Source organism: Streptomyces sp. NPDC091416 (assembly GCF_044756845.1).
GTDB lineage: Bacteria > Actinomycetota > Actinomycetes > Streptomycetales > Streptomycetaceae > Streptomyces.
Window position 1 is genome coordinate 498,164 of the sequence record NZ_JBIVTU010000003.1, and the last position, 115,343, is coordinate 613,506.

At 70.7% G+C, this 115,343-nt stretch carries 95 protein-coding genes and 3 pseudogenes (1 of these 98 cut by a window edge); 52 read left to right on the forward strand and 46 right to left on the reverse strand.

Features of this window, described 5'->3' with window-relative positions; genetic code table 11:
• Positions 1-231 precede the first annotated feature (231 nt).
• Positions 232-1,137 (reverse strand): NAD-dependent protein deacetylase, encoded by a 906-nt coding sequence (locus tag ACIQMX_RS12790; protein ID WP_402477210.1) that lies wholly within the window; start codon positions 1,135-1,137, stop codon positions 232-234.
• A gap of 401 nt (positions 1,138-1,538) precedes the next feature.
• Here ACIQMX_RS12790 and ACIQMX_RS12795 point away from each other — a divergent pair, with 401 nt between their 5' ends.
• The 3 genes from ACIQMX_RS12795 to ACIQMX_RS12805 all read left to right on the forward strand — a co-directional run bounded on the left by ACIQMX_RS12795 (position 1,539) and on the right by ACIQMX_RS12805 (position 3,388).
• Positions 1,539-2,366 (forward strand): class I SAM-dependent methyltransferase, encoded by an 828-nt coding sequence (locus ACIQMX_RS12795; protein ID WP_402477212.1) that lies wholly within the window; start codon positions 1,539-1,541, stop codon positions 2,364-2,366.
• Between the two features lie 125 nt (positions 2,367-2,491).
• Positions 2,492-2,872, forward strand: coding sequence for a VOC family protein (locus ACIQMX_RS12800; protein WP_363069449.1), 381 nt, complete (start codon positions 2,492-2,494; stop codon positions 2,870-2,872).
• A 60-nt stretch (positions 2,873-2,932) separates the two neighbouring features.
• The gene (locus ACIQMX_RS12805; protein ID WP_402477215.1) at positions 2,933-3,388 is read left to right on the forward strand and encodes an SRPBCC family protein; all 456 of its coding nucleotides are present in this window, start codon (positions 2,933-2,935) and stop codon (positions 3,386-3,388) included.
• 66 nt (positions 3,389-3,454) lie between these two features.
• Here the strand turns inward: ACIQMX_RS12805 and ACIQMX_RS12810 are convergent, their stop codons facing one another.
• Complete coding sequence (locus tag ACIQMX_RS12810) at positions 3,455-7,360, reverse strand: glycoside hydrolase family 2 TIM barrel-domain containing protein (RefSeq protein WP_402477218.1); 3,906 nt, start codon at positions 7,358-7,360, stop codon at positions 3,455-3,457.
• Between the two features lie 480 nt (positions 7,361-7,840).
• Here ACIQMX_RS12810 and ACIQMX_RS12815 point away from each other — a divergent pair, with 480 nt between their 5' ends.
• The gene (locus tag ACIQMX_RS12815) at positions 7,841-9,211 is read left to right on the forward strand and encodes a DEAD/DEAH box helicase (protein WP_402477220.1); all 1,371 of its coding nucleotides are present in this window, start codon (positions 7,841-7,843) and stop codon (positions 9,209-9,211) included.
• A gap of 535 nt (positions 9,212-9,746) precedes the next feature.
• On the opposite strand, the gene ACIQMX_RS12820 is transcribed toward ACIQMX_RS12815, so the two are convergent.
• Positions 9,747-10,358: a sugar O-acetyltransferase gene (locus tag ACIQMX_RS12820; RefSeq protein WP_363069457.1), complete on the reverse strand. Its 612-nt coding sequence runs from the start codon at positions 10,356-10,358 to the stop codon at positions 9,747-9,749.
• A 444-nt stretch (positions 10,359-10,802) separates the two neighbouring features.
• Here ACIQMX_RS12820 and ACIQMX_RS12825 point away from each other — a divergent pair, with 444 nt between their 5' ends.
• The gene (locus tag ACIQMX_RS12825) at positions 10,803-11,810 is read left to right on the forward strand and encodes an NAD-dependent epimerase/dehydratase family protein (RefSeq protein ID WP_402477223.1); all 1,008 of its coding nucleotides are present in this window, start codon (positions 10,803-10,805) and stop codon (positions 11,808-11,810) included.
• Between the two features lie 172 nt (positions 11,811-11,982).
• Here ACIQMX_RS12825 and ACIQMX_RS12830 read toward each other — a convergent pair whose 3' ends face one another.
• The 3 genes from ACIQMX_RS12830 to ACIQMX_RS12840 form a co-directional block, all read right to left on the reverse strand.
• Positions 11,983-13,380 carry a hypothetical protein gene (locus ACIQMX_RS12830; RefSeq protein WP_363069461.1) on the reverse strand — a complete coding sequence of 466 codons (1,398 nt, stop codon included), beginning with the start codon at positions 13,378-13,380 and terminating at the stop codon, positions 11,983-11,985.
• Positions 13,381-13,691: 311 nt separating this feature from the next.
• Positions 13,692-14,045 carry an antibiotic biosynthesis monooxygenase gene (locus ACIQMX_RS12835; RefSeq protein ID WP_363069463.1) on the reverse strand — a complete coding sequence of 118 codons (354 nt, stop codon included), beginning with the start codon at positions 14,043-14,045 and terminating at the stop codon, positions 13,692-13,694.
• Between the two features lie 180 nt (positions 14,046-14,225).
• On the reverse strand, positions 14,226-14,606 hold the full coding sequence (locus tag ACIQMX_RS12840) for a helix-turn-helix domain-containing protein (protein ID WP_363069465.1): 381 nt from the start codon (positions 14,604-14,606) through the stop codon (positions 14,226-14,228).
• A 98-nt stretch (positions 14,607-14,704) separates the two neighbouring features.
• Here ACIQMX_RS12840 and ACIQMX_RS12845 point away from each other — a divergent pair, with 98 nt between their 5' ends.
• Positions 14,705-15,970: an MFS transporter gene (locus ACIQMX_RS12845; RefSeq protein WP_363069467.1), complete on the forward strand. Its 1,266-nt coding sequence runs from the start codon at positions 14,705-14,707 to the stop codon at positions 15,968-15,970.
• Positions 15,971-16,107: 137 nt separating this feature from the next.
• Here the strand turns inward: ACIQMX_RS12845 and ACIQMX_RS12850 are convergent, their stop codons facing one another.
• Positions 16,108-16,764 carry an SDR family NAD(P)-dependent oxidoreductase gene (locus ACIQMX_RS12850; protein WP_363069469.1) on the reverse strand — a complete coding sequence of 219 codons (657 nt, stop codon included), beginning with the start codon at positions 16,762-16,764 and terminating at the stop codon, positions 16,108-16,110.
• An 84-nt stretch (positions 16,765-16,848) separates the two neighbouring features.
• Between ACIQMX_RS12850 and ACIQMX_RS12855 the strand changes: the two genes are divergently transcribed.
• The 3 genes from ACIQMX_RS12855 to ACIQMX_RS12865 all read left to right on the forward strand — a co-directional run bounded on the left by ACIQMX_RS12855 (position 16,849) and on the right by ACIQMX_RS12865 (position 18,631).
• On the forward strand, positions 16,849-17,235 hold the full coding sequence (locus ACIQMX_RS12855; RefSeq protein WP_363069471.1) for a MerR family transcriptional regulator: 387 nt from the start codon (positions 16,849-16,851) through the stop codon (positions 17,233-17,235).
• A gap of 263 nt (positions 17,236-17,498) precedes the next feature.
• Positions 17,499-18,392, forward strand: coding sequence for a hypothetical protein (locus ACIQMX_RS12860; protein ID WP_363069473.1), 894 nt, complete (start codon positions 17,499-17,501; stop codon positions 18,390-18,392).
• A 59-nt stretch (positions 18,393-18,451) separates the two neighbouring features.
• Entirely contained in the window at positions 18,452-18,631 is a 180-nt protein-coding gene (locus tag ACIQMX_RS12865; protein WP_402477229.1) for a hypothetical protein, read from the forward strand.
• A gap of 292 nt (positions 18,632-18,923) precedes the next feature.
• Here ACIQMX_RS12865 and ACIQMX_RS12870 read toward each other — a convergent pair whose 3' ends face one another.
• A complete protein-coding gene (locus ACIQMX_RS12870) occupies positions 18,924-19,967 on the reverse strand; it encodes a LacI family DNA-binding transcriptional regulator (RefSeq protein ID WP_402477231.1) in 1,044 nt (347 codons plus the stop codon).
• Between the two features lie 115 nt (positions 19,968-20,082).
• Here ACIQMX_RS12870 and ACIQMX_RS12875 point away from each other — a divergent pair, with 115 nt between their 5' ends.
• Entirely contained in the window at positions 20,083-20,934 is an 852-nt protein-coding gene (locus ACIQMX_RS12875; protein ID WP_402477234.1) for a phytanoyl-CoA dioxygenase family protein, read from the forward strand.
• 417 nt (positions 20,935-21,351) lie between these two features.
• Here ACIQMX_RS12875 and ACIQMX_RS12880 read toward each other — a convergent pair whose 3' ends face one another.
• Complete coding sequence (locus tag ACIQMX_RS12880) at positions 21,352-21,945, reverse strand: TetR family transcriptional regulator (RefSeq protein WP_363069481.1); 594 nt, start codon at positions 21,943-21,945, stop codon at positions 21,352-21,354.
• 72 nt (positions 21,946-22,017) lie between these two features.
• Between ACIQMX_RS12880 and ACIQMX_RS12885 the strand changes: the two genes are divergently transcribed.
• From ACIQMX_RS12885 to ACIQMX_RS12920, 8 genes are all read left to right on the forward strand, one after another.
• Positions 22,018-22,548: a GNAT family N-acetyltransferase gene (locus ACIQMX_RS12885; RefSeq protein ID WP_402477507.1), complete on the forward strand. Its 531-nt coding sequence runs from the start codon at positions 22,018-22,020 to the stop codon at positions 22,546-22,548.
• A gap of 667 nt (positions 22,549-23,215) precedes the next feature.
• On the forward strand, positions 23,216-24,727 hold the full coding sequence (locus tag ACIQMX_RS12890) for a cryptochrome/photolyase family protein (protein ID WP_363069483.1): 1,512 nt from the start codon (positions 23,216-23,218) through the stop codon (positions 24,725-24,727).
• An 84-nt stretch (positions 24,728-24,811) separates the two neighbouring features.
• On the forward strand, positions 24,812-25,972 hold the full coding sequence (locus ACIQMX_RS12895; protein ID WP_402477239.1) for a spore photoproduct lyase family protein: 1,161 nt from the start codon (positions 24,812-24,814) through the stop codon (positions 25,970-25,972).
• Between the two features lie 505 nt (positions 25,973-26,477).
• Positions 26,478-27,017 (forward strand): ArsR/SmtB family transcription factor, encoded by a 540-nt coding sequence (locus ACIQMX_RS12900; protein WP_402477241.1) that lies wholly within the window; start codon positions 26,478-26,480, stop codon positions 27,015-27,017.
• A 17-nt stretch (positions 27,018-27,034) separates the two neighbouring features.
• The gene (locus ACIQMX_RS12905) at positions 27,035-28,306 is read left to right on the forward strand and encodes an MFS transporter (protein WP_402477510.1); all 1,272 of its coding nucleotides are present in this window, start codon (positions 27,035-27,037) and stop codon (positions 28,304-28,306) included.
• Between the two features lie 160 nt (positions 28,307-28,466).
• Positions 28,467-29,372, forward strand: coding sequence for a radical SAM protein (locus ACIQMX_RS12910; protein ID WP_363069489.1), 906 nt, complete (start codon positions 28,467-28,469; stop codon positions 29,370-29,372).
• On the forward strand, positions 29,365-30,609 hold the full coding sequence (locus ACIQMX_RS12915; protein ID WP_402477245.1) for a methionine adenosyltransferase: 1,245 nt from the start codon (positions 29,365-29,367) through the stop codon (positions 30,607-30,609). The genes ACIQMX_RS12910 and ACIQMX_RS12915 overlap by 8 nt, the downstream gene beginning before the upstream one ends.
• Positions 30,610-30,759: 150 nt before the next feature.
• Entirely contained in the window at positions 30,760-33,696 is a 2,937-nt protein-coding gene (locus tag ACIQMX_RS12920; RefSeq protein ID WP_402477248.1) for a hypothetical protein, read from the forward strand.
• A gap of 45 nt (positions 33,697-33,741) precedes the next feature.
• Here the strand turns inward: ACIQMX_RS12920 and ACIQMX_RS12925 are convergent, their stop codons facing one another.
• The 5 genes from ACIQMX_RS12925 to ACIQMX_RS12945 form a co-directional block, all read right to left on the reverse strand.
• A complete protein-coding gene (locus ACIQMX_RS12925; RefSeq protein WP_402477251.1) occupies positions 33,742-34,365 on the reverse strand; it encodes a hypothetical protein in 624 nt (207 codons plus the stop codon).
• The gene (locus ACIQMX_RS12930; protein WP_402477254.1) at positions 34,362-34,781 is read right to left on the reverse strand and encodes a hypothetical protein; all 420 of its coding nucleotides are present in this window, start codon (positions 34,779-34,781) and stop codon (positions 34,362-34,364) included. The genes ACIQMX_RS12925 and ACIQMX_RS12930 overlap by 4 nt, the downstream gene beginning before the upstream one ends.
• 29 nt (positions 34,782-34,810) lie before the next feature.
• A complete protein-coding gene (locus ACIQMX_RS12935; RefSeq protein WP_402477257.1) occupies positions 34,811-36,103 on the reverse strand; it encodes a CHAT domain-containing protein in 1,293 nt (430 codons plus the stop codon).
• A 126-nt stretch (positions 36,104-36,229) separates the two neighbouring features.
• Entirely contained in the window at positions 36,230-39,661 is a 3,432-nt protein-coding gene (locus tag ACIQMX_RS12940) for a hypothetical protein (protein WP_402477260.1), read from the reverse strand.
• Between the two features lie 334 nt (positions 39,662-39,995).
• Complete coding sequence (locus ACIQMX_RS12945) at positions 39,996-40,514, reverse strand: hypothetical protein (protein WP_402477262.1); 519 nt, start codon at positions 40,512-40,514, stop codon at positions 39,996-39,998.
• A 278-nt stretch (positions 40,515-40,792) separates the two neighbouring features.
• On the opposite strand from ACIQMX_RS12945, the gene ACIQMX_RS12950 reads away from it, so the two are divergent.
• The 5 genes from ACIQMX_RS12950 to ACIQMX_RS12970 all read left to right on the forward strand — a co-directional run bounded on the left by ACIQMX_RS12950 (position 40,793) and on the right by ACIQMX_RS12970 (position 46,569).
• The gene (locus tag ACIQMX_RS12950) at positions 40,793-41,326 is read left to right on the forward strand and encodes an AAA family ATPase (RefSeq protein WP_363069568.1); all 534 of its coding nucleotides are present in this window, start codon (positions 40,793-40,795) and stop codon (positions 41,324-41,326) included.
• A gap of 160 nt (positions 41,327-41,486) precedes the next feature.
• Positions 41,487-43,136, forward strand: coding sequence for a sigma-70 family RNA polymerase sigma factor (locus ACIQMX_RS12955; RefSeq protein ID WP_363069505.1), 1,650 nt, complete (start codon positions 41,487-41,489; stop codon positions 43,134-43,136).
• Positions 43,137-43,567: 431 nt separating this feature from the next.
• Positions 43,568-43,972: a type II toxin-antitoxin system PemK/MazF family toxin gene (locus ACIQMX_RS12960; RefSeq protein ID WP_363069507.1), complete on the forward strand. Its 405-nt coding sequence runs from the start codon at positions 43,568-43,570 to the stop codon at positions 43,970-43,972.
• A gap of 365 nt (positions 43,973-44,337) precedes the next feature.
• Complete coding sequence (locus tag ACIQMX_RS12965; RefSeq protein WP_363069509.1) at positions 44,338-45,510, forward strand: phospholipase D-like domain-containing protein; 1,173 nt, start codon at positions 44,338-44,340, stop codon at positions 45,508-45,510.
• A gap of 471 nt (positions 45,511-45,981) precedes the next feature.
• Positions 45,982-46,569, forward strand: coding sequence for a hypothetical protein (locus ACIQMX_RS12970; RefSeq protein WP_402477267.1), 588 nt, complete (start codon positions 45,982-45,984; stop codon positions 46,567-46,569).
• Positions 46,570-46,696: 127 nt separating this feature from the next.
• On the opposite strand, the gene ACIQMX_RS12975 is transcribed toward ACIQMX_RS12970, so the two are convergent.
• The gene (locus ACIQMX_RS12975; protein WP_402477270.1) at positions 46,697-47,281 is read right to left on the reverse strand and encodes a DoxX family protein; all 585 of its coding nucleotides are present in this window, start codon (positions 47,279-47,281) and stop codon (positions 46,697-46,699) included.
• Between the two features lie 219 nt (positions 47,282-47,500).
• Positions 47,501-48,505: an ElyC/SanA/YdcF family protein gene (locus ACIQMX_RS12980; RefSeq protein WP_363069515.1), complete on the reverse strand. Its 1,005-nt coding sequence runs from the start codon at positions 48,503-48,505 to the stop codon at positions 47,501-47,503.
• 190 nt (positions 48,506-48,695) lie between these two features.
• Between ACIQMX_RS12980 and ACIQMX_RS12985 the strand changes: the two genes are divergently transcribed.
• Positions 48,696-49,148, forward strand: coding sequence for a DUF5959 family protein (locus tag ACIQMX_RS12985; protein WP_402477272.1), 453 nt, complete (start codon positions 48,696-48,698; stop codon positions 49,146-49,148).
• Here the strand turns inward: ACIQMX_RS12985 and ACIQMX_RS12990 are convergent.
• Positions 49,130-49,632, reverse strand: a pseudogene (locus ACIQMX_RS12990) (IS5 family transposase); the annotation flags it as partial. The gene ACIQMX_RS12985 and the pseudogene ACIQMX_RS12990 overlap by 19 nt on opposite strands.
• Before the next feature lie 41 nt (positions 49,633-49,673).
• Between ACIQMX_RS12990 and ACIQMX_RS12995 the strand changes: the two are divergent.
• Entirely contained in the window at positions 49,674-50,009 is a 336-nt protein-coding gene (locus ACIQMX_RS12995; protein ID WP_363069519.1) for a hypothetical protein, read from the forward strand.
• A gap of 2 nt (positions 50,010-50,011) precedes the next feature.
• Here the strand turns inward: ACIQMX_RS12995 and ACIQMX_RS13000 are convergent.
• From ACIQMX_RS13000 to ACIQMX_RS13020, 5 genes and pseudogenes are all read right to left on the reverse strand, one after another.
• A pseudogene (locus ACIQMX_RS13000) lies at positions 50,012-50,215 on the reverse strand (transposase); the annotation flags it as partial.
• Positions 50,216-50,233: 18 nt separating this feature from the next.
• A protein-coding gene (locus ACIQMX_RS13005; protein WP_402477513.1) for an IS5 family transposase occupies positions 50,234-51,096 on the reverse strand; the annotation gives its coding sequence in 2 pieces (ribosomal slippage) (positions 50,234-50,739 and positions 50,739-51,096; 864 coding nt in all).
• Positions 51,097-51,114: 18 nt separating this feature from the next.
• Positions 51,115-51,402, reverse strand: a complete 288-nt coding sequence (locus ACIQMX_RS13010; RefSeq protein WP_363069521.1) for a hypothetical protein — start codon at positions 51,400-51,402, stop codon at positions 51,115-51,117.
• Complete coding sequence (locus ACIQMX_RS13015; RefSeq protein ID WP_363069523.1) at positions 51,377-52,075, reverse strand: IS5 family transposase; 699 nt, start codon at positions 52,073-52,075, stop codon at positions 51,377-51,379. Before ACIQMX_RS13015 ends, ACIQMX_RS13010 begins: the two co-directional genes overlap by 26 nt.
• Before the next feature lie 67 nt (positions 52,076-52,142).
• A pseudogene (locus ACIQMX_RS13020) lies at positions 52,143-53,022 on the reverse strand (IS5 family transposase).
• 91 nt (positions 53,023-53,113) lie between these two features.
• Here ACIQMX_RS13020 and ACIQMX_RS13025 point away from each other — a divergent pair.
• The 3 genes from ACIQMX_RS13025 to ACIQMX_RS13035 all read left to right on the forward strand — a co-directional run bounded on the left by ACIQMX_RS13025 (position 53,114) and on the right by ACIQMX_RS13035 (position 56,517).
• A complete protein-coding gene (locus tag ACIQMX_RS13025) occupies positions 53,114-54,109 on the forward strand; it encodes a GNAT family N-acetyltransferase (protein WP_402477277.1) in 996 nt (331 codons plus the stop codon).
• A 662-nt stretch (positions 54,110-54,771) separates the two neighbouring features.
• Entirely contained in the window at positions 54,772-55,839 is a 1,068-nt protein-coding gene (locus tag ACIQMX_RS13030) for a glycoside hydrolase family 43 protein (protein ID WP_402477279.1), read from the forward strand.
• Between the two features lie 54 nt (positions 55,840-55,893).
• Entirely contained in the window at positions 55,894-56,517 is a 624-nt protein-coding gene (locus ACIQMX_RS13035) for a DUF6328 family protein (RefSeq protein WP_402477280.1), read from the forward strand.
• Between the two features lie 919 nt (positions 56,518-57,436).
• Here ACIQMX_RS13035 and ACIQMX_RS13040 read toward each other — a convergent pair.
• From ACIQMX_RS13040 to ACIQMX_RS13050, 3 genes are all read right to left on the reverse strand, one after another.
• Positions 57,437-57,961, reverse strand: coding sequence for a hypothetical protein (locus tag ACIQMX_RS13040; RefSeq protein ID WP_402477282.1), 525 nt, complete (start codon positions 57,959-57,961; stop codon positions 57,437-57,439).
• 164 nt (positions 57,962-58,125) lie between these two features.
• Entirely contained in the window at positions 58,126-60,018 is a 1,893-nt protein-coding gene (locus ACIQMX_RS13045; protein ID WP_402477284.1) for a hypothetical protein, read from the reverse strand.
• Positions 60,015-61,847 carry a non-ribosomal peptide synthetase gene (locus tag ACIQMX_RS13050; RefSeq protein ID WP_402477286.1) on the reverse strand — a complete coding sequence of 611 codons (1,833 nt, stop codon included), beginning with the start codon at positions 61,845-61,847 and terminating at the stop codon, positions 60,015-60,017. Before ACIQMX_RS13050 ends, ACIQMX_RS13045 begins: the two co-directional genes overlap by 4 nt.
• Before the next feature lie 474 nt (positions 61,848-62,321).
• Between ACIQMX_RS13050 and ACIQMX_RS13055 the strand changes: the two genes are divergently transcribed.
• The 8 genes from ACIQMX_RS13055 (at position 62,322) to ACIQMX_RS13090 (ending at position 70,436) form a co-directional block, all read left to right on the forward strand.
• Positions 62,322-63,074 carry a TauD/TfdA family dioxygenase gene (locus ACIQMX_RS13055; protein WP_402477288.1) on the forward strand — a complete coding sequence of 251 codons (753 nt, stop codon included), beginning with the start codon at positions 62,322-62,324 and terminating at the stop codon, positions 63,072-63,074.
• Between the two features lie 85 nt (positions 63,075-63,159).
• Positions 63,160-64,731 carry an aminotransferase class I/II-fold pyridoxal phosphate-dependent enzyme gene (locus tag ACIQMX_RS13060; protein ID WP_402477291.1) on the forward strand — a complete coding sequence of 524 codons (1,572 nt, stop codon included), beginning with the start codon at positions 63,160-63,162 and terminating at the stop codon, positions 64,729-64,731.
• On the forward strand, positions 64,724-65,539 hold the full coding sequence (locus ACIQMX_RS13065; protein ID WP_402477293.1) for a BtpA/SgcQ family protein: 816 nt from the start codon (positions 64,724-64,726) through the stop codon (positions 65,537-65,539). The genes ACIQMX_RS13060 and ACIQMX_RS13065 overlap by 8 nt, the downstream gene beginning before the upstream one ends.
• A complete protein-coding gene (locus ACIQMX_RS13070) occupies positions 65,536-66,648 on the forward strand; it encodes an SIS domain-containing protein (protein WP_402477296.1) in 1,113 nt (370 codons plus the stop codon). The genes ACIQMX_RS13065 and ACIQMX_RS13070 overlap by 4 nt, the downstream gene beginning before the upstream one ends.
• A gap of 62 nt (positions 66,649-66,710) precedes the next feature.
• Positions 66,711-67,133, forward strand: a complete 423-nt coding sequence (locus ACIQMX_RS13075; RefSeq protein WP_363069544.1) for a cupin domain-containing protein — start codon at positions 66,711-66,713, stop codon at positions 67,131-67,133.
• Positions 67,133-67,438, forward strand: coding sequence for an acyl carrier protein (locus ACIQMX_RS13080; RefSeq protein ID WP_402477299.1), 306 nt, complete (start codon positions 67,133-67,135; stop codon positions 67,436-67,438). The genes ACIQMX_RS13075 and ACIQMX_RS13080 overlap by 1 nt, the downstream gene beginning before the upstream one ends.
• Positions 67,431-69,035 carry a class I adenylate-forming enzyme family protein gene (locus ACIQMX_RS13085; RefSeq protein ID WP_402477301.1) on the forward strand — a complete coding sequence of 535 codons (1,605 nt, stop codon included), beginning with the start codon at positions 67,431-67,433 and terminating at the stop codon, positions 69,033-69,035. Before ACIQMX_RS13080 ends, ACIQMX_RS13085 begins: the two co-directional genes overlap by 8 nt.
• A gap of 48 nt (positions 69,036-69,083) precedes the next feature.
• Positions 69,084-70,436 (forward strand): aldehyde dehydrogenase family protein, encoded by a 1,353-nt coding sequence (locus ACIQMX_RS13090; RefSeq protein WP_402477304.1) that lies wholly within the window; start codon positions 69,084-69,086, stop codon positions 70,434-70,436.
• Positions 70,437-70,523: 87 nt separating this feature from the next.
• On the opposite strand, the gene ACIQMX_RS13095 is transcribed toward ACIQMX_RS13090, so the two are convergent.
• The 5 genes from ACIQMX_RS13095 to ACIQMX_RS13115 are packed head-to-tail and all read right to left on the reverse strand — an operon-like array spanning position 70,524 to position 75,259.
• Positions 70,524-71,861, reverse strand: coding sequence for a nucleotide disphospho-sugar-binding domain-containing protein (locus ACIQMX_RS13095; RefSeq protein WP_363072405.1), 1,338 nt, complete (start codon positions 71,859-71,861; stop codon positions 70,524-70,526).
• Positions 71,862-71,869: 8 nt separating this feature from the next.
• Positions 71,870-73,090 carry a radical SAM protein gene (locus ACIQMX_RS13100; protein ID WP_363072407.1) on the reverse strand — a complete coding sequence of 407 codons (1,221 nt, stop codon included), beginning with the start codon at positions 73,088-73,090 and terminating at the stop codon, positions 71,870-71,872.
• Entirely contained in the window at positions 73,063-73,602 is a 540-nt protein-coding gene (locus ACIQMX_RS13105; RefSeq protein WP_402477308.1) for a hypothetical protein, read from the reverse strand. Before ACIQMX_RS13105 ends, ACIQMX_RS13100 begins: the two co-directional genes overlap by 28 nt.
• Positions 73,599-74,249 (reverse strand): Type 1 glutamine amidotransferase-like domain-containing protein, encoded by a 651-nt coding sequence (locus ACIQMX_RS13110; protein WP_363072411.1) that lies wholly within the window; start codon positions 74,247-74,249, stop codon positions 73,599-73,601. Before ACIQMX_RS13110 ends, ACIQMX_RS13105 begins: the two co-directional genes overlap by 4 nt.
• Complete coding sequence (locus tag ACIQMX_RS13115; protein ID WP_402477311.1) at positions 74,246-75,259, reverse strand: aldose epimerase family protein; 1,014 nt, start codon at positions 75,257-75,259, stop codon at positions 74,246-74,248. Before ACIQMX_RS13115 ends, ACIQMX_RS13110 begins: the two co-directional genes overlap by 4 nt.
• Before the next feature lie 141 nt (positions 75,260-75,400).
• Between ACIQMX_RS13115 and ACIQMX_RS13120 the strand changes: the two genes are divergently transcribed.
• Genes ACIQMX_RS13120 through nudC form a run of 8 tightly spaced genes read left to right on the forward strand, consistent with a single transcriptional unit; the run spans position 75,401 to position 84,022 of the window.
• Positions 75,401-76,381, forward strand: a complete 981-nt coding sequence (locus tag ACIQMX_RS13120; protein ID WP_402477313.1) for a TIGR03560 family F420-dependent LLM class oxidoreductase — start codon at positions 75,401-75,403, stop codon at positions 76,379-76,381.
• A gap of 43 nt (positions 76,382-76,424) precedes the next feature.
• Positions 76,425-77,567 (forward strand): hypothetical protein, encoded by a 1,143-nt coding sequence (locus ACIQMX_RS13125; protein ID WP_402477315.1) that lies wholly within the window; start codon positions 76,425-76,427, stop codon positions 77,565-77,567.
• A 12-nt stretch (positions 77,568-77,579) separates the two neighbouring features.
• A complete protein-coding gene (locus ACIQMX_RS13130; RefSeq protein ID WP_363072419.1) occupies positions 77,580-77,810 on the forward strand; it encodes a phosphopantetheine-binding protein in 231 nt (76 codons plus the stop codon).
• Positions 77,811-77,822: 12 nt separating this feature from the next.
• Complete coding sequence (locus ACIQMX_RS13135) at positions 77,823-79,172, forward strand: acetyl-CoA carboxylase biotin carboxylase subunit family protein (protein ID WP_402477317.1); 1,350 nt, start codon at positions 77,823-77,825, stop codon at positions 79,170-79,172.
• Complete coding sequence (locus ACIQMX_RS13140; RefSeq protein ID WP_363072423.1) at positions 79,163-80,389, forward strand: MFS transporter; 1,227 nt, start codon at positions 79,163-79,165, stop codon at positions 80,387-80,389. Before ACIQMX_RS13135 ends, ACIQMX_RS13140 begins: the two co-directional genes overlap by 10 nt.
• Positions 80,390-80,412: 23 nt before the next feature.
• Entirely contained in the window at positions 80,413-81,897 is a 1,485-nt protein-coding gene (locus tag ACIQMX_RS13145) for an AMP-binding protein (protein ID WP_402477320.1), read from the forward strand.
• On the forward strand, positions 81,894-83,183 hold the full coding sequence (locus ACIQMX_RS13150) for a condensation domain-containing protein (protein WP_402477322.1): 1,290 nt from the start codon (positions 81,894-81,896) through the stop codon (positions 83,181-83,183). Before ACIQMX_RS13145 ends, ACIQMX_RS13150 begins: the two co-directional genes overlap by 4 nt.
• The gene (gene nudC / locus ACIQMX_RS13155) at positions 83,180-84,022 is read left to right on the forward strand and encodes an NAD(+) diphosphatase (protein WP_402477324.1); all 843 of its coding nucleotides are present in this window, start codon (positions 83,180-83,182) and stop codon (positions 84,020-84,022) included. Before ACIQMX_RS13150 ends, nudC begins: the two co-directional genes overlap by 4 nt.
• 583 nt (positions 84,023-84,605) lie before the next feature.
• On the opposite strand, the gene ACIQMX_RS13160 is transcribed toward nudC, so the two are convergent.
• A complete protein-coding gene (locus tag ACIQMX_RS13160; protein WP_402477327.1) occupies positions 84,606-85,673 on the reverse strand; it encodes an aldose 1-epimerase family protein in 1,068 nt (355 codons plus the stop codon).
• Entirely contained in the window at positions 85,670-86,416 is a 747-nt protein-coding gene (locus ACIQMX_RS13165) for an SDR family NAD(P)-dependent oxidoreductase (protein ID WP_402477329.1), read from the reverse strand. Before ACIQMX_RS13165 ends, ACIQMX_RS13160 begins: the two co-directional genes overlap by 4 nt.
• 199 nt (positions 86,417-86,615) lie before the next feature.
• Between ACIQMX_RS13165 and ACIQMX_RS13170 the strand changes: the two genes are divergently transcribed.
• The 5 genes from ACIQMX_RS13170 (at position 86,616) to ACIQMX_RS13190 (ending at position 92,014) form a co-directional block, all read left to right on the forward strand.
• Positions 86,616-87,824 (forward strand): CaiB/BaiF CoA transferase family protein, encoded by a 1,209-nt coding sequence (locus tag ACIQMX_RS13170; protein WP_402477332.1) that lies wholly within the window; start codon positions 86,616-86,618, stop codon positions 87,822-87,824.
• The gene (locus ACIQMX_RS13175; protein WP_402477335.1) at positions 87,821-88,918 is read left to right on the forward strand and encodes a carbohydrate ABC transporter substrate-binding protein; all 1,098 of its coding nucleotides are present in this window, start codon (positions 87,821-87,823) and stop codon (positions 88,916-88,918) included. The genes ACIQMX_RS13170 and ACIQMX_RS13175 overlap by 4 nt, the downstream gene beginning before the upstream one ends.
• Entirely contained in the window at positions 88,915-89,715 is an 801-nt protein-coding gene (locus tag ACIQMX_RS13180) for an enoyl-CoA hydratase/isomerase family protein (protein WP_402477338.1), read from the forward strand. Before ACIQMX_RS13175 ends, ACIQMX_RS13180 begins: the two co-directional genes overlap by 4 nt.
• 11 nt (positions 89,716-89,726) lie before the next feature.
• Positions 89,727-90,899, forward strand: coding sequence for a fumarylacetoacetate hydrolase family protein (locus ACIQMX_RS13185; protein WP_402477340.1), 1,173 nt, complete (start codon positions 89,727-89,729; stop codon positions 90,897-90,899).
• 74 nt (positions 90,900-90,973) lie between these two features.
• Positions 90,974-92,014, forward strand: coding sequence for a LacI family DNA-binding transcriptional regulator (locus ACIQMX_RS13190; protein ID WP_402477343.1), 1,041 nt, complete (start codon positions 90,974-90,976; stop codon positions 92,012-92,014).
• 77 nt (positions 92,015-92,091) lie between these two features.
• Here ACIQMX_RS13190 and ACIQMX_RS13195 read toward each other — a convergent pair whose 3' ends face one another.
• Entirely contained in the window at positions 92,092-92,751 is a 660-nt protein-coding gene (locus ACIQMX_RS13195; RefSeq protein ID WP_402477346.1) for a ThuA domain-containing protein, read from the reverse strand.
• Between the two features lie 507 nt (positions 92,752-93,258).
• Here ACIQMX_RS13195 and ACIQMX_RS13200 point away from each other — a divergent pair.
• Positions 93,259-94,008: an FCD domain-containing protein gene (locus tag ACIQMX_RS13200; RefSeq protein WP_363072447.1), complete on the forward strand. Its 750-nt coding sequence runs from the start codon at positions 93,259-93,261 to the stop codon at positions 94,006-94,008.
• A 63-nt stretch (positions 94,009-94,071) separates the two neighbouring features.
• Here ACIQMX_RS13200 and ACIQMX_RS13205 read toward each other — a convergent pair whose 3' ends face one another.
• From ACIQMX_RS13205 to ACIQMX_RS13250, 10 genes are all read right to left on the reverse strand, one after another.
• Positions 94,072-96,771, reverse strand: a complete 2,700-nt coding sequence (locus ACIQMX_RS13205) for a right-handed parallel beta-helix repeat-containing protein (protein WP_402477349.1) — start codon at positions 96,769-96,771, stop codon at positions 94,072-94,074.
• 263 nt (positions 96,772-97,034) lie between these two features.
• Positions 97,035-97,376, reverse strand: coding sequence for an L-rhamnose mutarotase (locus tag ACIQMX_RS13210; RefSeq protein ID WP_363072451.1), 342 nt, complete (start codon positions 97,374-97,376; stop codon positions 97,035-97,037).
• Positions 97,377-97,518: 142 nt separating this feature from the next.
• The gene (locus ACIQMX_RS13215) at positions 97,519-98,361 is read right to left on the reverse strand and encodes a carbohydrate ABC transporter permease (protein ID WP_363072453.1); all 843 of its coding nucleotides are present in this window, start codon (positions 98,359-98,361) and stop codon (positions 97,519-97,521) included.
• Positions 98,358-99,269 carry a sugar ABC transporter permease gene (locus ACIQMX_RS13220; protein ID WP_363072455.1) on the reverse strand — a complete coding sequence of 304 codons (912 nt, stop codon included), beginning with the start codon at positions 99,267-99,269 and terminating at the stop codon, positions 98,358-98,360. The genes ACIQMX_RS13215 and ACIQMX_RS13220 overlap by 4 nt, the downstream gene beginning before the upstream one ends.
• 2 nt (positions 99,270-99,271) lie before the next feature.
• Positions 99,272-100,537: an ABC transporter substrate-binding protein gene (locus tag ACIQMX_RS13225; RefSeq protein ID WP_363072457.1), complete on the reverse strand. Its 1,266-nt coding sequence runs from the start codon at positions 100,535-100,537 to the stop codon at positions 99,272-99,274.
• A 75-nt stretch (positions 100,538-100,612) separates the two neighbouring features.
• On the reverse strand, positions 100,613-102,058 hold the full coding sequence (locus ACIQMX_RS13230) for a hypothetical protein (protein WP_363072459.1): 1,446 nt from the start codon (positions 102,056-102,058) through the stop codon (positions 100,613-100,615).
• 62 nt (positions 102,059-102,120) lie between these two features.
• A complete protein-coding gene (locus tag ACIQMX_RS13235) occupies positions 102,121-103,125 on the reverse strand; it encodes an aldo/keto reductase (protein WP_402477354.1) in 1,005 nt (334 codons plus the stop codon).
• A 7-nt stretch (positions 103,126-103,132) separates the two neighbouring features.
• Positions 103,133-104,155, reverse strand: coding sequence for a hydroxyacid dehydrogenase (locus tag ACIQMX_RS13240; RefSeq protein WP_363072463.1), 1,023 nt, complete (start codon positions 104,153-104,155; stop codon positions 103,133-103,135).
• Complete coding sequence (locus tag ACIQMX_RS13245) at positions 104,152-105,354, reverse strand: mandelate racemase/muconate lactonizing enzyme family protein (RefSeq protein ID WP_402477358.1); 1,203 nt, start codon at positions 105,352-105,354, stop codon at positions 104,152-104,154. The genes ACIQMX_RS13240 and ACIQMX_RS13245 overlap by 4 nt, the downstream gene beginning before the upstream one ends.
• Before the next feature lie 617 nt (positions 105,355-105,971).
• On the reverse strand, positions 105,972-107,129 hold the full coding sequence (locus ACIQMX_RS13250; RefSeq protein WP_402477360.1) for an FCD domain-containing protein: 1,158 nt from the start codon (positions 107,127-107,129) through the stop codon (positions 105,972-105,974).
• Positions 107,130-107,717: 588 nt separating this feature from the next.
• On the opposite strand from ACIQMX_RS13250, the gene ACIQMX_RS13255 reads away from it, so the two are divergent.
• Both ACIQMX_RS13255 and ACIQMX_RS13260 read left to right on the forward strand, forming a co-directional pair.
• Positions 107,718-109,598 carry a right-handed parallel beta-helix repeat-containing protein gene (locus tag ACIQMX_RS13255; protein ID WP_402477363.1) on the forward strand — a complete coding sequence of 627 codons (1,881 nt, stop codon included), beginning with the start codon at positions 107,718-107,720 and terminating at the stop codon, positions 109,596-109,598.
• A 168-nt stretch (positions 109,599-109,766) separates the two neighbouring features.
• Positions 109,767-112,199, forward strand: a complete 2,433-nt coding sequence (locus ACIQMX_RS13260; protein WP_402477365.1) for a glycosyl hydrolase family 95 catalytic domain-containing protein — start codon at positions 109,767-109,769, stop codon at positions 112,197-112,199.
• Positions 112,200-112,312: 113 nt separating this feature from the next.
• On the opposite strand, the gene ACIQMX_RS13265 is transcribed toward ACIQMX_RS13260, so the two are convergent.
• From ACIQMX_RS13265 to ACIQMX_RS13275, 3 genes are all read right to left on the reverse strand, one after another.
• Entirely contained in the window at positions 112,313-113,278 is a 966-nt protein-coding gene (locus tag ACIQMX_RS13265) for a sugar-binding domain-containing protein (protein ID WP_363072473.1), read from the reverse strand.
• A 196-nt stretch (positions 113,279-113,474) separates the two neighbouring features.
• Positions 113,475-114,929 carry an FGGY family carbohydrate kinase gene (locus tag ACIQMX_RS13270; protein WP_363072475.1) on the reverse strand — a complete coding sequence of 485 codons (1,455 nt, stop codon included), beginning with the start codon at positions 114,927-114,929 and terminating at the stop codon, positions 113,475-113,477.
• Positions 114,926-115,343: the end of a transketolase C-terminal domain-containing protein gene (locus ACIQMX_RS13275; protein ID WP_363072477.1), read on the reverse strand. It continues 539 nt past the right edge of the window; 418 of the gene's 957 nt are visible here — the last part of the coding sequence; its start codon lies beyond the right edge, outside the window — the gene reads right to left on this strand; it ends in the stop codon at positions 114,926-114,928. The genes ACIQMX_RS13270 and ACIQMX_RS13275 overlap by 4 nt, the downstream gene beginning before the upstream one ends.

The window sequence follows — 115,343 nt, forward strand, 5'->3', positions numbered from 1 at the left end:
GGGGGGGGGGGCGGCCGCCCGCTCTTTTTTTGGGGCCACGCGGCCGGAAACCCGGGCCGGGGGGGGGGGGGGGGGGGGGGGGCCCGGCCCCCCGGGGCGCCCCCCCCCCCCGCACGTCACCGGACATTGCCCTGAATCGGCGAAAGAGACGAAAGAAGCATTGTTCCCGGAGTGACGCGTTCATCGACTGCAATGACTCCGATGACTGCACGCAGGGAGCTCAAGCCTCTTTCACGCCGGCCCGGCCGCCTCCTCGTCGACGGCGATACCCAGGTGGCCGGCCACGGCGGAGAGGGCCGCTCCGAGCGGGAGCGCGACGCGGACGACGGCGAGCGGGTCGCCCCGCGTGAGGTCCCGGTTGACGATCAGTACGGGCTTCTTGTCCTGGGCCGCGTAGCGGACGAACCGGAGCCCGGACATCACGGTCAGAGAGGAGCCCAGGACCAGCAACGAGGCCGCTTCGCGGACCAGGCCGCGGCAGTGCTCGACCCGCTGTGGGGGCACGGCTTCGCCGAAGAACACCACATCCGGTTTGAGGATCCCGCCGCAGTCCGCGCAGGACACCACGTGAAAGTCCCCGACCTGCTCGTCGGTGAGATCGGCGTCACCATCCGGATTGATCGCGGCGGCCACCGGTGCGAAGCCCGTGTTGGCCTCCTCCAGCCGCCGGGCAAGGTCGCGGCGCAGGCTGAGCGCGCCGCAGGAAAGGCACACGACCCGTTCCAGACTTCCGTGGAGTTCCACGGCGTCCTCGCTGCCCGCGGCCCGGTGCAGCCCGTCGACGTTCTGGGTGATCACACCCGAGAGCAGGCCGTGCCGCTCGAACGCCGCCACGGCCCGGTGCCCGGCGTTCGGGCGGGCCCTGCCGAACGTACGCCAGCCGAGGTGGCTGCGTGCCCAGTACCGGCGACGGGCCTGGGCGCCGCCGGTGAAGTCCTGGTACGTCATCGGAGTGTGCCGGCTCAGGCTTCCGCCCTCGCCCCGGTAGTCGGGGATGCCCGACTCCGTGGAGATGCCCGCCCCACTGAGTACCAGGACGCCGCCGGTGCGGAGCGCATCGACGACCGGCTCCAGGTCGGTGGTGGCAGGAGGCAGGTCTTCGGTGGGGGCCCAGCTCAGAGTGGGGCGCATACGCATCTCTTCAGGGTACGGAACAGGAGGCGGCACCCGCTCGCCCGCCCGTCGGCGCCGGCCTCCGCGGTCACCCGCCCGCCCGGTCACCGCCGGCCGTGACCGTATGTGCGCGAACCATTGCCCGGTGTCCGCACGTGGTGCCGGTGCGTGCGCGAACCGTCGCCCGATGTGCGCAAGCGGCGGTCCCCGGTCCGCCGCGACGCGGCGCGCCTCGGCCGGGGCGGCGGCCGCCGGGGGAGGATCGGCAGGGCCGGGGCCCGGCACCTTCACGGCGGGCCGCCCGGCACCACCCCCACCGCGTGGAGAGGCCCGGCCTTGCGACCAATGAGCGACCTGCTGCTCCAGTTCCCCGCGCCCCGGGCACGGGGACCCATGAGTGCCGACCCCGCCGGACGGGCGCAGGCGTGACCGGCACACCGCGCGGGGCCGCGGCGGGCGACGGCCGCTACGGGGAGGCGTTCTTCCGTCCCGAACAGACGGGGGAGGGGGAGCGAATCGACTTCGGGGCCCTCGCCTACGACGAGATCACCATGGCGCGCCTGCGGGCCGTCGGGGCCGGCCCGGGCTGGCGCTGCCTCGACGTCGGTGCCGGTACGGGCACCGTGTCCCGCCGGCTGCTGCGGGAGACCGGGGTGGCGAGCGTGCTCGCCGTGGACCGCGACGTACGGTTCCTCGGAGACCGGTCCCTGCCCGGTCTCGACGTACGGGAGGCCGACGTCACACGTCCGGACTTCGCCCCCGGCCGGTTCCAGCTCGTCCACGCACGCTTCGTGCTGATGCACCTGCCCGAGCGCGACCGCGTGATCACGGCATTGGCCGAACTGGTCGCGCCCGGCGGAGTACTGGTGCTCAGCGACGCGGTCGACCTGACGAGCGACCGGGCGCCCCACACGCCGTACACCGCGGTGATGCGCGCCATGTGGCAGGGCCTGCGGACCGCGATCGGCACCGATGTCTCCTGGGTTCCGTCGTACCCGCAGCTGCTGCGCGGGATGGGGCTCGCATCCGTCGCCGCCGAGATCCACGTACCACCGCTGCTGCCGGGCAGCGCCATCAGCCGCTTCTGGGAGGACACATGGGAGCGCAGCAGGGCGGCGATGCTCGACACGGGCCTGGTCGACGATGCGGCCGTGGACGCCGCGGTCCGCTATCTGAGGTCGGACGAGTGCGCCGCCCTGTCGGCCGGCATGCTCACGGCCTGGGGACGGAAACCCGGGGAGGGCGCGGAATGAGCCACCCCGACGTCGCGCCGCCGGCCGACCCTCGCAGCCGGCGGCCCGGGTGTGCTCCTGCGGGACGCGGGTAGTCGAAACCACGTCCGGAACCCGGATGCCCGCGAAGCAGGAGGAGGATGGCCGTGGCAGTGCCGAAGACGAGCGTGCTGGTGCTGGACTGCGCGGAGCCGAAGGAACTGGCCGACTTCTACGCCATGTTGCTCGACGCGGAGGTCCACATCGGCAACGACCCCGATATCGTCGAGATCGTGGGCCACCGCGGAGTGCATCTCGCGATCCGCAGGGACCACGGTTACGCGCCACCGAGCTGGCCGAGGCCCGACGATTCCCAGCAGGCTCATCTGCGCATCCTGGTGGCACGCGAGGATCTCGACGAGGCGGAGCGCGAGGCGGTGGGTCTCGGCGCGCGGCCTCTGGACACGAAGAACAACGGGGGCCTGCGGGACGCGCGCCTCTATTCCGATCCCGCCGGACACCCCTTCACGCTGGCCACCCCGGGCTGATCCCCCGTACGCAGGCCCCGCGAACCGCTGACGAACCCCCGAACCCCCGAAGGAGTCCGCATGTCCTCATCGATCGTTGAGACCGTAGATATGAAGGCCCCGGTCGCCATCAGCTGGGCGCTGTGGAGTGACGTGACGCAGTGGCCCACCTTTCTGAGCCACGTCCAGCGCGTCGATCCGCTGGACGAGCGCCGGTTCGCCTGGCAGCTCGCCCTGCCGGGGGTGGACAAGAGCTTCCTCGCCGAACTCACCGAGGTCGTGGCGGAGGACCGGATCGCCTGGAAGACGACGGAGGGCGTCCACCACGCCGGTGTGGTCACCTTCCATCGACTGGACGACGAGTCGAGTCGGCTGACACTGCAGATCGAATACGACCCCCAGGGCTTCGTGGAGCACCTGGGAGCCCTCACCAATCTGGACTCGGTCCTGGCCAACTACGACCTCGGTGAGTTCCAGAAGCTGGCCGAGCGGACCGCCGCGGGCGACGTACCCCTGGAGGGGCCCGGCCCGCGGTGATCCGCCCTGGGCGCCCGGGGGCAGGTGCCGGCGCCCGGCGGCGGGCGCCGGCACCTGCCGCATCGGCTACCCCGCCGCCGTCGGCCGGCGGGACAGGCTCGTCGCGTTCCGCACGTCCGTGAGCGGCCGCAACCGGTACGTGAACGCGTAGTTGCGGTCGGCGAGCAGCTTGTACGCGTCATGCGTGTGCGCGCCCCAGCTGTTGTCACCACCGACGCCCATCTGCCGGTGGTTGACCCGCAGGACCACCTCGTCACGAGGCGTGAGCTGGTAGTCGTGACGGGCTCCGACGGACAGGTCCTCCGGGGTGAAGTGGGAGGCGTTCACTTCCAGAAGCCCGTCGCCGCTGACGAGCAGGCCGCGACCGTGCCGGTCGGTGAGCGCCGCCCAGCGTACGTCGGTCTTGTTCCCGTTCTCCTGCGGCCGCAGGTACGGGCTCCACTGAGCGGTGACCGTACCGGACCAACGCCCCACGTCCGTACCGTCCTTGCGGTCCCAGTGGCTCTCTTCGGGGCCGCGGCCGTAATAGTGGAACCGCTCCAGCGCCGCGGGAAGGCACAGGATCGTCCCGACCTCCGGGATGTAGGGGAGGGACGGGTCGCCCGGAGCAAGGGTGTTGTCGACCTTGATCTCGCCGTTGCCGAAGACGGTGAAGGTCGTGGTGAACGCGGAGGCGGTGCTCGTCGGCAGCGTTCCCCGTACCGCGATCTCGACCGCACGCCCGTCGAGCCCACGCACCGTCACATCGGTCACCGTGCGCCGTGCACCCGCGTCCCGCCACGTCCGGTTGCGGGTGTGCTGGCCGTTGCCGTTGTCGTTGTCGGTCGGGGCACGCCAGAAGTTGGGCACGGGGCCGGAAACGAGGAGCTTCGTGCCTGCCGCCTCGTACGACGTGATGACGCCGGTCGACTTGTCGATGACGACCTCGAAGTTGCCGCCGGTGACGGTGATCCCGGTGTCACCGCTCCGGAACGACAGCTTGGGCACCTCGGCCAACGGAACCGGCACGATCCCGGGGCCGCTCCTGCCGAGGGGCAGCTGCACCCGCGCCACCTCGAAGCCCTCGTCCGCCCAGGGTGTGCGTTCCTTCGTCGTGAAGGACAGCTGGAGGAAGTACTCGGTCCCGGGTGCGGCGTTCGTGGGCAGTTCCACCGGCAGCGTGATCGCCTTCTCCGCCATCGGCGCCAGGTCGAGCTGATCACGCCGGATGCTGCCGCTCCGTACCGTCTCGCCGTCGGCGGACAGTTCCCAGGTTCCTCTGTACGCGCGGAGGTTGGTGAACAGGTTCTCGTTCGTGAGGGTGATCTCGCCGGGCGCGGCGTCGTCCGCGCGGGTCGCGTGGACCGTCTGGTAGATCCGCTTGACCTCGGCCGCCTTGCCCGTGTGGCGGCGGTCGGGCAGGACGATGCCGTCGCCGGCGAACGCGCCGTCGTTGGGATTGTCGCCCCAGTCGCCGCCGTAGGCGTAGAAGGTCTTCGCCCCGGCCTTCTTCTGTTCGAACCGGGCGGTCCGCGCGTCGAACCAGAAGCGCACGCCGTCGTCGCCGGGGCCACGCCGGTCGTCGGCGAGTTCGGCTGCCTTCAGGGCACGCGCGTACACCCGGGCCCGCCGGATCGTCCCGCTGAACTCCCGCGTCGGGTTCTCCACTTCACCGGCGAGGGAGAGCGACGCGGTGTTGCTGCTGGGCCTGCGGTCGGTGTTCTTCGTGGCTCTGGCCTCGCCGTCCACGTACAGGGTCAGCGTTCCCGCGTCCGCGTCGAAGACGCCCGCGACGTGATGTTCCCCGCCCGTCCAGCCGTCGTCCGGGGTCGTCCAGGAAGCCGCGATCCACTGCCCGTCCGCGTAGATGTAGAACTCCAGGCCCCTGTCCGCCTGCTTCAGCGCGTACTGGGTGTCGCCCTTCGCCAGGATCGGCTGGTGGAAGCCGCGGACGTGCGGGGTCACCCAGGCCTCGAGGGTGAGCGATCCGGTCAGGTCGAGCCGGTCGTCGCGCGCGAAGACGGTCGCGCCGCTGACACCCTGCTCGGGGCTGAACGACCCCGACGGGTTGATGACCTCGCCCTTGAGGCCCATGGGCCCGGTCTCGGTGAGCAGCTTGCGCGCAGGCGTCGGCCAGGTGAGCGCCTGGTCGACGAAGTCCCAGATCCAGCCGCCCTGCAGGACGTCGTAGCGGCGGACGACGTCCCAGTACTCCTTGAAGTTGCCGGTCGAGTTTCCCATCGAGTGGGCGTACTCGATCATGACGTAGGGCCTGGTGTCCGAGGCGTCCTTCGCCCGGGCCTCCACTCGGCTCGGCGATTCGTACATCCTTGAACGGATATCGCTGGTGGCGGGGCCGTCGTCGCCCTCGTACTGGATGACGCGCGTCGGATCGTAGGAGCGGATCCAGTCGTGCATGGCCCGGAAGGCCGACCCCGAGCCGGCCTCGTTGCCCAGCGACCAGATGACGACGCAGGCGTGGTTCTTGTCCCGGTGGACCATGTTCCGCGCTCGGTCCAGGCACGCCGCGGTCCAGTCCGCCCGGTCGGTCGGGTACCGGTCACGGATGCCGTGCGTCTCCAGGTTGGCCTCGTCGACGAGATAGAGACCGTACTCGTCGGCGAGTTCGAGCCAGAGCGGGTTGTTGGGGTAGTGCGAGGTACGGACCGAGTTGATGTTCAGGCGCTTGATGAGCGTGATGTCGTCGACCAGATCGGCGCGGCTGAGCGCCGAACCGCGTTCCGGGTGCATCTCGTGCCGGTTGGTGCCGCGGAAGCTGACCGGCTGCCCGTTGACGCGCATCAGTCCGTCCCTGAGCGCGAAATCACGCAGACCGACCCGGTGCGAGAGGGTCTCCACGACCTTGCCGGAAGGATCACGGAGCTGAATGACGGCGGTGTACAGGTAGGGGTCCTCCGCGGACCACAGGCGTGGTGAGGGAACGGACCTGGCGCCCGTGACGGCCACCTCACCGCCGGCCGGCGAGGCGCGCAGGGCCAGCGGACGCGACCACACCGCGTGCCCCCCGGCGTCGTACAGCTGTGTCTCGACCGTGAAGGCCGCCGCGCCCGATTCGCCCGTGGAGTCCCGTACGTGGGCGGTGACGGACAGCTCGGCGGTGGTGAACCCGTCCCCGAGCGGGGTGTCGAGCTTGAAATCCCGTACATGGACGCCGGGCGCCGAGTACAGATACACCGACCGGAAGATGCCGCTCAGCCGGATCATGTCCTGGTCCTGGAGCCAGTCGCCGTCGGAGTAGCGGTAGACCTCGACGGCGATCTGGTTGGTGCCCTCCTTCAGATACGGGGTGATGTCGTACTCGGCCGGGGTGTACGAGTCCTCGTGGTAGCCGGTCAGGTGACCGTTGATCCACACGTAGTGGGCGGCCTTGACCCCCTCGAAATGCAGGAACGTGCGCCGGTCCGCCCAGCCCCTGGGCACGGTGAAGGTACGCCGGTACTGGCCGACGGGGTTGTACCGGGTCGGCGCGGCCGGCGGCTGGGCGTCCTCGCCGAGCCCGTTGGGGCCCCACCACGGGTAGGTGATGTTGACGTAGACCGGGTAGTCGTGGCCGTGCAGCTGCCACGCCGAGGGGACCGGGGTGTCCTCCCAGGCGGAGTCGTCGAGATCGGTGCGGTAGAAGTCCGCCTTCTTGTCGGCGGGCCGGTCCACGTACGCGAACTTCCATGTCCCGTCGAGGCTCTGCCGCCACGGGGATGTGGTGCGGTCGGCGGTGAGCGCCTGCTGGAGGTTCGCGTACGGCATGAGCGTGGCGTGCGGAGGCTCGGTGCCGAGCCGGAAGACGTCGATGCGGCCGTTCCATTCGTCACCGGCGGCCGCGATCCCGCCGGATGCGGCGAACGCGCGGGCAAAGGGCGGTGCGCCGGACAGGACGAGGCCGCCGACCACGGCGGCGCCCGCCTCGATGAGGCGGCGGCGGCTCACGTATGCGCGAGGGGAGGGGGAGTGGGGGGACGAGTTCGGGTGGGCCATGGCAGGGCCTTCCTAGTGCGCCAGGATGTGCAACTGGTGTGATGGGCGACACCTGTTGAGACGCGCCCACCCTAGAAAGGGAACACAACCACCACAATGACAACGTCAGATTTTGTTGTTTTCTGACGGCTGGGCGTCCCTGGGCCGGACCCGTCCCGTGCGCCGCCTCGCCTGCTCCGGTCACGGTGACAGCAACGGACCGACCACCGCCCGCAACGCGGCGCCCATGATCCACGGTCGGGTGCCGTGCCATACGAATGGCCGAATCTGCACAGGCTCGACGCCGAGCCAGACACGTCGGGGCCGCGGCCACGGCTGATCCCGATGGGGCGCGGTACGTCAGCGGGTGTGCCCGACAGGACAGGAAGGCGCCGGGGCGCCCGCTGGTAAACTGGGCCCACGCTTCGAAACCGCCGGGGCCCGTACCAAGGGGTACGGGCCCCGGCGCGTGCCGGGCGCCAGGCCGAGGAAGGTTCCCCCATGAACGCGAAGCAGTCCGCCCCGAAGGGCGACCCCACAACGCCGCGGACGGCTGCCACCGGCCTGCCCCCGGTCGAGTCCTTCGACGCGCTGGGGCTGCCGCCGGCACTGACGGCGACGATGACCGGCCTCGGTGTGACGGAACCCTTCCCGATCCAGGCGGCGACCCTGCCCAACGCGCTGGCCGGCCGTGATGTCCTCGGCCGCGCGCGGACGGGCTCCGGCAAGACGCTCGCCTTCGGGCTGGCACTGCTGGCGCGGACGGCGGGTGTGCGGGCGGAGCCGAAGCGGCCGCTCGCACTCGTCCTCGTGCCGACCCGGGAACTCGCGCAGCAGGTGAGCGACGCGCTGGCACCGTATGCGCGGGCACTGGACGTGCGGCTGGCCACCGTGGTGGGCGGGCTGGCGATCAACCGGCAGGCGGCGCAGCTGCGGGCCGGCGCCGACGTGGTCGTCGCGACGCCGGGGCGGCTCGCCGACCTCGTGTCGCGTCGGTTCTGCGAGCTGCAGCAGGTGCGGATCACCGTGCTCGACGAGGCGGACCAGATGTGCGACCTGGGGTTCCTGCCGCAGGTCTCGGAAATCCTGGACCAGGTACGCCCCGACGGACAGCGGCTGCTGTTCTCGGCCACGCTCGACCGCAACGTCGACCAGCTCGTGCAGAACTATCTGCACGAGCCTGCCGTGGCCTCGCTCGACCGGGTGGCGGGCGCGGTCACCACGATGGAACACCACGTGCTGAACATCCACCCCGCCGACAAGTACGCGACCGCGACCGAGATCGCCGCGCGGGACGGCCGGGTCCTGATGTTCCTGGACACCAAGGCCGGGGTGGATCAGTTCACCCGTCACCTGCGCGCCAGCGGCGTACGGGCAGGCGCTCTGCACAGCGGGAAGTCGCAGCCGCAGCGCACCCACACGCTGGCCCAGTTCAAGGACGGCGCGATCACCGTGCTGGTGGCCACCAACGTCGCGGCGCGGGGCATTCACATCGACGCTCTCGACCTCGTCGTCAACGTCGACCCGCCGGCCGACGCCAAGGACTACCTGCACCGCGGCGGCCGTACGGCTCGCGCCGGCGAATCCGGGAACGTGGTCACCCTGGTCACCCCGAACCAGCGGCGGGACGTCAACCGGATCATGACCGACGCCCGGATCCGCCCGACCGTCACCCAGGTGCGCTCCGGCGAGGAGAAGCTGACCGCCATCACCGGCGCGAAGCGCCCGCCGGTCGAAGGAAAGGGCAGCGGCAACGTCGCCTTCCGCGGCATGGGCACGCGTCCGGGCCGCCCGAAGGAGTCCCGCAAGACGGCCGACGCCCGCAGGACAGCAGAGGCACGCGCGGCCGCCCGGGTGCGCAAGGGCCGTTGATCCGGACGGACTTGCCGGGCAGGATCACCGCCGCGAGAACGCCTTCGGCTCACCGTACGGAGCGACGGCGTATGCGTCGTGGACAGCACGACGCTTGAGCGCGGCCGTTGCCGTGAGACCGTCGAGCGCTCCGGCCTGGCCGACGGGGCCCGGTACGGGTGCTGCGCCAGGAGAGCCGTCGGTTCGGGATCGGGATCTGCGACTCGAGTACCAGGCGGCCCCCGGCCCTCCGCCGCTCCGGGCCGTGGGCCCGTACCTCTCAGGGGGCCGGTGTCATCCCCGGCTCCGACACGACTGGGCGCGGACCGGCCGGACTCGTTCATCGGAACGAGAACTGCGGCCGTCCTGACGGCCCGATCACGTCGGGTCGATAGAACAACCCCCGGAATGCCGTCAGTTGCGGAGTGCGGCAGACCCGCGTGTTCAAGAACGGCCCTGGCCGGGGCGATTGCTGCTTCCCGCCGGGCTGGGCGACCTGCCTTCCGCACCCCGACGATCCTCTGAGCACGCCAACACACCCCTTCTCACACACGCTCTAGACGATCTCGCTTCCGGCGGTGCGTGTGGTGAGGTCCTCGTCCGTGATGCGGCGGACCACTCGGCAAGGCGTTCCGAGTGCAACGGTCATCGGCGGAATGCTGCGGCTGACGACGCTGCCGGCACCGATGACCGATCCGTACCCGATCCGGACACCGGGCAGGACCACCACATTGCTGCCGATCCAGACCTTGTCCTCGATCACGATCGGCTCGGAGAAGCGACCGAAGTCAGCTCGGCGCGCGGGATGCACCGGGTGCCCCGTCGTGGTCAGCGTCACGCCGGGAGCGATCATGACGCCGTCCCCTATGCGGATGTCCACGTCATCGACGAACGTCAGATTCACGTTCCCGAAGAAGTCGTCGCCGATGTGGACGTTGCTGCCGAACCCGGCGTGGAACGGTGGCAGCAGCACGGTGCGTTCACCGACCGAGCCGAGGATCCGGGTGAGCAGCGACCGGCGTCTCTCCGGATTGCTCGGTGGCGTCAGGTTGTACTCGAAGATCTGCTCCGTGCGGCGCAGAGGGGCCTGGAAGGCTGCTTCCGACTCGGTGTAGACGAGCCCCCCGGCGATCCGGGCGAGTACTTCCTCGTTGTGCGCATCCGTCACAGCGGAACGCTCCGTTCATCCGATTTCCTGGCGCCGATTGACGTGCCCCTGACCGGCCGTGTGGAAGATCCTATGTGCCGTCCGCACGCTCCGTGCGGGGTCTGCCGGAGACGGGGCGCTCCGCGGGTGCCGCTTCGTCGACCACGTGGGCGATGGACCTCCTGGAGCCCGGGGGAGCGATGACCGGCACCATCGGGCTCCACTGCCGCGACTGCGTGTCCCAGCCGCACCCAGTACTTCGTCGGCTCCTGGCCGGGCATCAAGAGGATGCCGCCGGGGCCGCGGAGGTTCGTGGGCCGTTGATGCGCACGCGCCCGGTTCTCCGCCCGTGCCCTCCGGGAACGAGCCGGTCCCGGGGAGGCCACCCCGGTGGCGCGCGGCCGGCCTGTACGCCCTCGGCGAAGCAGGACCCCGCAGGTTCGCCGTCCGTGTTTGAGTGCGCGGATGGAGATCCTGGTTCTGGGTGGGACGGCGTGGGTGGGCCGCGAGATTTCGCGGCAGGCACTGGAGCGCGGGCACAGGGTGACCTGCCTGGCTCGCGGGGAGAGCGGCGAAGTGGCAGTGGGCGCGACACTCGTCGCCGCGGACAGGCGTGACCCATCGGCGTACGAGAGCCTCGTGGGCCGGGACTGGGATGCCGTGGTCGAGGTGTCGTGGCAGCCGGCGTTCGTCCGTGGGGCGCTGGCGGTCCTCGGCGAGCGGGCTGCCCACTGGTCGTACGTGTCCTCGATCAGCGCGTACGCCTCACATGCGCGGCCGGACGCGGACGAGACGGGGCAGCTGCTCCCGGCGACCGATCAGGACGAGGCCGGCCGCGAGGCGTACGGGGAGGCCAAGGTGGCCTGCGAGGCAGCCTCGGCGGCCGCGGTCGGCGACCGGCTCCTCATCGCGCGAGCCGGACTGATCGGCGGTCCCGGAGACCACAGCGGCCGCACCGGATACTGGGTCGCCCGCGCGGCGCGCGAGCCGCTGGCGCCGCTGCTCGTGCCCGTTTCGCCCGGCATGGCGACGCAGGCGGTCGACGTACGGGACCTCTCGGCGTGGCTGCTCGACAGCGCGGAGAAGGGGACGACCGGAACGTACGACGCGGTCGGCCCGGTCGTGCCCTTCGCCGAATGGGTCGCCCTGTCGCGGGAAACCGGCGGGCACACCGGACCGGTGGTGGAGGCCGATGCCGACTGGCTGCTCGCCCAGAAGACGGGGCAGTTCATGGGACCGGAATCGCTCGCGATGTGGATGGCCGACCCCGAGTGGGCCGGCTTCAGCGCCCGCAGCGGTTTTGCCGCCCGGGCTGTCGGTCTGCAGCATCGGCCCAGGACGGAGCTGCTGGCGGACACCTTGCGCTGGGAGCGGGAGCAGGGTCTGGACCGGCCCCGCCGGGCCGGCCTCAGCAGCGGGCGCGAGCGCGAACTGCTGAAGGCCCTCGGGTACGGAGATGCGCCTCGGCCGTGACGGACTGACAGAAGCCCGGTGGCCGCGCCCAGTTCAGTATCCTCCGGCGCCGAAGGAACCGGCGACCGGCCGGGTGCCCCTCACCCCGGTCGGCGCTGCCGGGGCACCCGCCGGACCGTTGGGCCATGGATCCGGCGGCGCAGCCACCTGCCCGCCGCCGGATCCAGCAAGGTCAAGGCATGCGGGACAACGGAACCGAGAACAGCAGGCGTTCGGGAATCACCTGGGACTTCCAGGTGCTGCTGGCGTCCTCGTTCACCCACTTGGCGTTCTTGTCGGCAGCCCATTCGGTCTGGCTCCACACCGTCTTCGTACTCCACCAGAGCGACAGCCCCTGGGACTTCGCGGCCCAGCACGCGGTCGGCGCATCGGTGCCGGTGCACGTCGTGGTCTGCACACCGGTGCTGTCGCGCCGTTGGTAGACGCCGCGCTGGCCCACGCCGCCACGGTGCCTGGGCAGGTACCAGGACCGCTTTCCGGTCGCCGGATCCCGGTAGGAGAGGGTGCCTTGCGCTCCGGCCATGTCGGCCGTGAACATCTCGGACACGTTCGCGTATCCCGAGGAGTCCTTCAGCAGCGGCATACCCGACTCCGACGGCGCGGCCAGCTGGTAGCCCCACATCTTGCCGGTCTTGGGGGTGCCGGAGGGCTGGTACTCGTTCAGGACGATGCTGTCCGGAGTGGCACTGCGGTCGAGGGAGACGTGGGCGGGGCAGGCGATGCCCGCCGCGGAATCGCACTTCTTGCTCAGGCCGTACGAGCCGATGGCCGGCATGACGTACTGGTAGCCGTGGGCCGAGTAGCCGCCGGACACCCTGCCGATCGCGTTGCTGCTCACGGTGGCCTGCAGGATGTGGTTCATGGAGAAGACGTACAGGGCGTTGGTGCTGGGGTCCCCGCCCTTGGCCGTGACGATCAGCTTGTCCCCGAACCACACCATGCCGCCCAGCTGGACCCCGGCGTTGTCGAAGTTGGCGCCGCCCTCGGTGGGAATCACGAGCAGCACCCAGCGATACGAGAGCGAGCTGGGGTTGTTGGCGTTGATGAAGGCCACGCGCGCCAGATGCTGCCCGTTGGGGTCGTTGTCCAGCATGGTCGGATAGGTGGTGAACAGGCTGTCGTTGGACTTCCAGCCGGACAGCAGGACCTTGTCGTTGCCCCACAGGCCGTCGTCGTCCGCGTCGCCCGACGACGTCACGCCCTGCGGGAGCCAGCGCTGGGTGTAGGCGTCGCCCGTGTCCCAGCAGTACGCGGAAGCCGGTGCCGGGTTCACGGGGAACGCCTTCGCCTCTTGCGGGTAGCAGTCGGCGGAGTTCCTCATCGTGTGGTTGGCGCTGGCCAGGACCTCGGCCACCCCGACGTTGTCCAGACGGGAGTCGAGCTCCGCGAGCGTGGCGCTGGAGACTCTGCGCTCCTCGAGCCGGAGCTTGGCTGCCTCGGTGGTGCTGGAGAGCGGCCTGACTTCGTCGTAGGCCTCGTCCTGGACCTGGGCGGCACCCGGGGTGATCCCCGCTGCCGCCAGGCTGAGCACAGCCGCGGCCACTACCGACCAGTTCCGACGCTTGCGCATGTCGCCCCCCGCTACTGAAAGCTCACGTCATTGAGACGCGAGTGAATAGTGTGACGCGCCAACTGTCAATCGAGCACAGGGGTTTGAAGCACATCTCAGGTGGCGGAAACGGTGGCGGCCCGGTGAAGGGCCGCAAGCTCACCACCGACCCGGCCGCCCGTGCGGGATGATCCACAGCCTCCGCCGGCCTCTGTCATCCTCGACCTCACGGACCCGCACTCGTATCGCCACCCGGGCAGCTTGGCGGCACGGCGCTTGCCGTACCGGGAGGCGACTTCCGCTGGTCTGTCCGCTGTCGGGCCCCGCGGTACCTACGCTCGCGTGAATCCGTGGCTCCGTTCCACTTTCGCCACGTGCAGCGTGTAGCTCCGGTACCACTCGGCCTGCCCACGCTTCTGCGCTGCGCGATGCTCGGCGTTGGTCCGCCAGTGCGTGAGGGCGTCGGCGTCCCGGAAGTACCCGACGGTGATACCCAGCCCGCCAGGAGTCTGCGCGTGGTCCATCCCCAGGAACCCCGGGACATCCTTCACCAGGTCTTCCATGCGGGCGTTGGTCTCGCTGTAGCCGCTCTGTTCCTGGGCTCGCACTGCAGTGAAGACAGCTACGTAGTAGGGGGGTTCATAGGCTTCGACGGGCGTGACAGGCGTTTCCGGGCGATTGCTCATGGCGTCACCGTAGGGCGGGAGGTGCTCAACGATCCAGCGTCTTTCCTGACCGGAACACGCGAGGGACCGGGTTCGCGGCCGAAGCCGTCCGAGCTCTCCTTCCTGTTCCCGGCAACGGTCACCGGCCTGCCGGCTCACAGAACGGTGCAAGGGCGCCTCGGCGACACCGTCGGTGGTCTGTCACGTCTTGGGGGTCCAAGCCGCCACCAGGTCGAGGAGGCCGGGGAAGCGGGCGTTGAGATCGTCGATGCGTACGTGGCTGCGTCGCTCGAGCCCGTACTGGCGCTGGCGCGTGATGCCCGCCTCCCGCAGCGCCTTGAAGTGGTGCGTGAGGGAGGACTTGGGCCGGTCGAAGCCGAACCAGCCGCAGGGGTGGTCGAACTGGTTCGACTCCAGGAGGAGTTTGCGGACGATGGTCAGCCTCAAGGGGTCGCTGAGCCCGGCGAGAACCGTTTCCAGGCGAAGGTCTTCGGCTGCCGGTTCGGGCAGCGGTTCGGGCAGGCCGGCCGGCTTCGGGGACGCCTCATGGGTGGTGGGGCCGGTACCTGCGCTCGGGGGCATGGGTGGCTCCTCGTCACTCGATTCCTATGTACGACTTCTATCGTACTGCATGCTAGGTTCGACTTTATTCGTACTGTGGGGAGTCGGGAGGAACAGTCATGTCCGAAACGCGGACCACATCCGTCCATGCCGCCGACGGGGAGCGGCCGAAGGACCCGGTGAAGGAGGCCGATGGGCGGATCATCGCTCCACTGTGGTGGGTTTGGCTGGCCGCGTGGCCGGTGACGGCCGTCTTCGTTCTCTCGAACGCGGCCACGCCGCTGTACGTGCTGTGGCAGCGCGACATCGGCTTCTCCAAGGGAACCCTGACCGTCGTGTTCGCGTTCTACATCGTCGGCCTCCTCGGATCACTCCTCGTCTCCGGTGTGCTGTCCGACCGGATCGGGCGCAAGCCCGTCCTGCTGCCCGCGCTGGCGCTCGCGCTGGTCGCATGTCTGATCTTCGCGACCGCCACCAGCGTGATCGCGCTGATCGTGGCCCGCCTCTTCACCGGCATCGCCGTCGGAGCCGCGGTCTCGGCCGGTATGGCCGCGGTGACCGACGTGGCGGGGCCCGAACGCAAACGGATCGCTGCCCTGCTCGCCTCGTGCGCGATGGTCTTCGGAGCCGGCCTCGGCCCGTTCCTGGCCGGCCTCCTCTCCGAGACCCTGCCCGCGCCCACCGTCACCGTCTTCGTCGTCGAGGCCGTACTGCTGGTCACCGCGGTATTCGCAGTGCTGCGCATGCCGGTTCGGCGCCCCGCGTCGAGGGCGAAAGGTGCCTGGGTGCGCATACCCGCTGTCCCGCGAGGCAGTGGCCGCCAACTCGCCCAGGGCATCGCCGTGTTCGCGCCCGGCATCACCGCTACTTCCTTCGTGCTCTCGCTGGGCCCTTCGCTGCTCTCGGGGCTGCTGGGCACCACCAGCCGCATCGTCGCCGGGGTCATGGCATTCGCCATGTTCCTCGCCGCTACCGGAGTGCAGTTCGCCGTCCAGCATCTGCGGCGGCGCACCATCCTCACGGCCGGCGCGGCCGGCACCATGATGAGCATGATCGCGCTGGTCATCGCTGTGCACGCGTCGTCGGTACAGATCCTCGTCGTCTCGGCGCTGCTCGCCGGGGCCGGTCAGGGCATGGGGCAGCTCGGCGGTCTGTCGCTGCTCAACGCCGGCGTGCCTCCCCAGCGCCTCGCGGAGGCCAATGCGGCTCTGAACGTGGGGGGTTATGCCCTCGCAGGCGTCCTGCCCGTGTCCGCCGGCTATCTCAGCGACGCGGTGGGCCTCACCGGCGGCGCCACGGTGTTCGGTGTGGTCCTCATGAGCCTCGCGGTCATCGGAGGCCTGGTGGTTCTCGTCGGCCGGCGTCAGACGGAGAATCCGGCCTGACAGGTCATGCGTGCCCGGAGTGGGGTGCACCGCCGGACGGCGGCGGTGCACCCCGCTCGGGTCACGCGTCAGGGGCGTCACGGTCCGGGTCCGTTCCGAGCGGACGGCACACGTCCGGCGGAACTCCAGCCGCGCTGTCAGGAGCGGCCGGCGTGCAGCACCTCACGGTCCCACTGGTCGCGCGGCTGTGTGTGCAGGTGCCAGTAGTGTTCGGCGATGTCGTCGGGGTCGAAGTCGGTGCCGGGGGCGACCGGGCCGTCCACGGTGATGCTCGCCGCGTGGACTCCCGAGGGGCCGTACTGCTGATCGAGTAGCTCGATCAGCGTCCGGACGCCCGATTTGCCCAGGGAAAGGCTCACATACTCCGGCTTGGGATCGGGCATGCCGCCCGTGATCAGGAACGTTCCGTTTCCCCGTGCGGCCATGGCCGGTGCGAGGTGTGCTGCGGCGCTCAGTGCGCCGACGACGTTGACCGCCCAAGCTTCCATGTGATCGGCCACCGACAACTCGCCCAGTCCGTCCGCGCGGACGAGCGCGGCGTTGTAGACGGCGACCTCCGGCACGCCGTGCTCACTGACGGCCCGGTCCAGGGCCGCGTCCAACTCGACTCGGTCGGTGCTGTCGGCCTGCAGCCCGATGATGGGGACGTCGTAGGAAGCGAGCCCGTCCGCGACGGCGCGGAGCGTCCGCTCGCTCCTGGCGATCAGCGTGACCGGCATTCCCTCACTGGCGAACCGGCGGGCGACTGCCTGCCCGATCCCCGGTCCCGCACCTATGATCACTGCACTTGGCATGATCTGTTCCCTCCCTCTCGTGATCAGCGACACCGGGGACGGTAAGGCGTCACATCAATGTGAAGGTCAAGGAGAAGGCTCAGGATGCGAATTGGTGACCTCGCCCTCGAGACCGGGGTGAGCAGAAGGCTGCTGCGCTACTACGAGGAGCAGGGTCTGCTCCGGCCGGAACGGTCGGGCAACGGCTATCGCGAGTACGAGGAGGCCGACGTCTCCGCGGTTCGCCACATCCGAACCATGCTCGCCGCAGGGCTCTCCACCGCGGTTATCGGCAAATTGGTGCGCTGTGTGCGCGACAAGGACGAACTGACAGTGCCGTCCGGCTGCCCGGCCTTCATCGGGGAGTTGCGGCGCGAACGCTCCCGCATCACCGAGACGATCAGTCAACTGGAGAGTTCCCGGCGAACACTGGACGCCGTTCTCGACACGGCGTCGGGGGAGGGCGATGATGCGTCACGCGATACTGCCTGACGACCGGTCGCGGCGGCCTCGCGGGACTGGCCGCGGCATCCGGTCTCGCCCACGCGGCGCTGGTGCCGACCGCGAAGCCGGTCCCTGCTCCGCCTTCCTGGGCCACGTACGGGGCTGGATGCCCGGCCTGTGACAGACTGCGCCAAGTGGTCTGCCGCAGAAGGCTGTTGGCGGCAGACCGGGGGAGAGGTCGGCCAGCGGGGGTGGTGTCCGGTGTCATACCCATCGAGCGGGACGGCGGGTGTCCTGTCGTGAGCGGCGGCATGGCATGGATCGCCACCGGCTGGCTGCTCGCGTTCGCGGGGGTCAACGCGACGCTGTACGTGCTCTGGTGGCGGCGCACACGGGACGAGCGCAGGTTCCTGAAGGACGTCCTGGCAGCAGGCGTGGATCCGATCCAGGCTGCTTGGTGGCTCGGCGCCTCGTGGGACAACGCGTCTCCACAGCAGCAGGCCCATGCCGCGGAGGCGGCCGTCCGTCTGCTGATCCTGGCCGGCGACGCAGAGGTCGACGAGGCGGGCCGGATCACCGTGCCGCGCGGCCGCCTGGGTACGCAGAAGGACCCGGTACGGGCAGCGCTCGTGACGAGTGTGCGCAGGCACGAGGGCGCCACGGTGTACGAGTTGCTGAAGGACTCCCGCTTCGCGCGGTTCCGAAAGGTCCTCCGGTCACGTCGTCCGCCGTTGCGCAGCGAGTTCGGCACCTACCGCACACCCGCGTTGACGGCCGCCCTCGTCACGGCATTCGGCCTGTCCCTCCACGCGATGATCACGCGGTGTCCGGTGCCCGGGCTGCCCTCCAGGGATCCGGGCATGTGGACCACCGCCTGGATACCGCTGTGGGCCGTACTGGCCGCCCTCGCGGCGCTCTGGCCCGTCAGCACCTCCCGCCCCTGGCCCCGCTTCACCCGCCACTGCCGCGCCGTCGTCACCGGGGCCCTGGCCGACGAGGACAGCCACACCCGCTACCGGGTGTGCGTGGTCAGCTCGGCCACCCCGCCCGACCGGCGCCCACCGCCTGGGACCACGAGCTCGCGCCCGGCGGACGGCCTCAGCCGCAGCAGCCGTACGGCGCCCCGGTACGGCCTCGACGACGCGGCCGACTCGGACGGCGGTGACAGTGGCTCGGACAGCGGAGACTTCGGCGGAGGCGACTGAACCACTCGACGCCCGGCCCTCGCCGCGCCCCGCCACCCCGCCTGCGGAACTCGCCGGAGGTGTCCGGAGCGGACATCGAACTCCTCGCCGTGCGCGAGGCGCGGCGGCCCCGGCGGGCTGCGGAACTCGGCACGGCGGAGCTGCGCCCGCGCTCCACCACGCGGCGCACGGTGCTGGGCGGACGGTGCAGCTTCAGGCCTGCGAAGGCAGCGGCAGCCGAGATCAGCCCCACCGGCTGAAGATGCCGCAGTACCGGCCGGTCGTGACGGCCTTCTCGACCACTGCGCCGACATGGGTGCATCCAAGGGCTGTCCCGCGGTGTCGGAATGCCCGAATACATCCAGTATGCGGGCGCCCCTCCGCCTTGCGATGCACCGCATCTGACGCCGCGCGCTGATCCACCAGGAATTGCGGGACAGCCCTTGGGCCCTGGGCGGCCAGCCAGGTGTCGGAGTAGTACGTGTCGCACGCGTCGAAAGCCGCAGGAAGAGGCGCTCCTCGTGCCCGTACCGGCTGTCCGGCGACGGCGCCTCATGGCGCAGGGCTGTCACCCGCGGAGGCAACGGGCATGGTGCTGGCGCGTATCACCAAGCGGTGCGGGGCCGTGAGGTCCGAGGGAGGGACCTCATTGTCCGGACTGTAGATCCGATCTGCCAGGCACTGCAGGGCGAGCCGAGCGATCTGCCGTTTGTCGGGGGAGACCGTGGTCAGCGTCGGGCGGCCGTACCGGCCGTCCTCGATGTCGTCGAACCCGACGACCACGAGTTCCTCCGGAACCCGTACGCCCCTTTGGTACGCCATGTGCAGTACCCCCAGGGCCAGTTCGTCACTGAAGGCGAACACGGCGTCCGGGATCCCGCCGCCACTGTCGAGCAGGTCCGCCAGGGCCAGGGCACCGTCCTCGCGGTGCAGGGTGTCCACCGGGCGTTCCCACTCCGGCCGGGGCTCGATGCCGGCCCGTCGCAGCGCCCTGCGATAGCCCTCGGCGCGCAGGTCGGACGTTCCGTTGTGCAGATGTGGCTGCAGGCCGACGGCCGCGATACGGCGGCGCCCCAGTGTCAGCAGGTGAGTGGTGGCCTCATCGGCGGCGCTCACGTTGTCGACGGCCACGCGGTCGGCGTACCCCTGAGGGCTGCGCTCGCCGAGCAGCACGATCGGTAGAGATCTCGCGGTCGACGCCAGCTCCTGAGCGGTCAGCGCCCACGGACTGATGATCAAACCGTCCATCACGCGTCCACCGCTGCCGGTCAGCAGGCGGCGTTCCGCCTCGGCGTCCCCCAGCGTCTGATCGATGATCACGGTCCACGAGCGTTTCCGCGCCTCCTCCACGATCAGGCCCGCGAGCTCCGCGAAGTAGGGGGAGTGCAGCTCCGGGATGGCCAGCCCGATGATGCCGGTGCGACCGGCCCGCAGGCTGCGCGCGGCGAGGTTGGGCCGATATCCCAGTTCGTCGATCGCCTCCTGGACCCGTCGACGGGTTTCCGCCGCGACCCGCGCGGAACCGCTGACCACGTTCGACACGGTGCGTGCCGAAACCCCGGCGCGGGCGGCTACATCTTTCAGGCTGCTGCTCACCACGCCATCCTGACATGCCGCCGCCGGTGGGGATCAAGATTCTTGACCACGGCTGTTGCAACGTTGAAATCATCGTTGCAAAATGTCTCGGACAGTCTGCTGCAAGGAGGAACGCATGAGCCCGCACGCGCACCCCGGGATCTCTCCCGCCGATCTCGACGCGAACGTGAGTCTCGAGGTCGAGGCTCTGTACTCACTCGGCATCACGGCCCGCAAGGGTGCGTTCACCACGGAGTGGGCCGACCGTCTTCGCGAGGACATCGAGGTGGCTTTCCGGGAAGCGCTGACCCGGCCCGGCGGTACCGTCGGACGTGGTCCGCACCGCTACTACGTGGAGATCCATCCCGAGCAGCTGCGTGGCTTCGTCGAACTCGTCGACCATCCCTGGGTGCGCTCGGTCTGCGAGGCGGTGCTCGGCGCCGACTATCGCATCGTCGAGCTCGGCTTCGACGTACCGCTCGAAGGTGCGGTCAACCAGCCCTGGCACCGGGATTTCCCGCTCCCCGAGGAGACCCGTGCGGAGGGACGGCTCACCTCCCTGGCCTTCAACGTCACCGCCGTCGACACGGAGGAGGACATGGGCCCCTTCGAGATCGCGCCGGGCACTCAGTGGGATGACAGCCCGGAGTTCGGACACGGCATGTTCCCGCCCCGGTCCCACTATCCGCGTTACGAGGAACGCGCCGTGCGCAAGTACCCCCAGCGCGGCGACATCTCGGCGCGCAGCGCTCTCACCATCCACCGCGGAACGCGGAACGACTCCGCGAAATCCCGGCCCGTGCTGGTTCTGGGGGTGGACGGTCCCGAGGCCGCCAACAGCGCACGGCATGACACTGCGGTGACCCGTGCGTTCTGGGAGGCGCTGCCCGAGCGGGTCCGGCGCCATCTGCACTGCCCGGTCGTCGACGACCTGACACCCATCACCCAGAAGCACACCATCGAAGGCCTGGTCATGGGCGATTCCTGAGCATGGCGGCGCGGCGGGGCGCGATCGTCTCCCGGCAAACGAGGACATGCCCACCTCGGGCATGTCTGCCGCGACCCACGCCGCCCGGGCCGTCCCGGCCCCCGGGCGGAATGCCATCCGGCCACGGCACAGGCATCATCTCAGGCGCGCTGCTGCACCTGCGCGAGGATCTGGGACGGACCTCTCGTGGGCAGGAGGTGGCCGTCGGCGTCGTCCCGCTCGGAGCCATGGCCGGGGCACTCGTCTTGGGGCGGCCGGCCGCTCGGCACGGACAGCGCAAGGCAGTGATGGCGGTCGCGGTGGTCCCCGCCCTGTGGGCGAGGGCCGGCGTCGCGGCGTCCGGCGTGAACAGCCCCATCGCGGCTTTCGCCCGCACGTACCTGTGCGCATGCGCGGCAAGCGCGATTGGCGGAGCTTTCAGTCGTGTGCGCTGTCGTCGCGCAGGAGTGCGAGCTGGTGCGTGACGGCCTCGGTGAGCCGCTTCTCGTCGTCGGTGGCGAGGAGGTCGAGCAGGGCGCCCCGCAGTACCGCCAGGGCCAGGGTGCGGTGGGTGGCGCCGTGCTGACTGTCGCGCTCGGACGGCGGCTGGAAGCCGGCGAGGACCTTGAGCCAGTCTTCCACCGTCGCGCGCGCGAACCCGGCCCACGCTCCTTCGGGCTGGAGGAGGGAGCGCGTGTATGCCTCGGCCCACAGGCGCAGAAGCGGCCGGTGTTCCCGCGCGGCGAGCCACGTCCAGACCTGTTCCGCCGCGGGTACGAGTCCGGCGGGGCGACCGGGCTGCCCGGCCCGGTCCAGGAGTGCCAGCTCGTCGGTGCGGGCGCGCGCCAGCAGCGCCCTCAGCAGGCCGTCCTTGCTTTCGAAGAGGAAGAGCAGGACCCGTGGGCTGGACCCGATGGCCTCGGCCAGCGGGCGCAGTGACAGGTCGGCCAGGCCGTGGGCGAGGGCGTACTGGTAGGCGGCCTCCAGTAGCTCGGTCTGCCGGGCGGAGGGGTTTGGCGCTTCCTGTGACATGCGGATAGTCTAACTGAAACAACTGTTTCAGTAGCGTGAGCGGAACGATCACGCGGACCCGGAGAGCAGCTCATCGTGCAGCAGGATCAGAAGCAGGCAGACGTGCGTCGTGCCGACCGTCCCGGTGATCTGGGATGGGTGGTGATGGCCCACGGCGAGGCCTACGACCAGCAGTTCGGCTGGAACAGTGACTTCGAGGTGCTGGTCGCCGGGATCGTCGCCGACTACGGGAGCAAGCACGACCCGGCCCGCGAGGCGGCCTGGATCGCCGAGGTCGACGGCCGACGCGTGGGCTGCGTCTTCCTCGTCGCGGGGCCCCGGCCGGAGGTGGCCAAGCTCCGGATCCTGCTCGTAACCCCGGAGGGAAGGGGCCGTGGTCTCGGGAAGCGCCTGGTCGGGGAATGCCTCTCCTTCGCCCGTGAGGCCGGCTACGAGCAAGTGACCTTGTGGACCAACGACGTGCTGTCGACGGCGCGCAAGATCTACCAGGGCTTCGGATTCACCCTCGCCGACCAGGAGCACCATCACAGCTACGGCCACGATCTCGTCGGTCAGAACTGGATCCTCGACCTGCGTACGGGCACGGCTGACGCACGCGGGTGACCGGAGACCGGCACCGGAAGGCGAGGGCTCACCAGCAGGCCCCCTCGGTGCAGCCGAGGACCGCGCCGGCACGACTCCCACCTCCACGCAGACGCCGGAAGGTGCTGAGTAACCCTCCGCCGTCGGCATGCGCGGCACGGGTCGCGGGTTCGTCGGCTGCCGCCGCGCGCACCCTCGGGCCCAGGGCCGGTCGGCGCCGGGTTCCCCGGCGCCCCGAAGCCTTCGGCCGGGCAAACTGCGTACATACGGCCCGAGGGCGACGTCCATGCCGTTCCGTGCGGCAACGACGTCGCTGCCGTGGCCGAAGCAGTACGCCCCCGCGCGGAGGCGGGTTTCGCAGAGATCTCCCCGGCCCGAATCGGCGGTGCCCACCAGCATTCATCCGGGCCGACGACTGCTCGAAGCCGCATTCGAGGTCGAGTTCCGCAGCCACCGTCGCGACCCGCTCCACAGCTGGGTGGGACGGCCGGCGCGAGCGGCTCGCCGCCCTTACCACCGATCCGTCGTGCCGTGGCGGGCTTGGCCGTGTGGGGCGCCCGGCGTGTGCCGCCCGCGCCCCGCACCGTGGTGCGCTTTGATCTGTGGACACAGGACGCGGCGCGGAGCGATCCGGCCGGGAACCGGCACGTCACCGGTCGGACATCAGTCCGTCAAGGGAGCGCTCGGCATGATCCAGCAAGAATCCGGCACGCCCCACTGGTTGTTCGGCGACCAGCTGGGCCCGCATTTCGTTGACCCGGCGCGGGGTGGTCCGCACCGGGAGGCGCCGCTCCTGATGATCGAGTCCCGGAGTGTCTTCCGCCGGAGGCGCTTCCATCGCGCCAAGGCGCACCTGGTCCTCTCGGCGATGCGCCACCGGGCCGCCGAGCTGGGGGACCGGGTGCACTACGTCAAGGCGGAAACCTACCGTCAGGGACTGCGCGAGGCGGTGGGAGATGCTCCGGTGACCGTCCACCACCCCACGTCCCACAAGGCTTACGCCTTCGTGCGTGCGTTGCCCTCCGTGCGGGTCCTGCCGGCACGTGGGTTCCTCGTGAGCCACGACGAGTTCAGGCACTGGGCGGACGGCCGCGGCACGAAACACCTCCGTCAGGAGGACTTCTACCGATGGGTCCGCCGGACGCATGATCTGCTGATGGAGGGTGACCGCCCCGTCGGCGGGCGGTGGAACCTGGACCACGACAACCGGCAGCCCCCGCCTCGCGGCGTCACGGACCTGGGCGTACCGGCCGCCTACCGGCCCCGCGAGAGCGAGATCGACGCCGAGGTACGGTCCGACCTGGACCGGTGGTCCCGCGACGGGGACGTACAGTTCGTCGGCGATGACGCACCGCGCGGCTTCCCCGCCACGCGCCGGGAGGCACTCGCCGGACTCCGGCGCTTCGTGGAACACCGGCTCGCCACATTCGGGGCGTACGAGGACGCGGTTCTGGCCGGGGACCCGACGATGAGCCACAGCCTGCTGTCGACGTCGCTCAACCTCGGGCTGCTGGACCCCGCTGAATGTGTCGAGCGCGCGGAGGCCGGCTGGCGGTCAGGCGACGTGCCGCTCAACAGTGCCGAAGGGTTCGTGCGGCAGATCGCCGGGTGGCGCGAGTTCGTGTGGCACGTCTATTGGCACTTCGGCGAACAGTACCGCGCGAGCAACGCTCTCGGTCAGCACGCGCCACTTCCCGACTGGTTCACGGAACTGTCCCCGGACGGCACGGGCGCGAACTGCCTGTCCCACGTCCTGGAGCAGGTCAGGACGACGGGCTGGACACATCACATTCCCCGCCTGATGATCCTGGGCAGTTTCGCCCTCCAACGAGGCTGGGACCCCCGGGCCGTCACCGACTGGTTCCACCGCGGCTTCGTCGACGGCTACGACTGGGTCATGGTCCCGAACGTGGTGGGCATGTCGCAGTACGCTGACGGAGGCCGCATGACCACCAAGCCCTATACGTCCGCAGGTGCCTACATCGACCGGATGAGCGACCTCTGCGGCGCCTGCCGTTACAAGCCCTCCGTACGGGTCGGCGAGGACGCCTGCCCCTTCACGGCCGGATACTGGAACCTCCTGCACCGCCACCGCGACCGGTTCGAACGCAACGCGCGGATGACCCGGGCGGTGCGCGGGCTGGACAGGCTCCGTGATCTCGACGCCCTGCTGGAGCAGGAACGCAACCGCCGCGACTGACCCCCTGGGTGCCACGCACATCACGGGGGCCTGCCTCTCCCGTGCACGCGCCTCAGGCCCTCGGGGAAGCAGGAAGGAAAGCGCATGGATGACCCCGCACGGGGTGAGCCCGGACAGCAGGCGCTGTTCGGGTGGCACGAGGACCCGGGCGCCGGCCCGCCCCTGATGTTCCGGGACTCGCCGCAAGCGCGCCGGATGCTGGACGTACGGGAGGTCTACGCCGAACCGGCGGCCCTGGACTCACCGCGTGGCCGGCAGATCATGTCCCGGGTGCCGGGAGCGCGCGTGACCGAGGTCGCGAGTCACTGGCGTATCCCCTCCCTGCACGGCAACGACGGCAACATCTCCCGATGGGTCCGCATCAAATCGGAGACGCTCGTCCTCGGGGTGAAGCACACCATCGAGACACGCCCCAACGGCAGGTCGGCCGACTGGATCGCCCCCGGCGCCTCCAACGGATGCGCTATGGCCTGCGCCTACTGTTACGTTCCCCGGCGCAAGGGCTACGCCAACCCCATCACGCTGTTCACCAACATCGAGGCGATCGTGGCCCACATCCGCCGCCACGTACGGGCTCAGGGGCCGAAGAAGGAGCCCAACGGGTGTGACCCCGAGGCGTGGGTCTACGACATCGGCGAGAACGGTGACTGCTCCGTCGACGCGTTGGTCAGTGACAACACGGCCGATCTCATTGCCGCGTTTCGCGGTCTGCCGACGGCGAAGGCTTCCTTCGCGACGAAGTTCGTCAATCCCGACCTGCTGGCACTCGACCCCCAGGGGCGTAGCCGGGTGCGCTTCTCCCTCATGCCGCCCGAGGACGCCCGGCTGCTCGACATCCGAACCAGCCCGGTCGCCGAGCGGATCGCCGCGGCTGCCGATTTCCTCGATGCCGGCTACGAGGTCCACTTCAACCTCTCGCCCGTCGTCCTGCGACCGGGCTGGCAGCAGGACTGGAGCACACTGCTCACCCACCTCGACGATGTCCTGCCCGCACGCGTGAAGCGGCAGGCGGCAGCCGAGATCATCATGCTGACCCACAACGAGTCCCTGCACAAGGTCAACCTGGGCTGGCATCCGCGCGCCGAGGAGGTGCTGTGGCAGCCCGCCGCTCAGGAGACGAAGCGCTCGCAGAACGGAGCACTCAACGTCCGGTACTCACTGGAGATCAAGCGGAAGTCACTGACCCGGATCCGGCAACTGCTCTCCACGCACGCACCGTGGCTGCGCGTCAGGTACGCCTTCTGAGTACGCGCCACCCCCACGGCCACCGCCCCGGCCACCGCCGAGGAACCGCTGGTTGATCGCCGGCACGTGCCGCGGGATCTGCCGCAAGCAGTGGCGAAGACCTGCCGGCAGCATCGAGCCTGGCTGCGGAAGCGCGCGGAACAGGCTCCTGCCCGAGACCCCTCACGCTCCTGCCTCTCGTGCTCGTCGAGCAACACCGAGCTCGTGGTTCTGATTGCGTCCGCCGGTGACGGCGCAATGTTCCCTTCGGCCGTTATGAGCACTCCTCCAGGATCAGCTCTGCCCGGCACTGGACGAAGGGTCTTGCGTCTACCGGCCGTCCGGCCTCACCTCGGTGCGAGTGGCTCCCTTCGGCGCAGGCCCGGAAAGGTCATGGGGCCACCCGGCCACGAAGGCCGGGGAGCCAGGTGAGCAGCCTCCGGGAGAACCGGGCTCATGGTGGTTTCAAGAGAGGACCGGGCAAACCCCCTTGACCAATGGTCAAGAACTGTTGACCATTGGGCTCATGCCTGCAGACGACCTTCCCGAGACGTTCCACGTCACCACGGACGAGCAACTACGCGCCCTTTCCAACCTCACGCGGCACCGGATCATGGCTGTGGTCCGCTTCGAGCCGGCGACGATCACGCAGATCGCCGACCGAGTGGGCCTCGCGAAGGGGAGCTCCAGCTACCACGTACGGCTGCTCGAGCGGGCGGGCCTGGTGAAGGTGGTGCGCACGAGGAAGGTCCGGGGGGTCACCGAGCGGTACTACGCGATGGCCGCGCGGTCGATCGTGCTGCCGGACCCGGGCGAGGGCGGGCCCGATGTGCTGATGCGGCATGCGGTGGCGGACCTGGAGGCGGCGCCGGCCGATGCCGGGCGGCATGTACGGATGGCGCATCTGCGGCTGACCGAAGCGCAGTTCGCGGAGCTGGGCGCACGGCTGGAGGCGCTCGCCGACGAGTACCGGGAGCTGTCGGACCCGTCGCTCCCCGACGCGTCGCTCGTCTTCGCGCTGTTCCACCCGACGCCGCGCGAGCAGACTCGGGGAGGTGCCGAGTGAGGTCAGCCGCCGAGAAACTGCCGACCGGGTTCGGACGGCTGTGGACTGCGCAGACGGTGTCCTCGCTCGGTGACGGGGTCTCGCACGCCGCTCTGCCGCTCCTCGCACTCACGCTGACGCGTGATCCGATGGCGCTGGCCGCCGTCACGGCCGCCGGAACACTTCCGTGGCTGCTCTTCGGAGTGCTCGGTGGTGCGCTGGTGGACCGCTGGGACCGTCGGCGCACGATGTGGGTCACGGACGCGGCACGCGCGGTGCTGCTCGCGCTCCCCGCAGCAGCGGCCGCGTTCGACGTGCTGAGCATTCCGCTGCTCGCAGCCGTCGCCTTCCTGCTCGGCCTCGGCGGACTCTTCTTCGACACCGCGGCCACGGCCTATCTGCCGGATCTCCTGGGCCGCGACCCCGTACTCCTGGAGCGCGCCAACTCCCGTCTGCGGGGCACCCAGACCGCGGCCTCCGGCTTCGCGGGGCCGCCTGCGGGCAGCGCCCTGCTCGCACTCGGCCGGGCGGTTCCGCTCCTCGCCGACGCGGTGTCCTTCGCGCTCTCCGCACTTCTCGTACGGTCGCTTCCCGCCGCACCCCGGCCCGTACCGCAAGCACACGAGTCGCTGCTGCGGCAGGCGCGGGCCGGTGTCTCGTACGTCTTCCGGGACCGGCTGCTGCTCGGGCTCGCGCTGCGCCCGGCGGTAGGCAACATCGCCTTCCTCGCGGTGGAGACCGTACTCGCCCTCTTCGCGCACGATCGGCTCGGCATCGGCACGTTCGGCTTCGGCCTGCTCCTCACGGCGGAGGCCACCGGCGGTCTCCTCGGCGCGGGCATCGCCTCCTTGCTCGGCCGGCGGCTGGGCACCGGCACCGCGCTCACCTGCACGGCCGCAGTCGAGGGGCTCGCCGTCCTCGGCCTCGCCGTCGCCCCGAACCCGTACATCGCCGGTCTCGCGCTCGCCGTCTGCGGAGCGGGCATGGGTGCCACGATGGTGCTCGGCCCCTCCCTGCGGCAGACGATCGTCCCCGCCCATCTGATGGGCCGCGTCGCCTCCACCTCCCGCATGCTCGCCATGTGCGCCGCCCCGTTCGGCGCCTTCCTCGGCGGCTGGCTGGCCTCCGCCTACGACGTGCGCACCCCGCTCTACGCCGCCGCCGGCCTGCTCCTCACCATGACCGCCGTCACGGCGACCATGACCAGCAACCGTCAGGTCGAGGCGGCGCTGCGCGCTGTCGCTCCATCCGGTGTCCGGGATCGGCCGGATTCCTGCGATTCCGTTCAGGAGGAAGCTCGTTCACGGTAGGCGGTGAGGCGCTCGGGTCCGGATGGGTACCGGAGGCGATCCGGGCGCAGGCAAGGTGTGCCGGGCTGGCTGCCGGTTCGGATACTTGTGAAGAAAATGCAGACAAGATGTGATGGCTTGGCTAGGCTCACGCGCCAATCTCCTGTGAAGGCGGTGCGAGATGCGTAGATCTGCACTCACTCAACAAGAGGCGCCGTGGGACTTGGAGTTCGACTGGCATCTGACCAACAGGTGCAATTTCGACTGCCTGTACTGCCACCCGCACATCAAGCACGTGCTCAACAAGCGCAATATGCGGGAACCGGCGCCCGACCTGGTAGTACGGCGCTTCGACGAACTCGGGGGCCGTTGCCTGATCCATATGTCGGGCGGGGAACCCCTGATGTATCCGGGCTTCACCGAACTGGCCGCCGGACTTGTGCGCCGCCACCACATCAGCATCAACACGAACCTCTCCCACAGCACTCTCGTCCATGAATTCCGCACCCGTGTATCCCCCGGCAAGGTGGTGAAGATCGCCGCCGCTCTTCACGTCGAGGAGCGTGAGCGCCTCGGCATCCCGACCCGGCAGTTCGTCCGCGATGTATGCGCCCTGGCCGGTGACGGCTTTCCCGTCGCGGCCCTGTACATCCTGTACCCGCCCCTGCTGCCCCGCGCGGCGGAGGACCTCGCGGCGCTGCGGGAGGGGGGAGCAGCCGACGTGCAGGCGAAGGTTTTCAAGGGCGTCCACGGCGGCAGGCGCTACCCGGAGGGCTACTCCGATCAGGAGCGGGAACTGGTGGCGGCCCTCTCGGGCGGCTACCGCTTCAACCAGCCGTACCTCAACGAGAAACTCACCTTCCGTGGGCGGGACTGCGCGGCGGGACGCACATCGTTCAAGATCACTGTGACGGGAGAGGTCCGCCGCTGCGCTTCGGTGCCGGGAGACTACGGAAACCTCTACGACGGGACTTTCCGCCCGTCCGCTGACAGTGCCCCCTGCCCCGCCCGCCGTGTCCTGGTGCTGACGCAGTGCCACGCGTACCTGGAGCCGCAGCCCGCCGGGGGAGAAGGTGCACATGCGTAGCGGGGCCGACCGCATCAGTCTGTCCTTCGATGCCCGTGATCCTGATCAACGGGCCATCGACGTGGCCGAATTCAAGGGGCGCGGTCATCCGGACTCGCTCGCCGACCGTATCGCCGACCAGTTCTCCCGCCGTTACGCGCGGCACACCACCTCGCAGTTCGGCGTCGTCGCCAACCACTGGGTGGACAAGGTCACGCTCGTCGGAGCCGGAGCGACGGTGGGGTTCGGCGGCTACGACATCCACAAGCCCGTCGACGGCTATCTGTTCGGGAAGGTGACCGAACGGATCGGAAACCGCACCCTCGACCTCGCGCGGATCTTCGAGGAAAGCTGCGCCGAGGTCTTCACCCAGTGTGTGGGAGACCCCGAACTGGTGCGTTACCTGCGGCTGCACGTCAACAACACCGAGGGCGTGGGACCTGACCACTCGCCGCACTTCTACCGCCCTGCCGGCCCCGGCAGTGTCAGCGACGTGCACGCCGAGGACCGTGTCGCCAACGACACCTCGGCCTGCACCGGCACGAGCCGGCTGGGGGCCGCCGGCCGCCTGGCCCGGGCTCTGGAGAACCGTGTCGCCGGCTACCGGGGCGAGCTGAGCGCCATCGGGACCGACGTCAAGGTCATGGTGGTACGGCGGGGAGACTCTCTCACCGCCACGCTCGCCGTGCCGGTACATCCACGAGCGGTTCGCGACGAGAGCGAGTACGCGGAGGTGATCGGGAGCGTACGACAGCGGATTCTGCGGGACGCGGGGGAACTGGTGGGCGCGCTCACGGCTGAGCCCTGGAAGCTCACCACGGTGAAGATCAACACGAAGGACCGGCCGGGGCGTGGCTACCTGGCGCCGTTCGGGACTTCCCTGGGTAAGGGGGACTGCGGCGCTGTCGGTCGGGGAAACCGCTACGGAGGCGCCATAGAGCCCCTGGCGGTGGCTTCGAGCGAAGCACCGGCAGGAAAGAATCCGTTGCATCACATCGGCAAGATCTACACCTGGCTCGCCCACGACATGGCGCGCCGCGTCGAGGCCGAGACCGGCCGCTACGCCGAAACGGTCGTCGTCTCGGACAACGGGAGTCCCTTGCACGAGGCCGCCTTCTGCCACGTCGCCCTGGCCGCCTCCCGCACGGGTGTCTCCGAGCAGCTCGTACGGAAGCTCTGGGACGAGGTCCTGACCCGTCTGCCCCAGTACACCGCTGCGTTCCTTGCCGGTCGGGAGCCGGGACACGATGGCTCGTAGGATCACGCCGGCCTCCCCGCATCGTGCGCCCGCCGGCATCGGCGCCGCGCACTCCCGGACTCCCACAGGCCCGCGGGGACCGGGTCACGGACTGTCAGCGGTCGCACGGGCTCTGTCCGGGATACTGGCCGTGACCCGGAGGAGGCGCTCATGGATCGCGATCACGATGCCCGGGAACCTTCCGTACACGGCCGTGCCCCGGCGCCGGACGACATCGCCGTGAACAGTGACAACGGCCTGTCACGGGCAGGGGCGGGCCAGCGGAGCGGCAGACTGACCGGCGCGGGACTGACGGCAGGATCCACCGTGTCCGGGACCGTCGGCGCAGTGGACAGCGCCGACGACCGAGCCCAGCAGGCAGCGGGCTTTTCCGCGCTCGGCGCACGACAGGGGCTGGACGGCCTGCTCGGCGAGGCCGTGGACACCATGTCGTACGCGGTCGGCCTGTGGCGTGAGGTGGATCGGGACGCTCCGGAGCAGGCCGGCGGACTGGCCGACGCACTGAGACTGTACGGCGCGCTGCTCGGCGGGGTGGGACGCTACGAAGCCGCGGCGGTTGCCGCACACGAGTCAGTGACCCTGGCGCGCACACGAGCGGCCGAGACGCCCCGGCCCTCGGCCGTCGTCTCACTCGCCCTTGCCCTGAGCGTTCTGGGGACGCACCTGATGCGGCTCGGGCGCGGAGCCGAGGGCATGGCCGCGGCCCGGGAAGCCACCGACATCGCCCGGTCCCTGTTCCGGGACGGCACCGGTGACGAAGGAGGAGGCGACGGCGACAGGGAGGCGAGGGACGTGGCCCTGGCCACGGCCCTGGGCAATCTCGGGCTCCACCTGCGGCAGGACAGCAGCCCCCGGGAGGCACTCTCCGCTGAGCGCGAGGCGAGCGAGGTCTGGCGACGACTGGCACGCGCAGATGACGCGTACGAGAGCGACCTGGCCGGCTCCCTGTCCAACCTGGGCATCCACCTGGCCGAGACCGGGACTCCTGCCGAGGGGCTGGCCGCGGAGGAGGAGGCGGTGGTCATCAGACGTGGCCTGACAGCCCGTTCGGCCCCGGCACACGAGAGCGACCTGGCCCGGTCCCTGTCCAACCTCGCGGTGCGACTGGTGGAGAACGACCGCTGGGCGGAGGCGGACGGCGCCTCCCGTGAAACCGTCGGGATCTACCGTCGTCTGGCCGACGCGCTGCCTGCCGTGCACACCACCGATCTCGCCCGTTCCCTGTCCCAGCGTGCCGGAATCGTGGCCCATGAGAGGGGCCCGCACCACGCGGTGGACCCGGCGGACGAGGCCGTCCGGCTCTACACCCGCCTGGCAGGCGCCAATCCCGAGGCTCATGACGAGGAGTTGGCCCGTGTTCTGGCCGCCAAGGGCCGGTACCTGACATCGGCGGGCGAGGCGGGACAGGCGGCCGCCGCCCTCACTGCCGAAGTGGAGGTCCGCAGACGGCTGAGCCGACGCCTGCCGCACCACACCGTAGAGCTGTTCGCGGCGCTCGAGCGCCTGGCGGGCCTGCTCGACAGCATGGAGAACCGGGAGGACAGCGCGGCGGCGCGCGCCGAGGCTGTTGACGTCCTCACCGAGTACGCCGACGACTTTCCCGAGGAGAGCGCGCCGCATCTGGCACTCGCCCTGATGCTGCGGAGCGAGCAGCTCGGTGACAACGGCGACTACGCAGCGGCGTTCGCCACCGGAGAACGGGGCATCGCCGTCATGCGGGGGCTGGTCGGACGAGGCGAGGACCTGTGGGGTGTCGACCTCGGCAACGCCCTGGCGAACAGCGCCTTGTGGCTCGCCGCGCTCGATCGCGACGCGGACGCCGTCGGCGCCGCCGACGAGGCCATCGCGCTCTACCACGCGCCCCCGGCTGCCGGCCCCCGGCTGCCACCGCAGTGGCTCGCGCGCATCCTGGGGCTGAAGGGGCGTGCCCTGTCGCGGCTGGGCCGCTACGAGGAAGCGCTCGCCGTCCACATCGGGCTGGCCGGGCTCCTGGAAGAACTGCTGGCCGTCGACCCGGCGGAACGCACCAGGAGTGAGCTCGCGGACGTTCTGGCAGTGATCGGCTCGATGACGTGCGCGCTGGGCGACACCGAGCGTGGGACGGAGTACCTGGAGCGGGCTCTGGAGGTCTACGCCCTGCTCACCGGAGTTGAGGCGGCAAGCTGCGCCGGGTCGCGTGTTGCTGTGCTGCTGGAGCTGACCTCCCTCGCGGAGAGCTCCGACGATCTCTCCCGGGCCGTGGCCCACACGGAACTCGCCGAGTCCGTGTGCCGTGGCACGCCCGCCGGGCCGACGACGGGGGAGGAGCTGCTGGCGAGCGTCCTGCGGCGCAGAGCCGCACTCCTGGCCCGGAGCGGCAGCCCCGTCGCCGCCGTGGACTGCCTGCGGGAGGCGGCGGGGATTCTCCGGGACCTGGCCGGAGACGGACACGGGGTGAGGACCGCGGTCGCGTGGGCCGAAGCCCTGGGCGAGCTGTCCGCGCTGCTCGTGGTCAACGACGACCTGGACGGGGCGCTTGACGCGGCCGGGCAGCAGACCGAACTGCTCTGCGCCGTACAGACGACGCATCCGGCCGAGGAGGTCCGGGACCGGCTGCTGAACGCCCGCAGCCAACTGCACAGACTGCTCCGCCGCGTTGCCGTGGCGTTGGTCCGCGACGGGCGCTCGGCCCTTCCCGCCCGGCAGGAGGCGGCGTCCGTCAAGGCCGCTTTCCTCGCTGCGCTGCGGGAGGCCGCGGCGGCCGACCCGCCGAAGTACGCACCTCACCTGCCGGCCGCGATGTATGAGCTCGGCGTCGACTTGCTGGTACTGCGGCGCTTCGAGGAATGCCGTGGCGTCGTCGAGGAGGGTGTCGAACTGGGGCGCCGGCTGTGGGGCGATGATCCGCACCAGAGGCATTGGCTCGGTCTGATGCTCGGTCTGTTGAGCGACTGCCGGAGAGGATCCGGTGAGGCGGGGCCGGCCCGCGCCGCCGCCGACGAGGCCGTCGAGGTATGGACTCGCCTGCGGGACGAGGGGCACCCCGCAGCGACCGACGCCCGGCTGGCGGAGGCGGTCTCGCGGATCGCGCCCGGCAGCCCCCGGTGAGCGGGCACGGTCCGGCCCCGGCCCGCGCCGGAGCACCGGGTGGCCTCAGCACGTGTCGACGGATGCCAGGCCCTTGGCGGTTCGCATGTTCACCCGCTGCTCACCGCCGGCCGTCTTCAGCACGAGTACGCCCCGGTCGAGCCGGACGACGGTGCCGCAGACCGGACCCGCGGGCGTCTGCACCAGGATCGACGGCTTCTCCCGTGCCGGCCCGTACCAGGTCGTGCCCACGGCTGCGACGAGCAGCAGGGTGCAGCCGACCGTTGCCAGCACGCCGCGGCGCAACGCACCGGCGGCGGCGAGCGCCTCGAGGTGGTCGGCGATGCGGGCGGGTTGCGGGTTGCGGGTCGGCGCCCGCAGCGGACTGCCGTGCGCTGCTCTGACCAGCAGCAACGCCCCGGCCGCCCCGGCGATCAGGGCGGCCAGGAGAAGGAGCCCGACGGCCGCCGCCCACCCGGAGGCCAGTTGGCCGATGTCCGACCGGCCCTTCACCAGGCCGAAGCCGATGAGCCCGGCCAGCAGCACACCCAGGCCGTTGCGCCATGCGAGTGCGGCTTCACGGACACGGGGCAGTTCGGTACGGAGCAGACGGTCGCGTTCCTGGGCGGCACGCAGATCGCCGGGGGTCGCGGGGGCGGGCCCGGGGGAGAGCCGGGGATCGCCGGTCACGGGCCGGGGTCCGGCAGCGGGGACGGCGTAGGCTGCCCCGGCGGTGGGGAGATGGTGAGGTTCCAGTAGGCACCGCACCCGACATGGTCCGGCGGACGGCCCGGATGCGGGCCCTCGCAGGTGCACATCATCGGCTCCACCTGAGGGCTGGGTGCGGACGGCCGCCCGCGGCCCCACATCGCCCTGGTGGCACCCAGCGTGTCGTCCACCACGAGCCGGAAGACGGCACTGACGACGGGTATGTCGATCACGGTGCGGCAGCGCGGACACGGACCCCGCACGATCTGCGTGCCGGGCTCCGGCTCCTCGATCGTGAACTTCTCGGACACCCACTCCGCGTACTCGGGGCGCGTGGTCTCGCGGTATTCGATCTCCGGCCCCGGATACGGCGCCTGTTCCTCGTCGCGGTCGGTCATTGGATCTCCCAGGAGGGGGAAGCGGTTCGTCAGGGACCTGTGTGGGTGAACGGAAGCCATGCGGCGGGTGGCAGCCGCTCGGTGTCGCGCAGACGGTGCACAGCCTCGTGCAGGGCCAGAGCGGAGCCGGCCGGATCGAACGTGCCCGCGGCCGTGAGCCGGGCGTACACCGATGCGGCGATCGTGGCAGCGGTCCGGTCGTGAACCGACCACAGGGTGCCGATCACGTGCCGGTATCCGGTGAGGTGCATCGCCGCGGTCAGTGTGATCGCCTCGTCGGGGAGCAGAACGCCGCCCACGGCCGTCTTGCACGCCGACAGAAAGGCGAAGTCCCCGTCGTGCCGGCCGGCGCCTATGTCCGCGATGGTCAGCACACCGTCGGTCAGAAGCAGGCCGCCGTGCGAGGGGTCGGCGAGATTCTGGTCGCCGTGGCAGGCGAAGTGCGCCCACCGGTGACGCGCCATGGCCGTGCGTACAGCCGGCACCGTGGCGTCGGCGGCCTGCAGCAGGGTGTGCGCGAAGGGGAAGAGCGCGCACAGCAGCGCGCTCTCGCCGGACGCCTCGGCCAGCTGCTCCTGGCCCGGTGCCTCGGGGACGGCGACGATCAGCAGGCGTTCGTCCGGGCCGGCCTGTGCGGCGGGACGGCGCGCATCGACCAGCGCCCGCAAAGTGGGGGTGTAGGAGGAGACCACCCGGTCCAGCACGCTGAGGCCCTCGGCCCGTCCGCGTTCGTCGTGGTGGCCGGCGGCGTGCAACGGCAGGAGGGCGAGCGGTCCGGTGGGGCACCACCACACGCGCGGCCACGGCTCGCCGGCCGGGGGAGGCGAGGTCAGACCCAGTTCGTCCAGGACGGGTTCGGCCACGGTCCGCCACAGCCACCGCAGGACGTCGGTGAACGTGGCGTCCCGTTGCCGGGTGGCGCGCTGCAACAGGGCCTTGGCCTGCGTGTACTGACGGATCACCAGAGGACTCCGGTCACCGTCGTCGTACCGGGCCCGAGCGCGAAACACCTCGAGCACCGCCCGGTCCACGTCCTCCAGCACGCGCAGATAGCCGAGGGTCTGCTCCTGGGCGGCGCTCTCCGTGAGGCCCGGAAGGTGTCTGTGCGTCACCCCGGCGGGACGCACGACGAGGGCGTCCCCCCGCAGCTTGCCGAGATTCACGATGACCACGGGCCCGCCGACGGCAGCCGGAAAGAGGGCATCGAGGGGAGGCGGCCGCAGGAAGTCGTCGTATCCCGCCGCGCGCACGGCATCCACCAGTCCGTCCCATGTGCGGGCCAGGGCCATTCGCTCATCGGCGGGGAACCCGGCTTCGGACATAGGGCGCGAACCCTCCACTTGTAGGGCGTGACGCTCCATATTCCACTGAACGCGTCTCGAAGGAAAGCGAGTTGGCGATTCTGGACCATCGCCCGCAGCAGCGGCCGCCACCCATCGGCTGCGGACTCAGGAACCCTCTGGCTGCCCGCGCAGGACCGGCTCCGACCGTCCTCCGGCGGCCCGGTCCAGGGCATCGAGACGGCCGCGCACCTCCTCCAGGCGCGCGGCCAGATCAGGATGCGTGGCCCGCACGTCGTCCAGACTGGTGCGGGTACGCAGCACTCCCGCCCACAGCACGTTGCGACCCTGCTCCAGGAGAGCCACGGCCGTCTCCGGCTGTCCGGCGTCGAGAGCTGCGGCGGCGGCATGGCGGGCGATGCCCTCGTACCGGCGGAGGTGGGACTCGCGCAGCGACCGGCCCAGTCCGAACCAGACGGCGATCGGCAGGAGACCGACGGCCGTCGTCCACGCCTCGAGGGCCCTGGGCTGGCGCTGCCGGCTGCTCTCCAGATGTCCCCAGTGCACCGCGGCTCTGAGCCGCCCGTCCGGCGGCCCGTCCGGCGCCTGCGCGGCGTCGCGGAGATGGCCGGCGGCCTCGCGGAGGTGCGATGCCCGGCCGGTACGGTCCGCGAGGGTCTCCAGGATCCGGGCGAGCAGGATGCGGGTCTCGGCGTGGTGCACCCAGCCCGCGGTGCGGGTGGCCGCTGCCCGCCGCGCGTACGAGGCCGCCGACTCCAGGGCGCCCTCGGAGCCGTGGGGGCCCATGCCGCGGTGCTGGTGCGCCCGCGCGAGGTTCAACAGAGCCATGGAGTGCTGGGTGTGACCCGGCCGGGTGCGGTCGACGATGTGAGCGTACGTATGCGTCGCTTCCCGCAGATCGAGGTCGTCCGCGCCGGTCCGCTGCCGTACCAGCAGCGCCATGGCCAGCGACTGCGCGTAGCGAAGCTCCTCACTGTGTCCGTCCGGCGCGGTGGCCACCGCCTCGCGTGCGGCCGCCACCGCGAGATCGGCCACCGCTCGTGATCCCGGGTGGCCGGAGTCTTCCTGCGCGAGGCCGATGGCCGCGGAGGCGAAGTGGATCAGGCGTCTCGGACGCTCCCGGTGGCCGGCCGGGGTCAGGGTGACGGCCTCGAGGCTCACCTCGTACGCCCGCCGGAGTTCGGCCGGATCGCCGTGGTGCGCGGCCCTCAGGCGCAGAGCCATGCCCAGGTTGCTGAGCGCAGTCGCCCGGTCGGCCGGTGACAGGTCGTTGAGCACGCTTTCGTGCAGCGCGATGGCCCGGTCCAGATCGGTGACGACTCCAGTGATCCCGTACCGTCCGGTCAGGCCGGAGGCGAGGGTGGCGATGTGCTCTCCCCCCTGCGGCGATCCCGCCCGGTGCGGGCTCGGTCCGGTCTCGCTGCCGATGCCGTCGACGTGCTCCGTTTCGCCGATGCGCTGGAGCGTGCCGATCGCCTCGTCCAGATCGCCGACGTCGCCGCTGAACTCCTGCTGCCGTATGAGGCCCTGGGCCAGGGCGAGCCGCGCTCGCGCCCGATGGCGGGGGGAGGCGCCGGGCTGTGAGACCAGTCGGCGTGCCACGGCGATCGCCTCGGTGAGCGCGTCCATGTCGTCGGTCTCCTCGAAGAGGATGTGCAGGAGGTGCACGTGGGAGAGAACCGCGGACAGTTCCGGCCCGGTCCATGGCGGCGCGGTGGCGGTGCGCACCTCGGCGACGACCTCGCGCACGGCGTCCACGTGCTCGTGGAACTCCCCGGCCACCCGGGCGGCCATGGCCAGCACGTTCAAGCGCGCCAGGTTTGCGGGGTCGCCGCGCCGCAGCCGCCACGCGAGCGCGAGCGCCTCCCCGGCGGCGTCCTGATCACCCTCCATGCCGAGGTCCATGAGCAGCGACGAGAGCTCCCGCACCGACTCGGTGTCGTCCGGCTCCGACTCCGTCGCGGCACGCCACTGCGCCGCGGCCTCCTGTCCATGGGACGGGCTCCGGGTCCGGGCGAACCGGGCACCGAGGGACCGCGCCAGCGCCTTGCGGGTATCGAGGTCCGGCGACGTCGCCCCGGCGTCCCGCAGAGCGTCGAGGAAGAGGCGGAAGCCGGGAAGCGCCGAGTCCTCGCCGTGCTCGTACAGCCGGACCAGCACCGCGGACAGGCGGCGCGCGCTCCGCCGGGTGTTGTCCCGGTCGGTGGACCGCTCCAGCGCTTCGCGGAGCGCGGCCGCTGCCGCCTCGCTGTCGGGCACCGAGCCGGTGACGCGTCCACGCTCGGAGAGGGCGAGGCCGAAGGCCGACAGCGCGTGCGGGTGACGGCTGCTGCGGTCCAGAGACCGCTTCGCGTGGTCGATGGCCGTGTCGATGCAGCGGCGCTGACGGTTGTGGCCGAACGCGTTCGCCAGCCCTTCCGCGAACAGTGCGTCCGCGACCCACCCGTCCTCGGCCGTCTCGCACACCTCACTGATCAACTCGACTGCCGAGGCCGGCTCGACGGCGAAGACGCGTTCGGCACTCCGGGCCAGCAGAACCAGGAGCCCGGGCCGGTCCTCGTTCGCGGTGCGCAGCGCCTCGGCGTAAGCCCTGGCCGCCGCCTCTGCTGCTTCTACGGAAGACGAGGAGACGCCGCTCTCGTCGTCCGCGCGACGCGCCCACCCGTCGCCCAGGGCCCGGAAGAAACGATGCCGCTGCCAGTTGTCGGGTTCGACCAGCTCCACGGCGGCCCGCACGTGAACGAACGCCTCATCGGCGCCGGCGCTGTCCTCACGCTTCTCGGCCAGCGAATACAGCGCTTGGGAGAGATTCAGCCGGGCCAGAGCCTCCCCCGGCCGTCCGGCCGAGATGCGGACCGAGAGCCTCAGCACGTCCACCGCTTCGGCCAGGTCGTGCTCCGCCTCCGCGAGGGTGCCCCGGGCCAGCAGACAGCCTCCGAAGTTTGCGAGCAGGTCGACGTCGATATCGTCGGTGACCGCGTTCGGCGCGCTGATCCTTGCGTGCAGCAGACGGCCCAGTTCGATCGCCTCTGTGAGCCATGACGGTTCGCGCGTCACCTCGGACAACGTCTTTCCCACGGCGAGCAGAGTGCGGGCGGCGCTCCTCCAGTGCGTCGGGTCCGGTGAGATCTCCATCGCCAGACGGGCAATGCGGGCGGCGAGATGCAACTGCCCGGCGTCGCCGCCCCGGACGTGGCCGAGGTAGAGGGCGGCGCCGAGTTCGTTCGTCAGCCGTGCGTGGTCGGCCCGAAGCGCCGCAAAGGTCTCGGCCGCGGCGGGGTCCGCGAACTCCGCCGTCTCCACGACGTCGCGCAGTGCCCGGTACCTCTCGAGGCAGGCCGGCACGTCGAACAGAGCACCGGTCACGAGGTGGTAGGTGAGCACCGGGACAAGCGCGTCGGGCCGGATGAGGAGCGCTCCGGCGGCACCGGGGCGCACGCCGGCATCCTCGACCCGTGCGGCGAGCGCCACCGTGTCCTCTTCGAGCAGCAGGGACGGCCTGCTGGAATACGCCTCAACGACGATCGCGGCCAGTAATGCTGCCGCCTCGTCGGTGCCTGTGCCGGGATCGGACTCCATGCCCCAGTATGACCGCCCCCGAAGGCGGAACCGAGCCGCTCGCTCCCCCATCGACAGCCACGGCCGGCGGGCCACGCCTGACCGTGAGTACGGCCTTCCGCGGAAGACCGCTGTCAGGCCGTCGCGGGGCGAGCGGTGCGCCCGGGACCAAGACGGCGTTGCCGTTCGGCGTGCTTGCTCCGGTGGGTCCTCAGCCGGTCGTCCGGGTGGGTCTGACCGGTTTTGAGCATCATGAGGCCGAGGGCGCTCTCCTCATGAGAGGTATCCGCCGAAATGTCCTCACCCATCGGCCGTCCGGCCGGGCACGCGGTGCTGACCGGGCGCCGTCCGCACGTCAGCTGCGTTCGGCGGTCATGGAGTCGAAGGTCTGTCGCATCAGCTGGTCGATGGTGCCGGGCCGTTCGGTCATGGAGTCGAAGAGGTCAGCGAGGAGCCACAGCACGAAGCTGTGCACCAGTGCCTCGTTCGGCGGGATCGGCCCGAACCGATCACGCCACGCCACGGTGTCCATACCCATGGCCGCCGCCATGAGAACGCCGGTGGCCATGGGCACCTGAACCGGGTCCGCCGTCTCGAAGGTGGGGAGCTTGCGGATCACAGCGGGGATCAGATCGCTGAGGGGATCCAGGCGGTCGTTCCTTCCCTCCTGCTCGACGATCAGGTAGCCGGTCAGCACACCCACCAGAAAGACCGTTCCCCGGGAGACCTCCTCGGGCCCGTAGGCGTCGATCGCACCCTGGACGCGTTCCTGCGCCTGCCGGCGCTCATTCGCGGAAGTGCGCTTCTCCAGGACTCGGCAGGAGTCCCACGCCGCACGGATCGCTTCATCTGCGACCACGCCGTCATCACTCATGACGCAACCGTAGTGAGAGAACCACGTGCCGTCGAAATCCTGGAGCAGCCCGTCGGCTGGAAGCCTGATGAGGGCCATGCCCCGGCGGCGGCTACTGCGGCGCCGGCTGCGTGAGCGCACCCTGGTGTCGGGACACCGCAGGTACGGCACCCCGCACACCGCACCCGTGACCTGCGGGTACACCAGGGCGGGGCTGAAGGGCGCGCGGTGGCACCTCCACGCCGCAACCCGGCCGAAGCCCTTGAAGGGCCGGTGCCGCCGGTAGCGTGGTGCAGATGATGGTGGGCAGCACGGAGACCAGGCTCGTAGTCCTGCGCGGCAACAGCGCCTCGGGCAAGTCGTCGGTCGCGGCGGGGATCCGGGAGAGATTCGGCCGCGGTCTGGCGCTGGTCGGCCAGGACAACCTTCGCCGGGTCGTCCTGCGCGAACACGACCGCCCCGGCGCCGCGAACATCGGCCTCATCGACACCGTCGCCCGCTACAGCCTCGATGCCGGGTACCACGTCGTCCTCGAAGGCATCCTGTACGCAGACCGCTACGGACAGATGCTCCAGCAATTGCGCGCCGACCATCGCGGGCACACGCACTGCTACTACCTGGAGGTCCCCTTCACGGAGACCGTGGCCAGGCACGCGACCAAGCCCATCGCGGACGAGGTCGATGAGAGGCAGCTGCGCGAGTGGTACCGGCCGCTCGATCTCCTGCCCGGCAGCATCGAGACCGTCATCCACGCCGACAGCGTCCTGGCGGACACCGTCGACCGCATCCTGCACGACACCGGCCTCGCCCGGCTCCCCACGCCGGAGCACTGACCGGCGGGGCGGCGAGCGAGCCGGTGCAGTCCAGTGACCTGTGCGCCTGACAGAGGCCGATGCCAGAATTCGCGGCCGGAAGAACTGTTATGCGGGCCGCCTGCGACGGTCTCCCAGTCATCGGACATCATCAGCGGCTGACGGACAGGGAAGTTCTTACATGAGCAATCAGCACACGACGGCCCCAGAAGCTCTGGTGCATGCTGCTCGCAACGGGGACGTAGAAGCGCAGGACGCGCTGGCGAGCGCGTACCTTCCGCTCCTCTACAACATCGTGGGCCGAGCGCTGAACGCTTCGTCGGACGTGGACGACGTGGTGCAGGACACCATGCTGCGTGCGTTGGACGGCCTGAACGGTCTGCGGACCCCGGAGAGCTTCCGCTCATGGCTGGTGGCGATCGCGATGAATCGCATCCGCGCGCACTGGCAGGACCGCATGGCCGCTCCGGGCGCACTGGAGGAGGCCGGTGAGGTCGCCGACCCCGGGGCCGACTTCGTCGATCTGACGATGGTGCGGCTGCAACTGTCCGGACAACGCCAGGAGACAGCGCGGGCGACGCGGTGGCTGGAGCCCGACGACCGGAGTCTGCTGTCGCTGTGGTGGCTGGAGTGCGCGGGGGAGCTGACCCGGACCGAGGTCGCCGAGGCCCTTCGGCTCTCGTCGCAATCCACTGCGGTCCGAGTGCAGCGGATGAAGGCGCAGCTGGAAACGGCCCGCGTCGTTGTGCGGGCGCTCGACGCGCAGCCGCCGTGCCAGGAACTCCGCAGGACCCTCACCGGATGGGACGGCCGCCCCTCGGCACTGTGGCGCAAACGCATAGCCCGGCACGCGCGTGACTGCGTGCGGTGTGCCGGAATGTGGAGGGGCCTCATGCCTGCCGAGGGACTGCTCGCGGGGCTGGCGCTGGTGCCGGTGCCTACGAAGCTGCTCGCCCTGTACTCGGCGCAGGACGGGAGGATGTCACCCATTGCCGCTGGACGGCCCCTGGACACGGCGGCGAGCGCTGGCCCGACAGCTGCCCCGCGCGGGCGGCACCGCTCTCCGGGCAGCCGGAACCCGAGCGGCCGAAGCTCGCCGCGTGCCGTCGCACGCCGCCGCCGGAACCGGCGTCGGGCGGTCGGTGGCGCGGTGCTGGCAGCCTGCATGACCGGCGGGGGCCTGTGGTACATGTCCCTCGGGCCCGGAGAAAGCAGTCGCGGCGACAGCACGGCACGCACCCCGGCGGGACCCATCGCTGACCTCGCGGCCCCCGAAACCGCTGCCCCCACGTCACCGCCGCCGCTGCCGTCGGCATCGGTGTCCGCGGAAGCCTCGCCCTCCGCGAAGCGAAGCGCCTCCGCCGCCGTCAGCCGCATGCCGAAGAAGACCGTCGCTCCGAAGCCGACGATGACGCGTGTGCCAGCAGCCTCCACCACACCACCGGCACCCGTGAGTCCCCGGGCCCAGATCGTCACCCTGGTCAACAAGGAACGGACGGCGGCCGGATGCGGCGTGCTCACGGAGGACGCACAACTCACGGACGCGGCGCAGCGCCATTCGGACGACATGGCAGCCCGCGATTTCTTCGATCACACCAACCCCGACGGCGCCGGTCCCGGACAGCGCGTCACCGATGCCGGATACCGCTGGTCGACGTACGGCGAGAACATAGCCCGGGGCCAGCAAACGCCTGAATCGGTGATGGAGTCGTGGATGAACAGCCCCGGTCATCGCGCCAATATCCTCAACTGCTCCTTCAAGAACATAGGGATAGGCATCCACAAGAGTGCCGGCGGGCCGTGGTGGACCCAGGACTTCGGCGCGAGATGACCTGCCGGCAGCGGCTGCCAGCCCCAGGATCAGCTTTTTTCGGTGCTGGTCCACTACGCCGTCACACACATCGCCGCGGCCCCGGTCGGCGACCCCCATCGGCCCGCCCGAGCAGATGCTGCACGCCGTCCGGGACCCGCTCCCCGGCCCACCCGGCGATGGTCCAGCAGTCTTCGCGCGACAGATACGACAGCAGTCCGATCACCAACGTCCGCACCCGCAAACGGGGTTCGACCCGTGTGAACCGTCCCGCTGTCCAGCTCATCGGGCCCTCGAACGCCTCCGCCGACGGGCAGGGTCTACGCTGTGACCTGGGGCCACCACATGATCGTTTGCCTGCACACGCCGATGATCAACAAGTGGCCGCACCCGTCTCCACAGCGCGTCGGACTCGCGCAGCGTCCGCCCGCCGTCCTGTGTCAGGAGGACATGTGCAACGTGGCGAGGTCTGGTGGGTGGAGTTCGACGAGCGGCGGCCGGTCGTGCTGCTGTCGGGAGACGACGCGTCCGGGATCCGGGTGATGCAGGTCGTCGCTCCGGCGGGTGTCGACATCATCGGTCTGGGCGTCGAAGTGGCAGTAGGCGCCGTGGAAGGACTGCCCTTTGAAGGCGTGCTCCGCTGCGCGTTCCCGCGTCCGGGCCTTACCCCCTGCACGTGGCTGACCACCGTGTCCCGGGACGACCTGATCGAGCGGGCGGGTGCCCTGTCCTCCGCGAAACTCAGCGAGATCGACAACGCCCTCCGTCTCGGTGAGCAGGCGAACGAGTGGACCCCGGCGACGACCGCGAAGCTCGGCGAGCTGAGGAACGCACTCCGTCCCGGCGGACTTGGTTAAGGGCTGCCCCGAGGCGGAGAAGGAAACGGCCGCCCGCGACGGCATGGTCGGTCTCGTCCAGATGATCGACGCCGCCTGCCCGGCTCGTCCCCTCCGATCGCCGTGTGCACGCGGCGACGCGGCAGACGGCCATGGTGCGAGGGCGAGCGAGGTGTGCAGGATCACTGCTCGGACTTTGCCCGGTACTGGCGGGCCTTTGGGGGTAGGCGCTTGCTGCTCGGAGCTCCACGGCTGCCTGCAGACCACGTCTGGAGTGCCCGAGGAGTATCCGTACCGGTCCCTTCTCCCGCCCCGAACCGCACAGGTGGAACATGTCTGACACAGCCGTAACCCCCGCCGATACGTGTCTGCACGACAATCCGGATATGGACGCAGCGGTCCGCGACAGACGCTCGCTGCGCCTGAGACGCAGGCTGGAGCGCCTGATCGGGATCGCGGCCACCGAGGGCAACGCCATAAAGTCCCTGCGCAACGGGGACGAGATCTTCGGGGCGATGCTGGCAGCGATCCGCGACGCCGAGTACACCGTGGACATGATGACGTTCGTGTACTGGCGCGGTGAGATCGCCGAGAAGTTCGCCGCGGCACTCGCAGAACGGGCGCGTGCCGGGGTGCGGGTACGTCTGCTGCTCGACGGGTTCGGCAGCCGGCTCATAGAGAAGGACCAACTGGATCTGATGGACGAGGCGGGGGTGGAAGTGGCCTGGTTCCGCAAGCCGCTCTACCTCTCGCCCCTCAAGCAGAACCATCGCTGCCACCGCAAGGTCCTCGTGATCGACGAGCGGACCGCTTTCACCGGTGGCGTCGGGATCGCTGAGGAATGGTGCGGTGACGCGCGCAACGAACACGAGTGGCGCGATACCCACGTGCAGGTCAGCGGCCCGGCGGTGGACGGACTGGCCGCCGCGTTCGCCCAGAACTGGGCCGAGTGCCACGACGAGCTGTTCGACAGCCGCGACCGATTCGTCACCAGCGAGCGGCAGGGTGAAGCGGTGGTCCAGGTGGTGCGCGGTTCGGCGTCCTTCGGGTGGCAGGACATGCAGACCCTGATCCGGGTCGTCCTCGAATCCGCCGAGGAACGCGTCCGGCTCACCACTGCCTACTTCGCTCCCGACGCCTTCTTCACCCGACTGCTCTGTGCCGCAGCCGAGCGCGGGGTGGAGGTCGAGATCCTGCTGCCCGGCCCGTACACCGACAAGAGGGTCTGCCAGCTCGCCGGACAGCGCTACTACGAGGACCTCATCGCCTGTGGCGTCAAGATCTACCAGTACCAGCCGACGATGCTGCACGCCAAGGTCATCACCGTCGACCGGGTTGCCTCACTGGTCGGCTCGACCAATTTCAACCGGCGCTCGCTGGACCACGACGAGGAGGTCATGCTCGCCGTGATGGACTGCGACTTCACCGCAGCCTTGGACGGGCACTTCGACGAGGACATGGAGAAGAGCGTGCTCATCGAACGTGGCCGCTGGGAGCGCCGTTCCATCGTGCAGCGCGTCCGAGAGGCCGCGGTCGTGCCGATCCGACGCTACCTCTGAACGACGCAGCACCGGTGCGGCTCTGTGGCCGCCGCGCCAAGCCCGCACGACCGAGTGGCAGGGGCGCGAGCGGGCCGTGGCGTCGGCGCGGAGTTCAGGGTCCCGGCGCGTGGACGCGGCCCGCGTCCGTCGCCCTCCGTCGGGCGCGCGCCGCGCCCGACGCCTTTCGTCCGGCGTGCCCCGCGTCCGACGCCCTCCGTCCGCATGCCGCTGTGCGTGGGACGCTCGTGGTGGCCGCCTGTTGACCGGATCGTTCACCGGGCTGCCCCGGAGGGGGCTCTGTGTGCTCGACAGCTCCCGCCGGCGCCCTCATGGGCTTGCGGCATGCCGCTGGGCGGGTCTGTGAGCTACGACCACCGGGACGTCGGTCCCACTCCCGAGCCCGTGACGAGATCCAGGGGGAGGACGGCGCACAAGAAGGACGCCGCTTCGTTTGGATCGGCACGCGGACCGGAGAAGGATGCCCACGATGTGCGGTACGGCACTGCGGGAAGGGGTGAAGGGATGACACTGCGTGCTGATGTTGCCGAGCTGCTGGCGGTCGCCGGCATCCTCGACGTGGATGTCGATGCCGCGGTCGCGGACGAGCACGTCCGGTCGGCCGGGTACCAACGCGTCGTCTCGGTGACCGCTGCCTCGCGGAGCCGCGATCGAGACCGCGCGATCGTGGCCACGATCCTGCGCGACCCGATAGATATCGTGTCCAAGACGGCGGTGGTCGCTCTCGTGGACAGGATCGCGATGAAGGCGACCGGTCCTGCCGAGTTTCGGCAGTGGTCGGCCGGACTGCTGCCGGAGATCGGTCAGCTCAAGACGGAGGGGCATCGCGAGTTCATCCGCCGCCGCATTCACGACTGGCTGTTGTGGCTGTCCATCGTGGACGGTCACGTGCCGACAGCGGACGAGTTGGCGAAGGCCACGTCCTGGATGCAGCGCGCCCTTGCCGAGCGGGCGACATCGCCGACGGTTCTCATCTTGCTCGCCGATTCAGGCACCAGCAAGAAGATTCGGAACATCGCCAAGAACCGAGCCGGAAGCCGCAAGCTGAGACCGCAGTGAGCCGGTAACCGCAATTGGCCGGCGCACGGACTGCCTCACGCGAGAGGACGGCGATGCTCCGACGATCATGCGGGCGAGCAAGGTCCGGACGTCCGGCACATCCTTCCAGGCCGGCGAGGAGCGCAAGTCAGTGGTGAGGGAGCTTCGCGCGTGCGGAATCGGCGGCGGAGTGCAGGGCCTGCCCTGTCCCGCTCGCGGCTGCCGAGGCACCGGAGCCGACTGTGCCGATCGCCGCGTGCACGTGCTCGCCCGCCCTCACCACCGCGCGATGGGCCTTCTTCCGGCCGCGCATGGTCGCAGTGCGGGCGCGGAAGGCAGCCGACGGCTTGCCGTGGGTGTCGGCAGCGCCGAGCAGTAGAGCGCCGAACAGGCCGAGGCGGTGGGCGAATTCGCGGAGTTGGTCCTTCCGCAGCTCCGGGTTCTCCTCCTTCCACCACGCGTGCTCGGCGAGGGTGGCCGGTACGAGGCTCGCGGCCAGGACAAGGGAGGCAGTCCGAGGGAGCCGCCCCAGAGCGAGCAGTCCGCCCGCACCGATCTGCACGGCGGCGTTGAGCTTCACCACGCGCAGAGGAACGTCGGCCGAGGCCCCGAAACGCCGTGCCCATGGCCCGGTGCCCGCTGCGAGGGGGAGTGGGCTGCGCAGCGCGCGCGCCCCCTCGATGACGAACGGGGTTGCCAGCAGAGGGCGGGTGATTCTTCTCAGGACAGCCATGCATCCCGTGTGCCCCTGGGAAAGACCGTCACACGCGGCCGTCGCCCAGCCCGGTGGAGTCTGCACCCGTTCCGCACGCACCCGACTGCCGGGCAGCTTCGAGAGGGAACGACGGTTCGTGAAGGGTCGTCACGGGGCAGGACGCTCCGGGACATGAGTTCGTCCGCGCAACCGCCGTCATGCGCGCGCCTTGCTCCCCGGACATTCAGCGGCCCCTGATCAGCCGAGCTGCCAAATGCACGCCCCGCCCAGGACGAAAAGCAGGCAGATGGCCAGATTGGTGCGCCAGTACGTCAGGAAGATGGCGACGAACTCACGGATCATCGCGCTGGGCCAGAAGTACGCGGCAGTGGGTGACCCGACGACGTGGCCTCTGACCCCCGTCCGGCGGGCGGTCACCGCGGCACGGAAGACGTGGTAGTTGTTCGTCACCACGACACACCGGTAGTCGGGGTTGGCCTTCTCCATGATCGATTTGCTGTACCGCAGGTTCTCCTCGGTCGTCGTCGAGCGGTCCTCGCGTTCGATCAGGGCGGCCGGGAATCCGCGCTCGATCAGGTACTCGGCCATCGCGTGTGACTCCGGCAGGGCTTCGTCGGGCCCCTGACCGCCGGAGGCGAGGAGTACGGGCTGCCTGCCGTGAGCCGTCAGCCTCGTGTGCACGGCTCGGGCTCGCTCAAGTCGGCCGGCCAGCAGCGGCGACACCGTGGCGCCGTTGATGAGACCGGCGCCGAGCACCACTACGTAGTCGGCCTTGCGGTGGATGTGGAGGCGGCCGTAGAGAAATGCGTAGACGACGAAGCAGACGAAAAGAAAGGCGATGTAGCCGGCCAGGGCGAGCACGGTGCCTGTCACCACCACCAGCGTCTCGTTCTTCAGGACCAGCGCGGTGATCATCAGTGCGAGAAGGGCCACCAGAGCAACCCCTGTCAGCAGCGACAGGAGGTTGGCGGGGCTTCTGCCCTCCTTGCGCACCATCGTCACGCCATTGGAGATCAGGAACCAGGACAGGATGACGATGCCCACCGCCACGAGAAGGAAGAGGAGGATGCCGATTTCCCTCCCGGTGGCCGGCTGCGAGCGGGCGAGTCCGGCGAGCCAGGCGGCCGCGGCGAGGATGAGCGACAGTCCCAGAAGGACGGCGTTGCTGAAACGCCGGCGTTCGCGGAGCGTGCCGACACAGAAGGCAACGAAGATCAGGACCGCCGGGGCGTAGGCCAACATGCGCACATGCTAGGACCTGTCCGGGCGATCACGTGCGGAGCCAGATGGCGATGGCTGCGAGGGTGACGGTGCCGAGAACGACTTAGAACTCCTAACGGAATGAGGCGGGGACAACCTGCTTGTGTGCGTCTATCTGGTTCAGAGATCCTGAGTTCTAACGGATGCGAACGGGCAGGGTAGAGGGTGCAGGGTGGAACTGATCAGCCTCTCGGATGGCGATAACAGCTTCCGGGTGCGCGTACTGGGGCGCAGGTCACCGGGCGTGTTGCATCTTCACGACCAGTTCGACGCAGAGGTCATTGTGACCAGCAGCTTCGTCGGCGGTCGGTTGGCCATGTCCCTGTCCCCTTCCGACCTGGAGAAGTGGTCGCGTGCTCTGGACCTGCTTGCTGCCGGTCAGGACATCTGCTGGAGGGATAACGACCACAGCCCCGAGATCAAGATCCAGCCGTACAACGAGGAGCATGAGAGTGTCGCTGTCCGTGTAGAAGACCTGGGCAGTTCGTGTGTCTCCGTGTTCCTTCCCATGAGCCTTGAGGAGGGCTGGATCGACCAGCAGCGGAAGCTGCTCGGGCAGGTGCTGCAGGAGTGGCCGAGCGAAGTGCTGGAGTCTTCACCGGGTACCTATGAGTGGCGGCGCTGAATTGCGGCCAGGCGTCGCCAGCAGATGAGGGCGCATCCGAGGGTGAGGAAGGCTCGTGGATGTCGTCGCGGATCTCCCAGCGGATCCGTAGGCGGCGGAACCAGTGCAGGTGGGCGAATGCGCGCTCCACTACCCAGCGTTGGGTGCCCAGTCCCGAGCCGTTCTCGGTGCCGCGCCGGGCGATCACCGGCTTCACGCCGAGGTCCCAGACCAGGCGTCGGTACTTGTCGTGGTCGTAGCCGCGGTCACCCAGCACCACATCCGGGCGGCGCCGGGGCCGGCCACACTTGCCCCGTACGGGAGGCACGGCCTGTAGGAGTGGGATCAGCCGGGTGACATCGTTGCGGTTGCCACCGGTCAGAGTGGCGGCGAGCGGGATGCCGGTGGCGTCGGTGATCAGGTGGTGCTTGCTGCCCGTCCTGCCCCGGTCAACAGGGATTCGTCCCGTCTTGGAGCCCCCTTTAGAACCCCTAACGGAATGACTTCACTGGGCTTGCTGGTGAGCGTGGTTGGTACTGTCCGACCGTGACTTTGACGGACCTTCAAGAGCGATTCCGCGACGCTGAGCAGCGGCAGTGTGTCCAGGCAATGATCGCCAGTCGCCTTGCGGATGACCGGAAGCCGCAGGAATGTCGGCATCTCATGCGGTTCTGGTGGCAGCTGAGCATGCCGTACCAGGAGGTATCGGTTGCGGAACTGCGCCTGAACGTCAGCCAACAGAAGTTGGACGTCGTCATGGAATTGATCAGCGCCATCAGGTCGTCCCATGAAGAGATCGACGCATGGCTGGCCGGTGCAGTGCAGACCTTCCCGGTGGTTCAAGATCATGGCTTCAGCGCCACCGTGACCAGCCACGATTGACGCTAGACCTTGGCCAGGCGTCGCCAGCAGATGAGTGCGCATCCGAGAGTGAGGAAGGCTTCGTGGATGTCGTCGCGGATCTCCCAGCGGATCCGTAGGCGGCGGAACCAGTGCAGGTGGGCGAATGCGCGCTCCACGACCCAGCGTTGGGTTCCCAGGCCGGAGCCGTGCTCGGTGCAGCGGCGGGCAATGACCGGCTTCACGCCTAGGCCGTTTCGTTTGGATCACCGGGCAGACCAGAGGAAGATGCCCGCGATGTGTAGTCCGGCCAGGTAGATGGCTGCAGTTTTCTCGTAGCGGGTGGCGATCCCGCGCCACTGTTTCAAGCGATTGATGCAGCGTTCGACGGTGTTGCGCTGCTTGTATGCCTCGCGGTCGAACGCGGGTGGCCTGCCGCCACGACTGCCGCGCCGCAGCCGGTGGGCGCGTTGATCGGCCGGAACGGGGATCACAGCCCGAATGCCACGCCTGCTCAGGTGCTCACGGATGGCGCGGGAGGAGTACGCCTTATCGGCCAGGATCACGTCCGGCCGGTTGCGGGGCCGCCCTCGCCTTCGTGGAACACGCAGGCGAGCCATCACGTCAGCGAAGGCGGGTGCGTCACCGGCCTGTCCAGCAGTGAGGTGGGAGACCAGGGGCCGGCAGTTGCCATCGGCGGCGAGATGGATCTTTGTGGTCAACCCACCGCGGGAACGGCCGATGGCGTGATCTTGCGGCTCGCCGGCCGGTGCCCCTTTTTGCGGGCTCCGGCTGCGTGCTGGTGGGCCCGCACGATCGTGGAGTCCACCGAGACGACCCAGTTCAGGTCTCCCTCGGCGTCGGCCTGGGCCACCAGCGCAGCGAAGACCCGCTCCCAGGTGCCGTCAGCGGACCACATCCGCAGCCGGTTGTAGACGCCCCGCCAGTTGCCGTACTTCTCCGGCAGGTGCACCCACTGTGATCCGGTCTGGAACTTCCACGCGATCGCGTCAATCACTTCTCGGTGGTCCCTCCACCGGCCGCCTCGCTTCGGCTTCCGGTCTGGGAGTAACGGCTCGATCCGCGCCCATTGCGCATCAGTCAACGACACACCTGGACCAACGAACAGACGATCCGGGAGGAGCGGCTACGCGCTGTCGCCATCGGCCTTTCCAACAGCTGCCCACCAAGCGATCACTCGGCTGGCCATCGCTTCCGGTCGCGCGCCAAGAGGATCGAGACCGAAGTGCTCCTCCACCTCGTGCCGCAAGAACTCACTGATCTCCGTCTCGTTGGCACCGCCACGGAGCCGCTGGAGCATGGGGGCGAGCATGCAGTCGTACTCGTCCTGCACCTCGTCGGCGACGCCGATCGGGTCCCACTCATTGAGCAGGTGCCGCAGATCGTTCTCAACAGATGGGCTCCAGGGCTGCATCGCCCCAGATTGCCACCTTGGAAATGACCGCCGCACCCGCCCCCACCTTGATCCAAACGAGAGGCCCTAGGTCCCGGAAGAGTCGGCGGTACTTGTCGTGGTCGTAGCCGCGGTCGCCGAGTACGACGTCCGGGCGGCGACGCGGCCGGCCGCGCTTGCCGCGCACGGACGGTACTGCTTGCAGAAGTGGGATGAGCTGGGTGACGTCGTTGCGGTTGCCGCCGGTCAGCGTGGCCGCAAGTGGGGTGCCAGTGGCGTCGGTGATCAGGTGGTGCTTGCTGCCGGTTCTGCCCCGGTCAACTGGGCTTCGTCCCGTCTCGGAGCCCCCTTTAAAGCTCGGATGTGGGAGCCGTCGACCGCCGCTCGGGAGAAGTCCAGGGCGTTCGCGCAGCGGAGCTTGGCAAGGAGAACCTCGTGCAGCCGGGGCCACACCGGCCTCGGTCCACTCGGCCAGGCGCCTCCAGCAGGTCATGCCCGAGCCGAAGTCGAGTTCCTGCGGCAGGTGTTCCCAGGCGATCCCGGTGTGCAGGACGAACAGAATGCCCTGGAATACGAGCCGGTCCGGATGCCGCTTGCGCCTGGGGTGCCGGGTCCGGCGCACAACCTTGGGCAACAGCGGCTCGATCACCGCCCACAACTCGTCATCGACTTCCCACGACTTCGGCCGCGCCACCCCGCACCCCCGGATCATCAGTCCCGGAGCGATCCAATCACCTCGAAGATCATTTCGTTAGGAGTTCTTAGCCGCGCTTGTCGTAGCGGGGGGCGACTGCTCGTGCGTGTTTGAGTCGATTGATCGCTCGCTCGTCGGTACTGCGTTTCTTCTACCGCTCTTCGTCGGAGCCGGAGGGCCGCCCGCCGCGTGAGCCTTGGCGCAGGCGGGCGGGCGGTCTGGCTGTCTGACTTCTCCGGAATGGTGTGCCGGATGCCTCGATGTCGCAGGTACTGGCGGCAGAGCCTGTTGCTGTACGGCTTGTCCGCCGCGACGCTCTGAGGCTTCTTGCGCGGCCTGCCGGGCCCTCATTGTGGGACGCGGATCTTCTCCGGCACCCATGTGAACCGGACGCAGTCCGCCCGCTGCCCCGGCGTGGTGACCAGGGACAGCGGGCCGCGGCGGCCGTCCGCGCTCACATGGACTTTGGTGGTGGAGCCGCCGCGCGAGCGGCCCGGGCCCTCACCCGGTCCGCCACCTCCACCAGGTGGCCGCGCAGGTTCTGCCACAGCCTTTCGTCATGGTGTTCTGCCGTTGCATCCCCCCTTGACGCAGGGCGGCGGGTCGATGCGGGCGTCGGCGGAGTTCTGGTGCGCGCGCACGATGGGGGAGTCCACGGGAAAGTCCCAGCCGATCTCGCCCGCAGCATCGGCCGCGGCCCGGATCTGCTGCAGCACACGCTCCCAGGTCCCCTCAGCCGACCACAGCCGGTGCCGTTCGTAGGCCGTCTTCCACGGTCCGAAGCGTTCCGGCAGGTCACGCCACTGCGCCCCAGTCCGTATCCGGTACAGGATGCCGTCGACAACCCGACGGTGGACCCGCCACCGGCCGCACCGACCGTTACTCATGGGCAGGAACGGCCGCAGCCGTTCCCACGCCTCGTCCGTCAAATCCCCGCGAACGGTCATGCTGCGGAAAACAAGTTCTGCCGTCTGATCGGCACGGCCTACGCTTCCGTGACCGATGACACCGCATATCCAACGTAACGGGGGTCTTGGTGTGAGCGTGAACAGCGGCAACTGGCTTGCATCGCCGGAACAGTTGCCTGGCTACGTCCTCCGGCCGTATCACGGCCACGAAGACCACGGCGCCATGGCGGCTGTGCGGTTCGGCTGTGCAGAGCGGGACCGGATCGACGCCCGCTCGGTTGTGGAAGGGCTCCCGACGGCAGCCGAGATCGCCGAAGCCTCCGCCAAGCTCGACGACCCATCCGAGAACCAGGCATTGGTGGAGCACAACGGTGGTGTCGTCGGCTACTCGACGATCAGGCGGTGGCTGGAGCGGGACGGGACGTGGTTGTACCTGCACCGCGGCTACCTGCTGCCCGAGCATCGCAGCCAGGGCATCGGCTCAGCCATGCTGAACTGGGCGGAAAGCCGTATTCGCCAGCTCGTGCAACAGCATGGAACCGCACAGACGGCCGTGCTCGGCGCGAACGTCATGGCCTCTCAACACGATGCAACGGCGCTACTGCTTGATTCGGGATACCGGCGTGTCTTCAGCCTGGTGGAGCTGGAGCTGCCCGATCTCCGACAGCTCCCCGACGGCAAGCCGTTGCCGGCCGGCATCCGAGTCGGAGCCGTTGATCCAAGGAGCTACCGCGCGGCCTGGAAAACGGTCGTCGATTCATATGCGGATGCCGCCTTCACCGAGAGGTGGACGTTCGAGAGCTTCCTCGCCACGGCCGACCCGACCTGCTGGCGGGCTGCCTGGGATCGGGAAGACATGGCCGGTGTCGCCCTGTGCTCCATCCGTCGGCAGGACGCCACCGTGGGCGAAGTCGAAGAACTGAGCGTCCGGAAGGAGTCGAGGCGTCTGGGACTTGGGCGAGCCCTGCTCCTGGACGGGCTGCGATGCCTTCGCGAGCACGGTGCAGAGACTGCCCGGTTGTACACCGGCACCGCGAATCCGCACCGATCCTACGACCTCTACGAGGGCGTAGGGTTCCGGCGCCAGAACGAGCACGTCCGCTACCGCAAGCCGATCTCCGTCTGATCCGGCAGAGGTGGTTCCGCAGCGCCTTGTCGGTGCGGATTCCCGAAGACTGAGCCCGGCTTGATCGCCCGGACAGGTCCTAAGCGGAGGGCTGTGAGAAGAACACCTGAGGAGGTCGTCCCACCGAGGTGGAGAGGCCGGGAGGGCCCGGCGGGAGCCGCTTCGAGGGAAGCGGGCTGTTGCCTCGGCGGGAGCAGGAGCAGGAGCAGGAGCAGGAGCAGGAGCGGGCAAGGACGGAGGCGCGCGGCTGATGAGGGAAGGTGAGCGGCAGCCGGCGTTGTGCCCGTGGAAGACGTATGTGTCCACCGCGGCGGCTGTGACGGTGGCGGCCCTCGGGAGGGCCGTCGGACCGGACAGCGCTGGTACCGCTCGCGCCCCAGCAGCGTGGTCGGCATGCTTCGTCCGCTGCGTGCCGCGCGCCTCCGGCCGGCCGCCGGTACTCGACGCGGGGCGGCCGATCCGGCTCGGCTGCGTCCAGGTTTCGGGAGCGGGAGGTGATGTGCTGTCGGTGCTCGCGGGGATGCGGCAGGGGTGGCGGCGATCCGTGCGCAACATTGACATGTCCGCGGCAGATTGGAATCCTGGGGAGAGCGCTCTTCCATCGATGTAAACGCTGCCGCCGGCTCGTGCGCCGCTGCGGAGGCCGACCTTGGAACGGGAACATGAAACTCACTCGCACGCTTTCCCGCGCCGCCGTCCTTGCGTTGTCCGGCGTGCTCGCGGTCGTCATGTCCCTGTCGTCCGCGGAGCAGGCCCGGGCGGAACAGACCATCAGGGCCGCGGACCCGAGCGTGATCCGGGTCGGCGGCACCTACATATCGGTGCAGTCAGCCGGTGGAGGCATCGCCGTGCGGCAGGCGAGCTCGACGGCCGGGCTGGCCTCGGCCCCCGCCCGGCAGGTGTGGTCGGACGCGGCCGGTCACGGTGAGGTCTGGGCTCCGGAGATCGTCACGGACGGCGGCCGCTATTACATCTACTTCTCGGCCGGCCGTGGGGCTGCCCACCGGATGTACGTCATCAGCTCGGCGAGCCCGGACAGCGGCTACACCGGGGAGAGTCAGCTGGCCCTGCCCGACGGCAAGTGGGCGATCGACGGGACCCTGTTCACCTTCGGTGGGCAGCGCTGGTTCGTCTGGTCCGGCTGGGCCGGTGACACCAACGTCGAGCAGAACCTCTACATCGCGCGTATGAGCAGTCCCACCACACCGACCGGCGCACGTCACATCATCTCGCAGCCGCGGGAGAGCTGGGAACGAGTGGTGGGCAACCCGTTCATCAACGAGGGCCCCGAGGCGATCAAGGACCCCAACGGGCAGTTGCACATCGTGTACTCGGCCAATGGCAGTTGGAGCGACCAGTACTGCCTGGCCGACCTGCGCCTGCGACCCGGAGGTGACCCGGCATATGTCTGGGACTGGTACAAGTCCAACGGCTGCCTGTTCGGCTCCAACCGGGCGACGATGATGTCCGGCTGGGACCCGACGCTGTACGTCAACGGTCCCGGCCACCACAGCTTCGTCCTGCTCAACGGCGACATCGGTACGAGCCCGCCCGCCGGCCCGCGATTCCCCTCGATGTTCCACGCGGTGCCGAAGGGCACGCCGTACGCGTGGGAGAACCGGTACTGGTACACCGGCTCCTTCGCCTGGTGGGGCAACACGACCTACAGCCGCGCCAATGTCCCCGGCCCGACGACCGACACCGGCTGGAGCCTCAAGTTCTTCGAGTAGGGCGGCAGGGAGACGCAAGGCGTGGGCATGTCCAGCAAGGGCACATGAGTTCCCATGGGAGGAGGCATCATGAAGCCATTGGACTCCGCGCCCCCGGACAGGGGGAGCGACAGGCCCTTCGGGAGTGGTGTGTCCGCGCCCCGGACGGAAGGCGTGAGCCGGGAGAGGACGCGCCGGCCCGCCGGCGAGAACGCAGGGGATCCGAAGGGGATCACGGAAGAAGACCCCAGGGAGCGGGTCAATCGGCGCTGGAACGAGATCCTGCAGGAGACGAGGGTCGCACAGACCGGAATCCAGATCCTCTTCGGCTTCCTGCTCAGCGTCGCGTTCACTCAGAGATTCGAAAGGCTGGGCGACTTCGACCACCGTGTCTACGTCATCACCGTCGTCCTCGGTGCCGCCGCCATCGGAGCACTCATAGCGCCCGTCGCGCTGCACCGGTTCCTTTCCGGCTCCCGGATGAAGGAGGAAGTGGTAGCCGTTGCCGGCCGGTTCATGGTGTGCGGCATGGTCCTGCTCGCACTGACCATCGGCTGCACGCTCCTCCTTCTGCTCCACACCGTGCTCACCGACCTTCTGGCGGAGATACTTGTCGGCACTGTCATGGCGTGGTTCGCCGCGGCCTGGTTCGTACTCCCGTTGATTCTCAAGATGCGCTCCGGCAGTCGTGTCGACTGAGTGATCGCGAAACGGCCGCAGGGCCGGGGTCCGATCCGGGCGAGGGCGAGGACGGCTCGGGACACGCGCGGGCACGGGTGCCCGGACACCCAGGAGACGGCCCACCCGGCGGTCTGCCGGGCCTCTTCGTGCACATCAGCGGCCACGGGCGGTGCTCTGGGCGGACCGCGACCACGTGGAATCCATCCTGCCGTGAGCCCGGTCGGCGACGACGCGGCCCGAGTCGTGCTGCGCAGGTGGGGCATCGGGCCGCTGGCCGATGCCCCGCGGCGGGCGCGCATCCGGGGGCACTGCCCCGGATGCGCGGTGTCCCTCAGGTCTGCGGACGGCTGCCGTGGTTTGCGCTGTTCTTGCGGCGCGCCTTCTTCTTGCGACGTCGTTTCGAGGACATCACACTCTCCCTGATCTGCATCGTTCGAATTTTTCTTCCGATTTGTCGCCCATGGCGATCACTGACCCCTTACCCACTCGCACGATGAAAAACTCTCTCAGCGGGTTCACCCGTGTGAGAGGTCCTGCCGCGTCCGTCATCAGCCGCGCGACTTCCACGCCGATGTGCCCTGCCTGCGCGGATCGGTCTTCGCGCGATACCGCGGAGTGGTTGGGCAGACGGGTCCGGTGTGGGGCCGAGCGATGAGAAGCCGGTGCCGAGGCGATGGGCGCGGCACGGTGGCTCGCACCGGGCGCGAGCGCCGTTCCGGCCCGTTGCGCCGTCGGTGACGGCGGATCCGGTGCCCGGCCGGCAGGCGCGTCGGCGGTGGGGCATCGCCTCGCTCGCCGACCGGATAGGCCTCCCGGGTCGGGGTGCCCCGCTGCCGAGTCCATGGAACTCTTCGGCCGGGACCGCGGGCCGGCCCGTCGGGACGCCGCGGCCGGGAGAGTGGCCGCCCCGCAGGCGTGGCCCGCGGGCCCGTCCTGATCAGCTGAGCGTGTACCGCCCCCGTCCGGCCTTCCGCACCAGACCCTTCTTGCACAGGCGGTCGAGGGCCGACGACACGATGGAGTCAGGCCGCCGGGAGTCGCGCAGCAGATCCGTTTTGCCCTCGTCGCGCAGGCGCTCGATGATCGTGACGAGATCCCGCGTGCGCAGCGGATCCTGTGCCGTGGACAGCACGTCAAGGACCATCTCCTGAATGGAGAACGGCTTGCTCGCGCGGTAACCCGTGGAGTCGACGCTCACCGCCGCGGGCGCGGTCGGCTCCGGCGGGGTTGCCTGCCCGGGCATCTCCACCGTGACGGCGCGCACGGCGGAGGCCGTCTCCGTCTGGCCCGGCTGGAACTGGTCCAGCGAGGTGTTGAGGGTCTCCAGGAGATCCAGCTTCCGCTGCGCTTCTTCCAGTTGGGTGCTCAGTGCCTGGACCGTGTCCGCCTGCGCCCGCAGCTGTTGGCGTACCAGCAGCAGGGTCTCGCGCACCACGGAATGACCGCCTGATGCTGTGGCCATGAACTCCTCCGCTGTCGTCGCCATGCGGATTCCGGTGCAACTTAGCCTGCTGGAACGCAAGGATCGCAAGTCTTCCAGAGTTTGGACAGAGCATGCCCGGGACGCGGAAGCATGAACCCACCGGCATTTACTGGTGTATTCGATTATCGGAAATCCGCCTCGTGCTAGCGGACGTGATCGGGGTCGCCCGGCGGAGCCGGAGCCAGCCTCATCATGGAAGACGAGGCGATGTACGCCCCGTTCACGATGGCGATGAAGACCCCGGTGTGGACGTCCGGACGCGGCTGGTGACCGACCAGATCGATCTCGGCGGTGAATTCCTCCTTCTGGCCCGGAAGCACGGTGATCGGCGCGCTGACCTCGGGCGGCAGACCGAGGAATCGACGCATCGCGAAAGCGAATCCGATTCCGCCGCGCAGAATGTGCTCGGAATCGTTGCGCAGGCTCCGGGACAGTCCGGTGACGCGACCCGACACGGCATCCGTGTCCAGTGCTCCTTCGAGCACGAATGCCGGTTCGTCCGATTCCTCGCTGGTCCACCATAGGTCACCGCAGCGCCGGCACTGGAGGGTCCGCACGGTCAGACCGGCGTGCACCACGTGTCTCATGATGATGAGGGCGGCCCGGTCCCGCGCACAGTTCGGGCAGGTCGCGGGGTGTTGGGACACCTCGCGCAGCCCGTCGAGCGAGGGGCCTCCGTAGTTCCATCCGTTCACATAGATGTCATGAACGATCGCGGCGGCCGTGGTGTGCTGGAATGCGGCGAGGTCGGTCTCGATCCCGGCGACCAGCGAAGCCAGGTCCGGTGCCTGCAGGTCCTCGGCGACCTCGCGCACCCTGACGCGGAACCCTTCCACGGCGAGGGCGTCGACCCCGGGCTCCAGCCAGCAGAGGCGTTCCAGGCGGGGGAGGACCACGTTGCTCAGGTGGGCCAGGTCCCGGACCGCCTCCTCGTCGCGCCGGCCTGTCCTCTCCACCGTCTTCGCGGGGTGGGCGCCTTCGGCCCGTCCGGCCGGCAGACCGAGGACGAGGCCGGGGTCGCCGAGCAGGCCGAAGCGGTTCAGCCAGCCGTTGATCGGATGCGCCTGCTCGTTCAGGCGCTCGACGGCGTGGCCGAGCGGCAGGTTCTCCGCGAGGGCGTCCTCCAGGTCCTGCTGCGCCCCCCGCTGCACGATGTGGACACCGAGCGCGCCGATGACCGCGACGGCGGTTCCTTCCAACAACCCGAGCCCCAGCGCGACATGGTGGGGGTAGGCGTTGGTGCCCACGGCGATGGACGAACAGCTGTGGGTGAAGACCACGGTCGCGTGCAGCTCCGCCGCAGGCAGGCGCCGGTCCTCCGCCAGGTCGGCGCGGTGGCAGCCCGCGCCGTGCATGCACGGCATGTGCCGGTACGTGCGGTCGGTGGGGGGCAGTGGAGCATCGATCGCGTCGGACCGGCCGCACAGGATGCCGTCGGGCAGCGCCGCGCAGCACTCCTTGCCCAGCGCCTTGAGCACCAGCAGCCTCGGCCTGCGTCGGCCGAGTCCGAGGATGTCCTCGAACTCGTTCGTGTCGGCCAGCTCGGCGTCCTCGAGCATGGGGTGGGTGGCCACGAAGACGCGGTCCTCGGCTGCCGCATGGGCGGTGAGGCTCCGGTAGACCAGGCAGGTCAGCGCGGCCAGGTCGCGCGCGGTGACCACGCCGGCCACTGCGCCGTGGGCGCCCGGCCAGTCGCCGGAGGCGGTGATGTCCTCGGCCAGACCGACCACGGCGACGAGTTCGCCGGCTCGCGGGGCGAGTTCGCGCGCGAGGGCGCCGGGTTCCACCACACGGTGCTCACGGCCCGTGGCGACGGCCAGCAGCCGGCCTGCGGAGCCCGCGTCGCCGCCGACGCTGATCACCGTTCCCGCCCGCGGGGCGGTGTCCACCTCCGGCAGCCGCCCGTCGGCGAACAGCGACCGATAGCGGTCCAGCGAAGGGCCGGCCAGCACGGGGAAGGGCAGGCCCGCGCTCCAGGCGTCCGCCCGCTCGCGGTAGTCGGCGATGGTCCGGCAGGGTACGACGTGGGCGTTCACGCGCCGCTCTCCTTCCCCGTACCGGCCACGAGGGCCGCGACGCGCTCGGGGTCAGGGGCGTGGGACTCCAGCATGCGGGCCTGTGCGCCGAGCGTGGCGTGGGAGTAGTAGGCGCGCAGCGGCGGCCTGATTCCCAGGTCCTGGCGGATTCTCGCGTTGAGGCGTCCGAGGAGGATGGAGTGACCGCCCATCTGGAAGAAGTTGTCCTCGGGGGCGAGGCTGTCCACCTCCAGCAGATCGCGCCACATGGCCGACAGGGCCTGCTCCAGCGGGGAGAGCCCGTCCTCGGGCGCCCCCGGCGCGGTGTCCCGCTCGCCCGGGCCGCCTTGGTCGTGCTGGGAGCCGAGCTCGGCGAGGGCCGTGCGGTCGACCTTGCCCATGGGCGTGAGCGGCAGTCGGTCGACCACCGTCAGCCGGGGCACCATCCACTCCGGCAGCTCCCGCGCCAGGTCCTCCCGAACCCGGGCGGCCGCGTCCGGGGCCGCCGTGGCGGCCGGCACCACGAAGCCGGCGAGGACGCGGTCGGCCTCCGTGCCGCTGAGTACCACGCAGGCGTTCGCGACTTCGGGGTGGGCGAGCAGCCGCGCCTCGATCTCGCCGAGCTCCACGCGGTGTCCGCGGACCTTGACCTGATGGTCCGTGCGTCCGAGGTAGACGAGCACACCGTCGGCGTCCCGCCGGACCAGGTCGCCCGTGCGGTACAGGGCGAGGTCCGTACGCTCCGGGTGGGGTACGAACACGCCGGCCGTCTGCTCGGGGCGGTTGAGGTAGCCCAGGCTGAGGCAGGGGCCCGACATGTACAGCTCGCCGCGCAGACCGTCGGGCACCGGACGGAGCTCCTCGTCGAGGACGTGGGCCTCCAGCCCCGGCAGCGGCGTGCCGATCGGAATGATCCGGGTCTCGTCGCTCACGCCGGAGACGACGTGCCGGATGACGAAGGTGGTGGTCTCGGTGGGGCCGTAGACATTGGCCAGAGTGCCGGACAGAGAGGCGAGCACGTCGCGGGCCCGCCGGGGGTCCATGGGCTCGCCGCCGACGAGCAGCAGCCGCAGGGGTGCGAACGCGGCGGGATTCTGCAGGGCGATTTCATGGAAGACCGAAGTGGCCGTGATCATGGCGGTGATGCCGTGGCGCCGGTACTCCTCGCCGAGCAGTCCGCCGTCGGTCAGCAGTTCCCGGGGGAGGATCACGAGGGTGGCGCCGGACAACAGCGTCGCCCATATCTCGTACGTGATCGCGTCGAACGCGGGACTGGTGAGCTGGGCCGTCCGGTCTCCAGGGGCAAGGGACAGGTCCGGGTCGGGTCCCGTGACGTTCGCCAGGAAATGGGCGATGCTCGCGTGACCGACCAGCACGCCCTTGGGCGTTCCGGTGGTGCCCGAGGTGTAGTACACGATGGCCGGGGCGTCCGGCGGGACGACGGGCCGACCGACAGGCGCTCCGTCCGCGGCCGGGGCCGTTCCGGCGTCCGGAAGGACCAGTTCGGAGGGGAACCGGTCCGCGAGCTCGGCCGAGGTGATCACACAGGAGGCGCCGCTGTCGGCCAGGATGAACCGGTGGCGGTTGACGGGCTGTTCGGGCTCCATCGACACATAGGCCGCGCCCGCCTTCCATACGCCGAGAAAGGCGGCGATGCGCCGGCATCCCGGCGGCAGGCACACGCCCACGAACGAGCCGGGACCCACGCCCCGGTCGAGCAGCAGGCGCGCCACGCCGTCCGCCGCCCGGCCGAGCTCCGCATACGTCAGTTGCTCGCGAGCATCCGGATGGGAAACGGCCACCGCATCGGGAGTCCGCTCGATCTGCTTGGTGAACAGAGTGTCCAACATCCCCTATGTCGCCCCTCGTTGACATCGAGCCCGCACTGGCGAGGTTGTGATCCCAGGACTGTAACCCCTGCTTGGGGCGCTGGGGAGGGAGACAGGAAGTCAATCTGTCAGTTGCACGGAAAATGCTGGGAGTTGACCCCGTAGGCCTGATTCCCGGCAAGGAACCTTGCGGACATTGCCAGTGAAATGCCGCCTGTGCAAGGAGAGGATCTAGCCTCCGTCTGATCTTTCGGGTTAACTGACGGGCGGCCAGCGCCGCAGCGCCTGAGCGTGTCAGCTGCTCGCGATCGCCGTCCCACCGGAACGCGCCTTGTCCGGAAGGCGGTTCGCGCGGTTTCCGCTCCTTGGTGCGCACGTCATGTCCAGCGGGGGTAGAGAATGCTTGAAGGTAGCTTTACCGAGAACTCATCGGACGACCACTGTCGACTCCGTGCACAACTCCTTTCCGAGAAAAGTGTGTTGGCGGAGCCTGACGTGGGATTCCCGTCCACGGCAGCTGACTTCCCCGGGGAGATCCTCGACGGGATCGACAGGGACATCGTCCGGTACGGGCTCGGCGTCGTCCGGCTGGACGAGCCGCTCGCCAACGACCCTTTCCAGAAGCTGGGTTCGGCGCTGGGGGCCGCGATACCCGAGACCGCTCCCGACATCCAGTCCTACGTTGAGGACGGTGTCGTCCTCAATCTCCGGGCCGATGCCGGAATCACACAGGACGTCTCCCTCCAGCCCTTCGCCAGCAACCCGCTGTCCCTGCACAGTGAGGGCAGCGGACGCGCCGTCGCGGACCAGCCCCGCTACATCGTGCTCATGTGTGTGGAACCGGGCGACAACTCGGCCTCCACCGTCCTCGTCTCCATGGACGAGGTCGCCGCCGGCCTCGACGCCGAGGACCTCCGCCTGCTCCGCGCCACCCGCTACGCCGACGCCCCCGGCGTGCCCCCCGTCGTGCGGTCCCAGGGGGGCCACGTGGTCTTCGCCTTCCGTGATTTCCAGCAGGACACCCTGCGCTGGGTCTGCGAGGCGGACGGCGCCTCGCCGGGCGCCGTCAACGGCGCCTTCGGCCGCCTGCTCACCCGCATGTACGAAGCCCGGGGCGCTTCGGGCGTGCTCTGGTCCCGTGGGCTGCTCGTCGTCATCGACAACACCCGTTTCTTCCACGGGCGCACGGCCGGGCTGCCCCGAGCGGCGGCCAGGACACGCCATCTCAAGAGGCTCCGCATCCGCTGACGCGTCCCGTCCCACCCATGGGCGGGCGTGCGGGCAGCGCCCGGAGCGTCCCCCACTGGCCCCTTTCTTCTCCCTTGGAGACGGCATGCCCCTGTTCGACATCTCTCCGCCCGTACGCCCGATCAGCCTGCCCAGCGAGGTGCGCGACGCGGCCCTGAACGCCGGCCCGGCCACTCCTCCGGCCGGCCTGTTCACCCCGGTCGTGGATGACGCCACCCTGGAGGTCTTCCGGCGGGCCGTCGACCCGGAGGACCCCTATGAACTGCGCGAGCTCTGGCTCGGCCGCGTCGAGCACCGTCTCGGCACCCACGCCCTGCGCCCCGAACAGGCCGAACGCTGGCGGAACTCGACCGTCCGCCGTCAGGTGTCCGCCGAGGAGGTCCTCACCTCGCGGGCGACCGTCCGCTTCGTCAAGGAGCTCTTCAACTCCTACTTCCGCGACGACCTCTACGGACGCCTCCGGCAGGACGCGCGGTACATCCTCTCCAGCGGCTCGGTCGACGAGGAGCGGTGGGGGCTCCCCGAGACCATCAAGGACACCCTCCGCTACGCCCTCTCCCGCGACTGGTACGGATACTCCGACTCCTGCGGGCGCGCCCCCGCGCGAGAAGCCGTCGCCGCCTACGAGAGCGCCCGCATCGCGGACGTCACCTACACGGCCGAGAACGTCGCCCTCACCATGGGCGGCACCTTCGCCGTCAGCTCCCTCGCCGACTTCGTCCTGACGGGCTCGGCGCACAGCTCCCCGGCCCTGTGCGCCATTCCCAACTACCCGCCGCTGGTGGAAGCCATCGCCCGCCGCACACCGGTCACGCTGGTCCCGGTCTCCTCGGACGACGGCGTCATGTCGGTCGACCCGATCATCGCCGCGCTGACCCCCGACACGCCGTTCGTCATGCTCCAGACCGCGGCCAACCCCACGGGCGCCGGTGTCGCCGAGGCCGACCTGGAGCGGCTCGTCCGCGCCGCATCGCCCAACACGATGATCCTCCTCGACGAGTGCCACGAATGGCTCGGCCCGAAAAGGGAGTTCGGCAAGTTCCGCGCGGCCTCCAACGTCATCCGGGTCTCCAGCCTGTCCAAGAACTGGTCGGCCCCGGGCGTCAAGGCCGGCTGGATCATGGCGGACGCGGCGTTCATCGCCGCCTACTACGAGTACGCCTCCACCAGCTTCGGCGGACCCCCCTCGTTCCTCTACACCGCCATCGAGGTCCTCGCCCGTATGGAGCGCTGGATGATCACCGGGGTCACCGAGGTGCGCGCGGCCGAACTGGCCGAGTTCGAGGAGACCTACGAACTCCAGCGCGCCGGCCTGCAGGCCGCGTACGACGGCTACCGCCAGGAACGGCACTCCCGCGAGGCCGCGCTCGCCACCCTGCGCGACGCCAGCGGCGCCCGCCTGGCCGAGGTCGCGCACGTCCTGCGGCCCGAGTACTCCATCAACACGGCCGCCGCCTTCGACCGCTGGGACGACTCCTACCTCTGCTTCCGTGAACTCCTGCGCGAAACAGGCGTCTCGGTCTACCCGGGCATCCTCAACTTCGGCTTCGGCAGCGGCGTCGTCCGGCTCACCACCGCACGCCCCTGGACCGTCCTCGACCCGGCCTTGGAGCGGATCCGGGCCACCGTGCGACGGGACGAGGCCGTCCATGCCTGAGTTCCGCCTCCCGCCGGGCCGCAAGACGGTCATCGGCATGATCCACCTCCAGCCGCTCCCCGGCACCCCCTTCCACGAGGAAGGAGAATTCCGGGACATCCTGGAGAGGGCCGTGGCCTCCGCCCGGGCGCTCGCCGCCGGCGGAGCGGACGGCTGCCTGATCCAGACGGTCGACCGCGTCTACTCCACCGAGGACGCCAGCGACCCGGCGCGCACGGTCGCGATGGGTCTGATCACCGACGCGGCCGTCCGGGCCGTGGCCGACACGCCCGGCTTCCTCGTCGGCGTCCAGATCATGCGCAACGCCCTCAGCGCCTCCCTCGCCGTCGCCAAGGTGTCCGGGGGCCACTTCATCCGGGCCGGCGCGCTCGTCGGGATGACTCTCAGCCCGCACGGCATGGTCACCCCCGACCCGCTCGCCGTCGCCGAGTACCGCAAGCGGATCTCGGCCGGGTCCGTGGGGATGATCGCCGACGTCGACTCGATGCACTTCCGCTGGTTCGGCGGGGAGAAGCCCACCGCGGAGGTCGCCCGCGCGGCCCGCGGCATGGGCGCCGACGCCGTCGCCCTCGGGGACCCGGACGAGGCACGCACCCACGAGCTGATCGCCTCCGTCCGCCGCGCCGCCCCCGGCCTCCCCGTCGTCCTCGCCGGCCACACCGACCACGCCAACGCCGCCCGGCTGCTCGCCGACGCGGACGGCGCCTTCGTCGGCACGTGCCTCGAAGAGGGCGGCTGGGGTGGCCGGATCGACGCCGACCGGGTCCGCGCCTACGTCGACATCGCCCGCTCCCTGGAGTCCCGATGACCGCCCCGGCCGCGGCACCGGAACCCATGGACGCCGCCGTCCTCGGCCGCCAGAGCGGCCGCCTCGCGGCCGACCTTCGCGACCTCGCCGGCTCTCTCCCCGACCGCGTCGATACGGCCTGGCACGAGCTGTACGGTCCCGACGGGGCGGCCGGGACCCCGCGCTCCGTCTGCCTGGTCGGTGACGGCGACTCCCTGCACGCGGCCACCGCCGCCGAGGCCGCCTTCGAGCACCTCGCGCACCTGCCCTGCGAAGTCCAGCCCGCCCAGCGCTTCCTCGGCTACCACGTGCGTACGGCCGACCCCGGCACCCTCGTCGTGGCCGTTTCGGCCTCCGGCCGCACCGAACGCGTCCTTGAGGGCGTCGCCGCGGCCCGCGCCCGGGGACTCCGTACCCTTGGCATCAGCGGATCGGCCACCAGTCCGCTCGCCGACGCCACCGACTCCCACGTCGCCGTCGGCCTGCCCGGCCTCGAACCGTCCCCCGGCATCCGCACCCACCAGGCGAGCCTGGTCGCCCTGCTGGTGCTGGCGCTCCGTGCCGCGGAGACCACCCGCGGCACGGAGTGGGCCGCTCGCACCCGCGCCGAACTCCCCGGCCTCGCCGACGGGATCGCCGCGACCGAGGAGGCCGTCCGCGAGCGGGCCTCCGCATGGGGACGGACCCTGACCGACGCCCCCGTGATCGCCGTCCTCGGCACCGGCCCCGCCGAGGGCACGGCGGGCTACGCGGCCGCCAAGGTCGTCGAGGGCGCCGGAGTCCACGCGTACGGCCGGGACCTGGAGGAGTGGTGGCACGTGGAGCGGTTCGCCGCCCCTCTGGACACCCCACTCGTGGTGCTCGCCCCGCACGGACCCGCCAGGCCCCGCGCCCTGGAGCTCGCCGAGCGCGCCCTCGCCCTCGGACGTCGGGTCGCCCTCGTCACGCCGGCCGAGGGGACCGAAACCCTCGACGACCGGATCGTCCTCCTCCCCGTGCACGGCACCGCCCGCGAGGAGTTCGCCCCGCTGCTCCACCAGATCTTCGCGGCCCACCTCGCTCTCGGGATCGCCCGCGGGCTGGGCCGCAGCCCTTTCCAGAGGCACCGCCCGACCGGCCCCGCCCTCTGATGACACCGCGCCCACCCGGCACCGTCGAAACCGCTCACCAGCACACAGCCAAGGAGACACCCATGGACACCGTCTTCGACCCGGACAAGCACGTCCGGAACATCTACACCTCGCCCGAGGTCAAACTGCTCAACTCCCGGGACGAAGTCATCCCGGGCATCCTCGGCACAGTCGGCGCCGGCGAACTGATCGAGGGCGGCGTGGCCATCGGGGCCGACCGCATCATCATGGAGTCCGGCTCCTGCTTCGACCTGCACACCCACCCCGGCGCGCACATCCTCTTCGTCCTCAGCTCCCGCGGCTACATCCATATCAACGGCGTGGACTACGAGATGGGCGCCGGCGACACGGTGTTCGTCCCCGCCAACTACGCGCACGGCGTGAAGACCAACCTGCACGTCCCCGAGCCGCTGGAGATCCTGGCCTTCGGCGTGCCGCACATGCCGCTGGAGTCCGCCGAACGCATGACCCTGGTGGAGGAGTGATGACCGGCCCCCGCGCCGACGGGAGTCCGGCACACGCCGGACTCCCGGTCCCGCCCGATCTCGCGGCGGTCCTGGACGTGGTCCGCGGGCTCCTCACCGAACCCGTGCCGGCCTGGGGCCCCGGGCAGGCCGACGTCCCCCTCGCGGACCTCGGCTTCGACTCGCTGCGCACCGTGCGGCTCCTGGTCGAGGTCGAGACCGCCCTCGACGTCGAACTGCCCCAGGACAGGGTCACCGCCGACACCTTCCGTACCGCCCGCACCCTCGCCGACGCCGTCCACGAGACCCGGCACGCGCATGGGTGACCCGACCGCGACCGACCGGGACCTCGTCCACCGCTACCGGGAAACGCCCTTTCCCACCGGCGCGGGCGGGGTCCGCTCGGTCCTCGACCACCTCGACCGCCACGCCCGGGAACGCGGCGGGGAACCGTACCTCACGACACCGGCCGCCGACGGCACCGAGCGGACGCTGACCTATGCGGAACTCGACCACTACAGCCGCCGGACCGCCCACTGGCTGGACACGGTCCTCGGGCTGCCGGCCGGCGGGCCCGTCGGCCTGACCCCGGTCAACGACGTCCCGTCGGTGATCGCCCTGTTCGCCGTCCTGCGCTCCGGCCGGCCCGCCCTCGTGCTCAATCCGGCGGACCCGGCCGCCCGGGTCACCGAGCAGACCGCGGCCCTCGCCGTCGAGGCGATCGTCACCGGCCCCGCCACGGCCGACGACCGGTTCCCCCGAACCGTCCGCGCCCCCGACCCCGAACGGCTGCCCGACCCGCCCCCCGGCTGGTCCCCGCCGACCCCGCGGCCGGAGGCGGACATGCTCTACTTCGGCACCTCAGGGTCCACGGCGGCCTCCAAGCTGGTCGCCCAGACCCACGGCAACGCCGTCGCCAACGCGGACGCCATGGTCCGGCACCACGGACTGCGCCCCGGCGACACCTTCCTCGGCTGCCTGCCCGTCCATCACGTCAACGGCGTGCACCTGACGCTCATGGCCACCCTGGCCGCGGGCGCTCACGCGGTGCTAGCCCCCGGCTTCGACCCGTTCCGCTACCCGGAGCTCCTGACCCTCCACCGGCCGCGGGTCGCCAGTGTCGTCCCGAGCATCCTCGACGCCCTGTCCGCCGTGTGGCGCCGCCGCACCCTCCCGGCGGACTTCTCGCACTTCGTCACTGCCGCCGCCCCCCTGTCCGCCGAGACGGCGCGCGCCGTCCACACCCGGATCGGCGCCCGCGTCCTGCAGGGGTACGGCCTGACCGAGACCACCAACTTCTCCACCACCATGCCGCGCGACATCGGCGACGACGCCTATCGGCGCCTGCTGCTCGACGCCGACATCCCGACCGTCGGTGTCGCCGTCCCCGGCAACGAGGTGGCCGTGTTCGCCCCGGACGGCCGCCGCGCCCGCCCGGGCGAACCGGGGGAGATCCGCATGCGCGGCCACAACGTGATGTCCCGCTACGCGGGCAACGCCGAGGCCACCGCGGAGGCGTTCGCGGGCGGCTGGTTCCACTCCCAGGACCTCGGCCACGAGGTCCTGGACGAGAAGACCGGACACACGTACTTCGTCATCACCGGCCGCAGCAAGAACATCGCCAAGGTGCGCGGCGAGGCCGTGTCGCTGGAGGAGATGGAACGGGCCCTGAGGCGCCTCCCGGGCGTCCTGGACGCGGCCTGCGCCGCCGTTCCCGACCCGCTGCTCGGCGAGGTCGTGGCCGTGGCCCTGAACGCCCCCGACGCCGTCGGCGACGACGCGGTGCGCACGCACCTGCAAGCGCACTTCGCCGAGGCGGTCCAGCCCCACCGCATCCTGCGGGTGCCCGAGGTCCCCCGGACGGCCACCGGAAAGATCCTTCGGCCGGCCCTGCGGGACCTGCTGGCGCAGCCTCCGCGCTGACCCGCGCCCGCCCCTCCCCACCCGTTTCCCGACCCTGGAACCCGAGGCATGACCATGACCCTGCTGACTCCTCACGACCCCCAGACGGGCCGGCCCCGCCCGTCCTACCAGGCCGCGCGCGAGAAGGACGTCACGGCCGCGGTCGAGGCCGCGGCGGCGGCCCAGCGCGGCTGGGCCGCGCTCCCCCCGGGGCAGCGGTCCCGGCGCCTGCTGCGGCTGGCCGACCGTATCGAGGACCGCGCGAAGGAGTACGCCGAGGCCCTGCGGGCCGGCACGGGCAAGCTGCCGGAGGAGGCGCGGGGCGAGGTCGAGGGCAGCGCGGACGTCCTCCGCTTCTACGCGGGCGCCGCCCGCACCGAGGTCTCTCCGGCGGCCGGCCGGCGCATGGCCGACCGCGAGAGCTGGGTGCGCTGGGAGCCGCTCGGCGTCGTCGCCGCCGTCGTCCCCTGGAACTACCCGTTGATGATGGCGATGTGGCGGCTGGGCCCTGCCCTGGCCGCCGGCAACACCGTCGTCCTCAAGCCGGCCGAGACCACGCCCGACACCGCGCTCCTGCTCGGCGAGGACGCCGCCGGACTCCTGGGCGACGACGTGGTCCGCGTACTGCCCGGGGACCGGCAGACCGGTGTCCTGCTCGTGGAGTCCGGCGTCGACGCCATCGCCTTCACCGGAAGCACCGCCGGCGGCCTGGACGTCGCCTACCGCGCCGGACTGCGGCGGGTCAGCCTCGAACTCGGCGGCAACTGCGCCGCCCTGGTGCTGCCCGACGCGCCCGCCTACACCTGCGCCTCGCTGGCCGCCGCCTCCGTCTTCAACGCCGGTCAGAGCTGCGCCGCCCCCGCGCGGGTGATCACGCTCCCCGAGAACCACGACGCCGTGGTCGCGGGCCTGGCCCGGGAGATGGGCCGCATGGTCGCCGGGGTGGACTTCGGTCCGCTCAACAACCCCGACCAGGCGGCCCGTTACGACCGCATCCTGGAGGCGAGCCGGGCGGGCGTCCGGCACACGGGCCGGACCGAGCCGGGCCCGGAGCGCGACGGTGGCCACTGGCGGCCGTCCGTGGTCCTCGCGGACCTCGCCGAGGACGACCCGGCCGTGGTGGAGGAGGTCTTCGGGCCGGTCCTGACCGTGCAGCGGGCCCGGGACCTCGCGCACGCGGTCGAGCTCGCCAACGGCGTGTCCCAGGCCCTGGCCGCCAGTGTGTGGTCCTCGGACGTCTCGTCGGCCCTGACGCTGGCGGGCGAGCTGGACGCCGGGGAGGCCTGGGTCAACTGCCACCTCGACCAGACCCCCGAACTCCCGCACGGCGGGCGCAAGTCGTCGGGCCACGGAACAGACCTGAGCGTGCTGGCCATCGCCGAGTACCAGCGCCCCAAGTGCGTGACCGTACGCCTGGGCTGACCAGGCGTCATCCGCGACGCGGACCCGGAGGGCGGCCACCCGACGTGATCGGGTGGCCGCCCTCCGTGGTTCCCGGCGCGGCCGGGCTCAGCGGGCCGCCGCGAGCAGCCCGGCGACGAGCCCGGCCGCCCGCGCCGCCCCGCCCTCCGCGAGCATCGCCTCCCGCAGCCGCGCGCACGCGGCTCGGTGCGAGCCGTCGGCCAGGACCTGGTCCACGGCCTCGCGCAACAGCTCCGCCGTGACCGTGCCGTAGGGGTTCCGCAGGTCCCAGGGCGCCACCGCGGCACCGCCCCCGACCGCCGTCGCCGCGTTGGCGAACTGGTCCCCGACACCGGGCACGGACACCATCGGGACGCCCGCGAGAATGCTCTCGGTGGTCGAGTTCATCCCGTGGTGCGTGATGAAGACGTCGGCGTACCGCTCCAGCACCTCGCGCTGCGGGACGAAGTCCCGCACCAGGAAGTTCGCCGGCCAGGCCGGCTCGTCCCCGGCGGCCAGCAGGGAGCCGACGGCCGTGACGACCAGGAGGTCCTCGCGGCCGCCCAGGGCCGTGGTCAGCCGGTCCAGCATGGCCGTCAGGAACGCGCGGCCGGTCGCCGCGCCGCCGACCGGGCTGTGGAAGCGGAAGTCCGTCAGGACCGTGCCCAGGGAGAACAGCACCACGGACCGGCCCGCCCTCCGCGCCGCGCCGAGCGTCTCGAACGGGAAGCCGGAGGAGTCGTGCCGGAGTCTGGCCTCGGTGCGCACCGGCCCCGTGAGCACGGTGCCCGGCGTGTACCGGCCCGCCCCCACGGAGGCGCCGACGTGCACGCAGGTGTCCCGGTACGACTCGAGCGCCTGTGCGAGACGCGGGGTGCCCGGGCCCGGCGCGCGGGACAGCTCCCGCGCGGCGGTGACCACGGAGAGGTCGCGGGACGGGAACAGTACCGGCAGCAGGCCCTCGCCCAGCGGGTCCACCCCGTACCGCGCCCGGTACACCTCGTTCGCCCGGGTCAGTTCCGGGTGCGGGCGCCCGTGCTGCACGGCGAAGTCCTCGCCGAGGGCCCCGTAGCCGGGGAAGGTCACCAGGGAGACGGACGGGACGCCGTGAATCCGAGCCGCGAGCATGCCGTGGATGCCGAACACGTCGTAGAGGACGATGTCCGGCCGGAAGGCGGCCACGGCCTCCTGGTACGCGTCGCTCACGGACAGCGGGTGGACGAAGCTCTTGAAGGGCAGGTCGCCGAGGCCGTCGGGCGTCGGAGGCAGAGGCACCGACGGGACGGCCGTGTAACCGGCCCCCACGGACGCGAAGGCGTCCACGAGGGGGTCCGGGCCGAAGCCGCGGACCTCGGTCACGTCCGGCCGGCGCAGCAGCTCCTCCACGATCGCGAGCAGGGGGTTGACGTGTCCGATCGCGTCGATCGGGAGTACGGCGATCCGCATGAGATGCCTCAGCCGACGACGGTCAGCGGCAGCGGGCGGCGGGTCTGGATGGCCGCCTCGATCTGGGGTGTCCGGTAGTCGCGGCCGGCGCAGGAGCCGCAGGCCGTCAGGTGGGTGTCGCGGGCGTACAGCGCGCGGATCTGTTCGCGCAGCTCGGCTCCGGACAGGTCGCCGGTCAGGTCGATCACGTCCTGCGGCGCGTCGGGTACGGCCTTGAGGTTGTGGGCGTTGGCCGAGAACGGGCAGCGGTACAGCTTGCCGTTGAGGAGGGTGACGATGTCGTTCACGCAGCAGTTGTGGAACATGTCGTCCAGCACCTCGGCGCTGCGCTCGACGTAGCGGATCCGGCCCGAGTCCGTCCACACGGGTATCTTCGACAGATGCGTGATCCCCTCAGTGGTGAGGGTCTCCTGGAGCGCGTCGAACTTCTTGGAGTGCTGGCCGTAGTTGGTGATCTCGACGACCACCTTCTCGTTCCGCAGGCAGTCGAGGTTGGCGCCGCGCGGCACGATCGTGCCGTTGGTGTAGACGACGACCTTCTCGACCACCTCGTAGGCGACCAGCTGCTCGATCACGCGGTGGACCCGCGGATTGACAAAGGGCTCGCCGCCCAGGACGCGGAACTCGTAGATCCCGTCCACGCTGTCCATGATCCGGTCGACGGCGCTCGCCAGCAGGTCGAGGTCGCTGTGGCGAGGCTTGGCGTAGTACTGCATCAGGTTCGAGCAGTCCTGGCACTTCATCGAGCACGCCTCGGTGACCACCACGTCGAGGTACTTGAGGATCAGGGTGTCCTCGGCGTGCTCGCGGTCCTTGAGGGTCTCGTGCTTGTGCAGTGCGGCCTTGCGCTCCGCCAGCACGGGGCTCATGCCGGTGTCCGCCTCGGAGCCGGAGAAGTCGAACCCGTCGAGCAGCTCGACACAGTCCTGGATGCGGGTGAAGCCGGCGGACCGCACCCGGTCGGTCATCGTCTTCAGGTAGTTCCCGCACAGGAACACCAGGGCGTCGTCGGCCAGTTCGGGCAGATCCGTGATGGAGTGGATCGGAAGCCCGCGCAGAACGGTGCCCTGCTTGGACGCCCGGCCGTCCGCGAAGCAGGTGACGGGCACTCCCTGGCGGGTCAGGACGTGGTGGGCCAGGACGCCGACGTCTCCCGCTCCGAAGAGAACGATGGGACGGGGGTCGGCCAGCAGGCTCTGGATCACGGGCGGGAGGGTGTTCTCGGGCATGGTTCGGCCTTCCTCACGTCAAGGGGTTTGTGGAGGTGCACGAAACGGCGTCCTGTGTCGTCGGAGTGCACAGGGCCGCACTGCTCGAAGCCGAGCGACGCAAGCAGGGCGCGGGTGCCCCGGATGTCCGGGTTGGCCTCGGCACGGAGCGCGTCGGCCCCGAGCGCGCCGGCCAGACGGACGGCCTCGCGCAGACAGCGGACGCCGACCAGCGAGCCGGCGGAGAGTTGGTCGGGAGCGACGGCGAGGCGGCTCAGATAGGCGGGACGATCGGCCCGCGGATGCCCGGGGGGCTCCTCGGCCCGCGGCCGGGTGTCGAGGGTGAACATGCCGACGGCCCGGCCGTCCTCGCGCAGCAGCCGGACGTGTCTCCCCGCCACCAGGGCGGCGGTCGTCTCCGGGCGCCGTGCCGGCCGCGGGGTGCCGGTGGCCTCCGCCTGGTGGGCGTCGCACGCCTCCAGGAGCGCGTGCACCTCGTCGGCGTCGGCGGCGTCTTCCCAGCCGCCGGTCATCCGACGACGCTGCGGGTGTCCCCGTCCACGACGATCGCCTGTCCGTCGCGCAGGGCGATGAAGGGCACATGGTGCTCGGTGTAGTACTCGACCAGGCGGTCGATCTCCCCGGACTCGGGGTGGTCCGAGCGGTAGTGGGGGGCGATGGTGAAGGGCAGCAGGCCCAGGCAGTCCCAGTCCATGGTGGTGCCCTCGTAGCCGCTCGGCACCAGCTCGGGGTCGTCCGTGTCGCCGTGGATGCCGCGCAGGTCGGGGCCGAGCAAGCAGGGGCCCGCGCTGTAACCGGCGTAGACGACGGCCTCCTCCGTGATCAGCCGCTTCAGGACGTGGTCGGCGCCGCTGGCCTGGAAGGCGCGCCGCAGGACGAACACGCTGCCGCCCCGGACGTAGACGCAGTCGGCCGAGGAGAGCACCTTCTCCAGCTCGTCGGCGCGCCCGAAGTAGTCCCGGAGGTCGACCTCGAACGGGTCGAGACCGATGCCCGAGAGCTCGTCCAGCTCGCGCGCGAGGGAGGCGGCCCGGCCCTCCTCGTCCTTGTAGTCGTCGGCGTTCAGGATCAGGGCGGTCCGCCGGCCGCCGTCGCCGAGCAGGCGCAGCAACTCCTCGGGCTTGTTGCCGATCCGGAAGGAGGACAGGTAGAGCTTCATGCGGGTAGGTCTCCGATCGTGTGGAACTCGTGAACGGTCCGGTGGCGGTAAGTCTGGCCCGGATCCAGGCGCACCGACGGGAAGTCCGGACGATTCGGAGCGTCCGGCCAGGCGCCCGTCTCCAGGCACAGGCCCGCCCGCGGCCGGCGGAAGTGGTCGCCCGAGTAGACGCCGACGCCGCTCTGGTCGGTGCGGACGCGCATGGCCCGGCCGGACGGCCGGTGGACGAGCTCGGCGGCCCAGGCCGGATCGTCGAGGACGAAGAAGTTGTCGATGCGGGAGCCGTCCAGCCGGCGGGGGCTCGTGTGGTCGAGCGGGGTGCCGGCGGTCGGCCGGGGCGGTCCCGCCAGCGGCATCAGCCGCTCGTCGAAGGCCACGTACCGGGTGGAGTTCAGTGCGAGCTCGTGGTCGTCCACGGTCCGCCCCGGCCCGCCGAGGTTCCAGAACGCGTGGTTGGTGAACCCGGCGATCGTCGGCGCCGTGGTGGTCGCCCGGAAGTCGAAGGTCAGCCGGGACCCGGCGTCGATCTCGTAGCGCGCCTCGGCGGCGAGCGCCCCGGGGTATCCCTGGTCGCCGTCCGGGCTGTCCAGGCGCAGCGAGAGCACCAGGCGGTCGGGCAGCACCAGCGGCTCGGCCCGCCAGACGTGCTTGTCGAAGCCCAGCGAACCTCCGTGGAGGTGGTGACCGGCGTCGTTCCGGTCCAAGTCGTGTACGAGTCCGTCAAGTTCGATGCGTCCGCCGGTGACGCAGCGGCAGTAGCGCCCGACGGTCGCGCCCACATAGGCGTTGATGTCGGGGTCCTCGTAGGACCTCAGATCGGGCAGCCGGACGACGACGTTCTCCGAACGGCCGTACCGGTCAGGGACGTTGACCTCTACCAGAGTGGCCCCGTAGGTCCACACCGTAATTGCCAGGCCTTTGCCTGAATCCAGTGTGTAGGCATCGACGTCGGCCGGTCCTTGTGCCGCATGCCCGATCGTGGTCCCGACGCGCTCGCGCAGAATCCTCAATGCTCCCCCTGGCCTGGACGAACGGCGGCGATGGTGGTTGATTGGATCACTCAACTCGGGCCAAGGCAAGGGCCTTTCCATGTCTTGCTCGGTCTCGTACAGTTGCCGCCAGCACACGCTGTGGGCCGCGAGGGGGAGCAAGTGATCAGAGTCGGGGTCCACTCCGGACAGCAATACGCGAACTTCGACGAATGCCTGGAACTGTGGACGCAGGCAGAGGAGTTGGGCTACGACTGGGTGTCGCTCTTCGACCACCAGCGCCCCCCTCTCGGCGGCCCGGACGGTCCCTGCTTCGACGGCCCGACGCTGCTGGCGGCCCTTGCCGCGCGTACCCGGCGGATCCGCTGCGGCATGCTGGTGTCCGCGGTCACCTGGCGGCATCCCGCCATGGCCGCCTCCATCGCCGCCACGCTCGACCACGTGTCCGGCGGACGCCTGGAATTCGGTGTCGGAGCCGGCGGGGCGGACCTGGCGTACGACCAGTACGGCCTGCCGTTCCCGCGGACCGGCGACCGCCTGGACATGCTCGACGAGTCCTGCGAGATCATGCGCGGACTGTGGACCCGCGACCGCGTCGACTACGAGGGCGAGCACTACCGCCTCACCGGTGCGGCACTGGCACCCAAGCCCGTGCAGGAAAGGCTGCCGCTGGTGATCGGCGGCGGGGGAGAGAAGCGCACCCTGCGGACCGTCGCGCGCCACGCCGACGTGTGGAACACGCTCGTCACCGACATCGACACCTACCGTCACAAGAAGGACGTCCTCCGGGGGTACTGCGAGGAGATCGGGCGCAACCCCGACGAGATCCGGATGTCGATGACCTTCCGGGTCGTCCTCGGCGAGGACGAGACCCGTGCCGAGGAGCGGCGGCGGGAGCGCATGGCGCTGCTGCCGGCCGGGTCGCCCGATGTGGGCGAGTACCTGGCCTTCGGTACGGCCGAGCAGTGCGTCGAGGCGCTCCTGCCCTATGTACGCCTGGGAGTGGGGGACTTCCTCCTCGGGCTGAGGCCGCCGGTGGACCGGGAGACGATGCGGATCTTCGCCGAGCGGGTCGCACCGGCACTCCGGCAGGCCGCCGCCGGACTCGACGGGTCCCGATCCGCGGACCTCGTCCGCCGCTGAACTCCGTCCACTCCAGCACGAGGGCCGTCCGCGAGGTATGCCCGTGCGCACCAGCCGAGGAGCGTTGCCCCATGCCGCCGAGCCGCCGTGCCGCCCGACACCCCGGGCCGACAGCGTGACCGGGACGGACTTCCGGATCGTGGAGCTGACGGACCTCCTGACGGAGATCGACGCGGCGACCAGGTCCGAGGCCGCCGCCGCGGCGGGTACCGGACCGGCGCGCACCGTCTGGGACGCGGCGTCCGTCGCACTCCTGCCGCCCCGGCTCGGCCGCCCCTACCTGCGCCCGGGGGACTGCCGCGCGGTGGTCGCCTCCAGAGCGGGCCGCCCCGTCGGCATCCTTCCGCTGCTGCGTGGCACGCCCGGCCAGACCCCGCAGGCCCTCCAGGACCCCGGTCCGGAGCTCGCCGCCCGCCTGCCGGCGGACCCCGGTGACCTGCTGTTCGTCGGCGGGTGCGTCGACCTGGTCGCCGGCGCTGCTGTGGCCGCGGAGCTGACCGACGAGGAGCGCCGCACCGTACGCCGCGGTCTGGTGGACCGGGCCTGGGACCGGGCCCGCCGAGACGGCCTCGTCCCGCTCGCCCTGCACGTGCGGGACGCCGAGGTCGCCGACTTCCTCGGTCCCGGCCGGCGGGCCGCCGAGATCGGTGTGTCCTGCCTGCTCCGCCTGCCCTCCGACGGCTCCGACGCCTCCTACCTGGCAGGCCTCGGCCAGAGTGGCCGCCGCACCGTCCTCAAGGACCGCCGCTCGGTGGCCGGGGCCGGACTCCGCTCCGAGGTCCGCCCGGCCGCCGAGCTGACGGCCGAGGCCGCGGAACTCGTCGTGGCCGTCAAGCGGCGGTACGGCGTGGAGGAGCACCCCCGGCTGGTGCGCGCCCGGCTCGCCCGCTGGGCCGCCGACCCCGCCGGCGAGCGCGTCGCCTTCGCGGTGTGCGACGCAGGCGGCCCCGTGGCCGTCACCTTCGGCTGCGTGCTCGGCACCGGCCTGGAGATCTATGAGACGGGCCTCGCCGACGGGCATCCGCACCGCCACGAGGCGTACGCCGAGAGCCTCTTCCAGGCACCCATCGCCTTCGCGCAGGCACGGGGGATCACCGAGATCGACCTCGGCTTGGACGCGACCATCCCCAAGACCCGGCGAGGGGCGGCCCTCGCGCCGACCTGGGTCGTCACATCCGACCAGTGAAAGAGACAGAACATGGACACAACGATCGACGACATCGTGCGGGCCGAGTGGTGCGAGGTGCTCGACGTGACCTCTCCCGACCCGAGTGACGACTTCTTCGAGATAGGGGGCAACTCGCTGCTGGCCGTCAGCCTGGTCGAGCGTGTCGAGTCGCGCATCGGGGCGGAGGTGGCCCTGGAGGACTTCTTCCTCGACGGCCGCCTTCAGACCCTTGTCTCCGCAGCCCGCGCCGCAGCGAACTGAGCCCGCAGAACCATGTCTGCTCCCGCACTGCCCCGGCTCGGGATCTGCCACGCCCCGGACGGCGCGGCCAACCTGCGCGAGGTGTTCCGCGCCGCCCGTGACCTGTGCGTTCCGGTCATCCTGGTCGACGCGCGGGTCGCCGCCGCACACCCGGACCTGGTGGCACTGGCCTCCCGGATCCTGGAGTGCCACGTCCTCCCGGAGACCGACGTCCCGGAGACCAACGCCGAGCTGGTGACCGGCCTCGGCCTGGCCGGCGTCACCACCTTCCACGACGACGAGCTGGAACGGGCCGACGCGCTGGACCGCCTGGTCCGCCGGGCGCCCGCACCGGCCGTCGCGGCCCCCTGGGACAAGCTGGTGCAGCGTCAGGTGCTGCACGCCGCCGGACTGTCCGCCGTGCGCGCCGAGGCCGTCGACTCGGCCGAGGACCTCCACCGGGCATACGCGGCGCTCGGCGGCTCCTGCGTCCTCAAACCCCGGCGGGCCGCCGGCGGCCGGGGGATCGCCTTCCTGGACGGCTGGGACGACATCGCCGCGCACGTCGCCGCACGCCGTGTGTGGGACGGGATGCTCCTGGAGACCAGGATCCCGGCCGCCCCGCACCCCTCCGGGACCCCCTGGCTCGGCAGCCTGATCTCCGTCGAGACCGTCAGCGCCGGCTCCCGCCGGGTCCACCTCGGGGTCCTCGACAAGCTGCCCGTCGCCGTCGGCCGCCACGAGGGGCCGGAGGGCACGGACGCGGTGAACGTCCAGGGCGACATCCTGCCCTCGGCGCTCCCCGCCGGCCTCCTCGACCGGGCCCGTGAACTGACCGGCCTGGTCCTGGACGCGCTGGAGGTCCGCGACCGCGTCACCCACACCGAACTCCTCCTCACCCCCGCCGGGCTGGAGGTCATGGAGGTGAACGGCCGCCTCGCCGGCCATACCGCCAGACTGTTCCGGCTCGTCGGCGCCCCCGACCCGGTCCGTACGGCCCTGGCCGCCGCGCTCGGCGGGGAACCGAACGCCACCGCAGCGCCCGAGGGGACGGCCGCGGGCCTCTTCCCCACCTTCCGGGACCGCACCGGCACCGTCCGCACCCAGCTGCGCCCCCGAGACCTGAGAGAACTCCACGGGGTGCAGGCCGTGGACGAACTCGCCCGGGACGGCGACGAGAAGGCCGCCCTCCAGTACCGCATGGCCAACCTCACCGTGCGCGCCGACGACCGCCCCGGCCTCGACCACGCCGTCACCCGCGTCCTCGCCACCCTCACCGAGGGCTTCGCCGACCCGGCCGGCATACCGGACACCCACCCGGACGCCTGCGCCGCGGCCGCACCGGACCCCGATACCACCATGGAGCAGCCGAGATGCGTCTGAGGCAGTCCCTCGAACCGTTCAGGCACCGCCGGTTCGCCTACCAGTACGCCGGCTTCACCGTGTCCGTCATCGGCAACACGCTCAGCCAGGTCGCGGTCACCGTCGGCCTGCTGGAGGTGACCGGCTCCGGCGCCACTGCCGGTCTGGCCCTCAGCACCTCCACCATCACCCTCGTCGTCTGCATCCTCTTCGGCGGGGTCTGGGCCGACCGCCTGCCCCGGCACCTGGTCATGGCCGCGATGGACTGCGTCCGCGCCGCCAGCCAGATCGGCGTCGGTGTCATGCTCCTCGCGGACGCGGTCAATCTGCCCCTCCTACTCCTCCTCCAGATGTGCTTCGGCGCTGCGCAGGCCTTCCACCTGCCCGCCTCCTCCGGCCTCACCCGCTTCACCGTCCCCAAGGACCAGCTCCAGCGCGCCAACACCCTCCTGTCCTTCGCCCGCAGCATGTCCGGTGTGCTCGGACCGCTGCTCGCGGGGGTGCTGATCGCCACCGTCGGCGCCGGCTGGGCGCTGATCGGCGACGGACTGTCCTTCCTGGTCAGCTCCGCCTGCGCGGCCCTGATCAAGCTGCCCCGCCGGGAGACCCCGCGCGAGAAGGACAGCACCCTGCGCGAACTCGCGGCCGGCTTCAGGCTGGTCCGCACCACCCCCTGGATCTGGACCAGCATCGCCGGATTCATGTGCACGCACGTGGCCGTCGCCGTCTTCATGGTCGTCGGACCGGTACTCGCCGCCCAGAACGACAGCGGCGTCTGGCAGTGGTCGCTCCTCATCGCCGCCCTCGGCATCGGCGACGTTCTCGGCGACCTCTTCCTGCTCCGCTACCAGCCCCAGCGGCCCATGCTCGTCGCACGGCTCGCCGAACTCCTCCTCGTCCCCATGCTGCTCCTGATCGCCTGGGGCGCCCCGCTCCCGGTCCAGATCGTCGCCGTGGCCCTGGCGGGCGCGGGGATGACCGCCGCCGACTCCCTGTGGCTGACGACCATGCAGCACGAGGTGCCGGAGGACTCCATGTCGAAGGTCTCCTCCTACGACTGGCTCAGCTCCGTCGCCCTGCGACCCGTCGGCTTCGCCCTCGGCACCACCTTCGCGGGCGGCGGCCTGGCCTTCGTGCTCGTCTGCCTGGCCGTGCTGGTCCTCGCCTCCCGTCTCGTGAGCCTCGCCCACCCGAGCGTCCGGGCCCTGCGCACCCCGGCCGACGCCCTGGTGCACTGACCCCGACACCCCCGGAGAATCCCATGCATGACGTCGTGTCCGCGATCGCGGAGCAGACCGGACGCGGTCCGGACCGGATCGCCCTGCGTGTGGCCGAGCGGGAACACACCTACGCCGAGCTGTGGCGGGCCGCCGGCTCCGTCGCCGCACGCCTCGGCCCGCGCCCCGGCCGCGTCGGGCTCGTCTTCCGCCGGGAGTTCCCCACGTACGCCGCCTACCTGGGCATTCTCCGGGCCGGTGGCGCCGTCCTGCCGATCGGCCCCCGGTGGCCGCAGAAGCGGGTTCGGGAGGTCCTGGACCACGCCGCTCCCGCGACCGTCCTCGTGGACGGCGAGGTCCCGGACCCGGCGACGTTCGAGGGGGTGCGCCTCCTCTCCGCGGCCGACCACCTGGACGGGACCGGACCCGCCCCGGCCGGGGTCGAGGCGGAGCCCGGCCAGGAGGCCTACGTGCTGCACACCTCGGGCTCCACCGGCCGCCCCAAGGGCGTCCCCGTCGACCACCGGGCGCTGCGGGCCTACCTCACCCACGTCATCGACCGGTACGAACTCGGCCCCGGCTGCCGGATGGCCCAGGCGGCCGACCTCACGTTCGACGGGTCGGTCTTCGAGATCCTCGCCGCGTGGGCGTCCGGGGCCGGCCTGGTCGCCGCCGCCGGACACTCCTGGCGCTCCCCGGCCCGCTTCCTCGCCGAGCACGCCATCACCCACCTGGACACCGTTCCCTCGGTGATCGCCATCGCCCGCCGGATGCGCACCCTCGGCCCCGGATCCCTGCCCGACCTGCGGTGGAGCATGTTCGGCGGCGAACAGCTCACCTACGAGGCGGCCGCCGCCTGGCGCGCGGCCGCCCCCGGCTCCGCCGTGGAGAACATCTACGGCCCCACCGAACTGGCCGGCGTCTGCGTGAGCTACCGCATGCCGGACGACCCCGCGCTCTGGCCCGACACCGGCAACGGCACCGTCCCCATCGGCACCGTCTACCCCCACCTGGAGGAGGCCGTCCTCGACCCAGCGGGGCTCCCCGCCGACGACGGCGAACTGTGCGTGCGGGGCCCCCAGCGCTTCGCCGGGTACGTCGACCCTGCCGACGACCGGGGCCGGTTCCTGCGGGGACCCGCGCCCCACGCCCCCGTCGTGGGACGCCCCGCGCCCGAGGACTGGTACCGCACCGGCGACCGGGTCCGCCGCCAGGACGGCCTCCTCGTGCACTGGGGCCGCGTCGACCGGCAGGTCAAACTCCGCGGCCACCGGGTCGAACTGGACGAAGTGGAGGCGGCCGTACGCGGCCGGGCCGGGGTCCGCGAGGCCGCGGTCGTCGTCGTCGACTCCCAGCTCGTCGCCGCCTACACCACCGACACGGCGGACGGCGTGACCGGCGGCGACCTGCGTGCGCACGTGGCAGCGCTGCTGCCCGACTACATGGTCCCCGTCGTCTGGCGGCAGATGGACGAACTGCCGCTGACACAGAACGGCAAGCTCGACCGCGCACTCCTGGAGCGCGCGTGACCGGGCCGGGAGACGTCCGACTCTCCCACGCCCAGCAGCGGTTCCTCTGGGACGAGGAGATGACACCGGGCCAGGACGACAACAACGTCGTCCTCGCCTACCACCTCACGGGCCCCGTCGACGCGGACGCGATGACCGCCGCCCTTGACGACGTCCTGCGCCGTCACGAGGTGCTGCGCACCGTCTACCTGTGGGACGTGGCAGGCGAGCCCGTCCAGCGGATCATGACGGCCGAGGCCGCCGGGATCGCCCTGGAACACGTCACGGTGACCGGACCCGGCCTCCCTCCGGCCGACCTCGCGGCGCGCGTGTGCGCCGACTGGTGGGACAGCCCCTTCGACCTGGAGCGGCGCCCGCCCGTCCGCGCACGCCTGGCCGCACTCGCCCCGGACTCCTGGCTGCTCTGCCTGAACATCCACCACATCGCCTTCGACGGCCAGTCCGAACTGCTCCTCGCGGCGGACCTCGGCACCGCCTACGAAGCCCGGGCTGCCGGCCGGCCCCCCGCGTGGGACGCCGTTCCCGGCTACCGGGAGTACGCCCGCTGGGAGCCCGACCGGATCCCGGTCTGGGCGGAGATGGACTTCCCGTTCTGGCGGAAGGTGCTCGCGGACCCCGCCCCGGCCCTGCTGGCGTCCCCCGAGACCGACCAGGGCGCCCGGGGCGAGTACGAGATCACTCTGGACGCGGCCACGACGGACCGCATCCGGGGCGGGATCCGGGCCGCCCGCTCCATCGTGCTGTCGGCCCTGCTCCATGAGACGTCCGCCGCCGTCGGAGACGTCTTCGAAGTGGACGCCGTGAACCTCACGACCGTTTCCTCCGGCCGATTCGAGAAGGCCCACATCCCGATCCTCGGCTGCTTCGTCAACCCCCTGGTCCTGCCCCTGCGCGGCCTGAGGACGACGGACTCCGCCACACGCCTGACCGAGGTGAACCGGCTGGTGCTCCAGGCACTGCGGCGCGCCCGCCTCCCCTTCGACCTCATCGCCCGCGACCAGGGCATCCAGGCCGCCGACGCGGGACTCTTCGACGTGATGGTGGCCCTCCAAGCCCCGGAGCCCGGCGGCGCGTTCGCCTCCGGCGTGACGTACCGCCCCCTGCGCGTCAGCGCGCCCCGGGCGGGCTTCGGGCTGGTCGTGGAGCTCGAACAGAATGTCGCGGGCCACTGGGTGGTGGCCGGCCGCTGGCGGCAGGACCTCGTCGAGGAGCCGGTCGGCCGCCAGGTCGTGGAGTCCCTGACCGAACGCCTGCTCGCCCTTCCCCACCGGGCAGGCATCCGATGACCCGACGGACCGACGATGCACAGGTGGTCGCGGTCGACGGCGACACGATCCTGCTCCGGGACGGCGCCCGGGGACCCGAGCTCGCCGACCTGGCGCCGCCGCCCCCGGCCGAGGGCCAGGTGACGGGAACGGACGCCGAGGGCAGGCCCTACCTTGCCGTGCCGCGCACCGACGTCCCTCCCGGCACCCGCCGCGCCCGCCTGATCGACGTCCTGGAGGAGCTACCCCCGGCGCAGGCCGGCATCGCGCTGCGCGCCGTCGGATTCCACCAGTGGGTACGCGCGTCCCCGAACTGCCCGCGCTGCGGTACCCCCGCCGGCCTCCGCGCCGACGGCCGCTCCCGCCGGTGCGCGTACTGCGCGACCGAGCACCACCCGCGCACCGACCCCGCGGTGATGATGTCGGTCACCGACGACCGGGACCGGCTCCTTCTTGCACGCCGCGCCGTGGCGCCGCCGGGCCGGATGTCACCTCCGGCGGGATTCGTCGAGCCCGGCGAGACCGCCGAGGAGGCGGCGGCCCGGGAGCTGCTGGAGGAGGTCGGCGTACACGCGACGGACGTCACCTACGTCGCCAGTCAGGCGTGGCCCTTCCCCGGCAGCCTGATGCTCGCCTTCGCCCTGCGCGCCGCCTCGCCGCGGATCACCGTCGACGGTGACGAGATCGTCGCCGCCCGATGGTTCACCCGCGAGGAGTTGGGGACCGCCATACGTGAGGGGTCCCTGATCCCGCCGCCCCCCGGCTCCCTGGCGGTGAAGCTGGTCAAGCGCTGGTACGGCCCCGGGTACGACGCGCTCGCCGGGCACACCGCGGAGCGCGGTCCGGTGCCCGGGGCGTGACGTGAGGCCGTGAGCCGGGGTCCGGTCCCGCGCGTACGGGGCCGGTTCCCGGGTGTCACGGCCCTCCCGGCGTACGGAGCACGGAGCGGGCGCGACCTGTTCGTGCCACTCGGCCGGGATCCGCTCGGCACGGCGTGCGACGGCGTGAGCGCGCTTCGCCTCGCCTGACCAGGGTGCTGTGCACCCGCGAGCAGAGGTCCCGGACCGGATCGGGGCCGGCGAACACTGACGTGATCCGCCGGCCCGGCCGGAACGCTCGTAGGGGCTTCTGGCGGCCGAGGCATGAGCGACGCCCCGGACCGGCCCGTCCTCGCCCGCCGCCAAGTGCCGTGCGACGGCTGCGGTCGCAAGCCAACTCGCCGCAGGAGAACGGGAAGCCGCGTCGGGCCGCGCACTTTGACGCGTCGGGCAGAGCGCCGCTCATGGTTCCGACCTGACGTGCTCTCCAGGCCTGCCGGCCGACCTGGCCGCCTCAGTGGAGAGGGCCCGCCAGGTCACCGGTCCAGGCCTGCCCGCCTCGGTGAAACAGCCGTGAACTGCTTGTCGTTGTCGTACGTCACCAGATGGATGCTGCGGCGGGTGATCAGCCGGTCCGGCCCACCCGGAACGTCGTCGTGTACAGGCGTTCCTCACCCGGATCCAGGAAGGTCATGGACCCGTCCTCGCGGGCCGCGGTCTCGCCCCGCACGTGGTGTGTGGAGGGCTCGAAGCCCACGGCGTAGGCGCCCTCGCGCAGGTGCATCCACTGGAAGAAGGACGGGAACTGCGCCTGGTCGTACTCCAGCTCGAAGTACATCCCCAGCCGGTCGTTCACCAGCCGGGGCCGTACCGAGCCGTCGGCGTCAGGTGCCAGATCGTGCTCGTAGACCTGCTCGACGAACCCGGGCAGCGGGCCCGGCATGTCGGTGTTCGAGACACCCTGTTCGGCGACGCTGTCGCTCTGCCACAGCGTGCGGCGCAGCGGCATCTCGTAGCGCGCGCCCTCGTCCAGGAAGGGCCAGCCGACGTTGATGTGGTAAAGGAACATGTGCGGTGTGGGGTCGAAGCCGGCGTTGCGGACCCGGTCGATGAGCCGGATCTCCGTGCCGCCGAGATCGGCCTCGATACGGCGGGTGAGCCGCAGGTGCTCACCGAAGATCGCGGCCTGGCGGACCTCGCCCTCCGCCCAGAGGACGCAGTGGCCCTCGTCCTGCCACTGCTCGCCGTAGCCGGTGAGCCGGGCGGGCAGGTTGCCGACCCGGCCGTGCAGCGCGTGGGAGGCGGTGCGGCGCGGCGGGTAGCGGTACTGCGAGGCGTCCACCTCGGCGCCGAACAGTGTGTGGTCGAGACCGGCGGTGAGCAGCAGACCCGAGAAGCTGCGCATCATCGACAGGCCGTCGTCGTCGCGGTACTCGTGCAGGCCGGGGTGGCGGAAGCCGGTCGCGGAGCGCCAGCCGAACCCGCGGCCCAGGAACTCCGCCCCGCCGAGGTCCATGGCCCGGTCCACGAGCACATCGAAGGAGAGTCCGGCGCCGGTACGGAACTCCAGCGTGCGGATCCCGCGTTCGGAGCCGTCGTCCAGGACGACCGACCGCACACCGCCTGCGGCCGTGAGGTCGCCGGCGTGCCGGGCGAGGGCGTGCCGGTCGTAGTCGCGTCCGTTCAGCTTCACGCCATCACCCACCCTCCGTTGACCTCCAGGCACTGGCCGGTGACGAAGGAGGAGTCCGGTCCGGCGAGGAAGGAGACAGCCGAGGCGAGTTCCTCCGGGCGGCCGCGCCGCTTGAGGGACTGATGGTCGAGCACATGCCGCGTATAGGCGTCGGGATCGTCGTGGATCGCCTCCGCCGCCGTGGGGAACGCGCCGGGGGAGACGCAGTTGACGCGGATCTCCGCAGGTCCGAGCTCGCGGGCGAGTGCGCGGGTGAGGGCGACGGCCGCGCCCTTCGTGGAGATGTAGGCGGCGAGCGAGTCCCAGCCTCCGTGCATGGTGATCGAGGCGACGTTCACGATCGCCCCGCCGCCCGTGCCGGCCATACGGCGCGCGGCCGCCTGAGCGGCGACCCAGTAGGCGCGCTGGTTGACCGCGACCACATCCTCGTACTCCGCCAGTGGCACATCGAGGAAGGGCCGGCTCGGGTACACGGCGGCGTTGTTGACCAGGACGCGCAGCGTGCCCAGCTCCGCCGCGGACCGTCCGACGGCAGCTTCGACCGCTCCGGCGTCGCGCAGGTCGGTGGTCAGAGCCAGGGCGCGGGCACCCGACTTCCGCACTTCCTCGACCGTCTGCTCCAGCGATGCGGTGTCGCGGTCGAGCACGGCCACATCGTGCCCGTCGGCGGCCAGACGGGAGGCTATGGCGCGTCCCAGGGCGCCGCCGGCGCCGGTCACGAGTGCTGCTTGCGGTTGACTCATCGGTGGTTCCCATCTTCCCGGTGCCGGCCGGGCGCCGCGGGGCGGATCGAGGCGTTGACACTGCGAGCGGTGCCCGCATAGCGTGAATGTTAGCGCTGCCGGTAGCGCTAACAACAGAGCTGGGAACAACAATTGCGGCGACGGCGGGGCGAGTTCCCTTCCTGCTCCTCCTCGCCTTCCTCCTCTTTCAAGGAGTCCCATGACGACGCCTGACAAGCCCGGGATACTCACCGGGTACCGGGTCCTCGACTGCTCCATCGCCATGGCCGGCCCGTTCGCGGCCCAGCGGCTCGGCGACCTCGGGGCCGATGTGGTCAAGGTCGAGCCGGTCACGGGGGAGTGGCAGCGTCACGCGGCGGCGGGAGGCGCGGGCGGAAACCGGATCAACGTCTCCTTCCTCTCGCTGAACCGCAACAAGCGCTCCCTCGCCGTCGACCTCAAGGATCCGGACGGCAAGGAGGTGCTCCGCCGGCTCGTGGCCGAGGCCGACGTCTTCCTGCAGAACTACCGCCCCGGCGTCGCCGGCCGCCTCGGCGTCGACTACGCCTCGCTGGCGGAGATCAACCCGTCGCTCGTGTACGTCTCCATCTCCGGCTACGGCGAGGACGGTCCCTACGCCCAGCGCCCAGGACAGGATCTGCTGCTCCAGGCGATGTCCGGTGCCATGCTCTCCGCAGGCCGCGCGGGCGAGGCACCGCAGGCCGCCGGCCAGTACCTCGTGGACGCCGTCACCGCGTCCACCGCCTTCGAGGGCGTGCTCGCCGCGCTGCTGCACCGCGAACGCACCGGTGAGGGACAGCTCGTGACGGTGAACATGCTGGATGCCGTCACCACACTCCAGATGCAGGAACTGTCGGTGCACACCGTGGGCGGCCTGGCGCAGAGCCGCTCCGGGGAACCGCACGCACATGTCTACATCCGCGCGCCTTACGGCGCGTTCGAGACCGCCGACGGCTACATCGTCCTCGCCTTCCCGCCGCTGAAGACGCTCGGCGAACTCCTCGGCGAGGACAGCTTCCTGTCCATGGAGGACGAGGAACACGGCTGGACCCACCGCGACGAGCTCTTCTCGCGCACCGCGTCCCGGCTCCGCACCCGTACCTCGCGCCACTGGCTCGACGCCTTCGAGGCCGCGGGCGTATGGGCCGGACCGGTCTACGGCTACGCGGACCTGGTCGACGACCCGCAGATCCGCCACAACGGCACCTTCGTCACCTACGACCACCCCACCGAGGGCCGTGTGAAGGTGCCCGGGTTCCCCTACAAGTTCTCCGCCACACCGCCCCGTATCGACCGAGGCGCACCGCTCACCGGCCAGCACTCGCGCGAGATCCTGGCCGAAGCGGGCCTCTGCCAGGAGGAGATCGAGGCGTTGTTCGACTCGGGCACCGTGACGGAGACCCAGTGACCTACGCCGGACTGACCTGGGACCACCCGCGCGGCCATGATGCCCTCGCCGCGGCGGCCGGCGACCTCGTGCACTGGTCCGTCCAGCCGCTGGAGGGCTTCGAGTCCCATCCCGTCGACGAGCTCTGCGCCCGCTACGACCTCGTCGTGCTGGACCACCCGCACCTCGGCGAGGCACTCGCCGCGGGCTGCCTGCGCCCGCTGGACGACCTCTTCGGCAGGGAGGAACTGGACGGCTGGCGCGCCGGCTCGATCGGACCCACCATGCACTCGTACGCGATGGAGGGCAGTCAGTGGGCCCTGCCCCTGGACGCGGCCACCCAGGTCTCCGCCACCCGCACCGATCTGGCCGGGGAGCCGCCCACCACCTGGGAGGAGGTGCTCGGCCTCGCGAACCGCTCGCCGGTGGCACTGTCGCTCGCCGGACCGCACGCCTTCCTCACCTTCGCCTCCGTCGCGGTCGCCCTCGGCGAGGAACCGGCCGCCGACCCCGGGGAACTGATCAGCGACACGACAGGACGCGCCGTCCTGGACCTCATGGCCGGGATCGACTCCCGGGCACCCGCTCGTACACGCACGCTCAACCCGATCGGGCTGCTGGAGCTGATGGCAGGCACCGACCGCCTGGCGCACTGCCCGCTGGTGTACGGCTACGTCACCTACGCGGACCGGCTGACGTTCACGGACGCCCCGGCCGCCCGGCCGGGGGGACGGCCGGGCTCCACACTCGGCGGCACCGGACTCGCCATCAGTTCCCGCTGCACTCCCACCCCGGAACTCCTGGACCACATCCGCTGGCTGATGTCGCCCGCCACCCAGCGCGGATTCCTGCCCCGGCACAGCGGGCAGCCGAGCGCACGCGCCGCCTGGACCGACCCGGCGATCGTCGCGGCGGACTTCTACCGCCGGACCACCGCCACGTGCGAACAGGCGTGGGTCCGCCCCCGCCACGACGGCTACATCGGCTTCCAGAACGCGGCCTCCGCCGTCGTCCGGGAGGCCCTGGCCGGCGAGACCGGCCACCGGGCGGCGGTCGGCCGACTGCGAGCCCTCTACCGCGCGAGCCGGACCACGAAGGAAGCAGGACGAGCATGACCGACACCAGCACCCCGCCCGACCTCGGCACCGGACACGTCCTGCTCGACGTCGCCGACCGGGTCGCCACCCTCACGCTGAACCGGCCCGAGAAGCTGAACGCCGTGACCCCCGAGATGTCCCGCGCCCTGGTCCGGGCCGTGAAGTGGTGCGACACCACGGACGACGTCCGCGCGGTGGTTCTGACCGGTGCGGGCGGGCGCGCCTTCAGCGCCGGCTCGGACATCCGCGAACTCGACGGTTACCGCACGCCCTGGGAGTTCCGCAACCGCGTCGACTACTGCGACGCCATCCGCGAGGCCCGGACGCCCACGATCGCCGCCGTCGGCGGCTACGCCCTGGGCGGCGGACTGGAGACCGCCCTGTCCTGCGACATCCGGATCGCCTCCCGGACGGCGTCCTTCGGGGCACCGGAGATCACACTCGGCTGGATCGGGGGCGGTGGCATGGCGGCATTCCTCAGCCGCGCGGCCGGCCCGGGCAACGCGGCACTCATGCTGCTCACCGGCGAACGCATCGACGCCGCACGGGCGCTGGAGTGGCACCTGGTCAGCGAGGTGGTCGCCCCCGGCGAACTGCTCGACCGGGCCCAGGCACTTGCCGCGGTCATCGCCTCCCGCGCCCCCGTTGCGGCGGAGACCGTCAAGATCAATCTGCGGGCGGCCGGGAATCTGCCCGAGGACCAGGCTCTCGCCTACGAACGGGACCTGCAGACCATCTGCTTCGCCACCGACGACGCCGCCGAAGGCCGCCGCGCGTTCGCCGAGAAGCGACCGCCCGTTTTCCGCAAAGCCTGAGAGGAACCGAAATGACCCTGTGGCCCGACGCCGCCACCACCCTGCCCGACGACGGCACGGAAGGGGCCCTCGTCGGCCGGGCCTGGCAGCCCGGCATCGGCCCCTGCGTCGTCGCTGTCCGCGAGAGCGGTGTGCACGACGTGACCGGGACCTTCCCGACCGTCCGCGACCTCTGCGAAACACCCGACCCGGCGGCGCGGCTGCGCGCGGCCCACGGCGAGCGCCTCGCCGGACTCGGCGAACTGCTGGCCAACACACCGCCCGGGACACGCGATCCCGCACGTCCCTGGCTGCTCGCCCCCGTGGACCTCCAGGCGGTCAAGGCCGCCGGCGTCACCTTCGTGGTGTCCATGCTGGAGCGGGTGATCGAGGAACGTGTGCGAGGCGAGGCCTCCGGCGCCGCCGAGGTGCGCGAGCAGATCCGCGGACTCGTCGGGGACGATCCGGCATCCCTGCGGCCCGGCTCCGCGGAAGCCGCCGCCCTCAAGGAACTCCTGGTCGCCCGGGGGATGTGGAGTCAGTACCTGGAGGTGGGCATCGGGTCCGACGCCGAGATCTTCACCAAGGCCCCCGTACTGGCCGCCGTCGGTACCGCCACCGACGCCGGAGTCCTTTCCGCCTCGCGGTGGAACAACCCCGAACCGGAGATGGTGATCGTCGTCTCCTCGGCGGGGAAGGTCGTGGGAGCCACGCTCGGAAACGATGTCAACCTCCGCGATGTGGAGGGCCGTTCGGCACTCCTGTTGTCGAAGGCGAAGGACAACAACGCCTCCGCCGCCCTGGGACCGTTCGTGCGGCTCTTCGACGGCGCCTTCGGCATGGACGACGTACGGAAGGCGGCCGTGACCCTGACCGTCGAGGGCGAGGAGGGCTACCGGCTCGACGCGGTGTCCTCCATGGCGTCCATCAGCCGTGATCCATTGGACCTCGTCGGTCAGCTGATCGGTCCGCACCACCGGTATCCCGACGGTGCGGTGCTCTACCTGGGCACGATGTTCGCCCCCGTCGAGGACCGTGACACTCCGGGCCAGGGCTTCACCCACCACGACGGAGACCTGGTCACCATCGCCACGCCCCGGCTCGGTTCCCTCGTCAACCGGATCAGGCCGAGCGACGCCTGCGAGCCTTGGAACTTCGGTCTCGCCGATCTGATGCGCTCCCTGGCCGCACGAGGAGCGCTGTGACGCAGGGCGCGCCGTCCGCCCGGACCGGCCGGGCGGCCGGTGCGGCGGCCGGCGCAATGGATATCGTCTCGGATGTGACCCAGCCACCCCGCCGCCCTCGCAAGCGTTCCGCCACCCGTTCGGTGACCCTGTCGGACGTGGCGGCGGCGGCCGGGGTGTCCGCCCAGACGGTCTCCCGGGTCGTGCGCGACCCGCGGTCGGTGCCGGACGAGACCCGGGCCAAGGTGGAAGCGGCCATCGCGGCGACCGGCTACGTGCCCAACCTCGCCGCCAGCAACCTGGCGTCTAACCGCAGCCGTACCGTCGGCGTCCTGGTCCCGCAGATCAACGCGTCGGTGTTCGCGGACACCGTCCACGCCTTCTCGACCGCCCTGGCGGCCCACGGCTACCAGATCTTCGTCGGCACGACCGACTACCGGCCGGACCACGAGGAGGACGTGCTGCGGAGTTTCCTCGGCCGGCGGCCGGACGGACTGCTCATGGTGGGAACCGACCACACTCCGGGGACCCGTGCCCTGCTGGCCGCCGCGGGCGTGCCCGTCGTGGAGACCTGGGGCTGGTCGGACGATCCGGTGGACCTGCTGGTCGGCTTCTCCAACACGGCGGCGGCCGCCGCGATGGTCGGGCACCTCGTCGAGCGGGGCCGGCGCAGGATCACGTTCGCCGGGCGCCACACATCCGGCGACCCCCGGGCCGCCGAGCGGCTCGACGGCTACACGACCGCCGTCCGCGAGCTGCTGGGGACGGCTCCGCGCACGGTGGACGCGGGGCCGGAGCCGGTCACCATGGACACCGGTGTCACGCTCCTGGACCTGGTGCTGGAACGGCATCCGGATTCCGACGCCGTGATGTTCTCCAGCGACGTCTTCGCCGCCGGCGCCCTGCAGGCGTGCGTGCGCCGCGGGATCGAGGTCCCCGGCACGCTGGCCCTGGCCGGGTTCGGTGACTACGAGCTGGCCCGGCACCTCGTTCCCTCGCTCACCACGGTGGCGGTGCCCGGCACCCTCATCGGCGAGCTGGGCGCCGAGTTGCTGCTGGAGAGGATGCGCGGCGCTCCGGTCGGAGTTCCGCACCGCGACGTGGGCTACCGGGTCGTCGCCCGCGCGAGCTCCTGAAGCACGGCCGGCGCCGGCACGGACCCGGCCCGGCACCGGGGCGGCCGGCGCATCGGTGTGCCGGCCGCCCCGGTTCCTCAGCGTGCCGCCCAGACCAGGCCCCGTTCGACCATCTTCGCGGTCTGCGGCACCTCCAGGTCCGCGACGCGGTGGCCGAGGGTGCAGACGAAGACCCGGCCGGCTCCCCAGCGGCGCGTCCACACGACGGGGAACTCGACCGGCTCGTCCCACTGGCCGCCGTCGGGGGAGAGGACCGAGGTGGCCAGCACCGTGTTCAGAGTGTCCGTCAGCACCCAGTAGTGCTCGGTGAGGACGTCGAAGTCCTCGACGCCCTGCGTGATCTCACCGTCCCGTTCCGGCAGGGCCGTGATGCGGACGGTGAAGTCCTGGAACCCTTCCGGGTGCCACAGGAAACGTCCCCCCACCATGCGCAGATAGCGAGCGGCGGCGACATTCGTTCCGATGACGCCGCCGTGCCAGCCGGCGAAACCCGTTCCCGCCTCCACGGCCGAGACGAGCGTGTCCTCCTGAAGGGACGTCAGTTCGTCCCCGGACCATGAGTGGACGACGAGGTCGGTGGCGGCGAGCAGGTCCGCGTCCTCGTACACCGAGAGGTCCTCGGCGACGGATACCTCGAACCCCGCGCGTTCGAGCCGGGGAATGAACATCCGGGTGCAGCCGACCGGGTCGTGTCCTTCCCAGCCGCCGCGGACCACCAGGACTGTGCGCTTACTCACTTCGGATTGCCTCCGTACAGTGTCGGTTGTCCCTGCGGTCGTGGTGGTTGCGCCCGGCCGCCTGCCAGGTGGGGCCGTGCCGGCCGGACACGTCCGGATCCCCCAACTCCCTTTACCGGCGTGCGAATTGATGACCGGGGAGTAACCTGGCGTGAAGCGCTCCGGGCCTTTCGGCAGTCAGGCCTCGTTTGCTCCGCGACCCGCTCGATCCGCCGCGGCCGTGGACCGGAACCCGGTGACATGCCTCGCACCCCGCCTTCGGTTGAAGCGTGTCGCGCTGGTGACGGGCGATTCCTGTCTCCGGAGCCCTGGCCCGGCCTGCCCGAAGTGCCTTGCCGGGGCGGCCGGTCCGGCCCCGGGCGTGCTCTCGCCTCCGGGGCGTGGCGTGACCGGAAACCTTGGTCATCACTTATGATACGAGTGATGACCTTAGCATGTTCCGCTAGCCTTGAACCCTCGGACAGTGGGGACCGGGCACACCTGCACACATTGGGAGTCGCTGACCAGATGAGTAACCCATCCGCGGACGCCGTTGCCGTGTCCCCCCGTCAACGGCGTCGGCCTCCCCTCGCCGCCGCCGTCGTGCAGAGCCTGGCGACGGCCATCGTGCTCGGCGAGTACCCGCCCGGAACGGCCCTGCCCTCGGCGGGCGTCCTGTGCGAACAGTACGAGGTGAGCCGCACCGTCATTCGCGAGGCGACCATGGCCCTCTCCGAGAAGGGACTCGTCGCGACGCGCCAGGGATGGGGCACGGTCGTGCTCGATCAGGAGCAGTGGAGTCTGCTCGACCCCCTGATCCTCGACGCGCTCTTCCAGCGGAAGGACCGGCTGGTCTTCCTCGACAACCTGATCGAGATCCGCACGACCCTCGAGTGCGCCATGTCCGCCCGTGCCGCCCGTCTCATGGACGACGCACAGGTTGCCGCACTGACGGCCAAGCTCGACGAACTCGCGTCTCTGCGAGGCGATCCGGAGGCCTACTCCCGGGCCGACATCGAGTTCCACGAGATCATCCACCGTGCTTCGCGGGACGCGTTCGGACGGGCCATCGTGTCGAGCATCCAGGGCAAGGCCGTGCGCTACCCCCAGTACAGCGGCGATCCCACGCGTGAACACATCGAGCTGACGCACGAGGCGCACGCACGGATCGCGGCCGCCCTGCTCGCCCAGGACGCCGACGAGGCGGCCGAGGCGATGCGGGACCACATCACGTCCTCCTGGGAGCGCCGGCGACCGCTCGACACCTCCGGCGCGTGACGTACGCCGGGGCATCCGTGCACGGTGGATGCCCCGGCGTGAGGAGACGGTGTCACCCGGCGGCTACCGGTGAGCGGCGTCCGTGCCGTGGTTCGCCGGCCGGCCGATGCCCTGCGTCGTGACGCCGCGGTTCCATTCCCGGACCCACGCGGCCCCGTACGACCGGGCCACCGATCCGGAGGCCGAGAACCTGAGCGTGCCGAGGTCGAGGCCGGTCTCCGCCACCGAGGCGGCCAGGAGGAGGTTGGTGTTGACCCGGTCGCTCCACCGTGACGGGCTGTACTGCGACGCCGGTTCGGCGAAGTCGGCCTTCGTCTCGATGAAGCCGCAGCAGCCGACGGTCACCGCGTGGTCGATCTCCACCCGCGACGGCACCCAGACCGAGTCCGGATCCTCCCACACCGTCGCGCGGCTGCAGCCGTTGGTCCCGGACGTGGTGTAGACGGCGGCCGTGCACTCCTCGCCCGTCGCGGTCACGCGTGGCACGTACCAGCCGGTGATCTCCGGATAAATGACCGGCTTCCCGTCGGAGTACTTCAGCCTCCCGTTCGTGTAGTGCGCGTGCCAGGCGGCGACGGTCCGGGGGGTCGCGCTGTACTTCTCGCCCTCGCGGACGTCGAGGAACGCGTTGTAACGGCTCTCCAGCACCCAGCTGTTGGCCGGCGGAAGACGCGTCTCGCCGTTCTTGTGGTAGATGCCGCCGTGGCCCACGTGGTCCACCCCGATGAACACGTTGTCGTTCGCGGTGTTGCTGTGGCCGGAGTTGAAGTTGACGCCGGACTTCGAGCCGTTCACGACATTGTGGTGGAAGCGGACTCCGCTCGCACCGTCGTCCATGTACAGGGCGTCGTTGGACCCCCCGATCTTCTCGAAGTGGTTGTAGGCGATCTCGTTGCCGAGGTAGGTGAAGTCCCGCCCGGCGTAGACGGCCCCCATGTCGCCCGCGTTCTTCACCACGTCGTAGAAGTGGTTGTGGTCGACGCGCATGTCGTTGCCCATGATCTGCACGGCCATGTGCGGTGCGTCGTGGACGTAGTTGTACTCGAACGTGTTCCCCACGCCGTACATGTAGCCGGCCGGCGTGTATGTGGCGAGTTTGGAGAAACGAGTCATCTCGTTGTGGCGGGCGACGTTGTTTCCGCGTTCGAGCGTGGCGCGGTCGCCGCCGCCGAGCAGTACGCCTCCGCCGCCGAGATCGTGGAGGTAGGAGTTCTGCACGACGTTGTCGTGCCCGCCCTGCACGGTCTCGTAGTCCGGCATGCTGGTGATCGTGTCCGTCGTACGCCCGATCCGGATCGCGTCCATGCTCACATTGGAGATGTCGACCCGGTCGATGAGGGTCCCGACGGCGTCCAGCAACTGCACGCCGCTGACCAGCGAGCCGGTCATGGCCAGGCCCCGGACCGTCACGCCCCGGGTGCCGTCGAGCAGCATGAAGTTCTTGTCGAACGTCTGAAGCGTGGTGGTGCTGCCCTCGACCGTGCCGTTCCGGGGCCGGAAGTAGAGGACGTCGTTGTCGTGGTAGCGGTCGATGTAGTACTCGCCGGCCGTGTCCATCTCCGACAGGACGTTGAGCACCTTGACCTTGGTCCAGGAGTCCTGCGGGATGTACATGGAGGGGTACTTGGTGTACAGCTTGTCGCCGCTCCACGAGAGGATGCGCAGCATGTCGTTGGCGTAGTTGTTGCCGAGGTATCCCGAGAGCCAGCCTTCCGTCTCGGACCTGCTGTTGTCGATGTCCTCGATCCAGCGCGGATCCAGCTGGACCGGTACGTCGGCGTACTCGCCGAATCCGCGGGTCCCCGGATCATCCACCGCGGGTACCGCCTCGGGTGCCCAGTTCCGGTAGCGGTCGCCCTCGGCGGCGCGGCCGCCGACCGTGAAGACGGACGGGGTCATGCGCCGCATCTCCTCCGGACTCCAGGTGTCCCGCTGCCCGGTGTCGGGAAGGAGCTGCTTCTTGTCCTCGAACTGGGCGCGGGGCGTCGTGCCGGAGCTGTTCCAGGCGCTCTCCGGCCCGAAGCGGCCGTCCGGGTCCACGTTCATCAGGTCCCGGGGGCCGTCGGCCTTCCACTTGGCTCCCGTCCCCCACAGGTGGCAGGCGGTCTCGGTGGTGGTGCACGCGTTGCCGTTCGGATACTCGGCCAGGGTCTGGGTGGCGCCGTCGACGACGAGCTCCGGAGCGAAGGGCTGCTGAACCCAGTTGAAGCCGTTCTTGTAGAGCGTGCCCGGTTCGATCCCGTGCGCGCCGAGGTCGAACACCCATACACCGTCACGCAGTTCCGGTGTGTCCAGGCGGGTGTGGGAGGAGTACCGGGGCTCGGCGAGCGTGTCCTCGGAAAGGTCCGTGAGCCGCCGCCACCCGTCCGCCGGGAGTTCGTGCGACCCGGTCAGCGTGACCTTCTCGTCGCGGTACGCGGTATACGTCACCCATGAGTTCTCCTTGCCGCTGAGCCGGACGGTGTCGTCGAGGACGTATGTCCCGCCCCGGATGTAGACCGTGCCCCGCGCCCCGGGGGAGGTTCGGCCGGCCAGTGCGTCCCGCGCCGCCGTGATCGTCCGCAAGGGGGCGTCGCGGCTCCCGCTGTTTCCGTCGTTGCCGTCCGAGGCCGACACGTAGACCGTGAGGGCGCCGGAGGAGGCCGCCCGGCCGGACGGTGTGGCCGACGCGGTGCCGGCCGCCGGCATGCCGGCGCTCGTCACCAGCGCCAGGGCGACGGAGGCCAGCAGGGCACGTGCCGGTCGTCTCCCGGTTCTCGACATGGAGAAGCCTTTCGTTGGATTCCGTGAACTCGTCCCGGCCCGCGGCATCCGGACCGCTTCGAGGCGTCCTGGCGTCCATGAACGGACGCCGGAGAGGGGGTCCGGCAGTGCCTGTGCCGCCCGGGGCAGCGCCATGGGCAGACAGAACATGTATGACATGTGCAGACTATGGCTCCCTTTGGCCCCGCACAAGCGTCACGACCGAACCGGGCGCCGGAGAGCGGGCGCGGGGAGACGCGGCTTCGGGGTGGCCGGACGGCGCGTCAGTCCAGGTGGAAGACCTCCTCCGCGTCCACCCAGCGCTCCCCGGGCTCCGCCGAACCGAGCGGCTGCTGGCAGGGATCGGTGAGGGTCCACCACCGCTGGGTGTCCGGGTCGGCGGCGATGGCGGCCATGTCGGCGTCGTAGTCGTCGCCCGTGTACTCGTAGTAGGCGAACAGCGTGTGGTCGCGCAGGAAGACGGAGTACGAGGTGATGTGGGCGCGGGAGAGAGTGTCCAGGACCGGCTGCGGGACCGACCGGTGCAACTCCCGGTAGTTCTCCTCCTGTTCCGGACGCAGACGGATCACGGACGCGACCCGGCGCGGGGTACGGGGAGCGGGCATGGCGGGGCTCCTTCACGACGCGGGCCGGCCGGCCCGCCGACGGACTTCACCGGCCGGGCAGCAGGGCCGGGCCGGTCGAGGGAAAAGAAGAGGGGACGGGCGGGCCGGCCGGGAGACGTCCGGCCGGCCGTGCCCTCGGGGATCAGCCCTTCACGGCTCCAGCCGCGAGGCCGCTCATGACGTGACGTTGCATCACGACGAAGATCACCAGAATGGGGATCACGGCGAGCAGCAGAGTCGGGAACACCTTGGTGTAGTCCGTCGAGTACTGGCCGACGGCGGCGTACACACCGGTGGTGACGGTGTAGACGTCACTGCCGGGTCCGAGGATCATCTGCGGACTGGCGAAGTCGTTCCATACGCTCAGGGCGTTCAGGATGAACACGGTGGCGATGATCGGCCGCATCAACGGCACGATGATCCGCCACAGCGTGTGGTACTTGCCGGCTCCGTCGATGGCCGCGGCCTCGTCCAGCGAACGGGGCAGTACCCGGATGTAGCCGAAGAAGACGAACAGCGTGAACGGGATGGTGGTGGCCGTCATGAAGAGGACGAGACCGGGCATCGTTCCCATCAGCCCCACGGAACGGAGCACGAAGATGACCGGCACCAGGATCACCTGGGTCGGGATGAACATCCCCGCGATGAAGAAGAACAGCAGCAGCCGGGAGACCAGGTTCGGCGTGCGGGCCAGTACGTAGGCCGCGGGCGCGCACACCACCATGGCCAGCGCGTTCACGCAGAGCACCAGCGCGAGCGTGGTGCCGTAACCCTTGAGGATGCTGAAGCCGGGGTTGTTCCACGCGTCCGCGACGTGCTGGAACGTCGCGGTGCCGAGGTCCAGGGTGAACGGATTGCTGAGGATCTCCCGCTGGCTCTTGAAGGCGTTGACCACCAGGAGGTACATCGGCACCAGCATGCCGAGCGAGGCCAGGGTGACGAACCCGACGCGCAGGGCGGCGGCCGAGACGAGTTTCTTCTTCATCCGATGGACTCCGCGTCTCTCTCGGCGCGCCTGCGCAGGAAGAGGACCGTGAGGGACAGGACCGCGGCCGCGAGGATCAGCAGCACGGCCTGGGCCGAGGCCAGGCCGATGTTCCGCTGGGGGAACGAGACCGCGAGGATCGAGTAGGCGAGCGTCTTGGTCGATCCCGCGGGGCCGCCCCCGGTCAGCGACACGACGACGTCGTACGTCTTCAGCAGCGAGATGCCCGAGGTGATGACGGCGACCGTCACCGTGGAGGCCAGCGAGGGCCAGGTGACGGCGCGGAACGTCTGCCACCGGCCTGCCCCGTCGAGCTTCGCCGCCTCCAGCAGATCCTCCGGCACGGCCTGGAGCCCCGCCAGATACAGGATCAACTGCACGCCGAACAGCGACCAGACGATGACGAGGATCATCGACCACAGGGCCCAGTCGGGGTCGCTCAGGAAGGGCAGGCTGTCGGTTCCGACCTTCTCCAGCATGGTGTTGACCACCCCCTGGGGCCCCAGGATCGCCTGCCACAGGAAGCCGACGACCAGCGCGCTCAGGACATGCGGGTAGAACATGACCACCCGGCCGAAGGTGTTGAACCGGTTGGTGCGCTTCAGCAGCAGCGCGAGGCCGAGCGCCGCGACGTTGACGGCGACCGCGCCCACCACGGCCACCACGGCGGTGATCACCATGGTGCCCGTCATGTCGTCGGAAGCGAAGACGGTGCGGTAGTTGTCCAGCCCGATGAACTCGGGGACGCGGGTGGGAAATCCATTGTACTCGGTGAAGCTGTAGTAGAACGCGTAGATCACCGGTACGACCAGGAGTGCGGCGTAGATCAGCACCGCGGGGACGACCATGCTGATACTGACGCCCGCGCTGCGCCATCGCCGTGGCTTCGAGGGGAGTGTGCGTGCCATGGTCAGCGGTTCTCGTCGGTCCACTGGTCGATGGCCTTGGCGGCATCGGCAGGGCTTGCCCCCGTGTAGAGGCTCTGAGCGACCTCGGTGAACTTGGGGTTGAAGCCCGTCACCGGAAGCCGGACGTTGCCCTGGCCCTCGCCCACGGCGACGAGCGCGGGAGCATGGTCGAGAATGCCCTGGATCAGGGCGTCGGTGCCGGTCTGCTTGACGTCGGACTTCTGGCGGAACACCCCGTCGGAGCCGAGCTGCGCCTTGACGGCGGCCGGGTCGGTCACGAGGAACTCCACCAGCTGCTTCGCCCCGGCCTCGTCCGACGCGCCCTTGTGCACCATGTAGGGGTTCGCCATCGTGGCGCCCTGCGGGCCCGGATAGCTCTTGCCATCGGCGGTCGGCGGGGAGAACACGCCGACCTCGAAGGGCAGTTTCCCGGCCTTGGCCAGCGTGGCCGCGAACCAGCTGCCGTTGGTGTAGAGACCGGCCTTGCCGGCGATGAAGTTGCCGTCCGCCTGCGAGGGGCTGAGCCCGGCGTCGCTCTTGGCTATGTACCCGGCGTCGATCCAGTCCGTGTACATCTCGAAGGCCGGCTTGTAGGCATCGCCCACGGTGAGCTTCCGGTCCGTGACGGCGCTCTGCCACTTCGGGTGCAGTTCGTTGAGCGTCGGGTGGTAGATCTGCTGGAGCTGGAGGCCGGTCTGGTAGTCGCCCGCGGTCTGCATCGGCGTGTAGCCGGCCTTCTTGAGCTTGCCCAGATCGGCGGTCATCTCCTTCCAGGTGGTCGGAGTCGCGGTGATGCCGGCCTTCTCGAACGCGGTCTTGTTGTAGTAGACGAGCGACTGGGTCTGGGTGCCGACGCCGACGGCGAAGTGCGTGTCGCCGATGGCGTACGCGTCGAACATCGGGGTTCCCTCGGCCCAGGTCTCACCGCTGAGGTCGACCAGCTCCGGAGCCGTGTCGTCGTCCGGGAAGATGGACTGGATGACATCGGGGGCCGTTCCCGCGGCCAGTTGCTGGGGGAAGGACTCGGCGACGGACTTGCCGGTCGGGCCCTCGATCTTCACCTTCAGACCGGTCTTGTCCTCGAACGGCCCGACCAGCTTCTCCCAGTAGGCCCGGTCGAGGTTGTCGGTCAGGTTGACCATCATCCGGATCTCGCCGTCCTTGCCGCCGGACGTGCCGGAGCCCGACGAGCAGGCCGCGAGGAGCACCAGCGGAACCACGGCGGCAAGGGCGGCTGTGCGCGCCTTGATCCCTGGGTTGGCAGACATCATTGTCGACTCTCTTTTCCTCGGTAGGGAAAGCTGGTGATCAACGTTCGCTGGGCTGAGGGGTGTGGTCCGGTGTCACAGCCGTCCCCGATAGGGCAGGGGGCCGACGGCCGTGATGTCGGTGGGCGCCTCGTCGCCGTCGACGCGGTAGATGCCGTCGTTCGCGACGAAGAACTCGAGTGCGGCCGGATACCGCAGGTCCTCGGGCAGCGGCTCGCGGTCGGTCCAGGCGAAGAACTCCCGGGTGAAGGTGTCCTTGTCCTTGCGGCCGTAGATGTGCAGGTCCCCCGCGGTCAGCGGCGAGCGCACGCACCAGTGGACGCCGGACTCGGCCCAGAAGGCGCGGTCGCTGAGCAGCACCGACTGCCGGTCCCTGGGCGCAAGGACCTTGTCCCAGAAGCCGTCGCCCGGTCCCAGCCGCGCCATCAGGAACATCAGGTCGTGGGCGTGCCAGGCGGTGCTGGGTGCGATGTCGGCCTCGTTGTGCCAGCCGCTGGCGGAGGCGAAGTAGCCACCGGGCGTCTGATAGCCCGCGTAGGTGGCCAGGCACGCCTCGGTGAACGCTTCCAGCTCGGCATCGGGGCCTTCGGCCAGCACCTCGTGGATGCCGTACAGCGTCAGGCCCATGCCCGCGATCAGCATGGGCGTGTCCGTCTTCAGGGCGCGGTCGCCCTGGACGTACCAGTAGCGGTGGTAGCGTACGGCGCCGGTTTCGTCCGTCCACGCCGAGCGGGCCACATGCCGGCACAGCCGCCTGGCCTCGGCCAGCAGTTCCGGATCGCCCTGGGCGCGGTAGCCGAGCACCAGGGGGACGATCATGAGGCCGTAGTATTCGGCCGGTTCCAGGATGCCGCCCTCGGTACGGTCCCGAACGGTGCGGAACGTGCCGGAGCTGTCCGCGTCGGGAACGCCGCGGTGGTGGAAGAGGCGGACCAGGGTGGCGAGGTCCTCTGGTATCTGCTCCGCGTAGGTCTTGTCGTCGGCCAGCTCCGTGTAGAGCTGTTTGACCCACACCCGGGCGTACTCCTGGTTGCAGGTACCGTCCTCACCGGCCCGGCCGCCCCCGTACATCTCGCATGCGTCGAGGTTGCGGCGCACGGCCGCGAGCGCGGTGTCCACCTCGTCGGCGGGCAGCAGATGGCGTGCGTGCTTCAGCGCGAGCAGCACACCGAGACTGCCCACGGCGTTGTGGATGAGACCGGTGGTCGCCGACTCACCGACCTGGAACCCGATGTGCCGGTACTGGCCGTCGTCCTGGAACTCCGTGGCCTGGTAGCGCACCAGCCGCCGCAGCAGTTCGACACCCCGCTCGTCGGGCTGTTCGGCCAGGGCCTGGGCGAGGGCGCCGACGGCCGGGCCGGCGAACGTGGTGTGCCCGCTGGTGAAGTCCAGGAAGGTGAAGGGATTGGTGCCCCACACGCTGTGGTTGTGGAAGCCGTTGACCGCGCCCTCCTCCGTGATCCAGCTGTGCAGCCAGCCGGCGAGTGCGGCCGTGTCCGGCTCGGTCGTGCGGTGTTCCATGACGTTCCTTCCGTAGTGGTTGCGCGGCTGTGCGGCATCCGGCCCCGACGACTCGCCGACGTTCACGTCCGTCCTCCCGCGGGTCGCGCCGCCGGGCTCGCGGGAAGCAGGGACAGCGCGGTCAGTTCGTCCCACAGCGCGTCGGGGACGAAGGCCGCCAGCCGTTCGCCGTTGGTACGGGCCTGGTGGGCGTTGCGTGCGCCGAGGACCACGGAGCTGACAGCCGGGTGCCGCAGGGGGTGGGCGATGGCGGCCTCCGGGAGACTGCTGCCGTGCCGCTCGCAGACATCGGCGATCGCGGCGGCCCGTCCGAGCAGCTCACGGGAGGCCGGCCGGTAGTCGTAGGTGGCGTGCGCCGGCGGGCGGGGGGCCGCCAGCAGACCGGAGTTGTACACCGCGGCGGCGACGACGCCTATGCCCCTCTCCAGGGCGAGCGGGAGCAGCTCGTGTGCGGCGGAGTGGTCGAGCAGGGTGTGGCGGCCGGCCACCATGACGATGTCCACGTCGCAGCGGCGGACGAACTCGGTGAGCATCCCGGTCCGGTTCATCCCGGCGCCCACCGCCTTCACCACCCCCTGGTCGCGCAGTTCCACGAGGGTGTCGACGCCCGTCGTGGACGCCTCCTGCCAGTGGTCGTCGGGGTCGTGGAGATAGACGATGTCGACGTGGTCCAGGCCGAGACGCTCCAGACTGCCCTCCAGGGAGCGCAGGATCCCGTCCCGGCTGAAGTCCCAGCTGCGGCGCGAAGCGGCGGGCACGACGAATCCGCCGTCGTCCCCGAGGTGCGCCGTCCCCGGGCTCGGCACCAGCAGCCGGCCCACCTTGGTGGAGACCGTGTACCGGGACCGGGGATACCGCGAGAGGGCCGCGCCGAGGCGGCGTTCGGAGAGCCCGAGTCCGTAGTGCGGTGCCGTGTCGAAGTAGCGGACGCCGCTGCGCCAGGCCGCGTCGACGGCGCCCGAGGCGTCCTCGTCGCTCGTGACCCGTCCGAGGTTTCCCAACTGGGCCGCGCCGAAGCCGAGTTCCGTCAGTGCCGGGGTGCGGGCGGAGGTCCTCCGGGTACGCATGTGCGCCTCACCGGACCCTGGCGTGCGCGGAGGCCGCGAGGTCCTCCGGGTGGGCGAACGGACGGCCCGCGGCGAACCGCTCCACCTCGTCGACGACGGCGTCTCCGATGCGGTGCAGCTCACCGCCCGTGGAGCCGGCCAGATGAGGGGTGAGCACGACGTTGTCCAGCGTCCACAGTCCGCTGTCCGCGGGGAGCGGTTCCGGGTCGGTGACGTCGAGTACGGCGTCGATCCGGCCGCTGCGGAGCTCCGCGGTCAGGGCGTCCTGGTCGACGACGGCTCCACGGGCGGTGTTCACGAGCGTTGCCCCGTCGCGCATGAGGGCGAGCAGGCCCCCGTCGATCTGCCCACGCGTCCGCGGTGTCAGCGGCTGGTGCAGGGACACCACGTGACTGCTTCTCATGAGTTCGTCGAGCGGCACCGGCCGTGCGCCCAGGCCGATGACCTCCTCCGCGGTGAGGGTGGGGTCGTGCAGGAGTACGTCGACATCGAAGGAGCGGAGCAGGGCGAGGACCGCGCGGCCCACGGTGGAGGCGCCGACGATGCCCACGGTCTGCCGGTAGTTGCCGGGTGCGGAGTGCGTGGCCGGATGGTCCGGGACGCTCCTGGACCGCCGGTACGCCCGTGCGGCGGGCAGCGCCCGCTTGCCGGCCAGAAGGATCATGGCGAGGGTGTACTCGGCCACGGGGACGGAGTTGGCGGCCCGGGCGTTGGCGGCGACCACCCCGCGGGCGGCGAAGGACCCGGGGTCCTCCAGACAGGTCGCCGCGACGCCGCCCGCGTAGACGACGGCCCGCAGGCGACAGACGTACGGGAGGTGGGCGGCGCGGACGACGGGTGCGTTCCAGCCCGCGACGAGGATGTCCGCCCCGGCCAGGATCTCGCGTGAGCGTGCGGATTCCAGCTCGGTGAGAACGAGTCCGGTGTCGATGTCGGCGGCCCGGCGGAGGCGGGCGAACGCGTTCTCGTCGAAGAGGGAGCCGGGCAGACCGGGCGGGTTCATCGCGAGGACGGCACGCGGTCGTGTCACGGGGCCATCCCCTTCCGGGCCGGCCCGGCGGTGGCGCTGCCGGTGGACCGGCCGTCGCGTCCGGACCCCGCCACGAGGCGCAGGCCGGCATCGGGCGGCCGGACGTGGGGGCCGGCCGGCTGGGCCCAGCCGGCGGTCTCCTCGAGACGCGCGATCGCCGTCTCGTCGACGGTGATGCCGAGCCCCGCACGGTCACCGAGGACGATGCCGCCGTCGGCTATCTCCTGGTCCACGGTGAGTCCCACCGGGGCCGAGGTGTCCTGGACTTCGGTGACCAGGTGGTTGGGGGTCGCGGCGGCGGCGTGGGCCAGCGGGTTGGTCTCGTATCCGACCGGGCTGACGGGCAGGTCCTGTCCGTGGGCGAGGGTGGCGACCCGGAGGAAGTGGGTGATGCCCCAGACACTGCCGGTCTGCACCACCTGAACGGCGTCCTCGGCCAGCAGGGGCCGGAACTGCTCCAGTCCGGTCAGGTTCTCGCCGGTGGCGACGGCGGTGCGGGCGGCTCGCCCCACGGCCCGGTTGCCTGCGACGTCCCACCGGCGGACCGGTTCCTCGATCCAGGCGAGGTCGACATGCCTCTCGATGCGGGCCAGCAGCCGCACGGCCTGGTGCCTGCCCCAGGTCTCGTTGACGTCGAGCATCAGGGCGGGGGAGCGGGAGTTGGCTCCCAGCACGTCGGCCACCGCGTTGAGCCGAGTGATGTCGCGGTCGGTGTTGAGTCCGCCCTTGATCTTGGCTCCGGTGAAGCCGCGTTCGGCCCATCCCGTGTACAGCGCGACGAGTTGATCGTCGTCCAGGGCGATGTCCAGGCCGGAGGCGTATCCGGGAACGAAGCGGTCGGCGGCGCCGAGTGTGCGCCACAGTGGTTCGCCCGCCATCTTTGCCTTGAGGTCCCACAGCGCCATGTCGAAGGCGCCGATGGCGCCGAACACCGAACCGCCGTGGCCGGACTTGAAGGTGTGGGCCAGCATCCGGTCGTAGAGGACGGTGACGGCCCGGGGGTCCTGACCCTCGATGGCGGGGAAGATCCGATGGGCCTCGGTGTGGGCCCCCAGGCCGACGCCGGTGAGACCTTCGTCGGTTTCGACCAGGACGACCGGGACCTCGGTGACCCCGCTTGCGACGAAGCCGTTCGCGTCCCCGACAGGGCGGCCCCAGTTGTGCACGGTCCGCAGGGACCGGTATCCGGTGATCTTCATCTGCTCCCCCTCTGAGTGCTCGTTAGCAGCCCCTGGACGGAGGCGCGGGAGGCCTCCCTGGGCGGCTGGTGCGTCCCTGGACCGGTGACCTGTGGTCCGGGAAAGCCGGGCGCGGGCCGCGGGGGATGGTGCCGGGGCACGCGGCTCGCGCTCGACGACCGCGCCGTTTGCTGATGGTTCGGGGGCGTTTTCTCTGGGCGTGGGCCATGGCCTCGCGCCGTCGAGGGGGAGGCCCCGTGCCACCCCTTCAACAGTCGTAACGTATCATACAAGTGACGACTTGAAGGCTCCATGGCAAAGCCGAACTCGCCTGTGCTGCAGGGTTCGTTGACGACAGAACGCCATGTCGGAGCACGTGTCATGCCCGAAGAGCCCGGATCCGCCCCAGTAGGCCCGTCGCCCGCATCGGGGGCGGGGCCGCACGTGCGGGCCGGTCGTACGCGGTCCGTCGCCGCCGGCCCGCCTCCCGTGCGGCCGGGTCCGGCGATGCTCCGGCTCGGCTCATGCCCACGGTCCGGGGTCCTGGTTCCTGGGTCCGGGGTCCTGGGTCCGGTTCCGCCTTCTGCCCCGCGCTGTGCGGACCGTCGAGCCCGGACGTTCCCGGTGCCGCCCGGCTGTCAGCCCGAGGTGCCCGGGCCCGCCGGGTCGCCGAGGCAGCCGTTCACCTCGCCCGCGGCGTGGGCCGCGAACATCGGCCCGGCGGTATCCGGATCCCCGGAGCGCAGGACCTCCAGGAGCTCCGCGTGATGTTCGGCCAGCGCGCCCCAGCCGCCGTCGTAGCGGGGGTCGCCCAGTACGTGGAGATCCCAGAGGCTGGACTCGATCACGCGCCACAGCCGCAGGAGCGCGTCGTTGCCGGCGGCCGCGCACACATGCCGGTGAAACGACATGTCCGCACCGCGGAAGGCGGCGATGTCGCCCCGGTCGACGGCGAGGCGCAGCCGTGCCACATCGTCCGTCAGCAGCCGTGTGTGCTCGGCGTCCAGGCGGCCGGCCGTGCGACGGGCCACGTACTCCTCGAACATGACCCGGATGTCCCGTACGTCCTGGGCCTGTTGCTCGGGGATCCGCGCCACGCGCGTGCCGCGGTGCGGCTGGGAGGTCACCAGGCCCTCGTGGGCCAGACGCTTGATCGCCTCGCGCGGCGGTGCCTGGCCGGTGCCCACCCGGCGGGCGATGTCCGCCTCCACGAGGCGCTGGCCCGGGGCGAGTTCACCGCTGACGATCCAGTCGCGCAGCAGCGCGTACACGTGGTCCGAAGGTGGCCGGCGCGGGAGGCGTGCCGGGGACGGGGCCGCTCCCGCCGCGCCTCGGCCGCCCCCGCGCCGGCGCGTGCTCTTCGGCGCCTGCACTCCCTCGGGCAGCCCGGCGGCCTGCTCGCGGCGGATGCGCGCCACGGTGGACTGCGACAGGCCCAATGCGTCCGAGAGGGTGCGGGTCGACGGCACCGGAGTGCCGTCGCCGGCCTGCGTGAGCGCCTCCGCGATGCGCGCCTCCGCCTGCCGTCTGGTGACGCTGCGCGGTCGGCCCGAGCGGGGAGCGTCCCTCAGTCCGGCCACGCCCCGGCGCACGTAGCGGTCCCGCCACTTGGCCACCGTGGCGGGGCTGACCTGGAACCGCTGAGCGGTCTCGGCGTTGGTCAGTCCTTCGGCCAGGGCCAGGACGATGCTGCTGCGCAGACGCGCGGACCCGGGCAGTTGACGCGAGTAGTCGGACAGTGCCGCCCGGTCCTCCTCGCTGAGCTGGGGAAACGCCTGAGGATCTGAGAATGTCATGGCTTTGCCACTCCACGGTTGGGTGAACTTATGACTCGGAGGGCCACGGGAATGACGTCACGCACACATCAACTTAATGTTCGCTCCGGCGTATTGACGGCGACGGGGCGCGAACATCTTACTTATCGTGCTCAGCCAGTGACCCACCAGATCGTGCTCCGTGAAGCCCCCCGAGGAGGAAACGCTGCGTGAACGAAGGACCGGAGGAACGGGGTCCGGAAAAACCGGAGCCGTGTCTTCCGTCCCCACCTGAACACCCTCCCGGCCCGGCCCGGGACACCAGGAACCCCCCGGGGACAACCGCCCCCGATCACGACGGCCCGCGCAACGCCACCCCCGTGCCCGCACCTTCCCGGGCCGCGTCCTTCCGGTGCCCTTCCGCGCACGTACGGCCCGGGCGGAGCCTTCCTGCTCCTCGGTGACCGGCGGGCGATGACAGACCGAACGTGAAGCCGCGATGACGTGCTCCGACCTCGTCACCGCGTGCTGGAGCACGCCCCGGCGCGGCACGGACCCGTGCCCCGCCCGGCGGCCGCACGTCCACGGCCGAACGGCAAAGCCACACAACGCACATGGCAAGGAGACCTCATGCCCCTCACCACCCTCGTACGAAGCAGGTCAAGACTTCCCCTGCTGCTGGCGGCCGGCGCCCTGCTGGTCAGCGGAGCGACTCTGAACGTCCCCGACGCGCAGGCGCAGGCGGCCGGCTGCAAGGCCACGGACATCTTCGTCGCGCCCGATGGGAGCGACCGGGCCAAGGGCACCGAGGCCAGCCCCTTCAAGACCATCGAACGCGCCCGCGACCACATCCGCGACAAGGGCCTCAACCGCCCCGGACGCATGCGTTGCGACATCAACGTCAACCTGCGCGCGGGCGACTACCCGCTCTCCACCACGATCGACTTCGACGACCGGGACTCGGGAGCCGACGGGCACCGGGTCGTCTACCGCTCCTACGACGGCGCGGGCAAGGCCCGTGTGATGGGCGCGGCCCCGGTCACCGGCTGGGAGGAGTACAAGGACGGCATCTACCGTGCGGACGTCGGCACGGACAAGCCCTTCTACACCCTCTTCGAGGACGGCAAGCGTGCCACCACGGCTCGCTACCCCAACCGCAAGTCCGATGACGAGTGGGCCCCTTACATGACCTCCGTGCTCTCCGAGCCGGAGAAGGAGGCCGTCCGCCAGTGGCTGTACTCCAGCCCCGGCGACTGGGACGCGAGCTGGAACCTCGACCAGGCCTCGGCCGTCGTCTGGTCGGGCGGCAGCTGGAGCTGGTTCACCGACACCGTCCCGATCCGGGACTGGAACCCGGCGAAGAACCAGATGACCCTGAAGTACTGGACCCGCTACGCCCTGATGAACTCCCGCGGGGGCTCACGGTACTTCCTGCAGAATTCGCTGGACTTCCTGGACCAGGCGGGCGAGTACTACATGGACTTCAAGAAGGGCCAGGTGTACTACAAGCCGCGCGGGGACATCAACGATGTCACTGTGCTGCGGCCCACCGTGAAGACCCTGTTCAACCTGGCAGGCCCCAGCCCGGACCGGCGCGTGCAGAACCTCTCCCTCGACGGTCTCTCGCTCCAGTACACCGACTTCGTCGACTGGTACCGCAACGGCTGGATCAGCGACGGCGACTCCGGTGAACCGCACAAGTACCCCGAATACGACCGGCAGATCGAGATGCCCCGCAACCGGTTCGGCGCCGTCACCGTGACCAACAGCAAGGACATCACCCTGTCCCGGCTGCACATCTCCGACACCGGCTACCACGCGGTGTACGCGCTCTTCGCCAACGACGGACTGACGGTCAGGGACAGCCTGCTGGAGAACATCGGCGGCGACGGCATCAAGGTCGAGGGCCCGTACCCGGGCGAGGGCAACACCTCCAACGGCCACCTGCTGACCAACAACTACATCACCCACTACGGCGAACTCGTGCCAGGCGACGCCTCCGGCATCGAGCTCATGAACACCGGTCACAACACGATCAGCCACAGCCACATCAAGCACAGTGCGCGCTACGGCATCAGCCTCGAAGTGCGGCCCGAGGTCGCTCCCGCGGACAACTACGCACGCGACAACACCTTCGAGTACCTGCGCATCGACCAGGCCGGTCTGGACAGCGGTGACATGGGCGCCTTCTACACCTACGGAGTCAGCAACGTCGAACCGCACACGGTCGACAACCACGTCCGCCAGATGGTGATCGGCGATGTGATTCCGGACGGTTCCATGCCGGACAGCGGAACCCGCGGTGTCCACATGGACGCCGGCGGCTGCGGGTTCAGCTTCCAGGACATCGAGGTCGGCAAAACCACCGACCAGAGCTACCAGAGCTACCAGTGCAACGAGGTGAAGAACGCCAACTGGGAGGACGGCTACGACGCCTCGAAGATGGAGTACGACAAGATCGGTGTCTCCGCCGGCTTCCCGTACCCGCTGCCCGAGGGCGACACCCAGTGACCGGTCGCTGACCGGACACCCCGAGAGGTACGGGCCCGTCCGCGGGACCGGCGACGGCCCCCACCGGTGCGGGCCCGTACCTCCGCACCCGGGCGGGACGTGGCCGCGCCCCCGCCCCGCGACCGGACTGCACCTGCCCGCACCGCACCCCACATCTGGAGGCACCCCATGTCCGAGCTGTCCCGGCGCAACGTCCTGGCCGTCGCCGGAGCATCCGCGGCGTCGATGGCCCTGAGCGCCACCAACGCACAGGCCGCCGGGGCGGCCGGTGCCGCCGCACCGGCGGCAGGCGGCACCGCTCCCCATCCCAACCCCATGCGCCTGTGGTACAGGTCCCCGGCGGCGGAATGGCTGGAGGCACTGCCGGTCGGCAACGGCCGGATCGGCGCCATGGTGTTCGGCGGCACCGACACCGAGCGGCTCCAGCTCAACGAGGACAGCCTGTGGGCCGGGGGCCCGCACGACTACGTCCGTCCCGGCGCCGGAACGCACCTGGACGAGATCCGACGCCTGGTGGTGGAGGAGAAGTGGAACCAGGCACAGCGGCTCATCGACACCTCCTTCATCGGCAGCCCCTCCGAGCAGGTCGCCTACCAGGTGCTCGGTGACCTCGAACTCGCCTTCGCCGGCACGGGCGAAGTGACCGGCTACGAACGAGAGCTCGACCTGGAGACCGCGATCGCGCGCACCGGATACACGCGCGACGGGGTCCGTCATGTGCGGGAGGTCTTCGCCAGCGGCCCCGACCAGGTCGTCGTCGTACGGATGACCGCCGACACGCCCGGCGCCATCGCCTTCACCGCCCGCTTCACCACTCCGCAGCGAGCAGCCGGCTCCACCGTGGACGCGCGCACCGTCGCGCTCGACGGCGTCAGCGGCGACTGGTACGGCCTGCCCGGGTCCGTGCACTTCCGCGCGCTCGCCCATGCGCGGGCCGAGGGCGGCCGCGTGTCCAGCGCCGACGGCGTGCTGACCGTCGAGGACGCCGACAGCGTGACCCTGCTGATCTCCATGGCGACCAGTTACCGCAACTACCTGGATGCCGGAGCCGATCCCAAGGGCAGGGCCCGCAGGCACCTTGCCCCGGCGGCCGCCCGCCCGTACCAGAAGCTGCGCACCCGGCACGTGGCCGACTACCGGCGGCTGTTCTCCCGGGTCGCGATCGACCTGGGCCCCTCGGAGCGGACCGCCCTGCCCACCGATCAGCGCATCCCGCTCTTCTCGGACGGCAAGGACCCGCAGTTCGCCGCCCTGTACTTCCAGTACGGGCGCTACCTGCTGGCATCCTGTTCCCGGACACCGGGCCAGCCAGCCAACCTGCAGGGCCTGTGGAACGACAGCCTCAACCCGGCCTGGGAGTCCAAGTACACCGTCAACATCAACTTCGAGATGAACTACTGGCCGGCCGGACCCGCCAACCTGGCGGAGTGCTGGGACCCGGCCGTGCAGATGGTCCACGAACTGGCCGAGTCGGGAACCCGCACCGCCAAGGCGATGTACGACGCACCCGGCTGGGTGCTGCACCACAACACGGACGGCTGGCGGGGGACCGCGCCGGTGGACGCCGCACAGTACGGCATGTGGCCGACCGGTGGCGCATGGCTCAGCCTGATGCTCTGGGACCACTACCGTTTCACGGGTGACAAGGGCGAGCTGAGCCGCAACTACCCGGTGATGAAGGGCGCGGTCGAGTTCTTCGTCAACACGCTCGTCGTGGATGCGAAGAGCGGCTGGCTCGTCACCAACCCCTCGCAGTCCCCCGAGGTCACCCATCACCAGGACGAGGGCGAGAGCGTCAGTATCTGCGCCGGTCCCACCATCGACATGCAGATCCTGCGGGACCTGTTCGACGCCTACCGGAAGGCCGCCCGGGAACTGGGCCGGGATGCCGGACTCGTCGAGCGGGTCAGTGAGATCCGTGACCGGCTCGCACCCACGCGGGTCGGTTACCTCGGCCAGATCCAGGAGTGGCTGGAGGACTGGGAAGAGGCCGCCCTGGTCCGCAGCCGTCATGTGTCCCACCTGTACGGCGTCTTCCCGAGCGCGCAGATCAATCCGCGCACGACTCCCGAACTCGCCGCTGCCGCGGCCAAGAGCCTGGAACTGCGCGGAACGGCCGGTCAGGGATGGTCCCTCGCCTGGAAGATCAACATGTGGGCCAGGCTCCTGGACCCGGCGCAGGCCTACAAGCACCTGGCGGACCTGCTCACCCCCGCGCGCACCGCCCCCAACCTCTTCGACCTGCACCCGCCGTTCCAGATCGACGGCAACTTCGGCGGGATCTCCGGCATGACGGAGATGCTGCTGCAGAGCCACGCCGACGAGATCGCCCTTCTGCCGGCGCTTCCCGGTTCCTGGCCCTCCGGCTCCTTCCGCGGACTGCGGGCGCGGGGCGGGTTCGAGGTCGACCTCGCCTGGACGGCGGACGGGATCACACACGCCGAGGTGCGCTCCCTGCTCGGCAACCCGGTGCGTGTCCGGACCCCGCACCCGGTGGACGTCGAGGGCGCCGGTGCCGACCGGCCCGAGGAGTGCGTGGTGTCCTTCGACACCCGCCGCGGCGGACGGTACCTGCTGACCGCCCGGCCCACGGGGCGCTGACGCGGGGAGCGGCCCGCGGGGCGGCGGCGCGACGAGGGGCCGCGCCGCGGCCGGGTCCCCGGGTCCTCAGACGCGGCAGCGGCGTGTGCGTCCGAGCGCCGCGACCCGGCGGATCACCGCAACAGCTCCCTCGCCACATCGACATCGGTGATCAGGATGTTGGCCCATCCGCCGAGCAACGCACCCCGGATCGCGGCAGCCTTGTCCATGCCGCCGGCGACCGCGATCCGGCGTTCCACTGCCCGCAGCCGTTCGGGTTCGATGCCGATGAGACGGTCGTTGAAGCGCGCGTCGACGGCACGCCCGCCGGCGTCGAAGTACCGGCCGCACACGTCACCGACCGCACCCAGTTCCGCGAGGTGCCGCTGGTCCTCGTGGGTGATCGCGTTGCCGGAGCGGCGCAGCAGAGGCGACGGGTCGAGGCTGCCGACCCCGAGCAGGGCAAGCGTGAGCCGGGACCACGCCCGCATGGTCTCGGCCATCGCCGGTTCCTTCGAGAGCAGGTCACGTAGTTGCGGGCTGCCGACCAGCGCGGCGGACGGGGCGAACACCGGCTGCGCGCCCGTCAGTTCGGCCAGGCGGCTCGTCAGACGTGTGGCGTGCAGCTGTACCTCCGGACTGCCGGAGCCGCCGAGGAGCTGCACGACCTCGTGGGCGGCGGACGTCGTCCTCGCGCGCATGATCTTCACTGACTCCAGGAGCGTCGCGCTCCAGGAGGAGACCCCGATGGTGTCGCCCCCCTTGAGCGTGGCGTCGAGGTAGGTGGCGGTCGCGGCGGCGAGGGCCGGGATCACGTCCGTGCCCGGCCCTTCCACCTCGACCACGACGGCGTCCCGGAGCGCGAAGCGCTCGGCCAGGGCCTCCTCGAGCTCGGCGTGGACGCCGTCGGGGGAGACGACCACCGTGCGCACCACACCGCGCTCGACCGCTTCCTTGAGGAGCCGGGAGACACGGGGCTGCGACATGCTCAGCTGCGCCGCGATCTCGGGCTGCCGCACACCGCGCTCGTGGTACATGCGGGCCACCTTGACCAGCAGCCGCACATGGTCGGATCCGGGATCCGACGATCCTGCCGCCATCGTGCCTCGCTTCCCCAGATCCGAACGTGTCCGCCGCGGTCAATGTATCGCCGCGTGAATGCCCGGTGAGCAGGCGGTCGCCGCGGGATCCGCCGGATCCCGCGCCTCCCCACCCGGTGGGGCCGGGCCCGCGGCATCGGGCCCGCGGCATTCATGCCGGTCATGACCTCTGTGTGCCCGGCGGAAGGCCGGCTCCTCACCCACCGGGCGGGCGCATCGACCCGAGATCCCGGGCAGCGCCGAGCCGGCGTCGCCACCGGGCCCGGGCGGCGTCACGCCGGGCGGGGTCCCACGCGGGCCGGCTGATCCGCAGGCGGCTGTCGGCCCGTTCCGACAGTTCGTCGAGCGTCCACAGACCCAGGCCGAGCCCGGCGAGATGGGCCGCTCCCGCTGCGGACATCTCATGGTGCGCGGTGCGGGCCACGGTCACACCCGAGACATCGGCCTGGAGCTGCGCCAGGGCGTCGCTGCGACTGAGACCGCCGTCGGCCACCACATGCCGCGCCGCGGGAAGCGCAGCGAGTACGTCCCCGACCTGGAAGGCGACCGACTCCAGTGCCGCGCGCGCCAGTTGAGCGCGCCCGGTACCGAGATCGAACCCGGCCAGCACGGGCACCGCCCGCGTGTCCCACCAGGGAGCGCCGATTCCGCCGAAGGCCGGGACCAGCGTCACGTCACCGGCGCCGGCGCCGGCCGCGAGCCGGATCAGTTCGTCGGGGGAGGTGCCGAGGAGATCCGCCAGCCAGGTGACGGTGCGCCCGGCCGAGCGGATGTTGGCCTCGCGGGCGTAGACCGGTCGGCCGGTGGACCAGGCGATGGTGGTGCACAGGCTCTCGTCCGCCCGTGGTTCGTCCGTGACGGTCATGACGGAGGAGCCGGTGCCGTAGGTGGCCTTCACGATGCCGGTACGCCATCCACCGTGGGCGAACAGCGCGGCGTGCGAGTCGCCCATCACCGCGAGCACCGGGGTGCCGTCCGGCAGCGGATCCAGCCGCCGTACGGTTCCGAAAGGCCCGGTCGAGGGCACGACCCGGGCCAGTGCCCGGCGCGGGATGCCGAACAGTCCGAGCAGTTCGTCGTCCCAATCGCCGGTGGTGAGGCCGAGCAGTTGGGTCCTGGAGGCGTTGCCGATCTCGGTGACCGGCTCTCCCGTCAGCGCCTGGAGGAGGAACGCGTCCACCGTGCCCAGGCGCAGCCCACGGGTGCGGCCCGGGTCGTGCACGTCGAGCAGCGCAGCCATCTTCAGGGCCGAGAACATGGGGTCGAGGGGGAGCCCGGTACGCCGCCGGATCTCGTCGCCGTGACCCTCGCGGCCGAGGCGGGCCGCGAGCTCGCCACCGCGTTGGTCCTGCCAGCCGACCAGCGGGGCCACGGGCTCTCCCGTCGCCGCGTCCCACAGGACGACCGACTCGCGCTGCGTGCTGAGTGCGAGACCGGCCACGCTGTGCGGATCGGCCTCCCGCAGGCAGCCGGCGACGGCAGCCCGCACACTCTTCAGGAGCGCCCGGGCGTCCTGCTCCACGCGACCGGGGCCGGGGTGCGACTGGGCCAGTGGGATCACGGCCCGGGCGACGACGTCTCCGGCCGCGTCGAGGAGCAGGGCCTTGGTGGAACCGGTGCCCTGGTCGACGGCGAGCAGGTGCGGTTTCACCGGGCCCGTCCCAGGACCGATCGAGCGGCTTCGGCGATCCCCTCGGCGTTCAGGCCGAAGTGGTCGAGCAGGAAGGACGCGCTGCCCGTCGGCGCGAAGCCCGGGACGCCCAGCATCCTTACGGGTACGGGATGGTGTTCGGCCGTCACCTTCGTGACCGCGGCGCCGAGCCCGCCGCAGAGCAGTCCTTCCTCCGCGGTGACGATGGCCCCGGTCTCCCGGGCGGCGGCGGCCACGGCTGCCTCGTCGAGCGGTTCGACGGACGCCATGTTGAGGACGCGGGCCGACACGCCTTCCGCGCCGAGGACGTGGGCGGCGTCCAGCGCACGCGAGACCATGGTGCCGACGGCGATCAGAGTGACGTCGCGGCCTTCGGCGAGCCGCGTGGCCCGGCCCGTCTCGAACCCCGTGTCC

Excerpts from the sequence above, each read along its gene's own strand:
- ACIQMX_RS12790 (WP_402477210.1), bottom strand. The coding sequence starts at position 1,137 with ATGCGTATGCGCCCCACTCTGAGCTGGGCCCCCACCGAAGACCTGCCT.
- ACIQMX_RS12805 (WP_402477215.1), top strand. The coding sequence starts at position 2,933 with ATGTCCTCATCGATCGTTGAGACCGTAGATATGAAGGCCCCGGTCGCC.
- ACIQMX_RS12810 (WP_402477218.1), bottom strand. The coding sequence starts at position 7,360 with ATGGCCCACCCGAACTCGTCCCCCCACTCCCCCTCCCCTCGCGCATAC.
- ACIQMX_RS12815 (WP_402477220.1), top strand. The coding sequence starts at position 7,841 with ATGAACGCGAAGCAGTCCGCCCCGAAGGGCGACCCCACAACGCCGCGG.
- ACIQMX_RS12825 (WP_402477223.1), top strand. The coding sequence starts at position 10,803 with ATGGAGATCCTGGTTCTGGGTGGGACGGCGTGGGTGGGCCGCGAGATT.
- ACIQMX_RS12830 (WP_363069461.1), bottom strand. The coding sequence starts at position 13,380 with ATGCGCAAGCGTCGGAACTGGTCGGTAGTGGCCGCGGCTGTGCTCAGC.
- ACIQMX_RS12835 (WP_363069463.1), bottom strand. The coding sequence starts at position 14,045 with ATGAGCAATCGCCCGGAAACGCCTGTCACGCCCGTCGAAGCCTATGAA.
- ACIQMX_RS12840 (WP_363069465.1), bottom strand. The coding sequence starts at position 14,606 with ATGCCCCCGAGCGCAGGTACCGGCCCCACCACCCATGAGGCGTCCCCG.
- ACIQMX_RS12845 (WP_363069467.1), top strand. The coding sequence starts at position 14,705 with ATGTCCGAAACGCGGACCACATCCGTCCATGCCGCCGACGGGGAGCGG.
- ACIQMX_RS12850 (WP_363069469.1), bottom strand. The coding sequence starts at position 16,764 with ATGCCAAGTGCAGTGATCATAGGTGCGGGACCGGGGATCGGGCAGGCA.
- ACIQMX_RS12855 (WP_363069471.1), top strand. The coding sequence starts at position 16,849 with ATGCGAATTGGTGACCTCGCCCTCGAGACCGGGGTGAGCAGAAGGCTG.
- ACIQMX_RS12860 (WP_363069473.1), top strand. The coding sequence starts at position 17,499 with ATGGCATGGATCGCCACCGGCTGGCTGCTCGCGTTCGCGGGGGTCAAC.
- ACIQMX_RS12875 (WP_402477234.1), top strand. The coding sequence starts at position 20,083 with ATGAGCCCGCACGCGCACCCCGGGATCTCTCCCGCCGATCTCGACGCG.
- ACIQMX_RS12880 (WP_363069481.1), bottom strand. The coding sequence starts at position 21,945 with ATGTCACAGGAAGCGCCAAACCCCTCCGCCCGGCAGACCGAGCTACTG.
- ACIQMX_RS12890 (WP_363069483.1), top strand. The coding sequence starts at position 23,216 with ATGATCCAGCAAGAATCCGGCACGCCCCACTGGTTGTTCGGCGACCAG.
- ACIQMX_RS12895 (WP_402477239.1), top strand. The coding sequence starts at position 24,812 with ATGGATGACCCCGCACGGGGTGAGCCCGGACAGCAGGCGCTGTTCGGG.
- ACIQMX_RS12900 (WP_402477241.1), top strand. The coding sequence starts at position 26,478 with ATGCCTGCAGACGACCTTCCCGAGACGTTCCACGTCACCACGGACGAG.
- ACIQMX_RS12910 (WP_363069489.1), top strand. The coding sequence starts at position 28,467 with ATGCGTAGATCTGCACTCACTCAACAAGAGGCGCCGTGGGACTTGGAG.
- ACIQMX_RS12915 (WP_402477245.1), top strand. The coding sequence starts at position 29,365 with ATGCGTAGCGGGGCCGACCGCATCAGTCTGTCCTTCGATGCCCGTGAT.
- ACIQMX_RS12920 (WP_402477248.1), top strand. The coding sequence starts at position 30,760 with ATGGATCGCGATCACGATGCCCGGGAACCTTCCGTACACGGCCGTGCC.
- ACIQMX_RS12930 (WP_402477254.1), bottom strand. The coding sequence starts at position 34,781 with ATGACCGACCGCGACGAGGAACAGGCGCCGTATCCGGGGCCGGAGATC.
- ACIQMX_RS12935 (WP_402477257.1), bottom strand. The coding sequence starts at position 36,103 with ATGTCCGAAGCCGGGTTCCCCGCCGATGAGCGAATGGCCCTGGCCCGC.
- ACIQMX_RS12940 (WP_402477260.1), bottom strand. The coding sequence starts at position 39,661 with ATGGAGTCCGATCCCGGCACAGGCACCGACGAGGCGGCAGCATTACTG.
- ACIQMX_RS12945 (WP_402477262.1), bottom strand. The coding sequence starts at position 40,514 with ATGAGTGATGACGGCGTGGTCGCAGATGAAGCGATCCGTGCGGCGTGG.
- ACIQMX_RS12950 (WP_363069568.1), top strand. The coding sequence starts at position 40,793 with ATGGTGGGCAGCACGGAGACCAGGCTCGTAGTCCTGCGCGGCAACAGC.
- ACIQMX_RS12955 (WP_363069505.1), top strand. The coding sequence starts at position 41,487 with ATGAGCAATCAGCACACGACGGCCCCAGAAGCTCTGGTGCATGCTGCT.
- ACIQMX_RS12965 (WP_363069509.1), top strand. The coding sequence starts at position 44,338 with ATGGACGCAGCGGTCCGCGACAGACGCTCGCTGCGCCTGAGACGCAGG.
- ACIQMX_RS12975 (WP_402477270.1), bottom strand. The coding sequence starts at position 47,281 with ATGGCTGTCCTGAGAAGAATCACCCGCCCTCTGCTGGCAACCCCGTTC.
- ACIQMX_RS12980 (WP_363069515.1), bottom strand. The coding sequence starts at position 48,505 with ATGTTGGCCTACGCCCCGGCGGTCCTGATCTTCGTTGCCTTCTGTGTC.
- ACIQMX_RS13010 (WP_363069521.1), bottom strand. The coding sequence starts at position 51,402 with ATGCAGCCCTGGAGCCCATCTGTTGAGAACGATCTGCGGCACCTGCTC.
- ACIQMX_RS13030 (WP_402477279.1), top strand. The coding sequence starts at position 54,772 with ATGAAACTCACTCGCACGCTTTCCCGCGCCGCCGTCCTTGCGTTGTCC.
- ACIQMX_RS13035 (WP_402477280.1), top strand. The coding sequence starts at position 55,894 with ATGGGAGGAGGCATCATGAAGCCATTGGACTCCGCGCCCCCGGACAGG.
- ACIQMX_RS13040 (WP_402477282.1), bottom strand. The coding sequence starts at position 57,961 with ATGGCCACAGCATCAGGCGGTCATTCCGTGGTGCGCGAGACCCTGCTG.
- ACIQMX_RS13050 (WP_402477286.1), bottom strand. The coding sequence starts at position 61,847 with ATGTTGGACACTCTGTTCACCAAGCAGATCGAGCGGACTCCCGATGCG.
- ACIQMX_RS13060 (WP_402477291.1), top strand. The coding sequence starts at position 63,160 with ATGCCCCTGTTCGACATCTCTCCGCCCGTACGCCCGATCAGCCTGCCC.
- ACIQMX_RS13065 (WP_402477293.1), top strand. The coding sequence starts at position 64,724 with ATGCCTGAGTTCCGCCTCCCGCCGGGCCGCAAGACGGTCATCGGCATG.
- ACIQMX_RS13070 (WP_402477296.1), top strand. The coding sequence starts at position 65,536 with ATGACCGCCCCGGCCGCGGCACCGGAACCCATGGACGCCGCCGTCCTC.
- ACIQMX_RS13075 (WP_363069544.1), top strand. The coding sequence starts at position 66,711 with ATGGACACCGTCTTCGACCCGGACAAGCACGTCCGGAACATCTACACC.
- ACIQMX_RS13080 (WP_402477299.1), top strand. The coding sequence starts at position 67,133 with ATGACCGGCCCCCGCGCCGACGGGAGTCCGGCACACGCCGGACTCCCG.
- ACIQMX_RS13085 (WP_402477301.1), top strand. The coding sequence starts at position 67,431 with ATGGGTGACCCGACCGCGACCGACCGGGACCTCGTCCACCGCTACCGG.
- ACIQMX_RS13090 (WP_402477304.1), top strand. The coding sequence starts at position 69,084 with ATGACCATGACCCTGCTGACTCCTCACGACCCCCAGACGGGCCGGCCC.
- ACIQMX_RS13095 (WP_363072405.1), bottom strand. The coding sequence starts at position 71,861 with ATGCGGATCGCCGTACTCCCGATCGACGCGATCGGACACGTCAACCCC.
- ACIQMX_RS13100 (WP_363072407.1), bottom strand. The coding sequence starts at position 73,090 with ATGCCCGAGAACACCCTCCCGCCCGTGATCCAGAGCCTGCTGGCCGAC.
- ACIQMX_RS13105 (WP_402477308.1), bottom strand. The coding sequence starts at position 73,602 with ATGACCGGCGGCTGGGAAGACGCCGCCGACGCCGACGAGGTGCACGCG.
- ACIQMX_RS13110 (WP_363072411.1), bottom strand. The coding sequence starts at position 74,249 with ATGAAGCTCTACCTGTCCTCCTTCCGGATCGGCAACAAGCCCGAGGAG.
- ACIQMX_RS13130 (WP_363072419.1), top strand. The coding sequence starts at position 77,580 with ATGGACACAACGATCGACGACATCGTGCGGGCCGAGTGGTGCGAGGTG.
- ACIQMX_RS13135 (WP_402477317.1), top strand. The coding sequence starts at position 77,823 with ATGTCTGCTCCCGCACTGCCCCGGCTCGGGATCTGCCACGCCCCGGAC.
- ACIQMX_RS13140 (WP_363072423.1), top strand. The coding sequence starts at position 79,163 with ATGCGTCTGAGGCAGTCCCTCGAACCGTTCAGGCACCGCCGGTTCGCC.
- ACIQMX_RS13145 (WP_402477320.1), top strand. The coding sequence starts at position 80,413 with ATGCATGACGTCGTGTCCGCGATCGCGGAGCAGACCGGACGCGGTCCG.
- nudC (WP_402477324.1), top strand. The coding sequence starts at position 83,180 with ATGACCCGACGGACCGACGATGCACAGGTGGTCGCGGTCGACGGCGAC.
- ACIQMX_RS13165 (WP_402477329.1), bottom strand. The coding sequence starts at position 86,416 with ATGAGTCAACCGCAAGCAGCACTCGTGACCGGCGCCGGCGGCGCCCTG.
- ACIQMX_RS13170 (WP_402477332.1), top strand. The coding sequence starts at position 86,616 with ATGACGACGCCTGACAAGCCCGGGATACTCACCGGGTACCGGGTCCTC.
- ACIQMX_RS13180 (WP_402477338.1), top strand. The coding sequence starts at position 88,915 with ATGACCGACACCAGCACCCCGCCCGACCTCGGCACCGGACACGTCCTG.
- ACIQMX_RS13185 (WP_402477340.1), top strand. The coding sequence starts at position 89,727 with ATGACCCTGTGGCCCGACGCCGCCACCACCCTGCCCGACGACGGCACG.
- ACIQMX_RS13200 (WP_363072447.1), top strand. The coding sequence starts at position 93,259 with ATGAGTAACCCATCCGCGGACGCCGTTGCCGTGTCCCCCCGTCAACGG.
- ACIQMX_RS13205 (WP_402477349.1), bottom strand. The coding sequence starts at position 96,771 with ATGTCGAGAACCGGGAGACGACCGGCACGTGCCCTGCTGGCCTCCGTC.
- ACIQMX_RS13210 (WP_363072451.1), bottom strand. The coding sequence starts at position 97,376 with ATGCCCGCTCCCCGTACCCCGCGCCGGGTCGCGTCCGTGATCCGTCTG.
- ACIQMX_RS13215 (WP_363072453.1), bottom strand. The coding sequence starts at position 98,361 with ATGAAGAAGAAACTCGTCTCGGCCGCCGCCCTGCGCGTCGGGTTCGTC.
- ACIQMX_RS13220 (WP_363072455.1), bottom strand. The coding sequence starts at position 99,269 with ATGGCACGCACACTCCCCTCGAAGCCACGGCGATGGCGCAGCGCGGGC.
- ACIQMX_RS13225 (WP_363072457.1), bottom strand. The coding sequence starts at position 100,537 with ATGTCTGCCAACCCAGGGATCAAGGCGCGCACAGCCGCCCTTGCCGCC.
- ACIQMX_RS13230 (WP_363072459.1), bottom strand. The coding sequence starts at position 102,058 with ATGGAACACCGCACGACCGAGCCGGACACGGCCGCACTCGCCGGCTGG.
- ACIQMX_RS13235 (WP_402477354.1), bottom strand. The coding sequence starts at position 103,125 with ATGCGTACCCGGAGGACCTCCGCCCGCACCCCGGCACTGACGGAACTC.
- ACIQMX_RS13245 (WP_402477358.1), bottom strand. The coding sequence starts at position 105,354 with ATGAAGATCACCGGATACCGGTCCCTGCGGACCGTGCACAACTGGGGC.
- ACIQMX_RS13250 (WP_402477360.1), bottom strand. The coding sequence starts at position 107,129 with ATGACATTCTCAGATCCTCAGGCGTTTCCCCAGCTCAGCGAGGAGGAC.
- ACIQMX_RS13255 (WP_402477363.1), top strand. The coding sequence starts at position 107,718 with ATGCCCCTCACCACCCTCGTACGAAGCAGGTCAAGACTTCCCCTGCTG.
- ACIQMX_RS13260 (WP_402477365.1), top strand. The coding sequence starts at position 109,767 with ATGTCCGAGCTGTCCCGGCGCAACGTCCTGGCCGTCGCCGGAGCATCC.
- ACIQMX_RS13265 (WP_363072473.1), bottom strand. The coding sequence starts at position 113,278 with ATGGCGGCAGGATCGTCGGATCCCGGATCCGACCATGTGCGGCTGCTG.